This window comes from Kitasatospora sp. NPDC048722, assembly GCF_040650235.1.
Lineage (GTDB): Bacteria > Actinomycetota > Actinomycetes > Streptomycetales > Streptomycetaceae > Kitasatospora.
This window is the reverse complement of the sequence record NZ_JBEZGX010000035.1, coordinates 1-99,959: the sequence shown is the minus strand read 5'-3', so window position 1 is coordinate 99,959 and position 99,959 is coordinate 1. Positions and strand designations below refer to the sequence as shown.

Below are 99,959 nucleotides of genomic sequence, written 5' to 3'. Positions count from 1 at the left end.
CGACTCCGAGGGCGGCGCGGCCCTCATGGCGCTGAACCTCCGCGAACTGGTCGAGCTGCTGATCACCGTCCCCTGGTGGCAGGACTGCCGCGCGTCGCAGGCCGCGCAGGTGCTCGGCGACGGGCGCCAGGGCTTCGTACATCGCGTCCAGCTGCTCCGGGGTGAAACGGTCGATGAAGTGGCTGCGGACGCTGCGCACGTGGTCCGGGGCGACGCGCTGCATCGTCTCCCAGCCCTGTTCGGTGAGGTGCGCGAAGAGGCCGCGGCGGTCGCCCGGACACTCCTGGCGGAGCACCAGGCCGGCCGTCTCCATGCGGGTGATCTGGTGCGAGAGCCGACTCTTGGACTGCAGGGTGGCCGTCGCGAGGTCGGTCATCCGCATCCGGCGGTCGGGCGCCTCGGAGAGGACGACCAGGATCTCGTAGTCGTTGATCGCCAGGTTGTGCGGCTGGAGCTCGCGGCCGAGCTGGTAGTCCAGCAGCTTGGCGACCTCCAGATGGGCGCGCCACATCCGCTGCTCCCGGGCGGTCAGCCAGGGAGTCTCGTCCTCGGGCTGCGACGCGGGGGCGTCCGCGGTGTCGGTGGGGTGCGTGTCCATGGGGCTCAGCATACCCCGATTTAGTTAAATCTTGTACGAGTTTACGGGGCGAAACGTCGTCCGGCTCAGGGTACCGACCCCTCGGCGCCCACGAGACCGACCGGCCGTCCGGCCATCACGCGCTCGGTGGACTGCAGCAGCACCTGGCCGGCGCCGACGAACTCGAACTGGTGCTCCTCGCCGGACACCCCACCGATGCCGGTCAGCCGCCGCAGGCCGCCGACCACGCCGTGCAGGTAGTCGTGGTCGTAGTGGTGGCAGGGCGCTGGGCAGTCCGCCCAGCCGACCAGTGCCTGCGGGTCCACCCGGATCGGCGGGTCGACGAAGTGCACCGGGCCGTTGGACGCGGCGACGAACCGGCCGGTGCCGAGCAGGGTCAGGAAACCCGGGACGATCGACTGCTTGAGCCGCAGCGCGGGGTCGAAGGCGAGCAGGTTGCCCGAGCGGACGGTCAGGTTGCCGTCGTCCAGGTCGTAGGAGTTGAGGTCGTAGGCGCGGTCCGCCAGCAGGAGCTTGCCGCGGCCCCGGGCGACGACCCAGTCGGCCGCGTGCAGCGGGGAGTTGAAGTGCAGGCTGAGCATCCGGTCGAGCGCGCCGGCGCCGACGCCCTGGAAGGAGATGTCGCCGTAGTAGGCGATCATCTTGCCCTTCTGCAGGAAGTACGAGCCGTCGAGGTCGACCGAGAACGCGTACGGGTTGACGTTGTCGTCGACCGGCAGGGTGTACGCGTCGTGGACCACCGGGCCGGCGCCGTCCCGCGGCTCCGGGAGGGGGACCGGGAGGTCGTACTGGGTGGGCATCGGGATCGCGAGGCCCGGCTGCGTCGGCTGGTCGTAGGGCGACTGCCCGTACGCGGGCCGGCCGTACGCCGGCTGCCCGTACGGCGGCTGGGGCGGGTGGGTCATCAGAGCTTCTCCTCGCTCGCCTGGACGTACACCGCGCCGTGCCCGTCCAGCTCCAGCTGGAACGCCTCGCCGGAGCCGCGGCCGATGAACTCGCGCCAACCCAGCGCTGTGGACAGTCGGTTGCGCACCTCGCCGCGGTGGGCGACGTAGGCCTGCGGGTCGACGTGCACCGGCTGCCCGGGGACGATCGGCAGCTCGAAGACGCCGCCGTGCGCCATCACCGCGACCGCGCCGTGCCCGTCCAGCCGGGTGGTGAACAGCCCCTGGCCGGTGGCCTGGCCGCGGACGACGCCCATCACCCCGCCCTGGGCGCCGAGGAACGTGGTGGACTGGCGCAGCGAGCCCTCGAAGGCCAGCAACCGGTCCGCCTCGACGAACAGGGTGTCCCCGGTCAGGTCGATCACGTGCACGTGGTGGCCGCCGTGGCCGAACATGACGGTGCCCTGGCCCTCGACGGTCATCAGCGGGGTGTCCTCGTTCGCCACGCGGCGGCCGATCATCGACATCACGCCGCCCTGCCCGCCGGTGATGTTCGGCGTGAAGCGGACGTCCCCGGTGTACGCGATCATCGCGCCGCGCTGGCTGAACAGCCGCTGTCCGGGCAGCACCCGGGCCTCGACCAGCTTGCCGTTGAGCTGCCGGAAGGCCATCAGACGTCACCTCCGAGGGTGTGCTTCTCGGAGGGCTGGACGTACACCAGGCCCTCGCCGGTGAACTCCACCTGGACGGCCTCGCCGCCGCCCTCGCCGATCGCCGTCGTCCACCCCGCGCCGGACTTGAGGCTGCGGTGCAGGCTGCCGGTGTGCGCGACGTACGCGCCCGGGTCCACCCGCAGCGGCATGTCCTTGCCGACCCGCAGGACGACGGCGGGGCCGTTCGAGGTGACGGCGGCCCAGCCGTGGCCCTCCACCTTGGTGGTGAACAGGCCGTTGCCGGAGGAGACGCCGTTCAGCCCGGTGAAGGTGGTGCCGGTGCGCAGGGCGGCCTCGGTGCACAGCAGGTTGTCCGCCTCGACGTACAGCACCTCGCCGGTCAGCCGGACCAGGTTGATCTCGGTGGCCCGGTCGGCGAAGTAGCAGGTGCCCTGCCCCTTGACCTCCATCACTTCCATCTGTTCGCCGGTCAGCCGTCTGGCGACCATGCCGCGCAGGCCGTCACCGCCGCCGGTGAGCTTCTTGAAGGCCATCTGCCCGGTGTAGGCGACCATCGAACCGTTCCTGGCCTTCACGGCGTCGCCCGCCAGCTCGACGGCGAGCACCCGGGACCCCTGGAGTCTGAACTGTGCCACGGCCGCAATGTAACCGGAGCGGCCGTGGCCGTGGGAGGGGGCCCGGGCGTGTCCGGTCAGGTGCGGGCGTGCGCGCCCCGGGACGGCGGCACCGTGCCGGCCGACTCCTCGACCTCCAGCAGCGAGGCCGAGTGGCGCTCCGCCTCGAAGGCGACCACACCGCCGCGCAGGCCGAACAGTCGCTTGGAGAGCATGATCCAGATCACCGCGGCGATGTTGAGCAGCAGCGTGCAGATCTTCAGCACGCTCACCTTCTCGTGCAGCTCGTAGCCCTCCAGCGGGAGGAAGGCGGCGGTCGCGATGACGGTCAGGTACTCGGCCCAGCGCTTGCCCAGCCACAGGCCGAAGGCCTCGACGATCTCGATCAGCGCGTAGGCGACCAGCGCGCCCGCGACGATCACCAGGGTGCTCTTCTTGTAGTCGAAGGTCTTGCGGATCGTGTCGACGATCGGGGAGTGCTCGATGTCCCAGTTGAAGTGGTCGGTGACCGGCTTGAAGACCGTCAGGTCCTGGTCGAAGACCCGGTGCACGGCGTCCTGGCTGTTGGAGAACTTCCAGACGCCGAACGCGACGATCAGGATCAGCACGCCACGCAGGATCCGTTCGACGGCCAGGAACCGCAGGATGAAGATGTCGCGCAGGGCCTTGCCGCGCGGGACCAGCGGGGCGTCCTCGGCCGGGCCGGAGCCGTGCGGGGCGCCGAGGGCGAAGTCCCCGCAGCGCAGGCAGCGCCAGGCGTCGCCGAGCGCGGTCGCTGCGTGCAGCCGGGAGGCGAGCTCGGGCTCGGCCGGCGCGTAGGTCACGTGCCCGCGCTTGGCGCAGGTCCTTCGGTCCCAGTCCCGCTTGAACATCGGTGGCTACCCCCGTCGTGCGTTGCGTACGGCGCCCGGTTCGCCGGGCGCGGGCAGCAGGATAGGGGCACCGGGCGACACGGTGCCCGACGCGGCGCCGTTCTGGGGCCCGGTTGTGACATCGGGCACCCCGGGCGTGCTGCCGGGCACCCCGGCGGCCGGTTCGGACGTGTGCTCGGTGATAATGGCCGGGAGGCTTGTGAGCGGGTTCACAAGCAACCTCCGACCCCCGCATTGAGGTATCCATCGTGAACAGCAGCGCCGTCCACCGCCTGCGCCTGGTCTCCGGCCCCGAAGGGGTCTCGTTCATCCTGCTGCTGATCTGCTCGGTGCTGAAGCGGACCACCAGCTTCGACGCCGTCCCGGTGATGGGGATGGTCCACGGGATCCTGTTCATCCTGTACGTGGTCTTCTGGATCCAGGCGTGGCAGGCGCAGAAGTGGGACGCCAAGCGCGGCGTCCTGCTGTTCGTCCTCGCGGTGCTGCCGACCGGCGGCTTCTTCGCCGAGCGGATGCTCGGCAAGGAGGAGCGCGGGGAGCTGCAGCCGGCCGCCGCCTGACGCCCTCCGTCCCACGCGCAGCCGGTCGACAGGCTGTCGCGGCCTCCTCTCCCAAGGGCCGCGACAGCCTGTCGCCGTTTCCGGGGGTGGCTCCGACAGAAGCATGACAATTCGCGGCGGGGAAGAACAGGGCGCCTCGGGGGATTGGCCGGGAAAAGGCCCTGCGGACGTTCGGACGTCCGCAGGGCCCTGTGCCGTGCGTCGGAGTGCCGTGCGTCAGTTGACGTTGACGCCGCTCCAGGCGGCCGCGACCGCCTTGTACTCGGCGCTGGTGGCGCCGTACAGGTCCGCCGCCGCCTTGAGGGTGCCGGTGCGGGCGCCCGCGTAGTTGGTGGTGGACGTGAAGTAGACGGTCAGCGCGCGGTACCAGATCTTCGCGGCCTTGTCCCGGCCGATGCCGGTGAGCGTCGAACCGTTGGACGTCGGGCTGTTGTAGGAGAAGCCGTTGAGGCTCTTCGCGCCGCTGCCCTCGGACAGCAGGTAGAAGAAGTGGTTCGCGACGCCGGAGGAGTAGTGGACGTCCAGGTTGCCGACGCCCGAGTACCACGAGTCCGCCGAGGAGCCGTCCTTGCTCGGCTTGTCCATGTAGCGAAGCGGCGTGCCGTTGCCGTTGAGGTTGAGCTGGATGCCGATGAAGTAGTTCGGCGGGGTGGAGGGCAGGTTGGCGTAGAACTCGACCATCTTGCCGAAGATGTCGGAGGTGGCCTCGTTGAGGCCGCCGGACTCGCCGGAGTAGTTGAGGCCCGCGGTCGCGGAGGTGACGCCGTGGGTCATCTCGTGGCCGGCCACGTCGAGCGCGGTGAGCGGGTGGGTGTTGCCGGAGCCGTCGCCGTAGGTCATGCAGAAGCAGGTGTCGTTCCAGAACGCGTTGACGTAGTTCGAGCCGTAGTGGACCCGGCTGGTGGCGCCGACGCCGTTGTTCTTGATGCCGTTGCGGCCGAAGGTGTTCTTGTAGAAGTCCCACGTGGTCGCGGCGCCGAACTGGGCGTCCACGGCGGCGGATTCGGAGTTGGACGCGCTGCCGTTGCCGAAGACGTTCGTGGTGTTGGCGTAGAGCGTGCCGGAGCCGGAGGTCTTGCCCTTCAGGTTGCTGGTGGACTGGCCGCCGCGGGAGGCGTCCTTCAGCTGGTACGACGAGCCGCTCAGCGTCGTGGTGAGCGGGACCTTGCCGACGAAGACGCCGGTGCCGCTGCCGGCCGCGGTCTGCACCTGCTCGTGCGAGGACAGCACCTCGCCGCTCGCCGCGTCGGTGACGAGCAGCTGGCTGCTCGGGGTGCCGTCGGCGCGGACGCCCTCGACGGTGGTGCGGTACGCGAGTCGCGGGTTGCCGTCGGAGGCCCACACCACCAGCTCGGCCTTGCCGGTCTGGTGGACGGCCGTCAGCGGGGACTCGTCCTCGTCGGCGGCGATGCCGACGGTCGACTGGACGGCGCTGCCGGCCTGCGCGGCGGCCTGGTCGGCGGGGATCGCCGGGGTCAGGCTGGGCACCGCGATCGGGGCGGCTATCGCCTTGTCGACCGACTCGACGGCGCCGCCGGCGCTCTGGTGGACCACCAGGTCGCCGCCGAGCACCGGCAGTCCGGCGAAGGTGCGCTCGAAGCGCAGGTGGCGGGTGCCGTCGGCGTCCACCACCGCGTCCTTGGCGACGAGCTGCTCCTGACCGCCGAGGGCCAGGGCCTTGCCGAGCGGCCCGGCCTGACCGCCGGCCAGCGCGAGGGCGGCGGCGTACTGCTGCGCGGCCTGCGCCTGGAGCGCGGGCGCGGGGGTCGCCACGGCGGCGGTGCCCACCTGGACGACGCCGGTCAGGAGGGCGGTGGCGGAGAGTACGGCGACGGCTGCGAGCTTTCGCTTCACGTGCGAGTCCTTCCGGGAAACCGCGGGTGCGCGGTCGCGCCGCGTCCCGGGGGCCGGGGTCGGCACCTTGGGGGCGGAACGGGCGCTGACGTGCTGGGCAACCCCGTGCGGCAGGCGGCGGCGCACCGATGGGTGGGGGTGGTGGCCGCTGAACGGGGTTGGCCGAAAGCATGACAATCGAGCAAACGAAATGACAGGTCTAGTTCATGAATTGGCCAAGTCCCGCCAGGACGAAGCATTGTGAACGGGCCGACAAAACCGGCCGAATCACCCCGCCTTTCAGCGGGTTACCGCCCGAACCGAGGCCTGATAGCGGGGTGGACCGCCGATTCGGTGTCAACGGCCGTGCCGTGACCCTGCGTTGGCGGGCCGACACACCGCCGCAATGTCCAGGTATGGACCTGCCCGCCCGATTGGCGGGATCCCGCCACGCGCCGTCGCTTGTCCAGCATCAGGACGGCTGGTAGCACACGTCCGTTCCGCCGGTACGGTAAGGACGTGGCCAAGCCCCTCGCACTCGACTTCGACCCGATCGCCCGCGCCGACGAGCTCTGGACCCGCCGCTGGGGCGGCGCCCCCTCGATGGCGGCGATCACCTCGATCATGCGCGCCCACCAGATCCTGCTCTCCCGGGTCGACGCGGTGCTCAAGCCGTACGGGCTGACCTTCGCCCGCTACGAGGCGCTGGTGCTGCTCACCTTCAGCCGGACCGGCGAGCTGTCCCTCTCCAAGATCGGCGAGCGGCTCATGGTCCACCCGACCAGCGTCACCAACACCGTCGACCGGCTGGAGCGGGCCGGCCTGGTCGCCCGCCGCCCCAACCCGCTGGACGGCCGCGGGGTGCTCGCGTCGATCACCGCGCGCGGCCGCGAGGTGGTCGAGGAGGCCACCCGGGAGCTCATGGCGATGGAGTTCGGGCTGGAGGAGTACGACGCCGGCCAGTGCCGACAGGTGTTCGAGCTGCTCCGGCCGCTGCGGGTCGCCGCCGGGGACTTCACCGACGAGGGTGACGAAGCCGACCAGGGGCCTGCGCCGGCGCGGCCGTGAGGGCGGCTACCCTCGTTCGGAGCGGTGCGCAGATCCGGACGTACCGGCCGATCCAGCCGAACGAGGCGATGTAGAAGATGAAGGCGACCCCCCTGCTGGGCTGGTACCGGGCCCTGGCCGTCGCGACCGGTGTGGCACTGCTGGTGTTCTGCGGCTTCATGGTCGCGAAGTACGGGTTCCAGACCGGCGAGGACGTGACGACGTACGTCGCGATGCTGCACGGCTACCTGTACATCGGGTACTTCGTGGTGACCTTCCTGCTGGGCCAGAAGCTGAAGTGGCCGCTCGGCCGGCTGGTGCTGACCCTGGCGGCCGGCTGCATCCCGTTCCTCTCCTTCGTCTTCGAGCGCCGGGTGGCCCGCGAGGCCGCCGCGAGCCTCCCGGCCGGGTCGGACGCCCGCCAGCCGGCCGGCGTCTGAGCGCGGACGCGGCGCGCGGTCACGACGGAACCTTCGAGGGCCCTCCTCCCCGGCGCGGGGAGGAGGGCCCTCCGTCGTTCCCGGGGAGACTTCCGAGGTGTCCATCGGCGCGCCCCGGTTCGTCCATCGACAAGTAGTAGGACGTCCGAGTAAATTAGTAGGACGTCCTAATAGCTGTGCCGCCCCGATGTCGTGGCGGCCGTACGGAGCGGAGTTCGGCCCATGGACGCCGAGGAGATCGAGCGCGGACGGCAGCGCTGGCAGCAGCGGTACGACGCGGCCCGCAAGCGCGACGCCGACTTCACCACCCTCTCCGGCGACGAGGTCGCGCCGGCCTACGGTCCGCCGGCCGGGCAGCCGTACGAGGGCTTCGAGCGGATCGGCTGGCCGGGGGAGTACCCGTTCACCCGCGGGCTGCACGCCACCGGCTACCGCGGGCGCACCTGGACCATCCGCCAGTTCGCCGGGTTCGGCAACGCGCAGCAGACCAACGAGCGCTACCGGATGATCCTGGAGGCGGGCGGCGGCGGCCTCTCGGTCGCCTTCGACATGCCGACCCTCATGGGCTACGACTCCGACGACGCCAAGTCGCTCGGCGAGGTCGGCCACTGCGGCGTGGCCATCGACTCGGCCGCCGACATGGAGGTGCTGTTCGACGGCATCCCGCTCGGCGAGGTCACCACCTCGATGACGATCAGCGGCCCGGCCGTCCCGATCTTCTGCATGTACCTCGTCGCCGCCGAGCGCCAGGGCGTCGACCCGGCGGTGCTCAACGGCACCCTGCAGACGGACATCTTCAAGGAGTACATCGCCCAGAAGGAGTGGCTCTTCGCCCCCGAGCCACACCTGCGCCTGATCGGCGACCTGATGGCGTACTGCGCCGAGGGCATCCCCGCGTACAAGCCGCTGTCCGTCTCCGGCTACCACATCCGCGAGGCCGGGGCGACGGCCGCGCAGGAGCTGGCGTACACCCTCGCCGACGGCTTCGCGTACGTCGAACTGGGCCTGTCCCGGGGCCTGGACGTGGACGTGTTCGCGCCGGGCCTGTCGTTCTTCTTCGACGCGCACCTCGACTTCTTCGAGGAGATCGCCAAGTTCCGTGCCGCGCGCCGGATCTGGGCCCGCTGGATGCGCGACCGCTTCGGCGCGAAGACGGACAAGGCGCAGTGGCTGCGCTTCCACACCCAGACCGCCGGCGTCTCGCTCACCGCGCAGCAGCCGTACAACAACGTGGTCCGCACCGCCGTCGAGGCGCTGTCCGCGGTGCTCGGCGGTACCAACTCGCTGCACACCAACGCCCTGGACGAGACCCTGGCGCTGCCCTCCGAGCAGGCCGCCGAGATCGCCCTGCGCACGCAGCAGGTGCTGATGGAGGAGACCGGCGTCGCCAACGTGGCCGACCCGCTGGGCGGTTCGTGGTACGTCGAGGCGCTGACCGACCGGATCGAGCAGCAGGCCGAGGCGATCTTCCAGCGGATCCTCGACAAGGGCCGCGAGGACCACGAGATCGGCCCGATCACCGCCGGCATCCTGCGCGGGATCGAGGAGGGCTGGTTCACCGGGGAGATCGCCGAGGCCGCCTTCCAGTACCAGCAGGGCGTGGAGAAGGGCGAGAAGCGCGTGGTCGGCGTCAACTGCCACCCGCGCAGCGTCACCCCCGAGCTGGAGATCCTGCGGGTCAGCCACGAGGTCGAGCGCGAGCAGGTGCGCGTCCTCGCCGAGCGCAAGGCGGCCCGGGACGAGGCGGCGGTGCGGGCCGGGCTGGACGCCATGCTCGCGGCGGCGCGCTCGGGCGAGTCGATGATCCCGCCGATGCTGGACGCGGTCCGCGCCGAGGCGACGCTGGGCGAGATCTGTGACGCGCTGCGCCGGGAGTGGGGCACCTACCAGGAGACCGCGGCCTTCTAGCAGGACCTCCGGAGCCGTCCCACGCCATGGGCGCGGGACGGCTCCGGCATGCCCCGCGTCAGTCGGCGGCGAGACTCGGGAACGGGCCCAGCAGGAGGCTGGTGAAGCGGCGGGTCCACTCCGGGGTGATCGGCTCCCCGCTGACCAGGACACGGTGCTCGACCGTCCCCGCGATGGTGTCGAAGATGATGTCGATCTCCTCGCCGGCCGCCGACGGGTCGGTGTCCGGGGCGAGTTCGCCGCGCGCCTGGGCCGCCGCCCGGCCCTGGCGGACCAGTCGCTTCTGCGGGTCGACGATGGCCTCCCTGATCCGCCGGCGCAGCTGCCGGTCGCGGGTGCCCTCGGCGAACAGGGCGAGCAGCGCGGCCTGGGTCTCGGGCCGGGCCAGCAGGTCGGCGAACTGGGCCACCACGGCCTCGATGTCGGCCCGCAGGCTGCCGAGGTCGGGCATCACGAGCTCGTCGAAGAGACTGGCGACGGCGTCCACGACGAGCTCGTTCTTCGACGGCCAGCGGCGGTAGAGGGTGGTCTTGGCGACCTTCGCGCGGGTGGCGACGTGGCCCATGGTGAGTCCGCCCCAGCCGAGTTCGGCGAGCGTCTCGCGGGTGGCGTCGAGGATCGCGAGGTCGGCGGCGGCGCTGCGCGGGCGTCCCTTGGCCCGGACCGTGACGGCCTCCGCCGGGGCACCCGGGGCCGCCGGCAGCGCCGCGGCGGACGGGTTCGCGGCGGTCGGCTGGCTCACGGGGGGCTGGGCGGCCGGCACCGGGCCTCCTTGCACTTTACTGGTAAGTAACTTGAGTGGGGCTGGTAACGGTAGCGACTGTCCGGCACTTCGGACAGCCGGGCGGTCCGCGAAAGTGGGGCAGGTCACGTCGCGGAACGGCCGGTGGGGCTTGCGGGCGGGGCACTCGCTCCAGTTACGCTACGACTCGTAGCGAAAGCAGTGACAACCGGGCGCCGGATCCCGTGGGACGGGAACGGCGCGGGTGCGGGTGGGGATCCGCACCGGAGGCAGCAGGCTACTGGGGGGAGCGCACGGCGCTCCTGGGAGAGGCACCGCGCAGCACGCGCGGGACGACTTTCCCGAGGTTGGTGCTCGCGGGCGGCGCGGACGGGGGAGGATGGTGCCATGCAGCCACGGAATTCGCGTCAGAACAGCTCCGCCCTGCGTGGTGCGGTCGACCTCGCCGCCGTGAAGGCGGCCGGTGAGGCAGCCCAGAAGGCCGAGCAGGCGCGGGCCGAGCGGGCCCGCCAGGCCGCCGCCGCCGAGGCGGCCGGCATCGCCCCCGCCGAGCCCGCTTACCAGCTCGTCATCGACGTCACCGAGGACACCTTCGAGACCGAGGTCGTCCAGCGCTCCGCCGAGGTGCCGGTCGTCATCGACTTCTGGGCCGAGTGGTGCGGCCCCTGTAAGCAGCTCAGCCCGATCCTGGAGGGCCTGGCCGAGGAGTACGCCGGCCGGTTCGTCCTCGTCAAGATCGACGTCGACTCCAACCAGATGCTGGCCCAGCAGTTCGGCATCCAGGGCATCCCGGCCGTGATGGCCGTGGTGGCCGGTCAGCTGGTGCCGCTGTTCCAGGGTGCGGAGAGCGCGGCCAACGTCCGCAAGGTCCTCGACCAGCTGATCCTCGTCGCCGAGCAGCGCTTCGGCATCGTCGGCGGCCCGGCCGCCCCCGGCGCCGCGGACGGCGGGGCCGGTCCGGCCGGCGCCCCGCAGCGCTTCGAGGACCCGGCGCTCGCCGCCGCGCACGACGCACTCGACCGCGGCGACCTCGGCGGCGCGATCCAGGCCTACAAGAACGTGCTGGCCGACCAGCCCGGCAACACCGAGGCCAAGCTGGGCCTGGCCCAGGCCGAACTCCTGCACCGCGTCGAGGGCCTGGACCTCCAGGCCGTCCGGGCGGCCGCCGCGGCCGACCCGAAGAACGTCGAGGTGCAGCTCCAGGCCGCCGACCTGGACCTGGTCGGCGGCCACGTCGAGGACGCCTTCGGGCGCCTGATCGACACCGTCGGCAAGACCTTCGGTGCGGACCGGGACACCGTCCGGCTGCGCCTGCTGGAACTCTTCGAGGTCATCGGCGCGGAGGACCCGCGCGTCGTGGTGGCCCGGGCCGGGCTGGCGCGCGTGCTCTTCTGAGCGCCCCCGCCCTTCTGGGCGCGTGTGCCGGGCGGTGCGGCTGGCACGGTGGGTGACCTGCGGTGTCGCTGGTGATTTGGCGACAATCCGGGTAACCCGGCCGAGGTTTACCAAATCTTGATTTCACCCGTGGGTGGTCACCAAGTGTGACCACCCACGGGTGTTTCGGCGGTGTTTCCGGGGGATTTCGCCGTCACGATTCCTGCACGACGTCACGCACGGTGCGGATCCGGCCGAGTTCATGATCGACGCCACCGACTGTTGCATTACCCGTCAGTAAGGCACCTCTTGTGCTTCGCCCGGGATTCAAGCACGATCGGCCACGCCCGGTCCCAGACTCCTTCCCCCGACAGCCGGTCGGCCACGGGGAGCGCGGGATCCCCACCGGGTGATCCGCCGGCCACGGCCGGCGGTAGGGAGGGCAGGGGGGTATCCGCGGTCCCACGGCGGTTCCTGTCCTTCGACCGGCCGCGTGCCCTGCGCGGTCGCTGGTTGTCGCTCGGGGGTGATCGCCGATGTCGCCGGTCCTGCCCGCCGCCCCACAAGGACGGCCGGTCCAGGGACGGGAGTGCCGCTCCACGCAGGCCGCTCCCGCGTCCGACGACGCGCGCGCTCTCCGCTACCGAGGACGTAGCTCTCTCCCATCCCAGGCCCCCACCGGTGCTGGAGGCATCGCCGGGGAGCCGGAGATGTACGTCCCAGAAGGAGGACTCGCATGTCCAAGACCTACGGCAAGACCCGCTGGAAGCGCTTCGCCCTGGTGATGGTGCCGAGCATCGCGGCCACCGCCGCGGTGGGCACCGCAATGGCCAACAACGCCCTGGCCGCTTCGTTCAGCGTTTCGGGCCAGAGCTTCAAGGTCACCACGCAGGAGCTGCACGGCACCAACTTCGCCCAGTTCGGGTCGATCGACGCCGAGCAGAACGGCACTCCGCACCCGGTGGCCATCTCGGCCTTCGACTCGGCCACGATCAAGGGCCTGTGCCAGTCGGTGGTGACCGACCCCAACGTCATCCCCGGCCTGCCGTGGAAGCTGCCGAAGATCACCCTGCGCCTCGAGGCGGGCAACAGCGACGACGTGGCCAAGCAGGTCCAGGCCAAGAACCTGCTGATCGACCTCGACCAGCTGAACGCGGACGCGACCTTCACCAACATCAACATCGGCCAGGACGCGTCCACCCTCAAGGGCACGGCCACCCAGGGCTGGCACTCGAAGCTCGGCGGTCTGCCGACCGGCGCGGTCGGCTTCGCCCAGGCCGCCGACAAGGCGGACCTGACCAACGTGCAGCAGCAGGCCTGGGCCACCTCGGCCGGAACCTTCACGCTCAACGGCCTGAAGCTCCAGCTGCACACCGACGGCACCGGCGAGTGCTTCTAGGTTGCTGACGGGCGGCGGGCCGGAACCGGCCCGCCGCCTCGACCGCACCTGCCGGGGGGGCGGGGCGGCGATTTCGCCGACCCCGGATCCCCGACCTTGTCATCCCCTCGTACACACCATCGAGGAGCTCCATCGTGTCCAGCGCCCTTGCCGAGTACCGACCCGCCGAGCACGAGAACCCCGCCCAGTGGCTGCGCCGGGTGTTCCGTACCTTCCGCCGGACGAGGCCGTACTACGGCGGCCTGCTGGCCATGATCGCCGGCGTCCCGATCATGTACTTCCCGTACGCGAAGCTCTCGTTGGGCGGCATGACGGTCGCCATGGCCACCACGGCGGGCGCCGGTTCGCTGATCATCGGCGTGCTGCTGATCGTGCTCGGGCTGACCGCCTGGTTCCAGCCGGCCGTGCGCTTCTTCGCGGGCGTCGCGACCACGCTGCTGACGCTGGTCTCGATCCCGGTCTCCAACCTGGGCGGCTTCGGGCTGGCGATCCTGCCCGGCCTGATCGGCGGTGGCCTGATGATGGCCTGGGCGCCGCTGCCGGAGCCGGAGGCGGCCGAGGTGGCCGCGCCGGGCAAGGCCGAGAGCGCCGCGACGGAGGCCGCCGTGGCCGAGAGCGTCACCGCCGCGACGCCCGCCGAGCCCTCGGCCGAGGCGCCGACGGCGAAGCTGCCCGCCCAGGCCGAGCCGAAGGAGCAGCCCGCGGCTGTGGACCCGAAGGAGGCACGGTGAGTGCCACCGACGACCAAGCGAAGCGCTCCGGGCGCCACGCCGCGCCGCGGACGCCCGTCCGGGTGCGGCTGCGGGGCCGGGCGCTGGCGATGGCCGCGGTGCCGACGGCGCTGCTGATGGCCGCCGCCTACACGCCGAACCCGGCGTCGGCCGAGTCCACGGCGGGCAAGGCGTGCCCCACCGCACCCGTGGCGGTGCCGGACGTCTCGCCGATCGAGGAGACGCCGGTGCCCAAGAGCGAGCTGCCCGTGCCGCCGCCCGGTCCGTCCGCGACGCCCTCCACGGGTGCCGGTGCGACGAGCGTTCCGACACAGGCCCCGACGGCGGTGCCCACCCCGCAGCCGTCCACGCCGCAGCCGTCCGCGCCGGTGAAGACGCCGACCACCACCCCGACGGTCGCGGCGACCACCGCGCCGGCCGTCCGGTCCGCCGCCGACGGCAGCGCGGGCGCGGTGAGCGCGGTCTACCAGGGCGACGCGAGCGGGACGGCCAAGGCGTCCCAGGCCGGGCTGATCGGCGACATCCTCGGCGGCATCAACAACCTTCTGAACCCGGGTGGTTCGGCGTCCCCGTCGCCCTCCGCGTCGCCGACCGCCACCCCGACGGCCACGGCGACCACTCCGGCGCCCGCCGCCCCCGCCCCGCGGGTCGGAGCCCCGGTCCAGCCCGGTCAGCCGCAGCCCCAGACCCAGCCGTCCGCGCAGGTGCCCGGCGGCGGCACGGTGACCCAGGCCCCGAAGCCGCCCGTGGCCGGCAGGGCGCCCACCAAGCCGGCGCCGTCGTCCGGCGCTTCGTCCGGCGCCTCGGCCGCGCCGTCCGCTTCCGCCTCCGGCCCGGCGCCGTCGTCCTCGGCGTCCCCGTCGGCCTCCGGCTCCCCGACCGCGAACCCGAACTGCGCGGTGGACGCCCGCGGGCTGACCGCCGCCGCGGCACCCGGCGAGCAGGTCGTCCCGGAGCAGAACTGGACGCTGCAGACCAGCCGCCTCGGCCTGCACGGCGCGGCCTTCCACGGCGTCTACGACGTCAAGACCCCGACCGGCACCAAGCGGGTGCTGAAGTTCATGGTGTCGAGCGTCGACATCGAGAACCTCGACATGTCGACTCTTGAGGGCAACGGCGTGACGTTCCACGTCCAGGGCGCCCCCGGCTCGACCTCGACCATGCGCAACGGCCCGGTCACCATGTACGTGGAGCGGCTGTCCGGTCACCTGTCCAAGCTGCTGGGCCTGCCGATCCCGATCGACCTGGGCGAGATCACCCTCACCCCGGACACCCTGCCGCGCTGGCTGTACGACCTGATCGGCTCGGTCCCGATCCCGCTGGACATCGAGCTGACCGGGGTGACCGCCAAGCAGGCCGGCCAGTTCGGCGGCACGCTGCACATCCCCGGGATGCACATGTTCAACGACAACGCCCCCTACAGCGACAAGTAGCGCCACGCCGGAACGACCGGGGAAGCGCACGACGCCCGTGGGGCGGCCCTCCGTCGCGGAGGAGCCGCCCCACGGGCGTTCGGCGGTCCGGCGGGTACTACTCGCCGTGCGTGCCCAGGCGGTGCACCTGCACCATGTTGGTGGTGCCGGGGATGCCGACCGGGACGCCGGCGGTGACGATGACGGTGTCGCCCTCGGACAGCTCGCCCATCTTCAGCAGCTCGCGGTCGACCTGCGCGACCATCGCGTCGGTGGTGGCCACCTGCTCGGTGACGTACGACTCGACGCCCCAGCTCAGCGAGAGCTGGTTGCGGGTGGCCGCGTCCGGGGTGAACGCGATCACCGGGATCGGCGAGCGGTAGCGGGACAGCCGGCGCGCGGTGTCGCCGGACTTGGTGAACGCGATCAGCGCCTTGCCGTTCAGGAAGTCGCCCAGCTCGCACGCGGCGCGGGCGACGGAGCCGCCCTGGGTGCGCGGCTTGCGGCCCGGGTTGAGCGGCTGCAGGCCCTGGCCGACGAGCTCCTCCTCGGCCTTCTCGCAGATCCGGCTCATGGTGCGGACGGTCTCGACCGGGTACTTCCCGACGCTCGACTCGGCCGACAGCATGACCGCGTCGGTGCCGTCCAGGATGGCGTTGGCGACGTCGGAGACCTCGGCGCGGGTCGGGCGCGAGGCGTGGATCATCGACTCCATCATCTGGGTGGCGACGATGACCGGCTTGGCGTTGCGGCGCGCCAGCGTGATCAGGCGCTTCTGGACCAGCGGCACCCGCTCCAGCGGGTACTCCACGGCCAGGTCGCCGCGGGCGACCATGATGGCGTCGAAGGCGAGGACGATCTCCTCCATGGCCTCGACGGCCTGCGGCTTCTCGATCTTGGCGATGACCGGCACGCGGATGCCGACCTCGTCCATGACCTCGTGGACGTCCTTGATGTCGTCCGCGTTGCGGACGAAGGACAGGGCGATCATGTCGACGCCCAGGCGGAGCGCGAAGCGCAGGTCGTCCTTGTCCTTCTCGGACAGGGCGGGCACGTTCACGGCCGCGCCGGGCAGGTTGATGCCCTTGTTGTTCGAGAGCACGCCGCCCTCGACCACCACGGTCCTCACCCGCGGGCCGTCGACGCTGACGACCTCCAGGGCGATGACGCCGTCGTTGATCAGGATCGGGTCGCCGGGCTTCACGTCGCCGGGCAGGCCCTTGTAGGTGGTCCCGCAGATGTGCTGGTCACCGGGGACGTCCTCGGTGGTGATGGTGAACTCGTCGCCGTTGTCGACGGTCACCGGGCCGTTGGCGAAGGTCGCCAGACGGATCTTGGGACCCTGGAGGTCGGCAAGGACGCCGATGGCCTTGCCGGTGTCCTCCGAGACCTGGCGGACCTTTCGGTACCGCTCCTCGTGGTCCGCGTGGGTGCCGTGGCTCATGTTCAGTCGGGCGACGTTCATGCCCGCCTCGACGATGGCCTTCAGCTGTTCGTAGGAGTCCGTCGCCGGACCCAGGGTGCAGACAATTTTCGCTCGGCGCATATGGATCAGTCTATCCGTTCGTGTTATGGGTGCATTCGGCACGAATCGTGAGGAATCGCCGACGAAGGATTCCGCGGACCGAGACGACGGAGTGTCAGCCCGCGGACGCCTCCTGCTGTCGATGGACCAGGGCGAAGGCCTGCCGGGCGATCTCCAGCTCCTCGTCGGTCGGCACGACCGCGACCACCACCCGCGCGTACTCCGGCGAGATGATCCTGGGCTCGCCGGAGCGCACGGAGTTCAGCTCGGGGTCCACCGCGATGCCCAGCTCCTCCAGGCCGGCCGTGGCCGCCGCGCGCACCGGTGCGGCGTTCTCGCCGACGCCCGCGGTGAACGCGATCGCGTCCACCCGGCCGAGCACGGCGTAGTAGGCGCCGATGTACTTGCGGAGCCGGTGGACGTAGGAGTCGAACGCGAGCTTCGCGTCCGCGTCGCCCTCGTCCGCGCGGCGCATGATCTCGCGCATGTCGTTGTCCCCGCACAGGCCGCGCAGGCCGCTGCGGCGGTTGAGCAGGTCGTCGATCTCGTCGATCGACAGGCCGCCCACCCGGTGCAGGTGGAACACCACGCCCGCGTCGATGTCACCCGAACGGGTGCCCATGACCAGGCCCTCCAGCGGGGTCAGGCCCATCGAGGTGTCCACGCACCGGCCGCCGCTGACGGCCGAGGCGGAGGCGCCGTTGCCCAGGTGCAGCACGATGACGTTCACCTCGGCCGGGTCCTTGCCGAGCAGCCGGGCGGTGGCCCGCGAGACGTACTGGTGCGAGGTGCCGTGGAAGCCGTACCGGCGCACCCGGTGCTCGTCCGCGACGGCCTTGTCGATCGCGTACCGGGCGGCCGGCTCGGGCATCGAGGCGTGGAAGGCGGTGTCGAAGACGGCCACCTGCGGCAGGTCCGGGCGCAGCGCGCGGGCCACCTCGATGCCGGTGATGTTGGCCGGGTTGTGCAGCGGCGCGACCGGGATCAGGCGGCGGATCTCCCGGAGCACCTCGTCGGTGAGCACGGTCGGCTCGGTGAACCGCTTGCCGCCGTGCACCACGCGGTGGCCGATCGCGGCGAGCTCGGGGGAGTCCAGCCCGACGCCGTCGGCGGCGAGTTCCTCGGCGACGGCCTTGAGCGCGGCGGAGTGGTCCGGGAAGGTCTGCAGGCTCTCGCGCCGCTCGCCGGAGCGCGGGGTGTGCACCAGCCGGCCGCTCGGCTCGCCGATCCGCTCGACCAGCCCGGAGGCGAGCCGGGCGCCGTCGAGCATGTCGATCAGCTGGTACTTGACCGACGAGGAGCCGGCGTTCAGCACCAGGACGCGCGTGCCTTCACTCATGCGTCCACCTCGCCGCGCTCGGCGCTCGCTTCGCGAAACGCGCACCCGCTGACGATTCCCCCCGGCCTCCGGCCGGGGGGACCCCCGTGCTGCGCTCGCTCATGCGTTCGTCTCCTTGCGGTCCTGGGACTGGATGGCGGTGATCGCGACGGTGTTGACGATGTCCTGCACCAGCGCGCCGCGCGAGAGGTCGTTGACGGGCTTGCGCAGGCCCTGGAGGACCGGGCCGACGGCGACCGCGCCCGCCGAGCGCTGCACGGCCTTGTAGGTGTTGTTGCCGGTGTTGAGGTCCGGGAAGATCAGTACGGTCGCCCGGCCGGCCACTGCGGAGCCCGGCAGCTTGGTGGCAGCGACGTGCGCGTCCACCGCGGCGTCGTACTGGATCGGGCCCTCGACCAGGATGTCCGGGCGCAGCTCGCGGACGAGCTCGGTGGCCTTGCGGACCTTGTCGACGTCCGCGCCGGAGCCGGAGGTACCGGTCGAGTAGGAGAGCATCGCGACCCGCGGCTCGACGCCGAACTGGGCGGCGGTGGCGGCGGCCTGGATCGCGATGTCGGCCAGCTGCTGGGCGTCCGGGTCCGGGTTGACGGCGCAGTCGCCGTACACGAGGACCTTGTCGGCCAGGCACATGAAGAAGACGCTCGACACGATGGACGCGCCCGGCGAGGTCTTGATGACCTCGAAGGCGGGCCGGATGGTGGCGGCGGTGGAGTGCACCGCGCCGGAGACCATGCCGTCGGCGATGCCCTCCTGGACCATCAGGGTGCCGAAGTAGGAGACGTCGGTGACGACGTCCAGCGCGAGCTCGACGGTCATGCCCTTGTGGGCGCGCAGCCGCGCGTACAGTTCGGCGAACTGGCGGCGCAGCGGACTGGTGGTCGGGTCGACGATCCGGACCTGGGCGCGGTCGGCGCCGGAGTCCTCCTGCGGTATCGCGATGCCGAGGCCCGCGGCCTTGCGGCGCACCGCGTCGGCGTCGCCGAGGAGGGTGAGGTCGCAGATGTTGCGGCGCAGCAGGATCTCGGCCGCGCGCAGCACGCGCTCCTCGGTGCCCTCGGGCAGGACGACGTGCCGGCGATCGGCGCGGGCGCGCTCCAGGAGCTCGTGCTCGAACATCATCGGGGTGACCCGCTCGGACCGGCCGACCTCGATCCGGTTGGTCAACTCGACGGTGTCGACGTGTAGTTCGAACAGCCCGAGGGCGATCTCGGCTTTCCGGGGGCTGGCCGTGCTGAGCTTGCCCTCCAGGTGGGTCAGGGTGGCGGCGGTCGGCCAGCTGCCCCCGGGGACGACCGCGACCGGGGTGCCGGGGGCGAGCCGGGCGGCCAGCGCCATGACGTTCGGCCCCGGGTGCTGGCCGAGCGTCAGCAGCACGCCGGCGATCGGCGGGGCACCGGCGGCGTGCGCGGCGAGCGAGCCGATGACCAGGTCGGCGCGGTCCCCGGGGGTGACGACGAGGGCGCCGTCGGTCAGCGCGTCGAGGAAGGTCGGCAGCATGGCGCCGCCGAAGACGAAGCCGCGCACGTCCCGGGAGAGCCCGGCGGCGTCCCCGAGCAGCACCTCGGCGCCGGTGGCCTCGACCAGCTGGGCGACGGTGGGCGCGGCCAGCGCCGGCTCCTCCGGGATGACGTAGGCGGGGATCGGCAGCTTCTCGGTGAGCTTGCGCTGGATCCGCTGCTTGGCGGCGGGGGCGACCCGGTTGGCGATCATCGCGAGGGTCTCGCAGCCGAGGTCGGTGTACGCCCGGTGGGCGTTGCGGACCTCGGCGGTCACGGCCTCCGCCTCCTTGCCCTGCCCGCCGAGCACCGGCAGCACGGCGGCGCCGAACTCGTTGGCCAGGCGGGCGTTGAAGGCCAGCTCGTCCGGGATGTTGGTGTCCGCGAAGTCGGTGCCGAGCACCAGCACGGCCTCGCAGCGCCGTTCCACCGCCCGGAACCGGTCGACGAGGACCGACACCAGCTCGTCCTGCCCCTGCGCGGCCTGCAGGGCGGCGGCCTCCTCGTACGTCAGCCCGTACAGGTCGGTGGCGGGCAGGTCGATCCGGTACCGGCCGCGCAGCAGCTCGACCACGTGGTCCGACCCGGACTCCCCCGGCGCGTGCGCGTGCACCAGCGGCCGGAACACCCCGACCCGGTCCACCTGCCGGGTGAGCAGTTCCATGACCCCGAGCTCGACCGCCTGCCGTCCGTCCCCCCGGTCGATCCCGGTCACGTACACGCTGCGCGCCACGCGGTCTTCTCCGTCCCGTCGTCTCGGAAAGTGGTCATATCGACCATACCTTCGCACCCCGAACGGGCGTCCGCGAGCAGAGCATCCCGGCAGGAGCAAGGGACGAAGGTCCCGTCGGTCGCAGAAGGCCGCGAACGGTGGCACCGCGGACGTCCGACGTCCGCGGTGCCACCGTTGGCCGTGCCGCAGCGGGGTCAGGCCGGGCGGAGCCAGATGGTGGCCAGTGGGGGGAGGACCAGGTCGGCGGAGCGGGGCTGGCCGTTCCACTCGACGGGGTCGGCCTTGATCGGGGTCGAGTTGCCGGTGCCGGTGCCGCCGTAGGCTTCGGCGTCGGTGTTGAGGACTTCCTCCCACAGCTGGTCGCGGCCGTCGAGGGCGGGGAGGCCGACGCGGTGGCCGTGGCGGACGACGGGGGAGAAGTTGCAGACGGCGACGAGGGGCGAGCCGTCGGCGGCGTGGCGGACGTAGGAGAGCAGGTTGTCGTCGGCGGCGCCGCCGTCGAGCCATTGGAAGCCCTCGGGAGAGGTGTCGAGCTCCCAGAGGGCGGGGGTGTCGCGGTAGTGGCGGTTGAGGTCGCGCACGAGGCGGCGCACGCCCTGGTGGTCCCGGTGGGCCGGCCACTGCTCGTCGAGCACCCACCACTGCGGGCCGACCTCGTGGTCCCACTCCGCGCCCTGGGCGAACTCCTGTCCCATGAAGAGGAGTTGCTTGCCGGGGTGGGACCACATGAAGCCGAGGTAGGCGCGGTGGTTGGCACGCTGCTGCCACCAGTCGCCGGGCATCTTGGAGACGAGCGCCTGCTTGCCGTGCACGACCTCGTCGTGGGAGATCGGCAGGATGTAGTTCTCGGAGTAGGCGTACACCATCGAGAAGGTGATCTCGTTGTGGTGGTACCGGCGGTGCACCGGCTCCTTGGACATGTAGACCAGCGAGTCGTGCATCCAGCCCATGTTCCACTTGAGCCCGAAGCCGAGCCCGCCGCTGTCGGTCGGGCGGGTCACGCCGTCCCAGGCGGTCGACTCCTCGGCGATGGTCACGACGCCCGGGCAGCGCCGGTAGACGGTCGCGTTCATCTCCTGGAGGAAGGAGGCCGCGTCGAGGTTCTCCCGTCCGCCGAACTGGTTGGGCGTCCAGGCGCCGCCCTCGCGGGAGTAGTCGAGGTAGAGCATCGAGGCGACGGCGTCCACCCGCAGCCCGTCGATGTGGAACTCCTCGCACCAGTAGACCGCGTTGGCGACGAGGAAGTTGCGCACCTCCTTGCGCCCGTAGTCGAACTCCAGCGTGCCCCAGTCGGGGTGTTCGGCGCGCAGCGGGTCGGCGGGCTCGTAGAGCGGCTCACCGTCGAAGCGGGCGAGCGCGAAGGCGTCCTTGGGGAAGTGGGCGGGCACCCAGTCGACGATCACGCCGATCCCGTGCCGGTGCAGCGTGTCGACGAGGTGGCGGAAGTCGTCCGGGGTGCCGAGGCGGGCGGTGGGCGCGTAGTAGCCGGACACCTGGTAGCCCCAGGAGCCGCCGAAGGGGTGCTCCATGACCGGCATGAACTCCACGTGGGTGAAGTTCAACTCCTTGAGGTAGCCGGGGAGTTCCTCGGCGATCGCGCGGTAGTCGGTCAGATCGGGCCGCCAGGACGGCAGGTGCAGCTCGTACACCGACATCGGCGCCCGGTGGTGCGCGGCGCGTGCGCGGCGGGCCATCCACTCGCCGTCCTCCCACCGGTAGGCGGAGGAGGTGACGACGGACGCGGTGCCGGGCGGGCACTGGGCGGCGCGGGCCAGGGGGTCGGCCTTGTCGAGCACCCAGCCCTGCCGGGTGTGGATCTCGTACTTGTACGTGGCGCCCTCGGCCAGCCCGGGGACGAACAGCTCCCACACGCCGGAGGAGCCGAGCGAGCGCATCGGGTGCCCGGTGCCGTCCCAGTGGTTGAAGTCCCCGATCAGCCGCACCCCGGCGGCGTTCGGCGCCCACACGGCGAACGCGGTGCCGGCCACGCCGTCCACCGTGCGCACGTGCGAGCCGAGCACCTGCCACAGCTGCTCGTGCCGGCCCTCGGAGATGAGGTGCAGGTCGAGCTCGCCGAGGGTGGGCCGGGTGCGGTAGCCGTCCTGCTGGACGAGCGGTTCGCCGCCCGGGTAGGTCACCAGCAACCGGTAGTCGGGCGGTGCGTCGCCGGCGAGCAGGCCGGTGAACAACCCGCCCTGCTGGTGGGTGAGTTCGGCCGGGCCCTGGGCGGTCTCGACCACGACCCGTTCGGCGAACGGCCGCAGCACCCGGATGGCGGTGCCGCCGTGCACGGGGTGGGCGCCGAGCAGTGCGTGCGGGTCGTGGTGCTGGCCGCCGACCAGCCGGTCCACCTCGGAGGGCGGCAGCGGCGCCTCGGGCAGCCGGAGGGCCCCGGCCGGCAGCGGTTCGGGAGTCCGGGCGGGATCGGGATCGGGAGCCGGAGCGGGACCGGGAGCGGAGGTGGCGGCCGGGGCAGGAGCGGGTGTCCCCGTACCGGCCAGGAACGTGGCCGGTACGGGACGGGTGGTGCGGCCGGGCGGGTCGAGCGGCGTCACGGCGGGGTCCTCCTGCGGCGGGGGGTGTGGGCGAACTCCTGCGGGCGGTACGAGCGGGGGATCACACGGTCAGGGCGAGCCGGTTGATCGCGGCCAGCGGGATCGGCAGCCAGCTCGGCCGGTGCCGGGCCTCGTACACGACCTCGTAGACCGCCTTGTCGATCTCCAGCGCCCGCATCAGCTCCGGCGAGGCCGCCGGGTCGACGCCGCCCCCGGCGGTGTACCCGGCGCAGAAGGCGGTGCGGTTGCGCTGGGCCCAGGCGGCGGCGAGGTGGGCGAGCTCGGGGTCGACCGGACCGCCGGCGAGGAGGTGGGCCGCCGCGTAGTCGAAGGAGCGCAGCATCGCGGCGACGTCGCGCAGGGCGGGCTGCGGTTCGCGGCGCTCGTTGACGGACTTGGCGGGCTCGCCCTCGAAGTCGAGCAGGACCCAGCCGTGCGGGGTGCGCATGGCCTGTCCGAGGTGCAGGTCACCGTGGATGCGCTGGACCGGAAGGCCGTCCGGGTGGGCGTCGGCGAGCTGCTGGAAGGCGCTGCGCAGGGCGGCCCGGTAGCGCATCAGGCCGGGGACGGCGGCGACGGCGCTGTCGAGGCGGTCGGCCATGGCGGTGGCGAGCTGACGGGTCTGGGCGCGGTCGAGGCGGGCGACGGGCATCGAGCGGGCGAGCACCCGGTGCACCTCGGCGGTGGCCCGGCCGAGCCGGTGGGCCTCGATCGCGAAGTTGCCGGGGGACGGGTCGCCCTTGAGCCGGCCCACCTGGTCGAGGGCGAGCTCCCAGCCGTCCTCGGCGTCCGGCAGGTAGCGCTGGAGCAGACCGAGGGTGGCGGGTTCGGCGCGTTCCATCCGGCTCTCGAACCAGGCCGCGACGCGCGGGATGCGGGTGGAGCCGGCCCGGGAGAGGGCGAGGGAGAGTTCGAGGTCGGGGTTGGTGCCGGGGTGGACGCGGCGGAAGAGCTTGAGGATGTAGGAGGTGCCGTAGATGACCGAGCTGTTGGACTGCTCGGCGGTGGAGGCGCGTCCGGGGATCGTGGTGGGCAGGCCGGAGCCGGGGGTGCGGCGGAACGACAGCGAGCCGAAGCGGTCGCCGGTGGCCAGGTGTTCCAGCAGGCGCCCGGTGAGCTCCGGGTCGTGGACGGCGTCGTAGAGCGTCGCGCCGTCGTACGGGCCGTGGGTGAGCCGGCCGAGCACGGCGCCCGGCTCGATGTCGGCGGGGCGCTCGGAGCGGACGCCGAGGAGGAGCTGGTAGACGTCCCCGTGCGGGGCGCCGGCCGTCGTGGCGTGCTCGACCCGCAGCAGGAGGTGCAGCAGGGCCGGGTCGCCGACCTGCAGCGGGGTTCCGACCACCGGGGTGAGTCCGGTGATGGGCCGTCCCTTCCCGGCGTACCAGCGCTGGGTGGGGAGCCACTCGGCGATCAGCGGCAGGGCCGCCTGGACGAGTTCGCTGACCCCCAGGGCGGTTCTCCGGAGCCCGGTGCTCCGCGCGCCCGCCGGCGCGGCGGGGCCGGCCGGGGTGTCGTGCTGCACATGGGCTTGAGAACGGGAGGTTTCGGACATGACTCCCTTTCCCCGGAAGCGGGCCGACTGCCCGACGGGTCTGGCCGGGTCCGTCAGTCTTCCGGATTTCGGCGGCGCGGCGGTGGCGGCACGCGAGCGGGGCTCAGGTGTCACGCCTTCGTGTGGGTGGCCGTTGGGCTGTTCTCCGTACGCGGCGCCGGGGGCGCCGCGGGGCGGAGGACCCCGGGGCGCGCGGGTGCAACTCGCGCCCCCCGAGGGTCTGGTGGTGCGGTCGGGGCCGGTGCGGCGGATCGTTACTTCGACCGCCTGGTCCCGCTCAGTCGCGGGGGCTGCCGGAGCTGGAACCAGTAGAAGCCGTGGCCTGCCAGGGTGAGCAGGTACGGCCACTCGCCGATCGAGGGGAAGCGCACTCCGCCGATCAGCTCGACCGGGTAGCGTCCGCCGTACTGCCGCAGGTCCAGTTCGGTCGGTTGTGCGAACCGCGAGAAGTTGTTCACGCACATGACCAGGTCCCCCTCGTGCTCCCGCACGAAGGCCAGCACCGCGGGGTTGCTGGAGGGCAGTTCGGTGTACGTGCCCAGGCCGAACGCCGGGTTGAGCTTGCGGATCTCGATCATGCGACGCGTCCAGTGCAGCAGTGAACTCGAACTGCTCTGCTGCGCCTCGACGTTGGTCACCTGATAGCCGTACACCGGGTCCATGATGGGCGGCAGACTGAGCCTGCCCGGGTCGGCGGAGGAGAAACCCGCGTTGCGGTCCGGGGTCCACTGCATCGGGGTGCGGACGCCGTCCCGGTCGCCGAGCCAGATGTTGTCGCCCATGCCGATCTCGTCCCCGTAGTAGAGCACCGGCGAGCCGGGCAGCGAGAGGAGGAGGGCGGTGAACAGCTCGATCTGGTTGCGGTCGTTCTCCAGCAGCGGGGCGAGCCGACGCCGGATGCCCACGTTGGCGCGCATCCGGGGGTCCTTGGCGTACTCCGCGTACATGTAGTCGCGCTCCTCGTCGGTGACCATCTCCAGGGTCAGCTCGTCGTGGTTGCGCAGGAAGATGCCCCACTGGCACCCGTACGGGATGTGCGGGGTCTTGGCGAGGATCTCCGACACGGGGTAGCGGGACTCGCGCCGCACCGCCATGAAGATCCGCGGCATCACCGGGAAGTGGAACGCCATGTGGCACTCGTCGCCGCCCGCCGCGAAGTCGCCGAAGTAGTCGACGACGTCCTCGGGCCACTGGTTGGCCTCGGCGAGCAGCACGGTGTCGGGGTAGTCGGCGTCGATCTCCTTGCGGACCCGCCGGAGGAACTCGTGGGTCTCCGGCAGGTTCTCGCAGTTGGTGCCGTCGCGCGCGAACAGGTAGGGCACCGCGTCCAGCCGGAAGCCGTCGATGCCGAGGTCGAGCCAGAACCGCAGCCCGGCGATCATCTCGTCCTGGACGCGGGGGTTGTCGTAGTTGAGGTCCGGCTGGTGAGAGAAGAACCGGTGCCAGAAGTACTGCTTGCGGACCGGGTCGTACGTCCAGTTGGAGGTCTCGGTGTCGACGAAGATGATGCGGGCGTCCGGGTACCGCTTGTCGTCGTCGGCCCACATGTAGAAGTCGCCGTACGGCCCGTCGGGGTCCGCACGGGAGGCCTGGAACCACGGGTGCTGGTCGCTGGTGTGGTTCATGACGAAGTCGATGATCACGCGCATGCCGCGGGCGTGCGCGGCGTCCACGAACTCCATGAAGTCGCCGAGGTCGCCGAACTCGGGCAGCACCGACTTGTAGTCCGCCACGTCGTACCCGCCGTCGCGCAGCGGCGAGGCGAAGAACGGGGGGAGCCAGAGGCAGTCGATGCCGAGCCACTGGAGGTAGTCGAGCTTGGCCGTGAGCCCCTTCAGGTCCCCGACCCCGTCGCCGTTGCTGTCCTGGAAGGACCGCACCAGCACCTCGTAGAAGACCGCACGCTTGAACCACTCGGGGTCCAGGTTCTTCTTCGAGGTCTCGGGGAAGGTGTCGGGGACGGGCTCGTTCACTGTCACGCTGGGTTCCTCCGAACCGTGAGGAGGTGAGCCGGCTCGGCTGAGGGATCGAGCCGGACGTAGTTGTGCCGGCCCCAGGTGTAGACGGCGCCGGTGAGCTCGTCGTGCACCGCGAACGGGCCGTCGCCGTCGAGCGTGACGGTGGCCTCCTGGACGTGGTGCGGGTCGAGGTTGACCACGGTGATGACCTGGTCGGTCAGGCCCTCCGGCGTGGTCGCGGTCTTGGAGTAGGCGATCACCTGGTCGTTGTCGGTGGGGTGGAAGCGCAGGTCGCGCAGCTGGCGCAGGGCGGGGTGGCGCCGGCGCAGCCGGTTGAGCACGGTGAGCAGCGGGGCGAGGGTGTCGGTGCGGTTCCAGTCGCGCGGGCGCAGCTCGTACTTCTCCGAGTGCAGGTACTCCTCCGAGCCGGGGTGGGCCGGCTCGTTCTCGTACAGCTCGAACCCGGCGTAGATGCCGTAGGTGGGGGAGAGCGTGGCGGCGAGCACGGCGCGGACGGCGAACGCGGCCCGGCCGCCGTGCTGGAGGTAGGCGTGCAGGATGTCGGGGGTGTTGGCGAAGAAGTTGGGCCGCATGTAGGCGGCCGCGTCACCGGTGAGTTCGGTGAGGTAATCGGTGAGTTCCGGCTTGGTGGTGCGCCAGGTGAAGTACGTGTACGACTGGTGGAAGCCGATCTTCCCGAGGGTGTGCATCATCGCGGGACGGGTGAAGGCCTCCGCCAGGAACACGACGTCGGGGTCGGTGCGGGCGATGTCGGCGAGCACCTTCTCCCAGAACAGCACCGGCTTGGTGTGCGGGTTGTCGACCCGGAAGATCCGCACTCCGTGGGACATCCAGAAACGCAGGATTCGGACGGTTTCCTTGACGATTCCATCCATGTCCTGATCGAAGTTGATCGGATAGATGTCCTGGTACTTCTTCGGCGGGTTCTCGGCGTACGCGATGGTGCCGTCGGCGCGGTGGTTGAACCATTCCGGGTGCTTGTTCACCCACGGATGGTCGGGGGAGCACTGGAGGGCGAAGTCCAGCGCCACCTCCAGGTGCAGCGCCCGGGCCTCGGCGACGAAGTGGTCGAAGTCCTCGATGGTGCCGAGGTCCGGGTGGACGGCGTCGTGGCCGCCCTCGGGGGAGCCGATCGCCCAGGGCGAGCCGACGTCGTGCGGACCGGCCGTCAGGGTGTTGTCCGGGCCCTTGCGGTAGGCGCGGCCGATCGGGTGGACGGGCGGGAGGTAGACCACGTCGAAGTCCATCGCGGCGATCGCGGGCAGCCGCTCGGCGGCGGTGCGCAGGGTGCCCGAACGCGGCGGTTCGACGCCGTTCGGGTCCACCACGGCGCCCTCCGACCGCGGGAAGAACTCGTACCAGGAGCCGAACAGGGCGCGCTCGCGGTCCACCTGGAGCGGCAGCGGGCGGGAGGCGCTCAGGAACTCGCGCAGCGGGTACCGGGCGAGCAGCTCCAGCACCTCGGGGGCGAGCGCGGCCGCCAGCCGGGACAGCGGCGGCAGGCCGGGGTCGCGCAGCGCGTCGGCGGCGGCGAGCACGTGCGCGCGGCCCTCCTTCTTCGGCACGCCGGCCGCGGCCTGCTCCAGCAGGCGGGCGCCCTCCTCCAGGACGAGCGCGGTGTCCATCCCGGCGGGGAGCTTGACCGACGCCGTCCTGCGCCAGGTGGCGATCGGGTCGCTCCACGCCTCGACCAGGTACGACCAGCGGCCCGGCGCGGTCGGGGTGACGTGCGCGCCCCAGCGGTCGGTGCCCTCGGCGAGCTCGCGCATCGGGGTCCACGGGCCGCTGCGCCCGCGCGGGTCGCGCAGCACGACGTTGGCGTTGACGGCGTCGTGGCCCTCGCGGAACACGGTCGCGGTGACCGGGAAGGTCTCGCCGACGACGGCCTTGGCCGGGCGGCGGCCGGAGTCGACGAGCGGGCTGACGTCCAGGACGGGGATGCGGCCGATCACGGTGTCGCTCTCTGTCTTTCGGGCGGCGGTCTTGCCGGCGGCGGTCTTGCGGGCGGGCGCCTTGCGCGGCGGGGCGTCGGCCTTCGCGGCGCCCGCCTTCGCGGCACCGGACCTCGCACCGGCCTTCGCGGCGGCACCCGGCGCCGCGGCACCGGCCCCCGGGGTGGCGGACGGCGCGGTGGACCCGGCGGTGGCGGTGCGGCGCGTGGTGGTGCGCCTGCGCGGTGCCGTGGTCCGGCTCTCGGCGGCCCCTGGTTGTCGGGCCGCTGCGGAGGACTCGGGCTCGGAGTGTTCGAGCGGAGAGGGGTGTTCGGACGAGGGCTGCCCGGGTGAGGCGTGCTCGGGTCCGGAGTGCGGGGGACGGGCCGCTCCGGCCGCCCGGGGCGCCGGCATCGCCGTATCCGTCCGAGTGTCAGAATCCATCCGTCCGGCGGATTCCGCGACCGCTGCGTCGAAGGTGTCGGCCACCGGTGTGGACTGGTCCCGCGTGTCGCCGTGCATGCCAAGCTCCTGCCCGAGATCGGCGGCAGCTCCCGCTGGCGCCGGGGGCGGGCCGGGGGAGTACCGGGAGGACTGCTGGGTGGGGAGGACGTGCGACCGAGAGCCTGCCCGCGCCGCCGTCCCCGGCAACCTGCCCGGCGCCCGCCCGGCCCGTGGCGGGACGCCCCGGAGCCCGCGCGCGTCCCGGCGCACGCCTCCGGGGGCACGCCCCTGGGCGACCCGGTCGACCCGTGAACGAGCCGACCGAGTACGAGGACACGCGCCGGAGCGCCGTGGGCGCCGAATGGGCTAAGGACGACGAGGAACGATCAACGCGAAAAGGATTCGGACGTGCTGCTTCAAGGGGGGCGCCACCCGTCGCCGCACTCCCCACAGCATCAACGACCTCGGTTCATACTCGCACCGCGGACCGGACTTTCGCAGCGGTACGACAGTAGTTTCGGGCTTTGTCCGGGGCGGATGAGCGATCGGAAATGGGGCCGTTCCGCAGTGTTCACGCTTTGGTAGCGCGAGCCCCCGGAAAGTGCGCCTCGCGCGCCCCCCGTGCAGCCCAATGCGCCGAATGCGATCTCATCAATAGGCCGAACGGATGCCCAATAGCCCGCTTGACGCACTGTCATGACGGCCGTCGGGGCTACGCTTCACGCCGTGAAGGCAATCCGCAGATTCACCGTCCGCACCGTCCTGCCCGAACAACTCCAGCCGTTGCACGAGCTGGCCCTCAACCTGCGCTGGTCCTGGCACCCCGAGACCAGGGACCTCTTCCGGTCCGTGGACCCGGAGGTCTGGGCCGCGACCGGCGAGGACCCGGTGCGGCTGCTCGGGGAGGTCCCGGCCGCCCGGCTCGCCGCACTCGCTTCCGACCGGCGCTTCCTGCGCCGCCTCGGCGACCTCGCCGACGACCTGCGCGACTACCTCGCGGGCCCGCGCTGGTACCAGGCCCAGGAGGGCGGCGGCACCCCGCTGCCCGCCGCCGTCGCCTACTTCTCGCCCGAGTACGGCATCGCCGCCGCACTGCCCCAGTACTCGGGCGGGCTCGGGATCCTGGCCGGCGACCACCTCAAGGCCGCCAGCGACCTCGGCGTCCCGATCATCGGCGTGGGGCTGTTCTACCGGCACGGCTACTTCCGGCAGTCCCTCGACCGGGACGGCTGGCAGCAGGAGCGCTACCCGCTGCTCGACCCGGACGAACTCGCGGTCAGCCTGCTCCGGGAGGCCGACGGCACCCCCTGCCGGGTCGACCTCGCCCTGCCCGGCGGCCGGACCCTCGCCGCGCACATCTGGAAGGCCCAGGTCGGCCGCGTCCCGCTGCTCCTCCTCGACTCCGACACCGAGGAGAACTCGCCCGCCGAACGCGATGTCACCGACCGCCTCTACGGTGGCGGCAGCGAGCACCGGCTGCTCCAGGAGATGCTCCTCGGCATCGGCGGCGTCCGGGCCGTGCGCGTCTACTGCCGCCTCACCGGACACCCGGCCCCCGAGGTCTTCCACACCAACGAGGGCCACGCCGGCTTCCTCGGCGTCGAGCGGATCCGCGAACTCGTCGCCGCCGGCACGGCCGGCCCCGACACCGCCGGCCCCGACGGCGCCGGCCCCGACTTCGCCGCCGCCCTGGAGTCCGTCCGGGCCGGCACCCTCTTCACCACCCACACGCCCGTCCCGGCCGGCATCGACCGCTTCGACCGCGACCTCGTCGCCCGGCACTTCTCCGGCGACGCCGCCCTGCCCGGCGTCCCGGTCGAGCCGGTGCTCGCGCTCGGCGCCGAGACCTGGCCCGGCGGGGACCCGAAGCTCTTCAACATGGCCGCCATGGGCCTGCGGCTCGCCCAGCGCGCCAACGGCGTCTCCACACTGCACGGCGAGGTCAGCCGGGCGATGTTCAACGGCCTGTGGCCCGGCTTCGACCCGGCCGAGGTCCCGATCACCTCCGTCACCAACGGCGTCCACGCCGCCACCTGGATCGACCCGGCCGTCGTGCGCCTCGGCGCCGCCGAGATCGGCGCCGACCGCGCCGAGGACGCCATGACCAGCGGCGACGCCAAGCGCTGGACCGGCCTGGAGCGGATCGGCAACGCCGAGATCTGGGACCTGCGCCGGAGCCTGCGCGCCCAGCTGGTCGACGAGGCCCGCCGCAGGCTGCGCACCTCCTGGCGCCAGCGCGGCGCGGGCGAGGCCGAGCTCGGCTGGGTCTCCTCGGTGCTCGACCCGGACGTCCTGACCATCGGCTTCGCCCGCCGGGTGCCCTCCTACAAGCGGCTCACCCTGATGCTGCGCGACCAGAACCGGCTGCGCTCCCTGCTCCTGCACCCGACCCGCCCGGTGCAGATCGTCGTCGCCGGCAAGGCCCACCCGGCCGACGACGGCGGCAAGCGGCTGATCCAGCAGATGGTCGCCTTCGCCGACGACCCGGCCGTCCGCCACCGGATCGTCTTCCTGCCGGACTACGACATGGCCATGGCCCGGCACCTCTATCCGGGCTGCGACGTCTGGCTCAACAACCCGCTGCGCCCGCTGGAGGCCTGCGGCACCTCCGGAATGAAGGCCGCCCTCAACGGCTGCCTCAACCTGTCCGTCCTGGACGGCTGGTGGGACGAGTGGTACGACGGCCAGAACGGCTGGGCGATCCCCACGGCGGACGACGCCGGCGGCGTGCTCGACCCGGAGAGCGGCGAGGCCGAGCGGCGCGACGACATCGAGGCCGCGGCGCTCTACGACCTGATCGAGGAGCAGGTCGCCGCGCGCTTCTACGACCGCGGCGCGGACGGGCTGCCGCACCGCTGGATCGCGATGGTCCGGCACACCCTGGTCACCCTCGGCCCCAAGGTGCTGGCCGGCCGGATGGTCCGTGAGTACGTCGAGCGGCTGTACGCGCCGGCGGCTCTCGCCCAGCGCGAGCTGGCGGCCGGGTCGGGCGAGGGCGCCCGCGAGCTGGCGGCCTGGAAGGCGAAGGTCCGCGAGGCCTGGCCGGCCGTCCGGGTCGAGCACGTCGAGGCGGACTGCCCGGCCGAGGCGCAGGAGCTCGGCAGCTCGCTGGCGCTGCGGGTGCAGGTCGCGCTCGGCGCGCTGGAGCCGGGCGACGTCGAGGTACAGGTGGTGTCCGGCCGGGTGGACGAGACGGACGGCATCTCGGACGCCGGCCTGCTCGCGCTCAAGCCGGTCGGCGGCCCGGACCTGGACGGGCGGACGCGGTACGAGGGCTCGCTGGAGCTGTCCAGGACCGGCCCGTTCGGCTACACCGTCCGGGTGCTGCCGTCCCACCCGCGGCTGGCCTCCCCGGCGGAGCCGGGGCTGGTCGCCCTGCCCGCCGAGTCGGCCGGGATGGACGCGGGCCTGCTCAGATAGTCGCCCGCCCGCCTCCGGGCGCGCCCTTCCGCTCGGGGCGGGCCGGGCCGCGACGGGACGGCTCAGACCAGGCTGTCCCGCCAGGCCTTGTGCAGTTCGGCGAAGCGGCCGGCGCCGGCGATCAGCTCCTGCGGGCCGCCGTCCTCGACGATCCGGCCCTGGTCCATCACCAGGACGCGGTCGGCGATCTCCACGGTGGAGAGCCGGTGCGCGATGATCACGGCCGTCCGGCCCGCCAGCACCGTGCGCATGGCCCGCTGGACGGCCTGCTCGCCGGGGACGTCCAGCGAGCTGGTCGCCTCGTCCAGGATCAGCACCGCCGGGTCGGCCAGCAGGGCGCGGGCGAAGGCGACCAGCTGGCGCTGCCCGGCGGAGATCCGGCCGCCGCGCTTGCGCACGTCGGTGTCGAAGCCGTCCGGGAGCGCGGCGACGAACTCGTACGCGCCGATGTCCCGGGCGGCCTGCTCGATCTCCGCGCGGGTGGCGCCGGGGCGGCCGATCGCGATGTTCTCGGCGACGGTGCCGGAGAACAGGAAGGACTCCTGGGTCACCATGACCACCCCGCGCCGCAGTTCGGGGGTGGCGAGGTCGCGCAGGTCGACGCCGTCCAGCCGGATCCGGCCCTCGGTCGGGTCGTAGAAGCGGGCCAGCAGCTTGGCCACCGTCGACTTGCCCGCGCCGGTCGCGCCGACCACGGCCACCGTCTGTCCGGCGGGGATCACCAGGTCGAAGCGCGGCAGCACCTCCTTGCCGGTGCGGTAGGCGAAGCGCGTCCCCTCGAAGGCGACCTCGCGGCCCTTGCGGGCCGCCTGCGGCAGTTCGGCGGGCTCGGCCGGCTCGGCGACGGTGGGCTCGTGGGCGAGCAGGCCGGCGATCTTCTCCAGTGCGGCGGCGGCCGACTGGTAGCTGTTGAGGAACATCGCGAGCTGGTCGATCGGGTCGAACAGGCGGCGCAGGTAGAGCAGGAAGGCGGTGAGGACACCGAGTTCCAGCGTGCCGTCGACGACCAGCCGGCCGCCGAGCAGCACCACGCCGGCCGTCCAGACGTTGGCGGTGGTGCGGGAGAGGCCGACGTAGCGGGCGAGCTCCAGGAGGCCGTCGGCGGTCGCGGTGGCGGAGCGCTGGTTGACCACGGCGAAGGCCGCGTCGTTGGCCTTCTCGCGGCGGAAGGCCTGCACCGGGCGGATGCCGTTCATGGTCTCGGTGAAGCGGACGATCATCGAGGCGGCGGAGGTCCGCGAGCGGCGGTAGACCCGGCGCGAGCGGGTGCGGAAGGAGCGGGCGATCAGGCCGAGCGGCACCAGGGCGGCCAGCGAGGCCAGCCCGAGGCGCCAGTCGAGCACCATGAGCAGCACCGAGATGTAGCAGACCGACAGGAAGACGGTCAGCAGCTCCTGGAGGCCCTCGGAGAGCAGTTCGCGCAGGGCGTCGATGTCGCTGGTGGCGCGGGAGATGATCCGGCCCGAGGTGTAGCGCTCGTGGAAGTCCAGGCTGAGCCGCTGGGCGTGCCGGAAGATCCGGCCGCGCAGCTCCAGCAGGATGTCCTGGTTGACCCGGGCGCTGATCTTGATGAACACCCACTGCAGCAGCGGGCTGAGCAGGGCGAAGCACAGGTAGGCGGCGATCACCGCGATCAGCGGTCCGGCGTCGTTCTCGCGCAGTGCCGGGATGCCGCGGTCCATCGCCACCGCGACCAGCAGCGGGCCGGACTGCAGGGCGGCCTGCTGGACGAGGATCACCACCATCGCGATGGCGATCCTGGCCCGGTGCGGGCCGAGCAGCGAGCGCAGCAGCGCCCGGGGCGCACCGGGTGGGACGGGGATGTCCTCCTCGTCCCCCGGCGGAGGCGGCAGCTCCTCCTCGGCGGCGGGGCCTGAGGGGTCGGCCGGTTCGACGGAGGGTTCGGCTGTGGTGGTCACCGGGAGGTGCTCCCCTCGGGGATCAGGGCGGCTTCGCCCGTCATCAGTTCGCGGTAGCGCGTGGAGGTGCGCAGCAGTTCCTGGTGGGTGCCGACGGCCTCGATCCGGCCGTCCGCGAGCACCGCGACCCGGTCGGCGAGCAGCACGGTGCTGGGGCGGTGGGCGACCACCAGGGCCGTGGTGCCGGCGAGGACCTCGCGCAGGGCGCGTTCGACCAGGGCCTCGGTGTGCACGTCGAGGGCGGACAGCGGGTCGTCGAGGACGAGGAAGGCCGGGTCGCCGACGACCGCGCGGGCCAGGGCGAGACGCTGGCGCTGGCCGCCGGAGAGGCTGAGGCCCTGTTCGCCGACCTCGGTGTCCGCCCCGGCCGGGAGCTTGTCGACGAAGCCGGCCTGGGCGGTGGCGAGCGCGGAGCGCAGCCGGTCCTCGCCCGCGCCGGGGGCGCCCATCAGGACGTTCTCCCGGACGGTCGCCGAGAACAGGGTGGGCTCCTCGAAGGCCACCGCGACGAGCTCGCGCAGTCGTTCCCTGGGCAGGTCGCGGATGTCGCGGCCGTCCAGCGTGATGGTGCCGCCGGTGGCCTCGTACAGGCGGGGGAGCAGGGCGGTGAGGGTGGTCTTGCCGCTGCCGGTGGCGCCGACCAGGGCCATCGTCTCGCCGCTGCGCACGTGCAGGTCGATGCCCCGGAGCAGGTCGGGGGTGCCGTCGGGGGCGTCGGGGTAGCGGAAGCGGACGCCGGTGAGGCGGATGCCGTCCGGGGTGGCGCCGAGCCCGGTGGCGGTGCCCGGGTCGTCCTCCTCGGGTTCGTCGAGGACCTCGAAGAAGCGGTCGGTGGCGGTGGCGGCCTCGTTGGCGTAGGCGAGCAGCCAGCCGAGGGACTCGACCGGCCAGCGCAGCGCGAGCGCGGTGGAGAGGAAGGCGACCAGGGTGCCGGCGCTGAGCTGGTCGTGGGCGACCAGGTAGGCGCCGACGGCGAGGGCGCAGCCGAGGGCGATCTCCGGCAGGCCGACGATCACCGACCACAGGTTCGCCAGCAGGTGGGCCTTGCGCAGCTCGGTGCGGCGCAGCAGCCGGGACTGGGCGCGGAACCGCTCGTGCATCGAGCGGTGGCGGCCGAAGGCCTTGAGGATGCGGATGCCGAGGACGGACTCCTCGACCACGGTGGCGAGGTCGCCGTTCTGGTCCTGGGCGAGCCGGGCGGCGCCGGAGTAGCCGGACTCGAAGCGCCGGGTGAGCACGAACAGCGGTGCGGCGGGCAGCAGGACGATCAGGGCGAGCCGCCAGTCCTGGGTGAACATCACCACCGTGCCGGCCAGGAACATCACCGAGTTGACGATGAGGAAGACCAGCGGGAAGGCCAGGAACAGCCGCATGGTGTACATGTCGGCGGTGGCCCGGGAGAGCAACTGGCCGGATCCCCACCGTTCGTGGAAGGAGACCGGCAGCCGCTGGAGCTTGGCGAAGAGGTCGCCGCGCATGGCCGTCTCAAGCCCGGCCAGCGGGCGGGCCAGGACCACCCGGCGGGTGTAGAACAGGCCGGCCTCGACCAGGCCGAGGAGCAGCAGCAGGCCGACCAGCGGCCAGAGCCCGGCGAGGTCGTGCCGGGCCAGGGGTCCGTCCACGATCCGGCCGAGCACGATCGGCACGCCGAGGACGCTCATCATGGCGAGCACGGCGGCCGTCACGGAGGTGGCGAGCCGGCGGCGGACGGCCCGGGCGTAGGGCCACAGGCGCAGCAGGGAGCGGACCGTGGAGCGGTGGGCGGTCCCGGGGGCGTCGGGTTGTCGGTTCTCGGCCATCGCGGTGAGGGTAGGCAGAGCTCCCGTCATTTCTCATCAGGTTTTTCACCCCTGTCGGCGCGGTGCGGCGAGAACCGGCCAGCACGAGCCCGGGCTGAACGTCCGGTTCATGGGCATCGACGAGAAGGCGATCGCGTCCTACCCGGTCAGCGCCTCCTACTCGGCGGCGGTGCTGGTGCCGGACGCGATCGGCGTGCTGGAGAACGTCGAGGTGGGCCACGCGCGCGGCTGACGCGCGCCGGATCACTCCGGGGCGGGCGCGCGCAGCAGCTGGAGCGAGCGCCCGCCCAGTACGACGGCCCCCCGCGGGTGCGGTTCGCCGGTGCCCGGGGCGGCCGTGTCGACGACCGTTCCGTACGCGGCCTCCGGAGCGGCCCAGGGCTCGCCGGGGAGGGTGAAGACGACCGGTTCGTGGCCGGCGTTGAGGAGCAGCAGGAAGCTGTCGTCGCGCAACGGCCGCCCGGCGCCGTCCCGTTCGGACATCGCGGCACCGGACAGCAGCATGCCGAGGCAGGCCGTCGGGGCGAACCAGTCGGCCTCGGTCATCTCCTTGCCGAGCGGCGTGAACCAGGCGAGGTCCGGCAGGCCGCCCGGGGCGGCGGCCCGGCCGGAGAAGAACGCCCGCTGCCGCAGCACCGGATGGGCGCGGCGCAGCCGCACCAGGCGGGCGGTCAGGTCGCACAGGTCCCGCCAGCCCGGCTCGCGCAGCAGGGACCAGTCCAGCCAGCTGACCTCGTTGTCCTGGCAGTAGGCGTTGTTGTTGCCGCCCTGGGTGCGGCCGAACTCGTCGCCGGCGGTGAGCATCGGGACGCCGGTGGAGAGCAGCAGCGTGGCCAGCAGGTTGCGCAGCTGGCGCAGCCGCAGGGCGGTGACGTCCGGGTCGCCGGTCTCGCCCTCGACGCCGTGGTTCCAGGAGCGGTTGTCGTCGGTGCCGTCCCGGTTGGCCTCGCCGTTGGCCTCGTTGTGCTTGCGGTCGTAGCTGACCAGGTCGCGCAGGGTGAAGCCGTCGTGCGCGGTGACGAAGTTGACGGAGGCGTACGGGCGCCGGCCGCCGCGCTGGTAGAGGTCGGAGGAGCCGGAGAGCCGGTAGCCGAGCTCGCGGACGTCCGGGCGGGCACCGCGCCAGAAGTCCCGGACGGTGTCCCGGTACTTGTCGTTCCACTCGGCCCACAGCGGGGGGAAGCCGCCGACCTGGTAGCCGCCCGGGCCGACGTCCCACGGTTCGGCGATCAGCTTGACCCGGCTGAGGAGCGGGTCCTGGGAGACGGCGGCGAGGAACGGGTGTTCCATGTCGACGCCGTCGCCGGCCCGGGCGAGGGCGGCGGCGAGGTCGAAGCGGAAGCCGTCCACGCCCATCTCGGTGACCCAGTACCGCAGCGAGTCGGTGATCAGCCGGATCACCTGCGGGCGCCGGGTGTCCAGGGTGTTGCCGCAGCCGGTGTAGTCGGCGTAGCCGCGCGGGCGGTGCGGGGCGAGGCGGTAGTAGGCGGCGTTGTCGATGCCGCGCAGCGAGAGCGTGGGCCCGAGTTCGGCGCCCTCGGCGGTGTGGTTGAACACGACGTCGAGGATCACCTCGATCCCGGCGGCGTGCAGGGCGCGGACCATCCGCTTGAACTCGCCGACCTGGCCGCCGCGCGAGCCGGAGGCGGAGTAGCCGGCGTGCGGGGCGAAGTAGCCGACGGTGTTGTAGCCCCAGTAGTTGACGAGGCCGCGGGCCTGGAGGTGGTCCTCGCTGGCGTGCTGGTGGACCGGCAGCAGCTCGACGGCGGTGACGCCGAGGCGGGTCAGGTGGGCGACGGCGGCGGGGTGGGCCAGGCCCGCGTAGGTACCGCGCAGGTGGGGCGGGACGTCGGGGTGGCGCATGGTGAAGCCGCGGACGTGCAGTTCGTAGAGGACGGTCTCGGCCCACGGGGTCTTCGGGCGGTGGTCGTCGTACCAGTCGTCGTCGTCGTGGACGACGACGGATCTGGGCACGTAGCGGGCGGAGTCGCGGTTGTCCCGGACGGTGTCGGCGACGTCCGCCTCGGGCCAGTTGCGGACGGCGCCGCTGGCCGCGTCGTGGGAGGTGTAACAGCCGTCGACGGCGCGGGCGTACGGGTCGAGGAGCAGCTTGGCGGGGTTCCAGCGGGCGCCGGTCCACGGGTCCCAGCGGCCGTGGACGCGGAAGCCGTACCGCGTGCCGGGGAGCACACCGGGCAGGAAGCCGTGCCAGATCTGGAAGTCCTGTTCGGTCAGGCGGTGCCGGCTCTCCTTGCCGTCCTCGTCGAACAGGCACAGGTCGACGGCCTCGGCGCCGGCCGCCCAGAGCGCGAAGTTGGTGCCGGGGCCGCCGAGCCGGTCGGTGCGGAAGCGGGCGCCGAGCGGCTGCCAGTCGCCGGGCCACGGTGGCTCGGCGGTCCGTCCGCCGCGCGTCCGCACACCGGCTTCCAGCTCCTGCCCTGACGCCATGGCCGTGCCCTCCCTGGCCGGGGTGTCCCGGACCCCGTGCACTTCCTCATTCCCGGTTTGCACTGATCGGAAGCGGCTGAACGGGGGCTTACCGGCGGATGGCGGCCGAGGGTGCGGACCGCGGGGTGCCCGGGTCGGCGCGGGGCGCCCGCGCGGCGCGGGGGCGGGCGCCGGCCGGCCCGCGCCGCCGTGTCCGGCCCCGGGGCTCGTCGTTGTTCCGGATATCGGAACGACACGGCTGGAGGCCCCCGGAATGCGGCGCCGAGGACGGGTTTGGGCGCGGCGGGCGGTGGCGGCGGCCTGGTGCCTGGCCGCGCTCACGGGCTGCGGCAGCGGCGGCTCCCCGGCCGCGCCCGCCGACGACGGGGCCCCGCCGGGGGCGCACACCCCGCCCCCGCCGCCGTCCCGGGCGGTGCTCGCCGCCCTCCCCGCCGACGGCGCCCAGGACGTGCCGCCGGACGGGCCGGTGCGGGTGACGGTGGCGCAGGGCAGGCTGGTCTCCGTCCGGCTCGCCGACAGCAGGGGCACCGAGGTCCCCGGCACCGTCACCCCGGACGGCGCCGCGTGGACGCCGGACGGCCCGCTGCCGCTCGGCACCGCGTACGCCCTGGACGCCGTCGCCGAGGACGAGCAGGGCCGGCGGGCTGCCCAGCACTCGGCGTTCTCGACCGTCGCCCGCGCGCACACCTTCGTCGCCTTCCTCACCCCCGAGGACGGTTCCACGGTGGGCGTCGGGATGCCCGTCTCGCTGCGCTTCAGCCGTCCGGTCACCGACCGGGCGGCGGTGGAACGGGCCGTCCGGGTGAGCGCGGACCCGCCCGTCCCGGTGGCCGCGCACTGGTTCGGCGGCCAGCGGCTGGACTTCCGCCCGCAGCGGTACTGGGCGGCCGGGACGAAGGTCACGGTGGAGCTGCGGCTGAAGGACGTGCAGGGCGCGCCGGGGGAGTACGGCACCCAGGCCAAGGACCTGCGCTTCACGGTCGGCCGGGCCCAGGTGTCCACCGTGGACCTCGACGCGCACACCCTGACCGTCCGCTCCGGCCCGGGCGGCAAGGTGGTCCGGGTGCTGAAGGTGTCCGGCGGCAGCCCCGACCACTCGACCTACCGGGGGGTGCTGGTGGTGTCGGAGAAGTACCGGGAGACCCGGATGAACTCGCAGACCGTCGGCATGGGCGACGAGTACGACATCAAGGACGTCCCGCACGCGATGCGGCTGACCGCCTCCGGCACCTTCATCCACGGCAACTACTGGGCGGATCCCGGGGTGTTCGGCACCGCGAACACCAGCCACGGCTGCATCGGCCTCGCCGACACCAAGGGCGGGACGAGCAAGGACACCCCGGCGGGCTGGCTGTTCGAGCACACCATCCCCGGGGACGTGCTGGAGGTGAAGGCCTCCGCCGGCGACTTCGTGCCGCCGCAGAACGGGCTCAACGACTGGAACCTGCCGTGGGCCCAGTGGGTGGCCGGCAGTGCGCTGCCCCCGTCCCACTAGCCCGGGAGCCTTCACGACTGCTTCACCCCCCTCCCCCCGGAGTTCACCCGGACGGCCTGGTTATCCTGCTCCGGCGCGCCGCGACCCGGCGCGAAAGATCGGCGTCCGGTGCAACTTGCGGGGGCACTCGCCGCGTCAAGTGAGTGAATACCGGGAGGGGAGAAACCGTGAAGACGGGTACGACGGCCGGCGCCGCGATACGCAGGAGTGCGGTGGCACTGGCCATGGGCGGGGTGCTGCTGCTCACCGCGGCCTGCAACGACGACAACGGGGGCGGCGACAAGGCGTCGGGCGGCAGCACGGCGGCGGCCGACGGCGCCGCGGCCCCCGCGGCCTCGCAGGCCGCACCGAAGACCTCGGCCGCGGTGCTGGCCGTGGAGCCGAAGGACGGCGCCCAGGACGTCGCGCCGAGCAACGCGCTGCAGGTGGGCGTTTCCAACGGCAAGCTCACGTCGGTCGAGGTGACCGACAAGGACGGCAAGCCGGTCGAGGGCGCGATCACCCCGGACGGCACCGGCTGGAAGCCCGCGGCGGCGCTCGCCGTCGGCATGGCGTACAAGGTGAACGCGCAGGCCAAGGACGCCGAGGGCCTGGTGGCCGCGTCCACCACGACGTTCACGACGCTGACGCCGGAGAAGAAGGTCTCCACCAACGACAACATCAGCGACGGCGCCACCTACGGCGTCGGCATGATCGTCTCGGTGAACTTCACGAAGGACGTCAAGAACAAGGACGCCGTCGTCAAGGGCATCACCTTCGAGAGCAGCAACGGCACCGAGGTGAAGGGCCACTGGTTCGGGGACCGCCGGGTGGACTTCCGTCCGGCGGAGTACTGGAAGCCGGGCACCAAGGTCACCATCAAGTACCGGTTGAAGAACGTCGAGGTGTCGCCGGGCGTCTACGGCGACGTGGACAAGGACGAGCCCTTCACCGTCGGGCGCTCGATGATCTCCACCGCGGACGCCAAGACGCACCAGATGACCGTCGAGCGGGACGGCAAGAGCACCACCGTGCCGGTCACGCTGGGCGCGGACGCGACGCCGTCCTGGGGCGGCACCATGGTGATCATGTCCAAGGAGAAGGTCACCCGGATGAACTCGCAGACCGTCGGTCTCGGCGGCGAGTACGACATCCAGGACGTGCCGCACGCGATGCGGCTGACCACGTCCGGCACGTTCGTGCACGGGAACTACTGGGCCAGCCCGCCGCCGTTCGGCAAGTCCAACGCGAGCCACGGCTGCATCTCGATGGCCGACGAGAAGGGCGGCAGCGACTCCTCGAACGCCGGGAAGTTCTTCAACGACTCGATGGTCGGCGACGTCGTGAAGATCGTGAACACCAAGGAGAAGACCGTCTCGCCCTCCAACGGGCTGGGCGGTTGGAACGTCGCCTGGGCGAACTGGTAGGACTTACCCGGCAATAGGCCCGGGTAGTCCCGTATCGTCACTGCTTTTCCGTCGAGCGGCCCGATCCTCACCCGTTGGGGTCGGGCCGCCGGCATTTTCCGAGCGCGAAGCCCCTCGAATGGCGCAACCTTTCCGGTGGCCAGCGCGTGTATTGGTCGGGCCCGCTGGGTTCGAACGGGGTGTTTGAGGGAGGGATCGACGTGAAGTCGATACGCAGGGTGATGGCCGTCGGTCTGGTCGGCGGAATGATGGTCCTGACGGCGGCGTGCAACGACAACGGCGGCGGCGGGAGCGCGGCCAAGGCCGACCTCGGGGGCGGCGCGGCCTCCGCCGCTCCCTCGGCGGCGGCCGGCACGAGCGCGGCGCCGAAGACGTCGCAGGCCGTGGTGTCCATCGAGCCGAAGACCGGCTCGGTCGACGTCGCGCCGGACGCGCTGAAGGTCGGCGCGACGGGCGGCAAGCTCACCACCGTCAAGGTGAGCGACAAGAGCGGCAAGGAGATACCCGGCACGATCGCCGCCGACGGCTCCAGCTGGACCCCGTCCGCCGGGCTCGCGGTCGGCACCGCCTACCAGGTGAGCGCGATGGCCGCGGACGCCAACGGCGTCGTGGCGCAGGCCGACAGCAGCTTCACCACGCTGACCCCGACGGCGCTGGCCAAGGCCGCCGACAACGTCGACAACAACGCGACGTACGGCGTCGGCATGATCGTCTCGGTGAACTTCAGCAAGGACGTCAAGAACAAGGACGCGGTCCTCAAGGGCATCACCTTCGAGAGCAGCAACGGCACCGAGGTGAAGGGCCACTGGTTCGGCGACCGCCGGCTGGACTTCCGCCCCGCCGACTACTGGAAGCCCGGCACCAAGGTGACCGTGCACTACCGCCTGGGCAGCGTCGAGATCGCCCCCGGCGTCTACGGCAGCGACCGCGACGAGCCCTTCAGCATCGGGCGCTCGCAGGTGTCCACCGTCGACGCCAAGACCCACAAGATGACGGTCGTGCGGGACGGCCAGTCCTCCGACATCGACATCACCTCCGGCTCGGACGCGCACCCGACCTGGAACGGCACCATGGTCATCGAGTCCAAGGAGGGCGTGGTGCGGATGCAGTCCAGCACCCTGCCCGGCATGACCGGCGCGCCGTACGACCTCCAGGTGCCGCACTCCATGCGCCTCACCGACTCGGGCACCTACATCCACGGCAACTACTGGTCGGACGCCTTCGGCGAGGACAACGTCAGCCACGGCTGCGTCGGCCTCAAGGACGTCAAGGGCGGCGGCGACTCCACCTCGATGGGCAAGTTCTACGACGGCTCGATCGTCGGCGACGTCGTGATCGTGAAGAACTCCAGCAAGAGCGAGACGCTCGACCCGTCGAACGGCCTGAGCGGCTGGAGCCTGCCCTGGGCCTCCTGGTAGCCACCGGGCGCCACGCCTTTCCGGCGGCCCGGGACCGGTTCGCGCCGGTTCCGGGCCGCCGTCTTTGTGCCGTTTTGTCGCCCACCGCTTGCACCGGGCATATGCCGAATCGGACGTGATCGTTTGCTCATTGTCCGTACGCGGCTGCTTGCGTTCCGCAATGATGGGTCGCATGGCGGGTTGGGGCGAAACAGATCAGTCATCAGTTCCCGGAGCCGGATCGGTCGCGGAGGCGTCCTGGGTCGACGTCCCGGGCGCGCTGTCGGCGCTGGAGCGGCTCAGCTCCGAGGAGCTGGAGGAGATGTACTTCGGCAGGCTGTGCGACCAGTCCGAGCCGGGCGAGGTACGGCTGCCGTCCCGGGCGGAGTCCGCCTCGGTGGCCCGCCGGCTGGTGCTGTCCGTCCTGGAGTCCTGGGACCTCCACCAGTACCTGGAGGCAGGGGAGTTACTCACCAGCGAGCTCGTCTCCAACGCCGTGCGGCACGCCGCCGGCCGCACGATCGGGCTCCAGGTGATCCGCAAGCCGGGCTGGCTGCGGGTCGAAGTCCGGGACTCCTCAAGGGCGTTGCCCTGCGTGATCCTCGCCGAGCCGCTGCCCGTCACCGAGCGGGGGCGCGGCCTGAAGGTGGTCGACGACCTCGCCGACCGGTGGGGGGCGGACCTGCTCCCGCGGGGCAAGGGCGTCTGGTTCGAGCTGAAGATCCGCGAGCGCCACTGACTCCGCGCCTTCGGCGCCGAAAACACGCAGGGCCCCCGAGATCGCCGTGGTCCGGCGGGTGGGGGCCCGTGCAGGTCATCGCGCCGGCCAAGGGGGTGCGTGCCGCGCGATGGGCGTCGACTGCGCCAGGTCGGGCCAGTCGAAGTTCGATATGTCGACTATCGCACGGATCTCAGCATGTGGGCAAACCGGATGGCATGGATTGAAAGGTTTGTAACCCAGTTCACCTTGGGAATTTGCATAGGTTAACGCCATGGCCCGTGAATATTCATGATCGAGTGGCTTTTGTCAGGGCGCGGATACGGTCCGCATGTGCACGGACGGCCGCGGGGGAGAGCCGGTCCGGCGGCGGTGGGGCAGCGTGACGGGTGCCGCTCCGGCAGGCCCGGCACAGGCCGCCGAGGAGGACCTGGGGGCGACAGGGGGTGCGGCAGGCGGTGCACTCCAGGATGCGGGTGGCTGGTGCCACGGCTGGTGCCGTGCGTTCCGGGGGCATCTTGTGGAGCAGGCGGCGGCGGGTGAAGGCCGCTGGGGAGTGGACGCCGTCCGGCGGGAGGCCGGCGGTGAGCACCGCCGTGAAGAGGGCCGGCGGGGTGCCGCGCGCGAGCCACTCGGCGGCGAGCGGTTCGAGGGCTTCGCAGTCGGCGGCGGAGAGCGCGAGGCGGGGATCGGCCAGGCCGAGGTCAGCGAGGGCGACGTACGCGGGGGAGCGGGGTCGCTCCTTGGGGGGAACGGTTGCGGATTTCGTTGACGCCGCCGGAGGGTCGTCGGCGCTCTCGCCGGTGCCGCTCTCGCCGGTCGCGATGAACTCGGCCCACCAGGCGTCGCTCCGGGATGTGCGGGAGAAGTGGGTCCGGAGCACCCACCGGGTGCGGTCGTCGCCCACCCGCTCGCGGAAGCGGCGCAGGTGGCCGGCAGCGGAGAGGCTGTTGAGGGCGGTGCGCACGGCCATCTGCCCGTAGTGGGGCTGGTGCGCGGCGAGGGTTTTGACGTCCATCGAGGCCCCGTCGGGGAGGCGGTCGATGAGGCTGGCGAGGTAGGCCTCGCGGGGCGGGAGGTGGGCGAAGTCGGTGGGGGAGTGGGGAAGTTCGCCCGGAGCGGTCTTCTTGCCGTACCCGGGGGAGGCCATGGGAGTAAAGTCGTGGGCAGCCACAGGATCGACTCCGTTGCTTTCGATCGTGGTGGTCAGACCCCCGCTCGGTGTTGGCGCACCGGCCGGGGGTTGATTCGTTTCGGTAGTCCGCACGCTACACGGAGGAACGCCCAGTCGCGCAATGGTGACGATTAGTCATATCTGCTGCGTACAGGGGTGGTTGGAAGGTCGCTTCCCACCCGTTCCCTTAGGAGGTCACTCGACCCCGGGAACTTGAGCTTCGGCCGCGAAGTCGACGAACGCGGCCCATGCGGCGGGGGAGAAGGAGAGCGCCGGGCCGGTCTTGTCCTTGGAGTCCCGGACGAGGACGGCGGAGGGGGAAGCGGCCACCTCGACGCACTCGCCGCCGTCAGTGGTGCTGTAGCTGGATTTGAACCACTTCATAGCCTCTCCGCCACTCTTCTCAGAAAACCTTTCGACTCCTCAATACTGAGGGCCTGCATGCGGATCATGCCATGACGCTGCGCCAGGAGGTTCACCCGCTCAGGGTCGGAGTAGAGGAACCCGGTGTTCTGCCCTTCGACATAGGCGAGCTGTTCGTGGTCCGGGGTTTCGAGCAAGATCATGGGGCCGTTGAGAGCGGCATAGGCCACCCGGTCGAGGGGGAGCACCTGAATCGACACGTTGCGCAGCTCGCCGACTTCCAGCAGGTGGTCGAGCTGTCGCCTCATGAGTCCTTGACCTCCGATTGTCGCCGTGAGCGCGGCTTCGTGGATCACGAAGCCGTGGAGAACCGTTGGTGAGTTCCGCAGCCGCTCCTGCCGCTGCATCCGGCCCGCGACTCGCGCCAGGACCGTCTCGTCATCCAGTGGCGGATACGAGTTGCTGATCGTCTCGCGGGCGTATTCCTCGGTCTGCAGGAGGCCTGGGATGAGCAGGGTCGAGTAGGCGTGGAAGGCGATTGCCTCGCTCTCCGCCTGCGTGTAGCCCCGCGAGTACGAGGAGAACTTCTCCGGCTTGAGGTAGTCCACCGCACCGAGGAGCATCCCCTTGGCATCGCACAACTCATCCGCAACCGTGAGCAGTTTGACCGACGGCTTCCTCCTCCCTCCCTCCATCGACCGCACGCTCTCGATGTCGTAGTTCGACGCCGCGCTCAACTGCTCCCGGGTCACGCCCGCCTTTTCGCGCCACCGCCGGACCTGGTCGCCGCAGTACTTCCACGCCATCGGGTTCTGCTTCGGCGTGCTCATCGGCCGCGACCCCTTCCTGCCCTGGTCACTGGGCGGTTCAACTCCCCGCTGTACCAGCGGTGTAACTACCGAGGCTATGCCCGTCCGCCGAACCTTGAAGTGCGAAATGGCCGAACTCGACTCCTGCGAGTGACGCCTCCCCTGCCGCCACTCAAGGAAGTCCGATGACCACTCAGCCTGTCGCCACCATCGCGTGGATGTTTCCCCGCCACCCCCGGACCCCGGGCCGCGTCCGGGTCGAACTCCTCCGGCAGGCCTTCGACTGGCGGGTTCCCGACGACGCGACGGAGGTGGCGATGCTCATCCTCAACGAGCTCGTGACCAACGCCTGCCACCACGCCCGCGGGCCGCGCGACCGCCTGATCGGCGTCCGCCTGCTGCTCCCAGCTCTCACCCTGCTCCGGGTCGAGGTCTCCGATGCGAGCTCCGAGCTCCCCGTCCGCCGCCGCCCCGCTCCCGACGACGAATCGGGCCGCGGCCTCGAACTCGTCGCCGCGCTCGCCACCTCTTGGGGCGCCGACCCGAGCGGCGAGGGCTACATCGGCAAGACGGTGTGGTTCGAGCTGACCCTCCCCTCGCCGGCCAACCCGCCCGTTCTGGACAGCGCCTTCGCGATGGACACGGCCCCCGCGCGCGCCCTACCCGACGCCGAGACGCCCAACCGGCCGTCCGACTGAACGCGCCCTGGGGCCGCGCGCGTAGGAAGTCGGGCCCGCCGACTTCCCACGCCGAGCTCCCGACCGAGGGCGCTCCGGGCAATATCTAGATCGGTCTACTCACTAGACGCCGCAGGGGAGCCGCCGCGCAGGAAGTCGGCGGGCCCGGCTTCCCGCGCAGGGTCCCAGGTAGCATCGGCCTGTGAACTCCTACTGGCACCTGCGCGTCGCTCTGCCACCGCTCCGCGCCTGACCGGGCGCGCGTCGGTGGCTTGATCCCGCGCCCCTCGGCGGCCTTCCCCGCCGCGAGGGGTGCGTCACGTGCGCCCGTTTCGAAACCGCTCACCTTCACGGTTCTCGACGACGGAGTTCACCATCGTGCGTGCTCGCCCCGCCCTCACCGGGCCTCTCCCGATACTTGCCGCCGCCCTCCTCTGGGGCACCACCGGCACCGCCAGTTCCCTCGCCCCGGTCGGGGCGTCACCGACGAGCATCGGCGCCGCCGGTCTCGCCCTCGGCGGCCTGCTCCTCTTCCTCTCCTCCCGTGCCGCCCGCACCCTGCCCCGTGCGTGCACGCGCCGCGAACGCGGGCTCCTCGCCGCGGGCGCGATCGCCGTGGTCGGCTACCCGCTCACGTTCTACCCGGCCGTGACCCGCACCGGCGTGGCCGTGGCCACCGTGATCGCACTCGGCAGCGCCCCCGTCTTCACCGGCCTCCTCGGGCGGCTCGCCGGCCAGGCCCGGCCGGGCACGCGCTGGGCGATCGCGACCGCCACCGCCGTGCTCGGGTGCGCCGTGCTCGTCCTCGGACCCGAACTCGCGGGCAGCGGTGAGCCGGTGGACGTCCTCGGCGTGCTGCTGGCGGCGCTCTCCGGGCTCTCGTACGCGGCCTACTCCCTCGTCGGCGGCCGGCTGATCGCCCACGGGCACCCGTCCGGCGGGGTGATGGGCGCGATGTTCGGCGGGGCCGCGCTGCTCGTCCTGCCCGTGCTCCTGCTCGGTGACGGGCACTGGCTGCTGACCTTCCGGGGTTCGGCCGTCGCCCTCCACCTCGCGGTGATCACCACCTTCCTCGCCTACCGCCTCTTCGGCCACGGCCTGCGTCACGCCACCGCCCAGACCGCCACCACGCTGACCCTCGCGGAGCCGGCCGTCGCCGCCCTGCTGGGCGTCGCGGTGTTGGCCGAGCGGCTCCCCGCGGTCTCCTGGTCGGGCCTGGCCGTCCTGGCCGGCGGGCTGGCGGTGCTCGCCTTCGGGTGATCCCGGGTGGAAGCTGCGGCGCGCCCCTGCCCCGGCCGCTGCGTCCTGGCGCGGGCGCCGGGCGCCCGCGCACAGGGTGTGGCCCGCCTCCCCGGCGACGGGCGCCCGGTCCCTAGAGCCGGACGACAACTTCTTCTCGCTGGGCGGCCATTCCCTGCTCGCCACCCAGGTCGCGGCGCGCATCACGGACAGGACGGGCTTCGAGCTCGTCGGCGGCCTCCTGTTCGAGGCGCCCACACCCCGGGAGCTCATCGCGCTCGTAGAGCGGGGCCTCGGTACGCCGACCGCCCTGCCCGAGCCCGACCCGGCGCAGGCGTCCGAGCCTGCGCTCGGCACCGAAGCCGAGGACGCGTCGCTCGCGGTGCTGCTCGCCGAGGTCCAGGGGATGTCCGACGACCACCTGCGCGAGATGCTCACGTCGGAGGCGTAGGAGGCACCCCGGGCGAGGCCGCACCTCGCCCGGAACGCCTCCGCCGCCCGAGCAGAGCGTGAGCTGACGGGAAGGTGGTCCGATCAGCACTCGATGACGTTGACCGCGAGACCGCCGCGGGAGGTCTCCTTGTACTTGATCTTCATGTCGGCGCCGGTCTCCTTCATCGTCTTGATCGCCTTGTCGAGCGAGACGTGGTGCCGGCCGTCGCCGCGCAGGGCCATGCGGGCGGCGGTGACGGCCTTGACGGACGCCATGCCGTTGCGCTCGATGCACGGGATCTGGACCAGGCCGCCGACCGGGTCGCAGGTGAGGCCGAGGTTGTGCTCGATGCCGATCTCGGCGGCGTTCTCGACCTGCTCGGGGGTGCCGCCGAGGACCTCGGCGAGGCCGCCCGCGGCCATCGAGCAGGCGGAGCCGACCTCGCCCTGGCAGCCGACCTCGGCGCCGGAGATGGAGGCGTTCTCCTTGAACAGCATGCCGATCGCGCCGGCCGCGAGGAGGAAGCGGACGATGCCGTCGTCATCGGCGCCCGGGATGAAGTTCAGGTAGTAGTGCAGGGTGGCGGGGATGATCCCCGCCGCACCGTTGGTCGGCGCGGTGACCACGCGGCGGCCGGAGGCGTTCTCCTCGTTGACCGCCATCGCGTAGAGCGTCACCCACTCCATCGCGTTGGCCGGGCCGATGCCCTCGGCGCGCAGCGCGCGGGCCGCGGCCGCCGCCCGGCGGCGCACCTTGAGGCCGCCCGGCAGGATGCCCTCGCGGGACATGCCGGCGCGGACGCACTCCTGCATGACGCGCCAGTTCTCCAGCAGCCCGGTGCGGATCTCCTCCTCGCTGCGCCAGGCCTTCTCGTTCTCCAGCATCAGGCCGGAGATCGACAGCCCGGTCTCGCGGGTGAGGCGCAGCAGCTCCTCGCCGGTGCGGAAGGGGTACTTCAGCGCGGTGTCGTCCGGCTTGACCCGGTCGGCGCCGATCGCGTCCTCGTCGACGACGAAGCCGCCGCCGACGGAGTAGTAGGTCTTCTCCAGCAGCGTCGAGCCGTCGGCCGCGAACGCCCACAGGGTCATCCCGTTGGCGTGGTACGGCAGCGAGCGGCGCCGGTGCAGGATCAGCTGGGTGTCGGGGTCGAAGTCGATCGGGTGCTCGCCGAGCAGGCTGAGCCGCTTCTCGGCGGTGATCCGCTCGACGTCCCTGTCGGCCTGGTCGACGTCGACCGTGCGCGGGGAGTTGTTCTCCAGGCCGAGCAGGACGGCCTTCGGGGTGCCGTGGCCGTGGCCGGTGGCGCCGAGCGAGCCGTACAGCTCGGCGCGGACGCTCACCACCCCGGGCAGCAGGCCTTCGGACCGCAGCCGCCGGGCGAACATCCGGGCGGCGCGCATCGGGCCGACCGTGTGGGAGCTCGACGGGCCGATGCCGATGGAGAAAAGGTCGAAGACACTGAGGGCCACGGGGGACGTCCTTGTCTGGTCTCGTGGACGGACATTGCGTTGCTGTGCGGTGGGCGCAGCAAGAGGAGGGGCACCGCGCGTCTTTCCAGTGTGCGCGGTGCCCCGGAAACTCCCGTGGACGACCGGAGTGAGGCCGGTCACCCACCCCCGGCGATCAGAGGTTCGGGTAGAGCGGGTACTTCTCGGCCAGCGCGGTGACGCGGGCCTTCAGACCGGCGGCGACGGTCTCGTCGAAGCCCGGCTTGAGGGCCTCGGCGATGATGTCGGCGACCTCGCGGAAGTCCTCGGCGCCGAAGCCGCGGGTGGCGAGGGCCGGGGTGCCGATGCGCAGGCCGGAGGTGACCATCGGCGGGCGCGGGTCGTTCGGGATCGCGTTGCGGTTGACCGTGATGCCGACCTCGTGGAGGCGGTCCTCGGCCTGCTGGCCGTCGAGCTGGCTGTTGCGCAGGTCGACCAGCACCAGGTGCACGTCGGTGCCGCCGGACAGCACGGAGGCGCCGGCCTCGGCGACGTCGGCCTGCAGCAGGCGCTCGGCGAGGATCCGGGCGCCGTCCAGGGTGCGCTGCTGGCGCTCCTTGAACTCCTCGGACGCGGCGACCTTGAACGCGACGGCCTTGCCCGCGATCACGTGCTCCAGCGGACCGCCCTGCTGGCCGGGGAAGACCGCGGAGTTGATCTTCTTGGCCCACTCGGCCTTCGACAGGATGACGCCGCCGCGCGGGCCGCCCAGGGTCTTGTGGGTCGTGGTGGTGACCACGTCCGCGTACGGCACCGGGTTCGGGTGCAGGCCCGCGGCCACCAGGCCGGCGAAGTGCGCCATGTCCACCATGAGCAGGGCGCCGACCTCGTCGGCGATGCGGCGGAACTCGGCGAAGTCCAGCTGGCGCGGGTAGGCGGACCAGCCGGCGATGATCAGCTTCGGCTGGTGCTCCTTGGCGAGGCGCTCGACCTCGGCCATGTCGACCTGGCCGGTCTTCTCGTCGACGTGGTACGCGGCCACGTTGTAGAGCTTGCCGGAGAAGTTGATCTTCATGCCGTGGGTCAGGTGACCGCCGTGGGCCAGGCTCAGGCCCAGGATGGTGTCGCCCGGCTGGATCAGCGCGAACATCGCGGCGGCGTTGGCCTGCGCGCCCGAGTGCGGCTGGACGTTGGCGTGCTCGGCGCCGAACAGGGCCTTGATGCGGTCGATCGCGATCTGCTCGACGACGTCGACGTGCTCGCAGCCGCCGTAGTAACGGCGGCCGGGGTAGCCCTCGGCGTACTTGTTGGTGAGCACCGAGCCCTGGGCCTCCATGACCGCCACCGGGGCGAAGTTCTCGGAGGCGATCATTTCCAGGGTGGTCTGCTGGCGGTGCAGCTCGGCGTCGACCGCGGCGGCGATCTCCGGGTCGAGCGAGTGCAGGGATTCGTTGAGAACCGTCATGGTGTGGTCTTCCCGGGGCGAAGAGGAGGGACGGTGAGGGGGCGGGCCGCCGCGCTGCGGCCCGCCGCGCCAGGGGCTGGTCAGCCGCCGATGAAGGCGGTGTACTCGTCGGCGCTGAGCAGCTCGTCGGTGGACTCCACCTTGACCTTGAACAGCCAGCCGCCCTCGAACGGGGCGCTGTTGACCAGGGCGTTGTCGTCCAGGACGTCCTGGTTGACCTCGACGACCTCGCCGGTCACCGGGGAGTACAGGTCGCTGACCGACTTGGTGGACTCCAGCTCGCCGCAGGTCTCGCCGGCGGTCACCTCGTCGCCGACCTCGGGCAGCTGCACGTAGACGATGTCACCGAGCGCGTCCGCGGCGTGCTTGGTGATGCCGACCGTCGAGACACCGTCCTCGGCGGCCGTCAGCCACTCGTGCTCCTTGGTGTACTGCAGGTGCTGGGGGTTGCTCATGGCGTCATTCTCCAGGATGGGAAGCGGGTACGACGAAGCGGGCCGCCGCGCGGACGGCTTCGTCGCGGATCAGTGGTGACCGAGGGCCCGGGAAGATCCTCAGCGGGCGCGCTTGTAGAACGGCAGGGCGACGACCTCGACCGGCTCGTGCCTGCCGCGTACGTCCACCGCGACGGCGGTGCCGGGGGCGGCGTGGGCCGCGTCGACGTAGGCGATCGCGATCGGCTTGCCCAGCGTCGGGGACGGCGCGCCCGAGGTGATCCGGCCGATCGGGGCCCCGTCGGCGGAGACCACGGTGTACTCGGCGCGCGGCACGCGCTTGCCCTCGGAGACCAGGCCGACCAGGACGCGCGGCGGGTTCGCCTCCGCCTCGGCGGCGGCCTTCTCCAGCGCCTTGCGGCCGACGAAGGCGCCGTCGTTGGTGGTCTTGTCGAAGCGGACGACCCGGCCGAGGCCGGCGTCGAACGGGGTCAGGTCGGTGGAGAGCTCGTGCCCGTACAGCGGCATGCCCGCCTCCAGGCGCAGGGTGTCGCGGCAGGACAGGCCGCACGGCACCAGGCCGTGGCCCTCGCCGGCGGCGGTCAGCGCCTGCCAGACCGTCTCGGCGTCGGCCGGGGCGCAGAAGATCTCGAAGCCGTCCTCGCCGGTGTAGCCCGTGCGGGCGAGCAGCACGTCCCGGTCGGCCACCCGGGCCGGGAGGATCGCGTAGTACTTCAGGCCGGGGAGGTCGGCCTCGGTGGTCTTCGCGAGGATCGCGGTGGACTCCGGGCCCTGGACGGCGATCAGCGCGTAGGTGTCGCGGTCGTCGGTGACGACGGCGTCGAAGCCCTTGGCGCGGGCGATCAGCTCGTCCAGCACCAGCTGGGCGTTGGAGGCGTTGGCGACGACGAGGAAGGAGTCCTCGCGCAGGCGGTAGACGATCAGGTCGTCCAGGATGCCGCCGTCCTCGGCGCAGATCATGGTGTAGCGGGCGCGCAGCACGCCGAGGGCGGAGACGAAGCCGACCAGCGCGTGGTCCAGCATCTCGCCGGCCTGGGGGCCGGTCACGGTGATCTCGCCCATGTGGGACAGGTCGAACAGACCGGCCTTGGTGCGGACCGCGAGGTGCTCCTCGCGCTCGCTGCCGTAACGCAGCGGCATGTCCCAGCCGGCGAAGTCGGTCATGGTCGCGCCGAGGGCGCGGTGCAGCGCGTCGAGCGCGGTGAGGCGGAGGGACGACATGGCCTGGGAACTCCTCGGTCTGGGCACTCAGGGGTGCACGCGCCGGACCGGACCCGCTCGGGGACCGACTCCTGCGCGCGGGCATGCGGCGGCGTGGGTCTCCCCATCTGTCGTCGAACCTGAGAGCTTCACCGCGCAGCGGCCCGTTGCTGTTTCCAGCTTTCCGGACAGAATGGCGGCTTGCACCGTGGGTGGACGCACGACAGGCCGTGCGCCGCTTTCCAGATGTGCCTAACCCGTGCGGTAGGGGGGCCTGAGAGATTCCGGGGAGGACTTGCTCCTTCGGCGCCGGCCGTGCCGCCAGACGGGGCACTCCGGACTCTCCCGCGCGGGTTCGAGCGGCCGGTATGGAGTTGGTGGGGCCGACTGCGCACGACGCCGTCGGACGCGCACATCATGGCACGTCCGCGGCACCGATGGGAGGGGGGACCCGGTCACACGACACGCAGGGGAACGCGCGCCCCCGGGGTCTGCCGCCGATGTCCCGCCGGCCGTGCGGCGTTGACATCGACGGCAGACCCTAGACTGCTGCGCGTCGGCAGCAGTGGGCGGCCGACCGGCAGAGGGCGGTACAGGGGCGCATGGGGTACCCGGTGGAGCAGCAGCAGGGGTGGGGCGGCCCGGACACGCCGCCGCCGGGCGGGGCCTGGCCGGCCAACGAGCTGGAGCAGGTGCTCACCGCCGCGCTGGGCGATCCGGGCGCGACGCCGCGGGTGGTCGAGGTACTGGCCCGCAGCCAGGTGTGGATCCCGCTGCCCGCCGGGGGCGACCCGCAGGGGCAGTCGCTGGACCTGCCGACGATCGAGCTGGGCGGCGAGCCGTACGTCCCGGTCTTCTCCTCGCAGGAGGTGTTCCTCCAGCAGGCGCCGGGGATGGCGTTCGCGATCGCCCCGGCCTGGGAGTTCGCCCGCGGGCTGCCGCTGGGCGTCGGGATCGCCGTCAACCCCGAGGCGGCGGTGGGCATCCCGGTGCCGCCGCAGGGCGTCGCCGAGCTGCGCCGCGGTCCGCGCGAGGACCGCTGGGAGGACCCCGCGGCGCCGACCGGCGGCCGGGTCGCGCTGCGCGAGCCCGTGCCGGGGGAGGACCCGGAGCACTTCCTGGCCGTCTGCCGCGCCGAACTCGCGGCCCTGCCGGGAGTGTTGACCGCCCGCCGCGCGCTCGCGAGCATCGAGGGCGAGCCGACCGTGATGTTCATCGGCGTGCAGCTGGACCCGGCCGCCCCGGCCGACCCGGCGGCGGTGAACGAGGCGCTCGGCCGCGCGCTGGGAACCGCGCCGCTGCCCGGCGGCGTCCACCTCGTGCTGCTCGACCTCGCCGACGATCCGGTGGTCGAGTGGCTGCTCACCCGGGTGCTGCCGTTCTACGCGCGGGTGTGACGGGGTTCGTTCGTAGGCACGTCGCCGTGGCGTCGGCCGGTGCCGCGCCATAGGGTGCGTGCAGACGGCCGACGGGCCGGCGGCAGGTGAGGAAAGAGGCGCGGCGAGGTGGGCGCATGAGTGCGGGAGCGGTGTCCGGTGGTGCACCGGGGCCCTGGGGCCAGGCACCGGCCGGACGCCCCGGCGCGGATCCGGGCGCGCTGGAGCGCGCGCTGCGCGAGGTCGCGCCGGAGCGCTACGAGGCGTACGAGCAACTGCTCCGCGCCCTGGCCGAGGGCCAGGTCTGGATGCTGCTGTGGCACGGCACCCCGGGCAGCCCGGACGCCCAATACGGGAACATGGAGATCAGCGGCCACGGCTACGCGCCGGCCGTCACCTCCCCCGAGCAGCTGGCGGCCTCCGGCTGGGCGCGCGCCCACGAGGTCGTCTCCGGGCGCGAGATCGCCGCGTCGCTGTACCGCACCCGCTGGGGCCTGTGGCTGAACCCGCACGCCCCGGGCGGCGGGGTCGGCGTGCCGTGGGCGGACCTGCGGCGGATCGCGGCGGGCCTGGACCGGCTGCCGGCCGGGCCGCTGAGGCTCAGCGAGCCTCAGGTGAACGCCCAGCAGTTCTTCGCGCTGCTGGAGCACCAGGCGACCGAGGTGCGGGCCGTCCGGGCGCTGCGCCGGGCCTGGGTGCAGCCGGCCGTGGGCGAACCGTACCTGGCCATCGGGCTGGACCTGTACGACAGCTCCCCGCCGGCCGTGGAGGCGGTGCGCGCGCTGATGCAGCGGGCGATCGCGGTGGCCCCGGAGGGGCTGGCGGTGTCCACGGTGGCGATGGCGGACGAGTACGACCCGGTGGCGCTGTGGATGCGGGCCAGGGCGCGGCCGTTCTACGACCGCGAGGCGGCCGGGCTCGGCCGGCCGACCGGCGCCTACCCGCCGGTGCCGCCGCCGGGCCACCAGGCCCCGCCGTACTACCCGCAGCAGACCGGGCCGGGCTGGCACGGGCAGCCGCAGCCGCCCCAGCGGCCGTGGCCCGGCTACCCGGGGCGCTGAACCGCTAAACCCGCCAAAATCCAATTCCAGAAGCCGACTTGACTTTGCGTCAGGTCGGCTTCGGCGTTTTCCGGACGACTTCGCGGCTGCTGGTGTCAGGCATCTTGACATGGTTATCACGCCCATGTGAAGAGGGATATGCCGATGATCGTGGAGGTGCATGCACGCAGATCACAGTTGGGCATCTGTCGCTTGGCAGGGCTGGCGCAAGCCAGTTCGGATGGCAGAGAGTTCTGCGCAACGCACCGCGCGAAATCGGAACCCCACAAAGGTGAACGCGCACGCCGACCGCTCCAGCCACGCGACGCCCATCCCGCGTGGTGGCAGTGCCCCGTGCACGACGCACTGCCGCGAAACCCCGCTCCTTAGCACCTCCGCACGTCCGCATAGCCGCACCGCCGAAGCCGGCGACCGGCACCCGTGGGCCGGCCACCGTCGGCGAGGGGACCTACTGACATGACCGCATCCGTCACCACCGCCGGGAACGATCCGGAGGCAGCCGCCCCCGAGAGCCCGGCCAAGAAGATCGAGGGCCGCTCCCTCGGCCAGATCGCCTGGACCCGTTTCAAACGGGACAAACTGGCCGTCGTCGGCGGCGTCGTCGTGATCCTGCTGATCGTGCTCGCCGTGCTGGCCAAGCCGATAGAAGGGTTGTTCGGCCTCGATCCGGACGCCTTCAACCAGGACCTGCTGGACGCCAACCTCGGCGGCCTGCCGCTCGGGGACTGGGGCGGCATGAGCTGGGACCACCCGCTCGGCGTCGACCCCCTCACCGGCCGCGACCTGCTCTCCCGCGTCATCGAGGGCTCCTGGGTCTCGCTGCTGGTCGCCTTCGGCGCGACGCTGCTGTCCAACACCATCGGCACCGTGCTCGGCGTCATGGCCGGCTACTACGGCGGCTGGGTGGACACGTTGATCAGCCGCATCATGGACGTATTCCTCGCGTTCCCGCTGCTGCTCTTCGCGATCGCGATCTCGACCTCGCTGCAGGGCGGCGCGTTCGGTCTGCACGGCCTGCCGCTGCACCTCCTGGTGCTGATCTTCGTGATCGGCTTCTTCAACTGGCCCTACATGGGCCGGATCGTGCGCGGACAGACGCTGTCGCTGCGCGAGCGGGAGTTCGTGCACGCCGCGCGCAGCCTCGGCGCCCGCGGCCCGTTCATCCTCTTCAAGGAACTGCTGCCGAACCTGGTCGGTCCGATCCTGGTCTACTCGACCCTGCTGATCCCGACCAACATCCTCTTCGAGGCCGGTCTCAGCTTCCTCGGCGTCGGCATCCAGCCCCCCCAGTCCTCGTGGGGCGGCATGCTCAACGACGCGATCAAGTACTACCAGGTGGACCCCCAGTACATGGTGGTTCCCGGTCTGGCGATCTTCCTCACCGTGCTCGCCTTCAACCTGCTCGGCGACGGGCTGCGTGACGCCCTCGATCCCAAGAGCAACTGACCGAGCGTCAGACACCTCCACTCTCCACATCCTCAAGGGGTTGATCTCACCCATGCGTAGGTCCCGTACCGTCGCGCTGACCGCGGTGGCAGCTGCCGCAGTCCTCGTCGTGACCGGATGCACGTCCAGCAAGAGTTCGGGTGGCTCGTCCACCGGCGCGGCCGGCGGTGGCGCCGACGCCGCCACCAAGGGGGTCGTCAACGCCTCGGACAAGAAGGGCGGGACGGTCACCTACGAGATGAAGGGCACCCCGGACTCCTTCGACCCGGGCAACACGTACTACGCCTACATCTACAACTTCTCGCGCCTGTACGGGCGTCCGCTGACCACCTTCGCCCCGGGCCCCGGCGCGCAGGGCAACAAGCTGGTCCCGGACCTCGCGGCCGGCCTCGGCCAGCCCAGCGCCGACGGCCTGACCTGGACGTACAAGCTGCGCCCCGGCCTGAAGTACGACGACGGCTCCGCGATCACCTCGAAGGACGTCAAGTACGCCGTCGAGCGCTCCAACTTCGCGCCGGACGTGAACTCCAACGGCCCGACCTACTTCCACGACCTGCTGGTCGACAACGCCACGCCTTACCAGGGTCCGTACAAGGACAAGGAAGGCGGCCTGAACTCGATCGAGACCCCGGACGACCTGACCATCGTCTTCCACCTGAAGCAGCCGTTCGCGGACTTCGACTACCTGGTCAGTGCCCCGCAGACGGTCCCGGTCCCGCAGGCCAAGGACGACGGCGCCGGCTACGTGAAGCACGTGGTCTCCTCGGGCACCTACAAGTTCGAGTCCTACGACGACGGCAAGCAGCTCACCCTGGTGCCGAACACCAACTGGGACGCGAGCACCGACCCGATCCGCAAGCAGCTCGCGGACAAGATCGTGGTCAAGATGGGCATGGAGCAGTCCACCATCGACAAGGACCTGATCGCGGGCAACGCCCAGGTCGACCTGGTCGGCGGCGGCGTCGACCCGCAGACCCAGGCGCAGATCCTGCAGAACTCCAAGCTCAAGGCCAGCAGCGACAACGCCTACGGCGGCCGTCTGGTCTACACCGCGATCAACACCCAGGTCGCGCCGTTCGACAACATCGAGTGCCGCAAGGCCGTCCAGTACGCGATCGACAAGGCCTCGGTGCAGACCGTGCTCGGCGGCCCGATCCGCGGCCAGATCGCCAGCACCGTGCTCCCGCCGGACATCCCGGGCCACCAGGACTTCGACACCTGGGCGACCAAGGACAACAAGGGCGACCTGGACAAGGCCAAGGAGGCCCTCAAGGCCTGCGGCAAGCCGGACGGCTTCAGCACCGTGATCTCCGCCCGCACCGAGCGTGACCCGGAGGTCCAGGCCGCGACCGCCATCCAGGCCGCGCTGAAGAAGATCAACATCAACGTCGAGATCCAGAAGTACCCGCAGGGCAAGTACTTCTCGGACAACGCCGGTGCGCCGCAGTTCACCAAGGACCACAACATCGGCCTGATGATGATGCAGTGGGGCGCCGACTGGCCGACCGGCTACGGCTTCCTCCAGCAGATCGCCGACGGCCGCGCCATCAAGGCCTCCGGCAACAGCAACCTGGCCCAGCTGAACGACCCCGACATCAACAAGCTGCTGGACCAGGCCATCGCGAACACCGACCAGTCGGCCCGCGAGAAGATCTACGGCGAGATCGACAAGAAGATCATGGACCAGGCCGTCTACGTCCCGCTGACCGACTTCAAGGTCTTCCTGTACCGCCCGGACAACGCCACCAACCTGGTCTCCACGTCGGCCTTCTCCGGCGAGTACGACTACCTGAACATCGGCACCACCAAGTAAAGAGCCTGGCTCCGCATCCCTGAAGGCAGGTGAAGGCAGCGGCGCCCGCCACCGTCCGGAAGACCCCGGACGGTGGCGGGCCGCCGGAGCCGCCCAACTGTGTTTGCCTACATCATCCGCAGGATCTTCGCGGCCGTCGTACTGCTGCTGGTGGTCAGCGCGGTCACCTTCGCGATCTTCTTCCTGCTCCCGCGCATCGCCGGCGAGACCGCCGACCAGCTGGCCGCCCAGTACGTCGGGAAGAACCCGTCGCCCGAGGCGATCGCGGCCGTCAAGAAGAACCTCGGGTTCGACCAGCCGCTGTACACCCAGTACTGGAACTTCCTGAAGGGCCTGGTCGGCGGCGCCGAGTACAAGTTCGGCCCGGACCCGGTCACCTGCCACGTCCCGTGCTTCGGCTACTCCTTCAAGAACCACCTGGAGGTCTGGCCCGAGCTCACCAAGCGCATCCCCATCACGCTCTCCCTGGCGATCGGCGCGGCCGTGCTCTGGCTGGTCTCCGGCGTCACCACCGGCGTCATCTCCGCCCTCAAGCCGCGCTCGGTCTTCGACCGCATCGCGATGGGCATCTCGCTCGCCGGCGTCTCGCTGCCGGTCTTCTTCACCGGTGCGCTGCTGCTCACGGTCTTCAGCTACGAGTGGCCGATCCTGGACAACCTCCAGTACGTCGGCTTCGGCGACGACCCGATCATGTGGGCCCGCAACCTGATCCTCCCGTGGATCTCGCTGGCCTTCCTCTACTCCGCGCTCTACGCCCGGCTCACCCGCGCCGGGATGCTGGAGACGATGAGCGAGGACTACATCCGCACCGCCCGGGCCAAGGGCCTGGTCGAGCGCAAGGTCGTCACCCGGCACGGGCTGCGCGCCGCGCTCACCCCCGTCGTCACCATCTTCGGCATGGACCTCGGCCTGCTCCTCGGCGGTGCGCTCATCACCGAACAGGTCTTCTCGCTGCAGGGCGTCGGCGCCTTCGCCGTCCAGGCGATCGCCGACAACGACCTGCCGAAGATCCTCGGCGTCACCCTGCTCGCCGCCTTCTTCATCGTCGCCTGCAACCTCGTGGTCGACCTCCTGTACGCCCTCGTCGACCCCCGGGTGAGGCTCTCGTGACCGAGCTCCAGCAGACCACGGCGCCCGCCGCGCAGACCCCGGCCGGCGACCCGTTCCTCTCCGTCCGCGACCTGCGGATCCACTTCGACACCGACGACGGCCTGGTCCGCTCGGTGGACGGCGTCAGCTTCGACCTGCAGAAGGGCCGAACCCTCGGCATCGTCGGCGAGTCCGGCTCCGGCAAGTCCGTCACCTCGCTCGGCATCATGGGCCTGCACCGCTCCACGCGGGCCCGGATCAGCGGCGAGATCCGGCTGAACGGCGAGGACCTGGTCGCCGCCGGCCCGGACCGGGTGCGCCAGCTGCGCGGCCGCGAGATGGCGATGATCTTCCAGGACCCGCTGACCGCGATGCACCCCTACTACTCGGTCGGGGCGCAGATCATCGAGGCCTACCGGGTGCACCACCCGAACGCCTCCAAGCGCGCGGCCCGCGCCCGCGCGATCGAGATGCTCGACCGGGTCGGCATCCCGCAGCCCGACCGCCGCGTGGACGACTACCCGCACCAGTTCTCCGGCGGCATGCGCCAGCGCGCGATGATCGCCATGGCCCTGGTCAACGACCCCTCCCTGCTGATCGCCGACGAGCCCACCACCGCCCTGGACGTCACCGTCCAGGCGCAGATCCTGGACCTCATCCGCGACCTCCAGGAGGAGTTCGGCTCCGCCGTCATCATCATCACGCACGACCTCGGGGTGGTCGCCGAGCTCGCCGACGACATCCTCGTCATGTACGGCGGCAAGTGCATCGAGCGCGGCCCCGCCGAGACCCTCTTCGACGCGCCCGAACACCCCTACACCTGGGGCCTGCTGGGCTCCATGCCGCGCCTCGACCGGGAGCTCCAGGACCGGCTCGTCCCGGTCAAGGGCACGCCGCCCAGCCTGATCAACGTGCCCAGCGGCTGCGCCTTCCACCCGCGCTGCCCGTACGCCGGGCAGACCGGCGGGCGCTCCACGAGCGAGGTCCCGGTGCTGGCCGAGGCCGCGCCCGGGCACCACGCGGCCTGCCACCTCGCGGCCGCCGAGCGGCACCGCATCTTCACCGAAGAGATCGCGCCCCGGCTGTGAGCCCGGCCTCGTACCACCTTTCTGGAGAGAACCGATGACGGACACTCAGGCGACTCAGACGGCGATCCCGTCGCCGGCGCCCGCCTCCGACCGCGAGCCGCTGCTGAAGGTGACCGGCCTGACCCGGCACTTCCCGATCCGCAGCGGGCTGCTGCGGCGCCAGACCGGCGCGGTGCGGGCCGTCGACGGCATCGACTTCACCGTCAACGCCGGCGAGACGCTGGGCGTCGTCGGCGAGTCCGGTTGCGGCAAGTCGACGATGGGCCGGCTGGTCACCCGGCTCGACGAGCCGACCGGCGGCACGATCGAGTTCGAGGGCACCGACATCACCCACCTGGGCGCCGGCGCCATGCGGCCGCTGCGCCGCGACATCCAGATGATCTTCCAGGACCCGTACTCCTCGCTCAACCCGCGGCACACCGTCGGCACCATCGTCGGCGCACCGTTCCGGCTCCAGGACGCGGTGCCGGAGGGCGGGCTCAAGAAGGCCGTCCAGGAACTGCTGGAGCTGTGCGGGCTCAGCCCCGAGCACTACAACCGCTACCCGCACGAGTTCTCCGGCGGCCAGCGCCAGCGCATCGGCATCGCCCGGGCGCTCGCCCTGCGGCCCAAGATGATCGTCGCCGACGAGCCGGTCTCCGCGCTCGACGTCTCGATCCAGGCCCAGGTGGTCAACCTGCTGGACGACCTCCAGCGCGAGCTCGGGCTGACCTACCTGATCATCGCGCACGACCTCTCGGTGGTCCGGCACGTCTCGGACCGGGTCGCCGTGATGTACCTCGGCAAGGTCGTCGAGATCGCCGACCGGGACTCGCTCTACAGCAACCCGATGCACCCCTACACCACCGCGCTGATGTCCGCGGTGCCGGTGCCCGACCCGCGCCGCCGCCAGCGCGCCGGCCGCGAGCGCATCCTGTTGAAGGGCGACGTCCCCTCGCCGATCAACCCGCCCAGCGGTTGCCGGTTCCGCACCCGCTGCTGGAAGGCGCAGGAGATCTGCGCCACGCAGGAGCCCCCGCTGGCCGCCATGCGCACCGGGCACCAAGTGGCTTGCCACTTCCCGGAGAACGCGGCCACGGACACCCTCGTGGACGCGAAGGCCTGACGTACCGGCCGTCGGAGGGGGAGGTCCGCGCAGGTCATAGTTGTTCCCGTGACCTCGCAGATCTTCCCCTCCGACGTGCAGCAGTCGCTGGACCTCGTCGGCATCTTCGTCTTCGCCCTCTCCGGAGGGCTGCTCGCCGTCCGCAAGAACATGGACATCTTCGGGATCTGCGTGCTCGCCGAGGTCACCGCGCTCGGCGGCGGTGTCATGCGCGACCTCGTCATCGGGGCCACCCCGGTCGCCGCGTTCAGCAACCTCGGCTACTTCCTGACGCCGCTCGTGGCCGGTTTCGTCGTCTTCTTCCTGCACCCCGAGGTCGAGCGGATCAACCGGGCCGTCCAGACGCTCGACGCGCTCGGTCTCGGGCTGTTCTGCGTCACCGGCACCGCCAAGGCCCACGACTACGGGCTCGGCGCCGTCGCGTCCGTGGCGCTCGGCATGGTCACCGCGGCCGGCGGCGGCGTCATCCGGGACGTCCTCGCCGGGGAGATCCCCTCACTGCTGCGCTGGGACCGCGAGATCTACGCCGTGCCCGCCCTGGTCGGCGCCGCCCTGGTCGCCGTGCTGATCGGCCTCGACCGGCTCACCGGCGCCACCGGCACCGCCGCCGCGCTCACCGCCTTCGTGCTGCGGATGCTCGCCCTCAAGTACGGCTGGCGCGCCCCGCGGGCCTGGCACCGCAACGGTTCTCGCACCAGCGAGGAGTAGGCGAGCCGCCGTACGCCAGCGAGATCGCCTCCGCCGTGCACAGCAGCTCCGGCACCATCCGGGCCAGCTCGCCCGGCGGCACCTCGCTCACCGGCGCGCTCACCGCGCACGCCGCGACCGTGCGCCCACCGCTGCCCGACACCGGTGCGGCCACGCACGTCACCGGCTCGCGGTGCTCGGCGGCCTCCGCCGCCCAGCCCCGGCGGCGCACCGCCGCCAGCTCCGGCGGCAGCTCCTCCTCGCGGGCGCCGTCCTCCGGCCGCCCGGCCAGCAGCACACGCCCGATCGCCGTCCCCGCGGCCGGCGCGCGCCGCCCGATCCGGGACGGCCGCCGGGCGCCGAGCCCGGCGACCTCGTCGACGTACAGCACCTCGCCGTCCTCCAGCACGGCCAGCTGGACGGTGAGACCGCTGCGCGCGTTCAGCGCGGCCAGGTACGGCGCGGCCACCTGGCGGACGTCGATCTCCTCCAGCGCCCGGTGCGCCAGGGACAGCAGTCGGCCGCCCAGGCGGTAGCGCCGGTCCGGCTGGCGCTGCGCGAAGCCGTGCTCCTCCAGCGTGCGCAGCAGGCGCAGCGCGGTGGACTTGTGGACGCCGATGCTGGTCGCCGCCTGCTCCAGGGTCACCGGACCGTCGCCGAGCGAGCCGAGTAGCGTGAGGGCGCGGTCGACCGACTGCGACATGGCATCCCCCGGGTTCCGACGAGAAGTGTCCGTCAGGCTAACCACCGGACGGCGCGGCGGGTCAAACCGGCGCCGGACGCGGCCGTCCGGGCTCCGGCCGCGCCGTGACGCGGCCCCGGCCGGATTCGGGTGCGCAGGCCGGGAACGGTGCCGGGTACGGCCCTCTACAATCGGATGGTTATGCCATACCTGGACCATGCGGCGACCACGCCGATGCTGCCCGAGGCGATCGAGGCGATGACGGCGCACCTCGGTGTCGTCGGCAACGCCTCCTCCCTGCACGCGGCCGGCCGCCGGGCCCGCCGCGTCGTCGAGGAGGCCCGCGAGTCGCTCGCCGACTCGCTGGGCGCCCGGCCGAGCGAGATCGTCCTCACCGGCGGCGGCACCGAGTCCGACAACCTCGCCGTCAAGGGCCTCTACTGGGCCCGGCGGGACGCCGACCCGGCCCGCACGCGGGTGCTGTGCAGCCCGGTCGAGCACCACGCGGTGCTCGACGCGGTGCACTGGCTCTCCGAACACGAGGGCGCCACCGTCGAGTACCTGCCGGTCGACGGCCTCGGGCGGGTCCATCCGCAGGCGCTGCGCGAGGCGATCGAACGGGACCCGGACTCGGTCGCCCTGGTCACCGTGATGTGGGCGAACAACGAGGTCGGCACCGTCCAGCCGGTGCGGGAACTCGCCGCCGTGGCGGCCGAGTTCGGCATTCCGATGCACGCCGACGCGGTGCAGGCGCTCGGTCAGGTCGAGGTGTCCTTCGCCGACTCCGGGCTCACCGCGGTCACCGTCACCGGGCACAAGATCGGCGGCCCGTTCGGCATCGGCGCGCTGCTGCTCTCGCGCGGCGCCGCGCCCGTCCCGCTGCTGCACGGCGGCGGCCAGGAACGCGACGTCCGCTCCGGCACCCTCGACGCCCCCGCCGCAGCCGGCTTCGCGGCGGCCGCGGCCATCGCCGTCGAACGGCGGGCCGAGCACGCGGCGGCGCTCGGCGCGCTTCGGGACGACCTGATCGCCTCGGTGCTGGCCGCGGTGCCCGACGCGGTGCTCAACGGCGATCCGGCCCCCGGGGGCCGGCTGCCCGCCAACGCGCACTTCTCCTTCCCCGGCTGCGAGGGCGACGCCCTGCTCATGCTCCTCGACGCCCAGGGCATCGAGTGCTCGACCGGCTCAGCGTGCTCGGCGGGCGTCCCGCAGCCCAGCCACGTGCTGCTGGCGATGGGCGCCGACCCGCTCCTGGCCCGCGCGTCCCTGCGCTTCTCCCTCGGCCACACCTCCACCCAGGACGACGTGAAGGCCCTGGCCCAGGCCATCGCCCCCGCCGTCCAACGCGCCCGCAACGCGGGCCCGATGGCGGTCCGCCGCTAGCCGCGCCGCGGGATCGACGCACGGGGTCGACGCACTCGGGCACTTCTCCTGAGCGGCCGCCCGTCATCGGCCCGTGGCGCTCGTCGTCATCGGCTCGGGGAACACCGGGGGCAGCACGTACGCTTGGGGGCATCATGACTGACTTCCCGGGTGCCCCGACCGCTCCGTCCACTGGCCGTCTGCGCGTGCTCGCGGCGATGTCCGGCGGGGTGGACTCCGCCGTCGCCGCCGCCCGTGCCGCCGAAGCGGGGCACGAGGTGACCGGCGTCCACCTGGCGCTGTCGTCGAACCCGCAGTCCTTCCGGACCGGCGCCCGCGGCTGCTGCACCATCGAGGACTCCCGGGACGCCCGCCGCGCCGCCGACGTCATCGGCATCCCCTTCTACGTGTGGGACCTCGCCGAGCGCTTCCGCGAGGACGTGATCGACGACTTCGTCGCCGAGTACGCGGCCGGCCGCACCCCCAACCCCTGCCTGCGCTGCAACGAGAAGATCAAGTTCGCCGCACTGCTGGACAAGGCGGTCGCGCTCGGCTTCGACGCCGTCTGCACCGGCCACTACGCCCGGATCGTCGACCTGCCGGACGGCCGCCGCGAGCTCCACCGCGCCGTGGACGCCGCCAAGGACCAGTCGTACGTGCTCGGCGTGCTGGACGCCGAGCAGCTGGCCCACTCGCTGTTCCCGCTCGGCGACACCACCAAGGACGTCATCCGCGAGGAGGCCGAGCGCCGGGGCCTGGCCGTCGCCAAGAAGCCGGACAGCCACGACATCTGCTTCATCGCGGACGGCGACACCCAGGGCTTCCTCGCCCGGCACCTCGGCACCGCGACCGGCGACATCCTCGACGTGGACGGCACCAAGCTCGGCGAGCACGACGGCGCGTACGGCTTCACCATCGGCCAGCGCAAGGGCCTGCGGATCGGCCGCCCGGCGCCGGACGGCAAGCCGCGCTACGTGCTCGACATCTCGCCGGTGAACAACACCGTCACGGTCGGCCCGGCCGAGGGCCTGGACGTGGTCGGGCTGACCGCGATCCGCCCGCGCTGGTGCGGCGGCGAGCCGGCCGCCGACGGGCGTTACACCGCCCAACTGCGCGCACACGGCGAGGAGGTGCCGGTCTCGGCCTCCGTCGTGGACGGTGAGCTCCGCGTCGACCTGGACTCGCCGGCCCGCGGCATCGCCCCCGGCCAGGCCGTGGTGCTGTACGACGGCACCCGGGTGGTCGGCTCCGCGACCATCGCGACGACCGAGCGCCCGGCCGTCCGGGCCTGAAACCCCGGTGAGCGGTCCCCGGTCCGCGTGATAGACCAAACAGCACTATGAACATCACTGTCTTCTGCTCCGCGTACTCGCTCGACGACCGTTACTCCGCTCCCGCCGCCGAGTTCGCCCGGCTCCTCGGCGAGGGCGGGCACACCCTGGTCTGGGGCGGCTCGAACGCCGGCCTGATGGGCCTGCTGGCCGACGGGGTGAAGGCGGCCGGCGGGAAGCTGGTCGGCGTCATGGTCGAGATGCTGAAGCACAAGGGGTACGACGGCGCCGACGAGCTCGTCATGACCCGTGACCTGGCCGAGCGGAAGGCGGAGCTCGCGGCCCGCGCGGACGCCATCGTCGTGCTGGTCGGCGGGCTGGGCACGCTCGACGAGGTCACCGAGGTGCTGGAGCTCAAGAAGCACGGGATGTTCGAGAAGCCCGTCGTCGTCCTCGACAGCGAGGGGTTCTACTCCGGCCTGCGCACCCAGCTGGAGCGGATGGACGACGAGGGTTTCCTGCCGCGCGCGCTCGGCGACCTGATCTCCTTCGCCGACACGCCCGCCGAGGTGTTTGCGCAGCTCAAGGCCTGAGAGGATCGGCCCCATGGCTGCACATCTGATCACCGGCGCCGGCTCCGGCATCGGCGCCGTCCTGGCCGGACGCCTCGCCGAGCGCGGGGACGACCTCTGGCTCCTGGCCCGCGACGCCCGCCGCGCCGCCGAACTGCGCGAGCGCTTCCCCGGCGCCCGCACCCTGGTCGGCGACCTGGGCGACCCGGCCAAGCTCGCCTGGGCCTTCGGCCACCAGGAGCTGCCGGTCGAGCTGGACTCGCTGCTGCACGTCGCGGGCGTGGTCGAGCTCGGCCCGGTCGGCGACCTGCCGGTCAAGGCGTGGAACGAGACGCTCGGCGTCAACCTCGTCGCCCCGGCCGAGCTGACCCGCCTCCTGCTGCCCTCGCTGCGCCTCGCCAAGGGCCACGTCGTGTTCGTCAACTCCGGTGCGGGCCTGCGGGCCGGCGCCGAGTGGGCGGCGTACGCGGCGAGCAAGCACGGCCTCAAGGCGCTCGCCGACGCGCTGCGCGAGGAGGAGCACGCCGGCGGGGTGCGCGTCACCTCGGTGTACCCGGGCCGCACCGCCACAGCGATGCAGGTCAAGGTGCACCAGCAGGAGGGCAGGTCCTACGACGCCGGCCGCTGGATCGAGCCGGAGTCCGTCGCGAAGGCGGTCCTCGCGGCCCTGGACGCCAGCCGCGACGCGGAGATCACGGACATCAGCGTCCGCCCGGGCCACTGATCCGGGGCCGGTCGGCGGCGCACTAGGCTCGGACGGGTGAGCACCCCACACCCCTTCCCCGACCTGCACGGCGCCGCCACCGGCGTCGGCTCGCTGCCCGGCACCGACGCGCGGGAGGCCGCCAGGACCTCCACGGGGGCGCTGGAGCACCTGCCGTTCCTCCCCGAGCTGCCCGCGCGCGGGCCGGGCGCCGACATGATCGGCCGCAGCGCCGGCCTGCTGGCCGAGCTGTTCGCGCAGACCGAGCCGAGCGGCTGGCGCTTCGCCGACCGCCCCGGCCGGGACACCCGGCGGGCCCGCTCGTGGCTCGGCGAGGACCTCGACGCGCTGGAGGAGCACACCCAGGGCCACCGGGGCCCGCTCAAGGTCCAGGCCGTCGGGCCGTGGACGCTGGCCGCCTCGATCGAGCTCAAGCACGGCGAGAAGGCGCTCGCCGACCGCGGCGCCTGCCGGGACATCGCCGAGTCGCTCGCCGAGGGCCTGCGCCGCCACCTCGCCGAGGTCCGCAAGCGGGTGCCGGGCGCGGAGGTGGTGCTCCAGCTCGACGAGCCCTCGCTGCCCGCCGTGCTGGCCGGCTCGGTGAAGACCGCGAGCGGCTTCCAGCGGTTGCGCGCGGTGGACCGCCAGGTCGCCGAGGAGGCGCTGCGCGAGCTGATCCGCGCCCTGGACGCACCGGTCGTCGTGCACTGCTGCGCGCCCGAGGTGCCGATCCCGCTGCTGCGCCGGGCGGGCGTCGCCGGCGTCTCGCTGGACTTCTCGCTGCTGACCGAGCGCGCCGACGACGACCTCGGCGAGGCGGTCGAGGCGGGCACGGCGATCCTCGCGGGTGTCGTCCCCTCCACTGACCAGGAGGTGTCCGACCCGGCCGGTAGTGTCCAGGGTGTCAGGACCTTGTGGCGCAGGCTCGGGTTCGCCCCGGAGCTGCTGGGCCGTCGTGTCCTCGTGACACCGACCTGCGGGCTGGCCGGGGCCTCCCCGGCGTACGCGCGCAAGGCGCTGCTGCTCGCGGCGCGGGCGGCGCAGAGCCTGGTGGACAACCCGGAATGAGAACGTAGGAGGCTTGCGGTGGTGGCTGTCGAGGGCTGGGAGGACGTCCCGGCGGAGGTGCGCAGGCGGCACGCCGAGCTGGCGGCGGAGATCACCGACCACCGCGCCCGCTACTACGAGCAGGACGCCCCGGTCGTCTCCGACGCCGAGTTCGACGGCCTGATGCGCGCGTTGGAGGCGCTGGAGGCCGAGCACCCGGCCCTCGTCACCCCGGACTCGCCGACCCAGAAGGTCGGTGGCGCCCCGACCGAGCTGTTCGCCTCGGTCGAGCACCGCGAGCGCCTGCTCAGCCTCGACAACGCCATGGACGACGACGAGCTCGCCGCCTGGGCGGAGCGCGTCGCGGGCGAGCTGGCCGGCATCGACTACCACTACCTGTGCGAGCTCAAGGTGGACGGCCTGGCCGTCAACCTCACCTACGAGAACGGCCAGTTGGTGCAGGCCGCGACGCGCGGCGACGGCCGGGTGGGCGAGGACATCACCCCCAACGTCCGCACCATCAAGGAGATCCCGCAGCAGCTCAAGGGCGACAACGTCCCCGAGCTGGTGGAGATCCGCGGCGAGGTCTACTTCCCGACCGAGGCCTTCGACGCGCTCAACGCCTCGTTCGCGGAGGAGAACGAGCGCCGCCGCCAGGAGAACGAGGAGCGCGCCAAGGAGGGCAAGCGGCCCCGGGCGTTGATCCGGCTGTTCATGAACCCCCGCAACGCCGCCGCCGGTTCGCTGCGCCAGAAGGACCCGCTGGTCACCGCCTCGCGTCCGCTGCACATGGTGGTGCACGGCATCGGCGCCCGGGTCGGCTTCGACATCGACAACCAGTCGCACGCCTACGACCTGCTGCACGAGTGGGGCCTGCCCACCGCCCGGCACAACGAGGTGGTCGGGACGCTCGACGAGGTGCGGGCGTTCATCAAGCGCTTCGGCGAGCAGCGGCACTCGGTCGAGCACGAGATCGACGGCGTCGTGGTCAAGGTGGACGAGATCGCCCTCCAGGGGCGCCTCGGCGCCACCTCCAAGTCCCCGCGCTGGGCGATCGCGTGGAAGTACCCGCCGGAGGAGGTCACCGGCAGGCTGGCGGAGATCAAGGTCGGGATCGGGCGTACGGGACGGGCCACCCCGTACGCCGTGCTGGCCGAGCCGGTCCGGGTGGCCGGTTCGATGGTGCAGTACGCGACGCTGCACAACCGGGAGATCGTCAAGGCCAAGGACGTCCTGCTCGGCGACACCATCGTGCTGCGCAAGGCCGGAGACGTCATCCCGGAGATCCTCGGCCCGGTCTACGACCGGAGGGACGGCACCGAGCGGGAGTTCGTGATGCCCACGCACTGCCCGGAGTGCGGCAGCGAGCTGCGTCCGATGGCGGAGGGCGACATCGACCTGCGCTGCCCGAACGCGCAGCACTGCCCGGCCCAGATCCGGGAGCGGATCGCCTTCCTGGGCGGGCGGTCGTGCCTGGACGTCGAGGGCCTCGGGTACGTCGCGGCCACCGCGCTGACCCAGCCGCTGGCGCCGGCCGAGGCGCCGGTGCGCAACGAGGGCGACGTCTTCGGCCTGACGGTGGAGCAGTTGCTGCCGATCAAGGTGCTGGTCCGCGACCAGAAGACCGGCATGCCCAAGCTGGACGACGTCACCGGCGAGGAGAAGGAGGTCTTCTTCTTCGCGAACCTCAAGGGGCAGCCGAAGAAGAACACCGAACTGCTGCTGGAGAACCTGGAGAAGGTGAAGGACCGGCCGCTCTGGCGGTTCCTCAACGGCCTGTCGATCCGGCACGTCGGTCCGGTCGCGGCCCAGGAGCTGGCGCGGGAGTTCCGCGACCTCGACCGGATCTTCTCGGCCACCGAGGAGGAGCTGGCGGCCGTCGAGGGGGTCGGACCGACGATCGCCCGGTCCGTCATCGAGTGGTACCAGGAGGAGTGGCACCGCGAGATCCTGGAGAAGTGGCGCGCGGCCGGCGTCCGCTTCGTCGAGGAGCCCGCGGACGAGGAGGAGGCGGAGCGCCCGCTGGAGGGGCTGACCGTGGTGGTGACGGGCACCCTGTCCGGGCACACCCGGGACGGCGCCAAGGAGGCGCTGACCTCGCGCGGAGCGAAGGTGACTGGTTCGGTTTCGAAGAAGACCGACTTCGTGGTCGCCGGTGACAACCCCGGGTCCAAGTACGACAAGGCCGTTCAGCTCGGCCTGCCCGTCCTGGACGACGCCGGCTTCGCCGTCCTGCTCGCCGACGGGCCCGCCGCCGCCCGCGCCCACCTGGGGCTCGACGCCTCCGAGGACGCCCCCGGGGGCGCCCCCGAGGAGGTCCCCGCCGAGGGCTGACCCGAGCCGCGAGTGGCCGAATCCGTCTTGTTATCGTCCTGATGCAACGTCACCGGGTGCCGTTCGGCGAAAGCGGGCACAGTGTCCCTGAGCGACACCCGGGCGCGGTGGCGCGTTTCCGGTTGTCCGAAAGTCTGCCCACCGGGTGGGCCCCGGCATACCCTGGAGCGCAACAGAGTGTCAGCAGGGGTGGGGGCACCGGCTGAGCCGGTACTCCGCGGGGTCGCTCCATGCCCGCCAGCAGTCGGTACCGGCACGGTGCCTCACCGTAAGGCGGCCTGACGGGGCGGGCCCGACGGAGGACAGGGCTTATGGATCGTACGACCGGCGGCGCGCCCACACGCCCGCCGCAGGGGGTGGCGGGTGCGGTCCTGCTGCTCGGCGTGCTGCTGGCCGGAGCCGCGCCGCTCATCCCGCTGGCCGTCCTGGTCTACCGGTACGAACCCGAGCTGTTGCCGCTGTTCGCGGTGCCGCTGGCCGTCCTGGTCGCGGCGTGGCGGATCGCCCGGGACCGCGCCCGCGACCAGCTGACCGACCCGCTGACGGACCTGCCCAACCGTCAGGCCCTGCTGCTGGCCGCCCAGGAGGCGATCGCCGAGCACGAACAGGGCTACAGCGTCGGTCTCATACTGCTCGACCTCGATCGCTTCCGATCACTCAACGACACCCTCGGCCACACTGCCGGTGACCGGCTCCTCGTGCACATCGCCCGCCGGCTGCACCGCGCCCTGCGCTCCGGCGGCGCGGCCGGCACGCCCACCCGCGAGTCCATCGACGACGTGTTCGCCGGCCTGCCCCGGCACTACCGCCGCGGCCGCCCGATGGTGGCCCGGATGGGCGGCGACGAGTTCGCCGTCCTGCTGCCCGGCATCAACTACCCGGACTGTCTGGAGCGTGTCGCCAAGGCCCTGATCGCCGAACTCGCCGCCCCGATCCGGCTGGACGGGCTGCTGCTCGTCCTGGAGGCCAGCGCGGGCGTCTGCGTCTTCCCGCAGCACGCCCAGGACGCCGAGTCGCTGCTGCGCCGCGCCGACGTCGCGATGGGCCACGCCCAGCGCGGGCGCAGCGGCGTCGAGCAGTACGACGAGACGCAGGACGCCGACACCCCGTACCGGATCGGGCTCCTCGGGGACCTGCGCCGCGCGCTGGAGACCGGCGAGGTGCAGCTGCACTACCAGCCGAAGGTGGCCTTCGACGGCCGGGTGGTGGGCCTGGAGGCGCTGCTGCGCTGGGAGCGTCCGGGCCAGGGCAAGGTGTCGCCGGACGAGTTCGTCGGGCTCGCCGAGTCCAGCGGGCTGATGCCGCGGCTGACCGACTACGTGCTGGAGGCGGCGGTCGGCCAGCTCGCGTACTGGCGTGACCAGGGCCTGCAGGTGCAGGTCGCGGTGAACGTCTCGCCGCGCGACGTGCTCAACCCGGGCTTCGCGCAGCGCGTCGCCGGGCACCTGGTGCGCCATCAGGTGCCGGCCCACGCGCTCCAGCTGGAGATCACCGAGCGGCTCCTGCTGGACGACTCCCGGCGGGCCGCCGACACCCTGGCCGAGCTGCGCGGCTACGGCGTCGGGATGTCCCTGGACGACTTCGGCACCGGGCACTCCTCGCTGGTGCGGCTGCGCAGCCTGCCGGTCGGCGAGCTGAAGATCGACCGCTCCTTCGTCTCCCGGATGGTCGCCGACGACCACGACGCGGCGGTGGTCCGCTGCTCGGTGGAGCTCGCGCACTCGCTGGGGCTGACCGTGGTCGCCGAGGGAGTCGAGGACGACGAGACCTGGGAGCGGCTGCACTGCATGGGGGTGGACGCGGTGCAGGGCTGGCTGGTGTCGGCCGCGCTGCCGCCCGAGCAGGCCACCGCCTGGCTGCGGGTGCACCGCACCGGCAGCCCGACCGTGGAGCGGCTGGCCGCCACGCTGCCGCCCGGCATCAAGCCGGCCGTGCAGAAGGTCCCGGGCGGCAAGCCGGCGATGCCGCCGGTCCTGCCGCCGACGCTCCCGCCGGTCCTGCCGCCCGTCCTGCCCCCCGTGGTGCAGGCCGTGCAGGCCGCGCAGATGGAGATCAACGCGCCGGGGACGCAGAGTTGGGCCCGGACCAGGCCGCAGTAACCGCCGCCGCCGGTTACTCGTTGGCCGGTGGCCGGGCCGGGCCCCATAGGATGGGGTCCAAAGACCACGAGGACGGGAGCGCCGAGCCGGCTGCTCCTGCCCGGGCCCGGCACCGCTGAAGCAGCGCCGGGTCTCACCAGAACTCACCCTGAGGATCGCTGCATGCCTGGCATCACGCGCGAGGAGGTCGCCCACCTCGCCCGGCTGTCGCGTCTTGAGCTGAAGCCCGAAGAGCTGGACCACTTCGCCGAGCAGCTCGACGTGATCATCGGCGCGGTCGCCCGCGTTTCCGAGGTCGCCGGACAGGACGTCCCGCCGACCTCCCACCCGCTCCCGCTCACCAACGTCATGCGGGCGGACGAGGTGCGGCCGTCGCTCACCCCGGAGCAGGCGCTCGCGAGCGCGCCCGCCGCCGAGGAGCAGCGTTTCCGTGTGCCGCAGATCCTCGGGGAGGACTGACCGAGATGACCGACCTGATCCGCTACACCGCCGCCGAGACCGCGAGCGCCATCGCCAAGGGCGAGGTCTCCGCCGTCGAGGTCGCGCAGGCGCACCTGGACCGCATCGACGCCGTCGACAAGAAGGTCAACGCCTTCCTGCACGTCGACACCGAGGGCGCGCTGAACGCCGCCAAGGCGGTCGACGAGAAGCGCGCCAAGGGCGAGGAGCTGGGCCCGCTGGCCGGCGTCCCGCTCGCGCTGAAGGACGTCTTCACCACCAAGGGCATCCCGACCACCTGTGGGTCGAAGATGCTCGAAGGCTGGATCCCGCCGTACGACGCCACGCTGACCTCGCGCCTCAAGGACGCCGGTGTCGTCATCCTCGGCAAGACCAACATGGACGAGTTCGCGATGGGCTCCTCCACCGAGAACTCGGCGTACGGCCCGACCGGGAACCCGTGGGACCTCTCCCGCATCCCCGGCGGCTCCGGCGGCGGTTCGGCCGCGGCGCTGGCCGCCTTCGAGGCCCCGCTGGCGATCGGCACCGACACCGGCGGCTCGATCCGCCAGCCCGGTGCCGTCACCGGCACCGTCGGCGTGAAGCCGACCTACGGCGCGGTCTCCCGCTACGGCCTGGTCGCGTTCTCGTCCTCGCTGGACCAGGGCGGCCCGTGCGCCCGCACCGTGCTGGACGCGGCGCTGCTGCACGAGGCCATCGCCGGGCACGACCCGCTGGACTCCACCTCGATCGACGCGCCCGTCCCGGCCGTCGTCGCGGCCGCGAAGATGCGCGACGTGCGCGGCATGCGGGTCGGCGTCGTCAAGGAGTTCGCCGGCGAGGGCTACCAGGCCGGCGTCATGCAGCGCTTCAACGAGTCGGTGGAGCTCCTGCGCGAGCTGGGTGCCGAGGTCGTCGAGGTGTCCTGCCCGTCCTTCACGCTCGCGCTGCCCGCGTACTACCTGATCGCGCCGTCGGAGTGCTCCTCCAACCTGGCCCGCTTCGACGCGATGCGCTACGGCCTGCGGGTCGGCGACGACGGCAGCCGCTCGGCCGAGGAGGTCACCGCGCTGACCCGCGAGGCCGGCTTCGGCGACGAGGTCAAGCGCCGCATCATCCTGGGCACCTACGCCCTCTCCTCGGGCTACTACGACGCCTACTACGGCTCGGCCCAGAAGGTGCGCACGCTCATCTCGCGCGACTTCGACGCCGCGTTCGCCGGGGTGGACGTGCTGGTCTCGCCGACCACGCCGACCACCGCCTTCCCGATCGGCGAGCGCGCCGACGACCCGATGGCGATGTACCTGGCCGACCTGTGCACGATTCCGTCCAACCTGGCGGGCAACGCGGCCATGTCGCTGCCGGTCGGCCTGGCTCCGGAGGACAATCTCCCGGTCGGCCTGCAGATCATCGCGCCCGCGATGGCGGACGACCGCCTGTACCGCGTGGGCGGCGCCGTCGAGGCCGCACTCAACGACAAGTGGGGGCACACCCTGCTGGAGGAGGCACCGGCACTGTGAGCAAGATCGAAAAGGCGAAGGGCTTCAAGCACACCAAGCCCGGCCTGTGGCTGTCCATCGGCACCAGCGCCTTCGGCGCGATCTCCGTGGTCAAGGACGTCCGCAAGGCCCGCGAGGAGAGCGACACCCTGAAGCTGGTCAACGCCCTCGTCGGCGCCGCCGCGCTGATCACCGGCACCGCCCTGCTGGTGCGCGAGCTGCGGCAGCTCGCCTCCGACGACGTGCTGCTGGGCTAGCCGAGCGCCCAGGCCCGGCCCCGCGCGAGCGGCGGCCGGGCCCGTACCTCCCAAGTCTTTACGTGAGAAGGGACGCTGTGAGCGTCATGAACCTGGTCTCCTACGAGGACGCTCTCGCGTCGTACGACCCGGTGATGGGCCTTGAGGTCCACGTCGAGCTCGGTACCAAGACCAAGATGTTCTGCGGTTGCTCGACCGAGCTGGGCGCCGAGCCGAACAGCCAGACCTGCCCGACCTGCCTGGGCCTGCCGGGCTCGCTGCCGGTGGTCAACGCGACCGGCGTGGAGTCGGCGGTCAAGATCGGCCTGGCGCTCAACTGCGAGATCGCCGAGTGGTGCCGGTTCGCCCGGAAGAACTACTTCTACCCGGACATGCCCAAGAACTTCCAGACCTCGCAGTACGACGAGCCGATCGCCTTCAACGGCTACCTCGACGTGCAGCTGGAGGACGGTTCGACCTTCCGCGTGGAGATCGAGCGCGCCCACATGGAGGAGGACACCGGCAAGTCCAGCCACGTCGGCGGCGCGACGGGCCGCATCCACGGGGCCACCCACTCGCTGCTCGACTACAACCGGGCCGGCATCCCGCTGATCGAGATCGTCACCAAGCCGATCACCGGCGCCGGCGAGCGGGCCCCCGAGGTCGCCAAGGCGTACGTCGCCGAGCTGCGCGAGGTCATCCGCTCGCTGGGCGTCTCCGAGGCCCGGATGGACAAGGGCCAGATGCGCTGCGACGTGAACCTGTCGCTGCGCCCGAACGGCACCGAGACCTTCGGCACCCGTTCCGAGACCAAGAACGTCAACTCGCTGCGCAGCGTGGAGCGGGCCGCCCGGTTCGAGATCCAGCGCCACGCCACCGTGCTGACCGACGGCGGCACCATCGTCCAGGAGACCCGCCACTTCCACGAGGACAACGGCACCACGACCTCGGGCCGGATCAAGGACAACGCCGAGGACTACCGCTACTTCCCCGAGCCGGACCTGGTCCCGATCGCCCCCCCGCGCGAGTGGGTCGAGGAGCTGCGCGCCGCCCTGCCCGAGCTGCCGCGCGTGCGACGGGCCCGCCTGCAGGCCGAGTGGGGCCTGTCCGACAAGGACATGCAGTCCGTCCTCAACGCCGGTGCGGTCGGGCCGATCCAGGAGACCATCGCGGCCGGTGCCCCGGCCGACCAGGCCCGCAAGTGGTGGATGGGCGAGCTGGCCCGCCGCGCCAACGAGACCGGCACCGAGCTCAGCGAGCAGCCGATCACCCCGGCGCAGGTCGCCCGGGTCGCCGCGCTGGTCGCCGAGGGCAAGCTGAACGACAAGCTGGCCCGCCAGGTCATCGAGGCCGTGCTGGCCGGCGAGGGCGAGCCCGACGAGGTCGTCGAGAAGCGCGGCCTGGCCGTCGTCTCGGACGACTCCGCGCTCGGCGCCGCGGTCGACCAGGCCATCGCCGAGAACGAGGCCGTCGCCGCCAAGATCCGCGACGGCAAGGTCGCGGCTGTGGGCGCGCTCGTGGGCGCGGTCATGAAGGCCACCCGCGGCCAGGCGGACGCCGCCCGCGTGAAGGACCTGATCCTTGAGAAGCTGGGCGTCTCTGCCTGAGTTCCTAAGGTGTCTTAGGCGTCTAAGGCCACCTAAGTAAGGCCTAAGGCCCGGTTCCACCCCCGGATTGGGAGGGAACCGGGCCTTTGTCGTGCCCGACGGGCCTCATCTAAGGCATCCGGGCCCCCGAAGATCGGGAAGCCTGCCGATGTGGGGCACCCCCCTGGGGGAGGAAGCTCTTGGTCAACAGGGAAGAACGAAACCCACGAGGGGAAACACCGTGATCGAGTACGAGCTCATCCAGCAGCAGGTCCACGAGCTCCAGGCCCACGCCGAACACCAGCGCCTGGTCCGCGAGGCCAAGGAGGCCCGCCGCGGCCTGCGCCGCCCGGTCGCCGCGCGCTTCCAGCGCCGCGCCGCGCGGAAGACGGAGTGCTGACGGACCGGCACCCGGCGGGTGCCGAGGAGAAGTCGGAGGGGGAGGCGCGAGTGAGCGCCTCCCCCTCCGGGCGTTCGCCGGGCGAGATATCCTCTCGGCCGGCTGCCACGGCCTATGGCATGCTCGCCTCCATGCAGCAGATGTCGGTCAGTCCCGTCTTCGTCGGCCGCGGCACCGAGATCACCGCGCTCGCGGACGCGCTGCGCCGGGCCGGCACCGGCAGTCCGCAGACCGTCCTGATCGGCGGCGAGGCCGGCGTCGGCAAGACGCGCCTGCTGGAGGAGTTCCTGGACCGCGCAGGCCACGGCGGGGGAGTGGTCACCACTCTGGGCGGCTGTCTGGAGATCGGGGCCGAGGGACTCCCGTACGCACCGCTCGCGGGCGCCCTGCGCCGGCTGCACCGCACGCTCGGCCCCGAACTGGAGGCCGCGGCCGCCGGCAGCGAGGGCCATCTCGCCCGCCTGCTGCCCGAGTTCGGCGACGCCGACGGCGAACCCAACGACGAGTACGGCCGGGCCCGGCTGTTCGAGCACACCGCGAGGCTGATCGAACGGCTCGGCGCGGACCGTACGCTCGTCATCGCCGTCGAGGACCTGCACTGGTCCGACCGCTCCACCCGCGAACTCCTCGCCTACCTGGTCCGCACCCTGCACCGCGCCCGCGTGCTGCTGGTCGCCACCTACCGCACCGACGACCTGCACCGCCGCCACCCGCTGCGCCCGTTCCTCGCCGAGCTCGACCGGCTGCGCACCGTCCAGCGGCTGGAGCTGGCGCGGTTCCGCCGCGGCGAGGTAGCCGCCCAGCTGGCCGGCATCCTCGGCACCGCCGCGCCCGACCGGCAGCTGGTGGACCGGATCCACCGCCGTTCCGAGGGCAACCCCTTCTTCGTCGAGGAGCTCGCCACCGCCTTCGAGGACGGCTGCGGGGCCGGCCTCACCGACTCGCTGCGCGACATCCTGCTGGTCCGGGTGGAGAGCCTGGACGAGGAGGCCCAGAAGGTGGTGCGGATCGCCGCCGAGGGCGGCTCACACGTCGAGCACGCCCTGCTCGCCGCCGTCCTGGCCGACCTGATGGCCGACGAGGAGGAGCTGATCGGCGCCCTGCGCACGGCCGTCGGCGCCAACATCCTGCGCCCGGACGGCGACGGCGAGGGCTACCGCTTCCGGCACGCACTGGTCCGCGAGGCCGTCTCGGACGACCTCCTGCCCGGCGAACGGCACCGGATCAACCGCAAGTTCGCGCTCGCCGTCGAGGCCGAGCCGCACCTCGTGCCCGGCGACGCCCTGCCCGCCCGGCTCGCCAACTACTGGTACCACGCGCACGATCCGGCCCGTGCCCTGCCGACCGCCCTGGACGCGGCCCGGGCCGCCCGGCGCCGCAACGCCTTCGCCGAGCAGCTGCGCATGCTCGAACGCGCCCTCGAACTGTGGGACATGGTCTCCGAGGACGTCCTCGCGCACACCCTGCGCCCGTACGACTGGGCCGAGACCTACCCGCCCGGCTCCTGCGACGTCCGTCCCCAGGACGAGGACTGCGACCGGATCCAGCTGATCGACGTGCTCGCCGAGGCCGTCGTCGCCGCCCGGCGCAGCGGCGACCGCGAGCGCGGGCTCAGCCTGGCCAAGCGGGCGCTCAAGCTGGTCGACGAGACGGTGGACCCGCTGCGCGCGGCCTGGTTCCGGATCAACCGGGCCCGCATGCTCGGCCACCTGCGGCGCTCGGGCGACGACGAGGAGATCGCGCACGCGCACCGGCTGGTCGACCACCTGCCGCCCTCCGCGGTGCAGGCCGAGGTGTTCGCGCTCGGCGCCGGCGTCGCGATGCTCAAGCACCCGGGGCCCGAGCACATCGAGCTCGCCGAGCGGGCGATCCGGATCGCCCGCGAGGTGGGCGCCCACGCCGTCGAGCAGCACGCGCGGATGACGCTCGCCGGCCTGCGGTACGACCTGGATGGCGACGCCGAGTCCGGGCTGGCGGGGCTGCGGGCCGCCGTCGAGGCCTCCCGGCGGGTCGGCACGCCGGACGTGCTGCTGCGCGGCATCAACAACCTCGCGAGCGTGCTGCGCGGGCTCGGCCGGTCCGAGGAGGCGGTGGCGATGGCCCGCGAGGGCCTGGAGAACGCCGCCGGCTACGGCCTGGTGCGCAACAGCGGCAGCATCCTGACCGGCAACCTGGCCGAGGCGCTGATCGACCTCGGGCGCCTCGCGGAGGCCGTCGAGGTGCTGGGCGACTGCGACCCGGACGAGGCGACCCTCGCCCATGCCGAGTTCCTGGAGCGGATGCGCGGCGAGATCGCCCTGCTGAAGGGTGACCTGCCCAAGGCGGCGGTCCTCATGGGCCGGGCCCGGGAGGCCAACCGGGTCGGCCAGATCCAGCACTCGGCGCCGATCAGCCGGCTCGCGGTGCGGATCGCCTGGCTGAACGGCCGGCCGATGGAGGCCCGAGCCGAACTGCTCGCCGCGCTCGCCGCGCTCGCGGACGTCCGGCGGCTCGGCGACGAGGCCGACGTGTACCCGCTGCTGTTCGAGGGGGCCGCGGTGGAGGCGGACTCCCGGGGCCTGCCGGAGGCCGAGGCCGGGCGGGCCGAGGTGCTGGCCGGGATCGCCGCGGCGGCGGCCGGGCTCATCCCCAAGGCGCCGTTGCACCACGGCTGGGCGCGGCTGCTGGAGTGCGAGCTGGCCCGCGCCGGGGGCACCGACACCCCGGAGCAGTGGGCCGCCGCGGTCGCCCTGCTGCGGCCGGTGGCCCTGCCGCACCCGCTGGCGCTCGGCCTGCTGAGGGCGGGCGAGGCCGAGGTGCGGGCCGGGCGGCGCGAGGCGGCCGCCGAACTCCTGCGCGAGGCGCGGGAACTGGCCGAGGCACGCGGTGACCGCCCGCTGGTCGCCGAGATCACCGGCCTGGCCGACCGCGCCGGGCTGGCGCCGGCGCCGTCCGCTCCCGCGGCGGCCCCCGCGGGGCAGGCCGCACCGGCGGGGGAGTCGTTCGGGCTCACCCCCCGTGAGCGGGACGTGCTCCGGCTGCTCGCGCGCGGCTGGACGAACCGGCAGATAGCCGAGGAGCTGTACATCTCCCCGAAGACCGCGAGCGTGCACGTGTCCAACATCCTCGGCAAGCTCGCGGTCGGCGGCCGTGGCGAGGCGGCCGCGCTGGCCCACCGGCTGCGGCTCTTCCCGGACGACCTGGCCACCGCCACCGGGTGACCCGCGCCCCCGGTCCGGGACCGGCCGGCGGACCCCGCCCACCGGCCCCGGGCCGGTGGGCGCCGTCGCATGCTCCCGTGCGCGCCGCGTGAGCCCCCGCCCGCGCGCCGCCGCCAACCGGGCCGATCCGCCGGAACCGGGTGCATTTCCCCACCTCCGCGCCATTACTCTAAGTTCAGTGTGCGTGTCATTGAGTGACGGAATTGGTGTAGGGTCCCGATCGGGAGCATCGGTGCGGTGCGGCGACCGGAAGGTCGCCCGCCCCCTGGGCCGCCGTCCTGACGGGGCGCCAGGTCACCGCGTACGGCGAAGCGGCGCGCGGCCGGTGGCCCGTGGCCGGGGCGCCGGGTCCCGGGCCGGAGGGGGAGAGGTCAAGTGAGCTCCACCGATACGGTGCTGCCCGCGGCCGAGCGGCCGGGCGTGCCGGCCACCGACGCGCCCATCACGAGACGTGGCCCGCTGCGCCGCCTGCGGGAGGGCCGCGCCCTGCCCGGCCTCGCGCTCGGCGCCCTGTGCCTCAGCTACGCGTGCGGCGCCGCGACCGGCTGGGGCTCCCATCAACTCGCGGTCTTCATGGGTGATTTCGGGCTCGCCGCGGCGGCCCTCGCGGCCGCGCTGTCCTGCCTGGTCTACGGCTGCACGGTCGGCGGCCACGCCCGTCCGGCCTGGCTGCTGTTCGGCCTCTCCTCGCTCACGGTGGCCTTCGGCAACGGCACCTGGGGCTGGTACGAGCTCGTCGAGCGCACCGCCCTGCCCCAGGACTCGCTCGCCGCCTACGCCTTCCTGCTGTTCGCCCCGCTCTCCATCACCGGCATCCTGGTGCTCGCCCAGCGCCCGCGCTCCGCGGCCGGCTGGCTGTGCCTCCTGCTGGACGGCTGGCTGATCGCCGGCTCGCTGTTCACCCTCAGCTGGAGCCTGGCGCTCGGCCGGATCGCCGCCGGCGAGGGCGGCTCGGTGCTGACCCTGGCCCTCAAGCTGGCCTACCCGGTGCTGGACATCCTGCTGGTCAGCCTGGTGGTCGGGCTGCGCTTCGGCGGCCGGGACGGCAACCGGGCCGCCGTGCACACCGCGATGATGGCACTCGCCGTCACCGTCATCTGCGACGCCCTGTTCACCTCCCCGGCGCTGCACAGCAGTTACCACTCCGGCGAGCTCCTCGACGCCGGCTGGTTCTCCGGCAGCCTGCTGCTGGCCTGGGCGCCGTGGTCGCCGCGCTGGCGCCGCCCGCTGCGCGAGCACCCGTCGGCCGGCGGCCTGCCGCGCCGCCGGGTGGCCACCACGTTCAGCGCGCTCACGCCGTACGCCGCCGCCGCGGTGTGCACCGCCGGGATCCTGTACAACGCGCTCGGCGGGCGCCAGCTCGACCGGGTGGTGGCCGCGGCCGCCTGCACCGTCGGCCTCGCGCTCATCCTGCGCCAGGGCGTGATGCTGCTCGACAACCTCTCGCTCGCCCAGGAACTCGCCCACAAGGAGGCGCACTTCCGCTCCCTGGTGCAGGGCTCCAGTGACGTCATCATGATCGCCGGCGCCAACGGCGTGCTCTCGTACGTCTCCCCGGCCGCGCTCGGCGTCTACGGGCGCGACCCGGAGCAACTGGTCGGCGGCAACCTGCTGGACCTCGTCCACCCCGAGGACGTCGACCGGGTGCTCGGTGAGGTGCGCCGCTACCTCGCCCGGGTCCGCCTCACCGCGCACCGCTCGCCGGGCACCGCCGAACCGTCCGCCCGGGTCGAGTGCCGGATCCGCTCCGGTGCCGGCGAGTGGCTGCACGTCGAGTCCACCGTCAGCCGGCACCGCGACGGGCTGATCCTCAACAGCCGGGACGTCACCGAACGCGTCATGCTCCAGGCCCAGTTGCAGCACAACGCCTTCCACGACCCGCTCACCGACCTGCCCAACCGGGCGCTGTTCACCCAGCGGCTGCGGGCCGCCCTCGGCACCCGCGACCGGCAGGGCGGCCGGGGCGAGTCGGGCGCCGGGATCGCCGTGCTCTTCCTCGACCTGGACGGCTTCAAGGCGGTCAACGACAGTGCCGGCCACCAGGTCGGCGACGAGCTCCTGGTGCAGGCCGCCCGCCGCCTGCAGGGCGCCGTCCGCTGCGGGGACACCGTCGCCCGCTTCGGCGGCGACGAGTTCGCCGCGCTGGTGTGCGGCCCGCTCGGCCGCCTCCAGGTCCAGGAGCTCGCCGAGCGGCTGCGGGTCGCGCTGTCCGAGCCGTACTGGATCGGCGGCGCCGAACTCGCCGTCGCCGCCAGCATCGGCATCGCCTTCGGCACCCCCGAGCGCGGCCCGGCCGCCGACCCGCGCACCGGCGCCGACGAGCTGATGCGCAACGCCGACCTCGCGATGTACCGGGCCAAGTCCGAGGGCAAGGGCCGGGTGGTGCTCTACAGCCCCGCCATGCGGGCCGACCTGGAGCGCCGCACCGAACTCGACGAGCGGCTGCGGGTCGCCGTCCGCGAGGGCGGCTTCACGCTGCTCCACCAGCCCGTGGTGGACCTCGCCAGCGGGGCCGTGGCCGGCGTCGAGGCGCAGGCCCGCTGGCGCTCGGCGAAGGGCCTGCTGCTCACCCCCGCCGAGTTCCTGCGCTCGGCCGAACACGGCGACGCGGCCACCCGCTTCGCCCGCTGGCTGATCCACGAGGCGGTGGCGGCCGCCGCAGCCCGGCGCGGCCTGCCCTCCCGCAACCGCACCGGCCCCGCGCCGGTGCCCGTCGCGGTCCGCCTCTCCGTCGAGCGACTGTGCTCGCCCGGACTGTACGAGACCGTCGCGGCCGCGCTGCGCGACCACCGGCTGCCGGCCGGCGAGCTGGTGATCGAGGTGGCCCGGATGGGCCCGGACGCCCTCGCCGACGAACTGGGCCGCCGCCTGGCCGCATTGCGCCGGCTCGGGGTCGCCACCGTCCTGGCCGGCTACGGCGCCGGCAGCGGCTCGCTGGGCGCCCTCGCCCGGCTGCCGCTGGACGGTCTCAAGCTGGACCGCAGCCTCGTGCAGGACCTCGGCGAGTCCGCGATCAGCCGCACCCTGGCCGGGCACTCGCTGCGCCTCGGTCGCGACCTCGGGCTGCTCACCGGCGCCGAGGGGGTGGACCTGCCCCGGCAGATCGCCGTCCTGCAGGAGCTCGGCTGCCGCCAGGGCCAGGGCTCGGCGTTCGCCCCGCCGCTGGACGAGCCCCGGCTGCGCCGCGCGCTGGTGCGCCGCGGCTACCCCCTGCCGAGGCCGCTCGGCTCGCTGTCGGCCCGCCGGGCGTACCTGGCCGCGGACACCCGGACGAGTGGCCGCGAGGAGTCCCAGGGAGGGCGTGTCGTACATCACCACGGGGCCTGCGACCTGCCCGAACACCGGGCCGTGGCAGGTCCGGGAGGGAGTCCGCATGGCGAGACGGCTGTCCCACCTGCTTGACACGCGCCCCCGGACGGGAGGAAGGTCGTTGCCATGCGCACCCGAATTCTCGTACTTGGCGGGCGCGTCGGCTGAGCGGGCACGCACGCCCCGCTTGTGACAGACCGACGCGCCACCCCTCGCATGCCCTTGGCACGAGGGGTTTTTTGTTGCACTGACGCTGTTCCACCCACGCAAGACCCCTGGCCCCAACCGCTCCGCGAACCCCACGGAAACGGGGAAAAGCGGGACGATTGAGGCAGAGCCGGCGATCGGCCCGAACCGGGACCCCACCCTCGAAGCACCTGGGGCCCGCACCACCGGGCCGGCAAAACCCGAGAAGAGACAGGCAGATGACCGAGCACGCCGCATCCCCCCGCCGCGGGGACAACCCGGCCGCCCACGCTCCCGCTCCCCAGCACGTCGTCGAGACCATGACCGGCGCCCAGTCGCTCATCCGCTCGCTCGAAGCCGTGGGCGCGGACACCGTGTTCGGCATCCCGGGCGGGGCCATCCTGCCCGCCTACGACCCGCTGATGGACTCGGTCAAGGTGCGCCACATCCTGGTCCGCCACGAGCAGGGCGCCGGGCACGCCGCCACCGGCTACGCCCAGGCCACCGGCAAGGTCGGGGTCTGCATGGCCACCTCGGGCCCGGGTGCCACCAACCTGGTCACCCCGATCGCCGACGCCTACATGGACTCCGTCCCGGTCGTCGCGATCACCGGCCAGGTCGCCTCCAAGGCGATCGGCACCGACGCCTTCCAGGAGGCGGACATCTGCGGCATCACGATGCCGATCACCAAGCACAACTACCTGGTCACCGACCCCGCCGAGATCCCCCGGGTGATCGCCGAGGCGTTCCACATCGCCGCCACCGGCCGCCCCGGCCCGGTCCTGGTCGACATCGCCAAGGACGCCCTCCAGGCCACCACGACCTTCCGCTGGCCGGTCGAGACCTCGCTGCCCGGCTACCGCCCGGTCACCAAGCCGCACGCCAAGCAGATCCGCGAGGCCGCGAAGATGCTGGTGGGCGCCAAGCGCCCGGTGCTCTACGTCGGCGGCGGCGTGATCAAGGCGCAGGCCACCGCCGAGCTGCGGATCCTGGCCGAGCTGACCGGCGCCCCGGTCGTCACCACCCTGATGGCGCTCGGCGCCTTCCCCGACAGCCACCCGCAGCACCTGGGCATGCCCGGCATGCACGGCACCGTCCCGGCCGTCACCGCGCTGCAGAAGGCCGACCTGCTGTTCACCCTCGGTGCACGCTTCGACGACCGCGTCACCGGCAAGCTGGACGGCTTCGCCCCGTACGCCAAGGTCGTCCACGCGGACATCGACCCGGCCGAGATCGGCAAGAACCGCCCGGCCGACGTGCCGATCGTCGGTGACGCCCGCGAGGTGCTGGCCGACCTGATCGTCGCCGTCCAGGCCGAGTTCGACGCCGGCCACAAGGGCGACTACACCGAGTGGTGGCAGAAGCTCGACGAGTGGAAGAAGACCTACCCGCTGGGCTACGAGCCCGCCCCGGCCGGGGAACTCTCGCCGCAGCAGGTCATCGAGCGGATCGGCCAGATCGTCGGCCCGGACGCCATCTACGCCGCGGGCGTCGGGCAGCACCAGATGTGGAGCTCGCAGTTCATCCGCTTCGAGAAGCCGGCCACCTGGCTGAACTCGGGCGGCGCGGGCACCATGGGCTACGCGGTCCCGGCCGCGATGGGCGCCAAGGCGGGCCGTCCGGAGGCCGTGGTCTGGGCGATCGACGGCGACGGCTGCTTCCAGATGACCAACCAGGAGCTGGTCACCTGCGCCCTGAACGGCATCCCGATCAAGGTCGCGGTCATCAACAACGGTTCGCTGGGCATGGTCCGCCAGTGGCAGACGCTGTTCTACAACCAGCGCTACTCCAACACCGTGCTGCACGCCGGCCCCGGCCACGACGGCGTCGAGCCGCCGGAGCAGGGCGGCACCCGGATCCCCGACTTCGTCAAGCTGTCCGAGGCGATGGGCTGCGTCGGCCTGCGCTGCGAGCGCCCCGAGGACCTGGACTCGGTCATCGAGCAGGCGATGGCGATCGACGACCGCCCGGTCGTCATCGACTTCATCGTCCACCAGGACGCCATGGTCTGGCCGATGGTCGCGGCCGGCACCAGCAACGACGAGATCCAGTTCGCCAAGGGCGTCCGCCCCGACTTCGGCGACGACCTCGACTGAAGTCCCCATCCAGAACGACTGAGGAACGACATGTCCAAGCACACCCTCTCCGTCCTGGTCGAGAACAAGCCCGGCGTGCTCGCCCGCATCGCCTCGCTGTTCTCCCGTCGGGGCTTCAACATCGACTCCCTCGCCGTCGGCCCGACCGAGCACCCGGACGTGTCCCGGATGACGATCGTGGTCAACGTCGAGGACCTCCCGCTGGAACAGGTCACCAAGCAGCTCAACAAGCTCGTGAACGTGATAAAGATCGTCGAACTCGACCAGGCCGCTGCGATCCAGCGGGAACTGGTCCTGGTGAAGGTCCGCGCCGACAACGAGACCCGGTCGCAGATCGTCGAGATCGTCCAGCTGTTCCGTGCCAAGACCGTCGACGTGTCGCCCGATGCGGTGACCATCGAGGCCACCGGCAGTTCGGACAAGCTGGAGGCCATGCTCCGGATGCTGGAGCCGTACGGCATCAAGGAACTGGTCCAGTCCGGCCTGGTCGCCATCGGGCGCGGTGCCCGTTCGATCACCGATCGTTCGCTCCGCGCCCTGGACCGCAGCGCGTAACCGGCGTTTCTCACACGCTGAACAAAGACCCCACACCCCGCCGGGTGCGAATACGGTAGGCACCGCGTACCCGGCACCCATGACGCAAGGAGATGTGCCCCCGTGGCCGAGCTGTTCTACGAAGACGACGCCGACCTGTCCATCATCCAGGGCCGCAAGGTCGCGGTCATCGGCTACGGGAGCCAGGGCCACGCCCACGCGCTGTCCCTGCGCGACTCCGGCGCCGACGTCCGCGTCGGCCTCAAGCCCGAGTCCAAGTCCCGTGCCAAGGCCGAGGAGGCCGGCCTGCGCGTGGTCACCCCCGCCGAGGCCGCGGCCGAGGCCGACGTCATCATGATCCTGGTGCCGGACCCGATCCAGGCCGACGTCTACGAGGCGGACATCGCCCCGCACCTGAAGTCCGGCGACGCCCTGTTCTTCGGCCACGGCCTGAACATCCGCTTCGGCTTCATCAAGCCCCCGGCGGACGTCGACGTCTGCATGGTCGCCCCGAAGGGCCCGGGCCACCTGGTCCGCCGCCAGTACGAGGAGGGCCGCGGCGTCCCCGCGATCGTCGCGGTCGAGCAGGACGCGACCGGCAACGCCTTCGCCCTGGCGCTGTCCTACGCCAAGGGCCTGGGCGCCACCAAGGCCGGCGTCATCAAGACCACCTTCACCGAGGAGACCGAGACCGACCTGTTCGGTGAGCAGGCCGTCCTCTGCGGTGGCACCGCCGCCCTGGTGAAGGCCGGGTTCGAGACCCTGGTCGAGGCCGGCTACCAGCCGGAGATCGCCTACTTCGAGTGCCTGCACGAGCTGAAGCTCATCGTCGACCTGATGTACGAGGGCGGCCTGGAGAAGATGCGCTGGTCGGTCTCCGAGACCGCCGAGTGGGGCGACTACGTCACCGGCCCGCGCATCATCACCGACGCCACCAAGGCCGAGATGAAGAAGGTCCTCGCCGAGATCCAGGACGGCACCTTCGCCAACACCTGGATCGCCGAGTACAAGGCCGGTCTGCCCAAGTACAACGAGTACAAGAAGGCCGACGAGGACCACCTGCTGGAGACCACCGGCAAGAAGCTGCGCTCGCTGATGAGCTGGGTCGACGAGAAGGCCTGACCCGTCCCGTCCGCTCGTGCCCCCTACCCTGATCCCGCGGGGGGCTTGTACAAGTAGGCTGCTCCCGTCCGGGTGATTTCGCCGGACGGGAGCAGCCCCGTACTCCGCCCGTCGATACACTTCCGAGTGCGCGTCAGGCCCACAGCGTCGTGCGTCTACCTACGCGGCATGCCACCTTCCCCAGCCCTCACACGCCACCTTCGTGCGCCGGGGAACCGGACAGTTAAGGACACACTGTCGTGAGCAAATCCGTCGTTCTGATCGCCGAAGAGCTGTCGCCCGCCACCGTCGACGCCCTCGGTCCCGACTTCGAGATCCGCCACTGCAACGGTGCCGACCGCACCGAACTGCTCACCGCGATCGCCGACGTCGACGCGATCCTGATCCGCTCGGCGACGAAGGTCGACGCCGAGGCGCTGGCCGCCGCCCGCAAGCTGAAGGTCGTCGCCCGGGCCGGCGTCGGCCTCGACAACGTGGACGTCTCCGCCGCCACCAAGGCCGGCGTGATGGTCGTCAACGCGCCGACCTCCAACATCGTCACCGCCGCCGAGCTCGCCTGCGGCCTGCTGATCTCCGTCGCCCGCAACATCGCGCCGGCCAACGCCGCGCTCAAGCAGGGCGAGTGGAAGCGCAACAAGTACACCGGCGTCGAGCTGAGCGAGAAGGTCCTCGGCGTCGTCGGCCTCGGTCGGATCGGCGTCCTGGTCGCGCAGCGGATGTCCGCGTTCGGCATGAAGATCGTCGCGTACGACCCCTACATCCAGGCCGCCCGCGCCGCGCAGATGGGCGTCAAGCTGGTCTCGCTCGAAGAGCTGCTGGAGGTCTCGGACTTCATCACCGTCCACCTCCCGAAGACCCCCGAGACGATCGGCCTGATCGGCGACGAGGCGCTGCACAAGGTCAAGCCGACCGTGCGCATCGTCAACGCCGCCCGCGGCGGCATCGTCGACGAGGAGGCGCTCGCGAGCGCCCTGCGCGACGGCCGGGTCGCCGGCGCCGGCCTCGACGTGTACGCCAAGGAGCCGTGCACCGACTCCCCGCTGTTCGCCTTCGACAACGTGGTCGCAACCCCGCACCTCGGCGCCTCCACCGACGAGGCGCAGGAGAAGGCCGGCATCGCCGTCGCCAGGTCGGTGCGCCTCGCGCTGGCCGGCGAGCTGGTACCGGACGCCGTCAACGTCCAGGGCGGCGTGATCGCCGAGGACGTGCGCCCGGGCCTTCCGCTCGCGGAGAAGCTCGGCCGGATCTTCACCGCGCTGGCCGGCGAGGTCGCCGTCCGGCTCGACGTCGAGGTCCGCGGCGAGATCACCCAGCACGACGTCAAGGTGCTCGAACTGTCCGCGCTGAAGGGCGTGTTCGAGGACGTCGTGGCGGAGACGGTGTCCTACGTCAACGCCCCGCTGTTCGCTCAGGAGCGCGGTGTCGAGGTGCGCCTGACCACCTCCAGCGAGAGCCCCGAGCACCGCAACGTCATCACGGTCCGCGGCACGCTCGCCGACGGCGAGGAGATCGCCATCTCCGGCACGCTGGCCGGCCCGAAGCAGACCCAGAAGATCGTCGGCGTGGACGCCTTCGACGTGGACGTCGCGCTCACCGACCACATGGCCTTCTTCAAGTACGAGGACCGTCCGGGCGTCGTCGGCGTCCTCGGCAAGCACCTCGGCGACGCCGGCATCAACATCGCCGGCATGCAGGTCGCGCGGGACGGCGGCGGCGCGCTCGCGTCCCTCACCGTCGACAGCGAGATCCCGCAGGACGTGCTGTCGGCGATCGCCGCCGAGATCGGCGCCCGCTTCGCGCGGTCGGTCGACCTGGGCTGACCCTCCCGAGGCTCCGCACCGGGCCCGGACCTCCGTTTCGACGGCGGTCCGGGCCCGTTCGCGTGCGTCCGGGTGACTCCCGTCTCATATACTAGGAAATCCAAGTATTCGTGCAGACACGGCCGGGCCGGGGTCGTACGGTGGAAGCGCCATACGGTGTGCCGCCCCTGTAGCCAGGGCGCGCGGCCCGTGTGTGCGTGCGCCTTCACGGGCAGGCGATCCCTGCCTCTGCGCGTACCCCTCCCCTCACCAAGTCGTGCTTCTGCGCGCCGCTTCCAAGGAGTCCGGTATGCCTTCCACCGCCGACCGCCACGTCTCTGCCGCCCCCGCCGCCACCCCCGTCCGCGCCCCGCGCCGCCGCCGGGCCGCCGAGCGGAACTCCTTCGCCGCCGCCGCGCTGCAGCGCTCGCTGGACCGTCGTGACAACGGCGGCGTGACCGGCCACCGCTGACCGGCGGGGCCGTCCGGGCGTTCATCCGCCAAATGGGCCGGACGGCCTGACGGACGGTCACCCCGGAGAGTGCACCTTGCCTCCGTCCGGGGGACGGTGCTCGCACCGGCCGGCGCGATCATCCTAATTTGGGGCCCCCGGAAGGGTGATCGACGCCCGCGCGGGCGGGCGTCAGCGACCTCCTCGGTGTGCGGATCCGTCCCCCTTGCCGGGGGAGAGGGCCCACGTGCGTCTGCCAACCGTCCGCCGTTCGCTCGCCCGGATCGGCGTCACCCTGACCCTGCTGGTCGGCCCGGCCGCGCTCGCCGCCGCGCCGGCCGGCGGCAGTCCGCCGACGGACCCGCCCGGGTCCGACCGCGCGGCGTCCGTCCTGCTCGAACTCGGCACCGAGGCGGCCGGCCCCGCCTGGCGGCGCGCCGCCGACGATTCCCGGCGGGCCCGGCGCTCCCCCGAGGAGGTCCGCCGGGCGGCCGCCCGGGCCGGCGCCGACCAGCGGGCCAGGGCCGGCGACGCGCTGGACCGGGCCGCCGCGGCCGTCCACCGGGCCGTTCCCGCCGCCCGCGAGCTGTACCGCACCCGCACCCTGCTCACCGGCCTCGCCGTCACCGCGCCCGCCGACCGGCTGGCCGCGCTGCGGGCCCTGCCCGGCGTCCGGGCCGTCCACCCGATCGTCCGCAAGCAGCGCGACAACGCGTACTCCGTCCCGCTGACCGGCGCCCCGCAGGTGTGGGAGGGCGCCGCGGGCGACGGCAACACCGGCAAGGGCGTGCGGATCGGCGTCATCGACAGCGGCATCGACTACACCCACGCGGACTTCGGCGGCCCCGGCACCGAGGCCGCCTACCGGTCGGTCGAGCGGGGCAAGCCCGCCCCGGCCGCGCTGTTCCCCACCGCCAAGGTGATCGGCGGCAAGGACCTGGTCGGCGACGACTACGACCCGGACCCGTCCTCCCCGCACCACCAGCCGGTGCCGCACCCCAGCGACAACCCCATCGACTGCGACCGCAACGGCCACGGCACCCACGTGGCCGGCACCGCGGCCGGCCTCGGCGTGACCGCCGACGGCCGCACCTACACCGGGCCCTACCGGGCCGGCCTCGACCCGGCCGGCTTCAAGATCGGCCCGGGGGCGGCCCCCGGCGCGCAGCTGTACGCGATCCGGGTGTTCGGCTGCGAGGGCTCCACCGACCGCCTCGCCCAGGCCCTGGACCTCGCCGCCGACCCCAACGGCGACGGCGACCTCGGCGACCGGCTGGACGTCGTCAACCTCTCCCTCGGCAGCCGCTTCGGCAGCCCCGACGACGCCGACGCGGTGGCCGTCGACCACCTGGCCGCGCTCGGCACCGTCGTGGTCGCCGCCGCCGGCAACGAGGGGGACGTCTACGGCATCAGCGGCAGCCCCGGCACCGCCGCCCGGGCCATCGCCGTGGCCGCCTCCGTGCACGGGCACGCCGACACCGACGGCATCACCGTGCTCGCCCCCGCCGACCTCGCCGGCGCCGTCCCCGCCCACTGGAGCGAGCGTTACCAGGGCTGGTCCACCGCCGACGTGCACGGCCGACTCGCCCTGCCCGTCGACCAGTCCGACGGCTGCGCCGCGTTCAGCGCGACCGACCGGCAGCGGCTCGCGGGCAAGGTCGCGCTGCTGGCCTGGGCCAGCCGCGAGTCCGAACGGGCCTGCAACTCCGGCCCGCGCGCCGACCACGCCGCCGACGCGGGCGCGATCGGCGCCCTCTACGCCGCCGACACCGACCACCTGCCCGAGATCGCCGGCAACGACCGCATCCCCGTCGCCCTGCTGGCCCGCGCCGACGGCGAGCGCCTCCGGCAGGCCGCCGCGGCCGGCGGGGCCGAGGTCCGGCTGGCCGCCCCCGGCAACCCGCTGCACGGCTCGGTCTCCCAGCTCCAGCCCGAACGGGCCGACACCCTCACCGACTTCACCTCGCGCGGCATCGGCCTGCCCGGTGTCGTCAAGCCCGACCTCGCCGCCCCCGGCGAGAGCATCTGGTCCGCCCTCGCCGGCAGCGGCAGCGGCGGCCAGCGCGAGGACGGCACCTCGATGGCCACGCCGCACGTGGCCGGGCTCGCCGCCCTCGTCCGCGCCGCCCACCCGGACTGGCCGGTCGAGGAGGTCAAGGCGGCGCTGATGAACACCTCCGTCGACACCCGTCTCGACGCGGACCGCGGCAGCCCGGTCTACGGCCCCGAGCGCACCGGCGCCGGCCGGGCCGCGGTCGACCGGGCCGTGCGCACCCCGGCCGTCGCCTACGCCTCCGGGGAGGGCGCGGTCGAGGGCTCCGTCGGCGTCTCCTTCGGTCCGGTCGAGGTCGGCGGCCCGACGGCGCTGCGGCGCGAGATCGAGGTGCGCAACCACTCGGCGGCGCCGCTGAGCTACCGCACCGGGTACGCGGCGGCCACCGAACTGCCCGGCGCGCACTACGAGGTGGCGCCGGAGCGGGTCGACGTCCCGGCGGGCGGCACCGCGCACGTCCGGGTGACGCTCAGCGTCCCCGGGGAGCTGGGACGCGCACCGGACCCGACCCTCGACGCCGTGCAGGGCGGCAAGGCGCGCTCCTACCGGGGCGAGCTGTCCGGACGCGTCCTGCTCAGCCCCGTCACCGACCCGGCCCTGCCCGAGCTGAGGGTCCCGGTGTTCGCGGCCCCGCGGCCCGCCACCGGACTCACCGCCTCCGCCCCGGTACGCACCGCCCGGGACGGCACCCTGCTGGTGCTCGGCGGCAGCAGCGCCCCCGGGGACCGGCCGGGACTCGTCAGCGCCTTCGCCCTCGGCGGAGAGGGCGCCCGCTGGGCCGACTGCCCGCCCGGCGGCGGCGCCGAGCTGCGGCCCGGCTCGGGCATCGTGCCCGAGAAGCCGGGCGGGGACGCCCCGGCGCCGGAGGACGTGTGCGTCGAACACCCCGGCGACCGGGCGGCGAACCTGCGGGCCGTCGGCGCCGCCGCGGACTCCGGGACGCTCTACTTCGGCGCCCGGCTCTGGGCTCCCGCCACGACACCCGTCGGCCTCTACGGGGTCCGGGTCTCGCTGGACACCGACGGGGACGGCGTCGCCGACGTGATCGTGAAGGCCGACCGGCAGCGCGGCAGCGACGTGCTGGTCGCCCGCGCGCTCGACGCCCGCACCGGCGCCGAACTGGACGTCCAGCCGCTCAACGCCCGCTGGGGCGACGTCGACACCGCCCTGCTGGACAGCGAGGTGCTGGTCCTGCCGGTGCGGATCGCCGCCCTCCCCGGGGTGGGGGAGGGCCACGGCGTCGTGCGGTACGGCGTGTGGACCGGCCCGGCCGTCCAGGGCAAGCCGGACCCGGCCGACGCCTTCGGGTCGATCGGCCTGCGGGGCGTGCGGCCGACCGTCGCGGTCGACGTGCTCCACCCGGCCGTCACGGTCCGGGCCGGGCTCGCCGGACCGGCCGCCATCGCGGCCCCGGCGCAGCCCGGCACCGTCCTCGACGTCCACCGGGCGGCGGGCGACACGTCCTCGGTCCTGCTGCTCCACCACTTCAACCCGGGTGCCCGGCGGGCGGAGGTGGTCGCGCTTCCCTGACCCCCGGGCGCAGCGAGGGGCGGCCCGCACGACGCGCGCGGGCCGCCCCTCCGCGTGTCGTCAGCCCGCCTGCGCCGCACGGGCCTCCCGGCGGCGGACGCGGCGCGGGGTGTGCGGCGGGCGGCGGCGGGAGAGGCGGGTGAAGACGGCGACCAGGGCGAGGGCCGCCGTGGTCGCGGACGTGACGACCAGGCCCTCGGTGAGGCCGGGCGGCCGGAACGCGCAGGTGACGCGGTCCGCCCCGGCGTCCAGCGGGACGCCGATCATGCCCAGGACCGGCGTGGGCACCGTGGACCGGCCGCCGCCGGCCGCGCAGGTCCAGCCCTCGGTGGCCGGGACGGACAGCAGTGCCGTGCCCGTCGAGCCGGCCGGGAGGACGGCGGTGAGCGTGTGGCCGGCGGCCGTCACCCGGGTCGCTCCGGTCGCCGTCAGCCGGGCCACGGCCGCCTCCAGGGCGCCCGGCCGCAGGCAGCCGATCGGGCGGGCCGGGACCTGGCTCACCCCGTCGGACCGCAGCGCCACCCGGACCAGCCCGTCGGCCGGGACCGGCCCCAGCCGGTGGACCGGGACGGCGGTGGTCGGCTGGTCGCCGTCGCTGCGGTAGGTGGTGCCGAGGCCGCTGACCGTGCCCCGGTACCAGACGCCGTGGAAGAACGCCGTCCCGCCGGGCGTGCACGCCGCCGTGAACTCCGTCGCCGCGCCGCCGCCCGGCAGCGACCAGCCGCTGCTGCCGTGCAGCGTCGGCGCGGGGCCGCCCGCCGGGACGGGCACCGGCGCGTCGTACACCGGGCCGCCGAGCAGCGACTCCTGCCGCGACCACACCGAGGTGGTGTCCACCCGGTGGCCCGCCGGCAGCACGGTGACCAGCGGCGGCGCGGCGGCCCGGCCGGGGGCGAAGCCGTCCGGCGGGGGGCCGTCGTCCAGGTGGGCGCGGACCGCGAACAGCGCCTGCCCGACCGGGTCGGTGACGCTGGCGGTGCTCCGCCCGCCCGCCGTCCAGCCCGCGCCGAGGTCGTGCAGGAGCAGGGCGGCGGCGGTCGGCAGGTAGCCACTGAAGTACCCGCCGCCCTGGCCGTCGAGGAGCAGCGGGTCGTTGGGGGTGAAGGCGTGCGGGCCCGGGTCGCTGCGCCCGCCGGGCCAGTCCTCGGCCCGGCGGACCGCCGCGTGGGCGGCCCGCACCGCCGCGCCGGAGGCCGTCCCCTCCGGTCCGGGGGCCAGTGCCGCGTAGCCGGACCAGACGGCGTTGCCGAGCACGGCGCCGCCCAGCACCCAGGTGAGGGCGGCGCCGGCCCGCCGGTCCGCGTGCCACCGCTCCAACGCCCACAGCGCGGCGAGCAGCACTGCCCCGCCGACCGCCAGCAGCACCCAGGTGGACGGCCGCACGGAGTGCCGGCCCGCCGCCAGCCCGGCGATCACCGCGACCACGGCGGCCCCGGCGAGCAGCGTGGGGAGATCCGGCCGGTGCGCCAGCGACACCCAGGCGGCCAGCACCAGCAGCCCGCTCAGAGCGAACGCCGCCCGGTACGGCCCGCCGGCCGGGATCGCCAGGCCGTGCCAGACCAACACCGTCGGCGTCCAGACGAAGCTCAGCACCACCAGCGCCAGCGCGCCGCACCACACCGCCCGCTCGCGCACCCGCACCCGCCGGTTGAACGGCAGCCCGCACACCAGCAGCAGTCCGAACAGGCCGATGGCGACGTCCGGCAGCGGGGCGCTGCCGTGCGTGCCGGGCAGCAGCCGGGCGAGGTGCCCGCCGAAGCCGTCCGGACCGAGCGGCTCCACCGGCGACTCCGGCTGGGCGGCGCGGGCGGCCCGGACGGCGACGAACAGGACGGGGGAGGCGAGCAGGACCCCGGCGACGGCCATCGTGACGGCCCGGCCGGTGGTGCGGACGCGGTGGCGGAACGTCCGGGGGGTCGCCAGCAGCCGTACGGCGAGGACGAGTCCGGCGGTGATGGTGGCCATCGCGGCGGTGTACAGGTTGCCGGCCCAGGCGAACGCGACGCACAGTGAGCCGAGCACCCAGCGGCGTTCGTGCAGGCACCAGTCGCCGGCCAGGCACAGCAGCGGGAGCGAGACCAGGCCCCACAGCCAGTGCGGCGCCGATCCGCCGACGGCCAGCACCCAGGCGCAGAGCCCGTACCCGACGGCGGTGAGCGCGCGCAGCCGGCGCGGGCCCGGGTGCAGGCGGCCGAGGACGTGCGTCATCAGGGCGGTGCCGAGGCCGATGCTCGCGAGGGTGACGAGGAAGACCGCGAGGTGGCCCCAGGCGCGGGGGAGGAGTGCCGCGGGCCAGGAGAACGGGTTCATCAGGTAGGCGAAGAAGTCGGCGAGGAACGGCACCCCGTACCCGCTGTTCCAGTTGAACAGGAGGTCCCCGGCGGCCCGCCCGTGCACGAGGTCCCACAGGTGGGTGTGGAACGGCACCGCGAGGTCGTCCGCCCCGGGCGGCCAGCCCCCGCGCATCCCCGCCGCCAGCGCGTACCCACCCACGGCCAGCCCGGCCGCCCCCGCACAGACCCCGCCCTCCCGCCGCCACTCGCCCATCTGCGCCGTACCCCGTTCCGCGAGGACTCCCGATCCTCGCCACACTAAGCGCGCCCCCGGCGCGTCCTGGGGCACCCGCGCCCCCTCGAACGGGTGGCGTGGCGCCGCGGCAGGCCCGCCGTCACCCGTACGCGTCCGAATCGTGGACACGAGGTGTCAGTCCCTGGGACACCGGAGTAGGGTCCGAGCATGTCTCGCACGATTCGTCTCGCAGTTGTTCCCGGTGACGGCATCGGCCAGGAAGTCGTGGCCGAAGGGCTCAAGGTCCTCAAGGCCGTGCTTCCCGCCGAGGTGAAGCTGGAGACCACCGAGTACGACCTCGGGGCCCGGCGCTACCACCGGACCGGGGAGACGCTGCCGGACGGCGTGCTGGCCGAACTGAAGGGCCACGACGCGATCCTGCTCGGTGCCATCGGAGACCCGAGCGTGCCGTCGGGCGTGCTGGAGCGGGGGCTGCTGCTGAAGCTGCGGTTCGCCTTCGACCACCACATCAACCTGCGGCCGGGCCGGCTGTTCCCGGGCGTCGCGTCGCCGCTGGCCGGGCAGCCCGAGATCGACTTCGTGGTCGTCCGCGAGGGCACCGAGGGCCCGTACGTCGGCAACGGCGGCTCGCTGCGCACCGGCACCGAGCACGAGGTGGCCACCGAGGTCAGCCTGAACACCGCCTTCGGCATCGAGCGCGTGGTGCGCGACGCCTACCGGCGGGCGCAGGCGCGGCCGCGCAAGAAGCTCACCCTGGTCCACAAGAACAACGTGCTGGTGCACGCCGGCCACCTGTGGACGCGGATCTTCGCCGAGGTCGGCGAGGAGTTCCCCGAGGTCACCACCGACTACCTGCACGTCGACGCGGCGACCATCTTCTTCGTCACCCAGCCGGAGCGCTTCGACGTCATCGTCACCGACAACCTGTTCGGCGACATCCTGACCGACCTGGCCGCCGCCGTGACCGGCGGGATCGGCCTGGCGGCGAGCGGCAACATCAACCCGGGCGGGGAGTTCCCGTCGATGTTCGAGCCGGTGCACGGCTCCGCGCCGGACATCGCGGGCCAGGGCAAGGCCGACCCGACGGCCACCGTGCTGTCGGTCGCCATGCTGCTGGACCACCTGGGCCTGGCCGCCGAGGCCGCCCGGGTCGAGGCCGCGGTCGCCGCGGACCTGGCCGAGCGCTCGGGCACCCGCAGCACCTCCCAGGTCGGCGACGCGCTCGCCGCCCGAGTATCCGGCTGAGGGGGCCGGATCCGACCAGCGGAGTTCCGGCCGAGAACGGGCCGCAACCCCCACAAGGGACTCCGGCCGCGGGGCCGGAGCACATAACCGCAGCTTGCAGCTTCCCAAGCGACAGGCGACTGTTCGGCACGGCCCTCTGGATGCGAGTATCGACAGTGGGCCGTGCCGTTGTGCGTACGTTCGGGCGTTCATCCGCCCGCAGCGACGCTCAGCCGGCGGTGGCGGCCCGAACCAACCCCACGGTGAAGGACACACAGCCATGAGCACGCCCACCCAGGCGCCCATCACGTTCGACCTCAAGCCCTCCGCCAACCCGCTGTCCGACGCGGAGCGCGAGGCACGGCTGACCAACCCCGGGTTCGGTCGCGTCTTCACCGACCACATGGTCACCGTCCGCTGGACCGAGGGCCGGGGCTGGCACGACGCCCAGCTGGCGCCGTACGCGCCGCTGGAGATCGACCCGGCGAACATGACCCTGCACTACGGCCAGGCGATCTTCGAGGGCCTGAAGGCCTACCGCCAGGCCGACGGTTCGATCTCCACCTTCCGTCCGGAGGCCAACGCCGCCCGCTTCCAGGCCTCGGCCCGCCGCCTGGCCATGCCGGAGCTGCCGGTCGAGACCTTCGTCGAGGCCGTCGAGCTGCTGGTCCAGCAGGAGCAGGCCTGGGTGCCGAACGAGCCCGAGCAGAGCCTGTACCTGCGGCCGTTCATGTTCGCCACCGAGGTCGGCCTGGGCGTCCGCCCGGCGAACTCCTACCTGTTCATGATCATCGCCTCGCCGGCCGGCGCGTACTTCCCGGGCGGCGTCAAGCCGGTCTCGGTCTGGCTGTCCAAGGAGTACGTCCGGGCCGCGCCCGGCGGCACCGGCGCCGCCAAGTGCGCCGGCAACTACGCCGCGTCGCTGGTCGCCCAGGCCCAGGCCGCCGAGAAGGGCTGCGACCAGGTGGTCTGGCTCGACGCCGCCGAGCACCGGTGGGTCGAGGAGATGGGCGGCATGAACCTCTACTTCGTCTTCGGCGAGGGCGAGGACGCGAAGATCGTGACGCCGGAGCTGTCCGGCGCCCTGCTGCCCGGCATCACCCGCGACTCGCTGCTGACCCTGGCCGGCGACCTCGGCTACGCCGTCGAGGAGCGGAAGATCTCCACCGACGAGTGGCAGCAGGCCAACGCCGACGGCACCCTGACCGAGGTCTTCGCGTGCGGCACCGCCGCCGTCATCACCCCGGTCGGCTCGGTCAAGTCCGCCGCCGCCGACTGGACCGTCGGCACCGGCGAGCCCGGCCCGGTCACCATGGAGCTGCGCAAGGCCCTGCTCGCCATCCAGGGCGGCCAGAGCCCCGACACCCACGGCTGGCTGCACAAGATCGTCTGATTTCCGCGGCCGTCCCGCCGCCTCCGGCCTGCACCGTTTCGCATCGCGAGACGTGCGGGCCGGACCGCGGAGGGTGTGCCAGACTGCCAGCGTGTCCTCGCTGTCGCTGATTATTAGCAGCAGGCGCGCCGGTCCGCAGTGACCGCTCCCGCAGGACCCGATGCGGAGCGACCACCAGCGTCCAGACCCGCGCGCAGACCTCTCGCACCCGCGAGGGGTCTTTTCGCTTTTCGGGCAACGCCCCTTGAGCACAGCCCCGGACCGGCCGAGAGCCCCCACGAAGGGCTCGGGGACACCGGGGCCGCGCGCGGGATGCTGGACAGTGGAGCCGGGACGACAAACCGGCAGAGCAGTACGAAACCTCCCCGAACGGAGAACCAGGGGTCATGACCGAGGTCAGCCGTACCGACGACAGCTTCCACGTGTTCGACACCACCCTGCGCGACGGCGCGCAGCGGGAGGGCATCAACCTCACGGTGGCCGACAAGCTGGCCATTGCCCGGCACCTGGACGACTTCGGGGTGGGGTTCATCGAGGGCGGCTGGCCCGGGGCCAACCCGCGCGACACGGAGTTCTTCGCCCGCGCCGCCGCCGAGCTCACGCTCGAACACGCCCAGCTGGTCGCCTTCGGCGCCACCCGCCGGGCGGGCGGCCGGGCCGCCGACGACCCGCAGCTGGCCGCGCTCGTCACCTCCGGCGCCCCCGTCGTCACCCTGGTCGCGAAGGCGCACGACCGGCACGTCGAACTGGCCCTGCGCACCACCCTGGACGAGAACCTGGAGATGATCCGGGACAGCGTCGAGTACCTGCGGGCCGCGGACCGCCGGGTGTTCATCGACTGCGAGCACTTCTTCGACGGCTACCGGGCCAACCGCGACTACGCGCTCGACGTCGTCCGCACCGCGCACCGCGCGGGGGCCGACGTCGTCGTGCTGTGCGACACCAACGGCGGCATGCTGCCGGCCGGCGTGCGCGACATCGTCGCCGACGTGATCGCCTCGACCGGCGCCCGGGTCGGCATCCACGCCCAGGACGACACCGGGTGCGCCGTCGCCAACACCCTGGCCGCGGTGGACGCCGGCGCCACCCACGTGCAGTGCACCGCGAACGGCTACGGCGAGCGGGTCGGCAACGCCAACCTGTTCCCGGTGGTGGGCGCGCTGGAGATCAAGTACGACCGCAGGGTGCTGCCCGCGGGCCGGCTCGCCGAGATGACCCGGATCTCGCACGCCATCGCCGAGCTGGTGAACCTGACCCCCTCCACCCACCAGCCGTACGTCGGCTACTCCGCCTTCGCGCACAAGGCCGGGCTGCACGCCTCCGCGATCAAGGTGGACCCGGACCTGTACCAGCACATCGACCCCGAGCTGGTCGGCAACACCATGCGGATGCTGGTCTCCGACATGGCCGGCCGGGCCTCGGTCGAGCTCAAGGGCAAGGAGCTCGGCTACGACCTCTCCACCGACCGCGACCTGGCCGGCCGGGTGGTCGCCAGGGTCAAGGAGCAGGAGAACCTCGGCTACACGTACGAGTCCGCGGACGCCTCCTTCGAGCTGCTGCTGCGCGACGAGGTGCGCGGCAGCCGGGAGCGCTTCTACACGCTGGAGTCCTGGCGCACCATCAGCGAGCAGGGCCCGAACGGCTTCACGGGCAACGAGGCGACGGTCAAGCTGTGGGCCAAGGGCGTGCGCCGGATCGCCACCGGTGAGGGCAACGGCCCGGTCGACGCGCTGGACAAGGCCCTGCGCACGGCGCTCGAAGGCATCCACCCGCAGCTGGCCAAGCTGGAACTGGTCGACTACAAGGTCCGCATCCTGGAGGGCCAGCACGGCACCGGCTCCAAGACCCGGGTGCTGATCGAGTCCACCGACGGCACGTCGACGTGGTCCACCGTCGGCGTGGCCGACAACGTCGTCGCCGCCTCCTGGCTGGCGCTGGAGGACGCGTACACCTACGGCCTGATCCGGGCGGGCGTGGAGCCCACCGAGTGACCATCCGTCAACCCGCCCGTGGCCCGTGGAGGTTCGATCCGCGGGCCACGGGCGCGTCCGCTACCGCAGCCGGGCGAGGAGGGCGTGTTCGACGAGGGTGATGAGGGCGCTCTTGGCGCTGTCGCGGCGGCGGGCGTCGAGGGTGATGACGGGGGTGTCGGC

At 72.6% G+C, this 99,959-nt stretch carries 72 protein-coding genes, 3 pseudogenes and 1 riboswitch; of the genes and pseudogenes, 48 read left to right on the top strand and 27 right to left on the bottom strand.

Annotated elements, in window-relative coordinates; translation table 11 throughout:
* Positions 1–103 precede the first annotated feature (103 nt).
* The 5 genes and pseudogenes from AB0C76_RS24795 to AB0C76_RS24775 all read right to left on the bottom strand — a co-directional run.
* Positions 104–511: pseudogene (locus AB0C76_RS24795) on the bottom strand (MarR family transcriptional regulator); the annotation flags it as partial.
* 152 nt (positions 512–663) lie between these two features.
* A complete protein-coding gene (locus AB0C76_RS24790; protein WP_359969430.1) occupies positions 664–1,398 on the bottom strand; it encodes an AIM24 family protein in 735 nt (244 codons plus the stop codon).
* Positions 1,399–1,502: 104 nt separating this feature from the next.
* Entirely contained in the window at positions 1,503–2,153 is a 651-nt protein-coding gene (locus tag AB0C76_RS24785) for an AIM24 family protein (RefSeq protein ID WP_359969410.1), read from the bottom strand.
* A complete protein-coding gene (locus AB0C76_RS24780) occupies positions 2,153–2,791 on the bottom strand; it encodes an AIM24 family protein (RefSeq protein WP_359969407.1) in 639 nt (212 codons plus the stop codon). Before AB0C76_RS24780 ends, AB0C76_RS24785 begins: the two co-directional genes overlap by 1 nt.
* A 56-nt stretch (positions 2,792–2,847) precedes the next feature.
* The gene (locus AB0C76_RS24775) at positions 2,848–3,642 is read right to left on the bottom strand and encodes a DUF2127 domain-containing protein (RefSeq protein ID WP_359969404.1); all 795 of its coding nucleotides are present in this window, start codon (positions 3,640–3,642) and stop codon (positions 2,848–2,850) included.
* Positions 3,643–3,887: 245 nt separating this feature from the next.
* On the opposite strand from AB0C76_RS24775, the gene AB0C76_RS24770 reads away from it, so the two are divergent.
* A complete protein-coding gene (locus AB0C76_RS24770) occupies positions 3,888–4,202 on the top strand; it encodes a DUF3817 domain-containing protein (RefSeq protein WP_359969427.1) in 315 nt (104 codons plus the stop codon).
* A gap of 216 nt (positions 4,203–4,418) precedes the next feature.
* Here AB0C76_RS24770 and AB0C76_RS24765 read toward each other — a convergent pair whose 3' ends face one another.
* Positions 4,419–6,056: a M4 family metallopeptidase gene (locus tag AB0C76_RS24765; RefSeq protein ID WP_359969401.1), complete on the bottom strand. Its 1,638-nt coding sequence runs from the start codon at positions 6,054–6,056 to the stop codon at positions 4,419–4,421.
* Between the two features lie 498 nt (positions 6,057–6,554).
* On the opposite strand from AB0C76_RS24765, the gene AB0C76_RS24760 reads away from it, so the two are divergent.
* The 3 genes from AB0C76_RS24760 (at position 6,555) to AB0C76_RS24750 (ending at position 9,430) form a co-directional block, all read left to right on the top strand.
* The gene (locus tag AB0C76_RS24760; protein ID WP_359969398.1) at positions 6,555–7,103 is read left to right on the top strand and encodes a MarR family transcriptional regulator; all 549 of its coding nucleotides are present in this window, start codon (positions 6,555–6,557) and stop codon (positions 7,101–7,103) included.
* A gap of 77 nt (positions 7,104–7,180) precedes the next feature.
* Entirely contained in the window at positions 7,181–7,522 is a 342-nt protein-coding gene (locus AB0C76_RS24755; RefSeq protein ID WP_329927945.1) for a DUF3817 domain-containing protein, read from the top strand.
* 222 nt (positions 7,523–7,744) lie between these two features.
* Complete coding sequence (locus tag AB0C76_RS24750) at positions 7,745–9,430, top strand: methylmalonyl-CoA mutase family protein (protein ID WP_359969395.1); 1,686 nt, start codon at positions 7,745–7,747, stop codon at positions 9,428–9,430.
* A gap of 58 nt (positions 9,431–9,488) precedes the next feature.
* On the opposite strand, the gene AB0C76_RS24745 is transcribed toward AB0C76_RS24750, so the two are convergent.
* Positions 9,489–10,133 carry a TetR/AcrR family transcriptional regulator gene (locus AB0C76_RS24745; RefSeq protein ID WP_359969424.1) on the bottom strand — a complete coding sequence of 215 codons (645 nt, stop codon included), beginning with the start codon at positions 10,131–10,133 and terminating at the stop codon, positions 9,489–9,491.
* Between the two features lie 426 nt (positions 10,134–10,559).
* Between AB0C76_RS24745 and AB0C76_RS24740 the strand changes: the two genes are divergently transcribed.
* The 4 genes from AB0C76_RS24740 (at position 10,560) to AB0C76_RS24725 (ending at position 15,109) form a co-directional block, all read left to right on the top strand.
* Positions 10,560–11,567, top strand: coding sequence for a tetratricopeptide repeat protein (locus AB0C76_RS24740; RefSeq protein ID WP_359969393.1), 1,008 nt, complete (start codon positions 10,560–10,562; stop codon positions 11,565–11,567).
* A 715-nt stretch (positions 11,568–12,282) separates the two neighbouring features.
* Positions 12,283–12,945: a DUF6230 family protein gene (locus tag AB0C76_RS24735; protein ID WP_359969390.1), complete on the top strand. Its 663-nt coding sequence runs from the start codon at positions 12,283–12,285 to the stop codon at positions 12,943–12,945.
* 134 nt (positions 12,946–13,079) lie between these two features.
* A complete protein-coding gene (locus AB0C76_RS24730) occupies positions 13,080–13,676 on the top strand; it encodes a DUF6114 domain-containing protein (protein WP_359969387.1) in 597 nt (198 codons plus the stop codon).
* Complete coding sequence (locus AB0C76_RS24725; protein ID WP_359969384.1) at positions 13,673–15,109, top strand: hypothetical protein; 1,437 nt, start codon at positions 13,673–13,675, stop codon at positions 15,107–15,109. The genes AB0C76_RS24730 and AB0C76_RS24725 overlap by 4 nt, the downstream gene beginning before the upstream one ends.
* 97 nt (positions 15,110–15,206) lie before the next feature.
* Here the strand turns inward: AB0C76_RS24725 and pyk are convergent, their stop codons facing one another.
* The 7 genes from pyk to AB0C76_RS24690 form a co-directional block, all read right to left on the bottom strand.
* Complete coding sequence (gene pyk, locus AB0C76_RS24720) at positions 15,207–16,634, bottom strand: pyruvate kinase (protein ID WP_359969381.1); 1,428 nt, start codon at positions 16,632–16,634, stop codon at positions 15,207–15,209.
* Positions 16,635–16,728: 94 nt separating this feature from the next.
* Positions 16,729–17,952, bottom strand: a complete 1,224-nt coding sequence (locus AB0C76_RS24715; protein ID WP_359969379.1) for an acetate kinase — start codon at positions 17,950–17,952, stop codon at positions 16,729–16,731.
* A 99-nt stretch (positions 17,953–18,051) separates the two neighbouring features.
* Complete coding sequence (gene pta, locus AB0C76_RS24710; RefSeq protein ID WP_359969376.1) at positions 18,052–20,181, bottom strand: phosphate acetyltransferase; 2,130 nt, start codon at positions 20,179–20,181, stop codon at positions 18,052–18,054.
* A gap of 194 nt (positions 20,182–20,375) precedes the next feature.
* The gene (glgB, locus tag AB0C76_RS24705; protein WP_359969373.1) at positions 20,376–22,736 is read right to left on the bottom strand and encodes a 1,4-alpha-glucan branching protein GlgB; all 2,361 of its coding nucleotides are present in this window, start codon (positions 22,734–22,736) and stop codon (positions 20,376–20,378) included.
* A gap of 61 nt (positions 22,737–22,797) precedes the next feature.
* The gene (locus tag AB0C76_RS24700; protein ID WP_359969371.1) at positions 22,798–24,288 is read right to left on the bottom strand and encodes a phosphotransferase; all 1,491 of its coding nucleotides are present in this window, start codon (positions 24,286–24,288) and stop codon (positions 22,798–22,800) included.
* 254 nt (positions 24,289–24,542) lie between these two features.
* A complete protein-coding gene (gene treS / locus AB0C76_RS24695; RefSeq protein ID WP_359969368.1) occupies positions 24,543–26,267 on the bottom strand; it encodes a maltose alpha-D-glucosyltransferase in 1,725 nt (574 codons plus the stop codon).
* Positions 26,264–28,219, bottom strand: a complete 1,956-nt coding sequence (locus AB0C76_RS24690) for an alpha-1,4-glucan--maltose-1-phosphate maltosyltransferase (RefSeq protein ID WP_359969421.1) — start codon at positions 28,217–28,219, stop codon at positions 26,264–26,266. Before AB0C76_RS24690 ends, treS begins: the two co-directional genes overlap by 4 nt.
* Before the next feature lie 1,149 nt (positions 28,220–29,368).
* Between AB0C76_RS24690 and glgP the strand changes: the two genes are divergently transcribed.
* Positions 29,369–32,062 carry an alpha-glucan family phosphorylase gene (gene glgP / locus AB0C76_RS24685; RefSeq protein WP_359969365.1) on the top strand — a complete coding sequence of 898 codons (2,694 nt, stop codon included), beginning with the start codon at positions 29,369–29,371 and terminating at the stop codon, positions 32,060–32,062.
* 62 nt (positions 32,063–32,124) lie between these two features.
* On the opposite strand, the gene AB0C76_RS24680 is transcribed toward glgP, so the two are convergent.
* Positions 32,125–33,915 carry an ABC transporter ATP-binding protein gene (locus AB0C76_RS24680; protein ID WP_359969418.1) on the bottom strand — a complete coding sequence of 597 codons (1,791 nt, stop codon included), beginning with the start codon at positions 33,913–33,915 and terminating at the stop codon, positions 32,125–32,127.
* A 62-nt stretch (positions 33,916–33,977) separates the two neighbouring features.
* Positions 33,978–35,780, bottom strand: coding sequence for an ABC transporter ATP-binding protein (locus AB0C76_RS24675; RefSeq protein ID WP_359969363.1), 1,803 nt, complete (start codon positions 35,778–35,780; stop codon positions 33,978–33,980).
* 70 nt (positions 35,781–35,850) lie between these two features.
* On the opposite strand from AB0C76_RS24675, the pseudogene AB0C76_RS24670 reads away from it, so the two are divergent.
* Positions 35,851–36,012: pseudogene (locus AB0C76_RS24670) on the top strand (Crp/Fnr family transcriptional regulator); the annotation flags it as partial.
* 11 nt (positions 36,013–36,023) lie between these two features.
* Here AB0C76_RS24670 and glgX read toward each other — a convergent pair.
* Positions 36,024–38,228: a glycogen debranching protein GlgX gene (gene glgX, locus AB0C76_RS24665; RefSeq protein ID WP_359969360.1), complete on the bottom strand. Its 2,205-nt coding sequence runs from the start codon at positions 38,226–38,228 to the stop codon at positions 36,024–36,026.
* A 253-nt stretch (positions 38,229–38,481) separates the two neighbouring features.
* Between glgX and AB0C76_RS24660 the strand changes: the two genes are divergently transcribed.
* From AB0C76_RS24660 to AB0C76_RS24645, 4 genes are all read left to right on the top strand, one after another.
* Positions 38,482–39,723 carry an Ig-like domain-containing protein gene (locus AB0C76_RS24660; protein ID WP_359969357.1) on the top strand — a complete coding sequence of 414 codons (1,242 nt, stop codon included), beginning with the start codon at positions 38,482–38,484 and terminating at the stop codon, positions 39,721–39,723.
* Positions 39,724–39,890: 167 nt separating this feature from the next.
* Entirely contained in the window at positions 39,891–41,129 is a 1,239-nt protein-coding gene (locus tag AB0C76_RS24655; protein ID WP_359969354.1) for an Ig-like domain-containing protein, read from the top strand.
* Between the two features lie 200 nt (positions 41,130–41,329).
* Complete coding sequence (locus tag AB0C76_RS24650) at positions 41,330–42,547, top strand: Ig-like domain-containing protein (RefSeq protein WP_359969352.1); 1,218 nt, start codon at positions 41,330–41,332, stop codon at positions 42,545–42,547.
* A gap of 172 nt (positions 42,548–42,719) precedes the next feature.
* Positions 42,720–43,265, top strand: a complete 546-nt coding sequence (locus AB0C76_RS24645) for an ATP-binding protein (RefSeq protein WP_359969349.1) — start codon at positions 42,720–42,722, stop codon at positions 43,263–43,265.
* Between the two features lie 268 nt (positions 43,266–43,533).
* Here the strand turns inward: AB0C76_RS24645 and AB0C76_RS24640 are convergent, their stop codons facing one another.
* The 3 genes from AB0C76_RS24640 to AB0C76_RS24630 form a co-directional block, all read right to left on the bottom strand.
* Positions 43,534–44,394: a hypothetical protein gene (locus tag AB0C76_RS24640; protein WP_359969346.1), complete on the bottom strand. Its 861-nt coding sequence runs from the start codon at positions 44,392–44,394 to the stop codon at positions 43,534–43,536.
* A 219-nt stretch (positions 44,395–44,613) separates the two neighbouring features.
* On the bottom strand, positions 44,614–44,802 hold the full coding sequence (locus AB0C76_RS24635; protein ID WP_359969343.1) for a DUF397 domain-containing protein: 189 nt from the start codon (positions 44,800–44,802) through the stop codon (positions 44,614–44,616).
* Entirely contained in the window at positions 44,799–45,611 is an 813-nt protein-coding gene (locus tag AB0C76_RS24630) for a helix-turn-helix transcriptional regulator (RefSeq protein ID WP_359969340.1), read from the bottom strand. The genes AB0C76_RS24635 and AB0C76_RS24630 overlap by 4 nt, the downstream gene beginning before the upstream one ends.
* Positions 45,612–45,775: 164 nt before the next feature.
* Here AB0C76_RS24630 and AB0C76_RS24625 point away from each other — a divergent pair, with 164 nt between their 5' ends.
* The 3 genes from AB0C76_RS24625 (at position 45,776) to AB0C76_RS24615 (ending at position 47,957) form a co-directional block, all read left to right on the top strand.
* Positions 45,776–46,288 (top strand): ATP-binding protein, encoded by a 513-nt coding sequence (locus AB0C76_RS24625; protein ID WP_359969337.1) that lies wholly within the window; start codon positions 45,776–45,778, stop codon positions 46,286–46,288.
* Between the two features lie 357 nt (positions 46,289–46,645).
* Positions 46,646–47,527, top strand: a complete 882-nt coding sequence (locus tag AB0C76_RS24620; protein ID WP_359969334.1) for an EamA family transporter — start codon at positions 46,646–46,648, stop codon at positions 47,525–47,527.
* A 76-nt stretch (positions 47,528–47,603) separates the two neighbouring features.
* Positions 47,604–47,957, top strand: a complete 354-nt coding sequence (locus AB0C76_RS24615) for a phosphopantetheine-binding protein (protein WP_359969331.1) — start codon at positions 47,604–47,606, stop codon at positions 47,955–47,957.
* Positions 47,958–48,040: 83 nt separating this feature from the next.
* On the opposite strand, the gene AB0C76_RS24610 is transcribed toward AB0C76_RS24615, so the two are convergent.
* The 4 genes from AB0C76_RS24610 to gcvT form a co-directional block, all read right to left on the bottom strand.
* Positions 48,041–49,408 carry an L-serine ammonia-lyase gene (locus tag AB0C76_RS24610; protein WP_359969329.1) on the bottom strand — a complete coding sequence of 456 codons (1,368 nt, stop codon included), beginning with the start codon at positions 49,406–49,408 and terminating at the stop codon, positions 48,041–48,043.
* A gap of 154 nt (positions 49,409–49,562) precedes the next feature.
* A complete protein-coding gene (gene glyA / locus AB0C76_RS24605) occupies positions 49,563–50,831 on the bottom strand; it encodes a serine hydroxymethyltransferase (RefSeq protein ID WP_359969327.1) in 1,269 nt (422 codons plus the stop codon).
* Positions 50,832–50,911: 80 nt separating this feature from the next.
* Positions 50,912–51,286, bottom strand: a complete 375-nt coding sequence (gcvH, locus tag AB0C76_RS24600) for a glycine cleavage system protein GcvH (RefSeq protein WP_359969324.1) — start codon at positions 51,284–51,286, stop codon at positions 50,912–50,914.
* A gap of 99 nt (positions 51,287–51,385) precedes the next feature.
* Positions 51,386–52,507: a glycine cleavage system aminomethyltransferase GcvT gene (gcvT, locus tag AB0C76_RS24595; protein WP_359969322.1), complete on the bottom strand. Its 1,122-nt coding sequence runs from the start codon at positions 52,505–52,507 to the stop codon at positions 51,386–51,388.
* Between the two features lie 231 nt (positions 52,508–52,738).
* Positions 52,739–52,844: riboswitch (glycine riboswitch) on the bottom strand.
* 244 nt (positions 52,845–53,088) lie between these two features.
* Between gcvT and AB0C76_RS24590 the strand changes: the two genes are divergently transcribed.
* The 8 genes from AB0C76_RS24590 (at position 53,089) to AB0C76_RS24555 (ending at position 62,172) form a co-directional block, all read left to right on the top strand.
* Positions 53,089–53,883, top strand: a complete 795-nt coding sequence (locus tag AB0C76_RS24590; protein WP_359969319.1) for an enhanced serine sensitivity protein SseB C-terminal domain-containing protein — start codon at positions 53,089–53,091, stop codon at positions 53,881–53,883.
* Between the two features lie 116 nt (positions 53,884–53,999).
* Positions 54,000–54,923: an enhanced serine sensitivity protein SseB C-terminal domain-containing protein gene (locus tag AB0C76_RS24585; RefSeq protein WP_359969317.1), complete on the top strand. Its 924-nt coding sequence runs from the start codon at positions 54,000–54,002 to the stop codon at positions 54,921–54,923.
* A 456-nt stretch (positions 54,924–55,379) separates the two neighbouring features.
* Positions 55,380–56,369 carry an ABC transporter permease gene (locus tag AB0C76_RS24580; protein WP_359969314.1) on the top strand — a complete coding sequence of 330 codons (990 nt, stop codon included), beginning with the start codon at positions 55,380–55,382 and terminating at the stop codon, positions 56,367–56,369.
* 52 nt (positions 56,370–56,421) lie between these two features.
* A complete protein-coding gene (locus AB0C76_RS24575; protein ID WP_359969311.1) occupies positions 56,422–58,182 on the top strand; it encodes an ABC transporter substrate-binding protein in 1,761 nt (586 codons plus the stop codon).
* A 99-nt stretch (positions 58,183–58,281) separates the two neighbouring features.
* Entirely contained in the window at positions 58,282–59,292 is a 1,011-nt protein-coding gene (locus AB0C76_RS24570; protein WP_359969308.1) for an ABC transporter permease, read from the top strand.
* Complete coding sequence (locus tag AB0C76_RS24565) at positions 59,289–60,359, top strand: ABC transporter ATP-binding protein (protein ID WP_359969305.1); 1,071 nt, start codon at positions 59,289–59,291, stop codon at positions 60,357–60,359. The genes AB0C76_RS24570 and AB0C76_RS24565 overlap by 4 nt, the downstream gene beginning before the upstream one ends.
* 34 nt (positions 60,360–60,393) lie before the next feature.
* The gene (locus AB0C76_RS24560; RefSeq protein ID WP_359969302.1) at positions 60,394–61,464 is read left to right on the top strand and encodes a dipeptide ABC transporter ATP-binding protein; all 1,071 of its coding nucleotides are present in this window, start codon (positions 60,394–60,396) and stop codon (positions 61,462–61,464) included.
* Between the two features lie 48 nt (positions 61,465–61,512).
* Positions 61,513–62,172: a trimeric intracellular cation channel family protein gene (locus tag AB0C76_RS24555; protein ID WP_359969299.1), complete on the top strand. Its 660-nt coding sequence runs from the start codon at positions 61,513–61,515 to the stop codon at positions 62,170–62,172.
* Here AB0C76_RS24555 and AB0C76_RS24550 read toward each other — a convergent pair.
* Positions 62,108–62,854 (bottom strand): IclR family transcriptional regulator, encoded by a 747-nt coding sequence (locus AB0C76_RS24550; RefSeq protein WP_359969296.1) that lies wholly within the window; start codon positions 62,852–62,854, stop codon positions 62,108–62,110. The genes AB0C76_RS24555 and AB0C76_RS24550 overlap by 65 nt on opposite strands.
* A gap of 180 nt (positions 62,855–63,034) precedes the next feature.
* Here AB0C76_RS24550 and AB0C76_RS24545 point away from each other — a divergent pair, with 180 nt between their 5' ends.
* The 20 genes from AB0C76_RS24545 to AB0C76_RS24450 all read left to right on the top strand — a co-directional run bounded on the left by AB0C76_RS24545 (position 63,035) and on the right by AB0C76_RS24450 (position 92,660).
* On the top strand, positions 63,035–64,216 hold the full coding sequence (locus AB0C76_RS24545) for a cysteine desulfurase family protein (protein ID WP_359969293.1): 1,182 nt from the start codon (positions 63,035–63,037) through the stop codon (positions 64,214–64,216).
* Between the two features lie 134 nt (positions 64,217–64,350).
* Positions 64,351–65,487 (top strand): tRNA 2-thiouridine(34) synthase MnmA, encoded by a 1,137-nt coding sequence (mnmA, locus tag AB0C76_RS24540; RefSeq protein WP_359969290.1) that lies wholly within the window; start codon positions 64,351–64,353, stop codon positions 65,485–65,487.
* Between the two features lie 47 nt (positions 65,488–65,534).
* Complete coding sequence (locus AB0C76_RS24535; RefSeq protein ID WP_359969287.1) at positions 65,535–66,059, top strand: TIGR00730 family Rossman fold protein; 525 nt, start codon at positions 65,535–65,537, stop codon at positions 66,057–66,059.
* Between the two features lie 13 nt (positions 66,060–66,072).
* The gene (locus tag AB0C76_RS24530; protein WP_359969284.1) at positions 66,073–66,762 is read left to right on the top strand and encodes an SDR family oxidoreductase; all 690 of its coding nucleotides are present in this window, start codon (positions 66,073–66,075) and stop codon (positions 66,760–66,762) included.
* A gap of 36 nt (positions 66,763–66,798) precedes the next feature.
* Complete coding sequence (locus tag AB0C76_RS24525) at positions 66,799–67,809, top strand: methionine synthase (RefSeq protein ID WP_359969281.1); 1,011 nt, start codon at positions 66,799–66,801, stop codon at positions 67,807–67,809.
* Between the two features lie 21 nt (positions 67,810–67,830).
* Complete coding sequence (ligA, locus tag AB0C76_RS24520) at positions 67,831–70,122, top strand: NAD-dependent DNA ligase LigA (protein ID WP_359969415.1); 2,292 nt, start codon at positions 67,831–67,833, stop codon at positions 70,120–70,122.
* Between the two features lie 311 nt (positions 70,123–70,433).
* Positions 70,434–72,221: a bifunctional diguanylate cyclase/phosphodiesterase gene (locus tag AB0C76_RS24515; RefSeq protein WP_359969278.1), complete on the top strand. Its 1,788-nt coding sequence runs from the start codon at positions 70,434–70,436 to the stop codon at positions 72,219–72,221.
* A 162-nt stretch (positions 72,222–72,383) separates the two neighbouring features.
* Positions 72,384–72,680: an Asp-tRNA(Asn)/Glu-tRNA(Gln) amidotransferase subunit GatC gene (gene gatC, locus AB0C76_RS24510; RefSeq protein ID WP_329927886.1), complete on the top strand. Its 297-nt coding sequence runs from the start codon at positions 72,384–72,386 to the stop codon at positions 72,678–72,680.
* A gap of 5 nt (positions 72,681–72,685) precedes the next feature.
* Positions 72,686–74,179 carry an Asp-tRNA(Asn)/Glu-tRNA(Gln) amidotransferase subunit GatA gene (gene gatA / locus AB0C76_RS24505; RefSeq protein WP_359969275.1) on the top strand — a complete coding sequence of 498 codons (1,494 nt, stop codon included), beginning with the start codon at positions 72,686–72,688 and terminating at the stop codon, positions 74,177–74,179.
* A complete protein-coding gene (locus AB0C76_RS24500) occupies positions 74,176–74,415 on the top strand; it encodes a hypothetical protein (RefSeq protein WP_359969272.1) in 240 nt (79 codons plus the stop codon). The genes gatA and AB0C76_RS24500 overlap by 4 nt, the downstream gene beginning before the upstream one ends.
* A 77-nt stretch (positions 74,416–74,492) precedes the next feature.
* Positions 74,493–76,001: an Asp-tRNA(Asn)/Glu-tRNA(Gln) amidotransferase subunit GatB gene (gene gatB, locus AB0C76_RS24495; protein WP_359969269.1), complete on the top strand. Its 1,509-nt coding sequence runs from the start codon at positions 74,493–74,495 to the stop codon at positions 75,999–76,001.
* 220 nt (positions 76,002–76,221) lie between these two features.
* Entirely contained in the window at positions 76,222–76,380 is a 159-nt protein-coding gene (locus AB0C76_RS24490) for a hypothetical protein (protein WP_359969267.1), read from the top strand.
* Between the two features lie 131 nt (positions 76,381–76,511).
* Entirely contained in the window at positions 76,512–79,580 is a 3,069-nt protein-coding gene (locus AB0C76_RS24485) for an AAA family ATPase (RefSeq protein ID WP_359969264.1), read from the top strand.
* 459 nt (positions 79,581–80,039) lie between these two features.
* On the top strand, positions 80,040–82,982 hold the full coding sequence (locus AB0C76_RS24480; RefSeq protein ID WP_359969413.1) for an EAL domain-containing protein: 2,943 nt from the start codon (positions 80,040–80,042) through the stop codon (positions 82,980–82,982).
* A gap of 332 nt (positions 82,983–83,314) precedes the next feature.
* On the top strand, positions 83,315–85,171 hold the full coding sequence (locus AB0C76_RS24475) for an acetolactate synthase large subunit (RefSeq protein WP_359969261.1): 1,857 nt from the start codon (positions 83,315–83,317) through the stop codon (positions 85,169–85,171).
* Positions 85,172–85,201: 30 nt separating this feature from the next.
* A complete protein-coding gene (gene ilvN, locus AB0C76_RS24470; RefSeq protein WP_238951331.1) occupies positions 85,202–85,726 on the top strand; it encodes an acetolactate synthase small subunit in 525 nt (174 codons plus the stop codon).
* Between the two features lie 102 nt (positions 85,727–85,828).
* On the top strand, positions 85,829–86,827 hold the full coding sequence (gene ilvC / locus AB0C76_RS24465) for a ketol-acid reductoisomerase (RefSeq protein ID WP_359969258.1): 999 nt from the start codon (positions 85,829–85,831) through the stop codon (positions 86,825–86,827).
* Between the two features lie 239 nt (positions 86,828–87,066).
* The gene (serA, locus tag AB0C76_RS24460; RefSeq protein ID WP_359969255.1) at positions 87,067–88,647 is read left to right on the top strand and encodes a phosphoglycerate dehydrogenase; all 1,581 of its coding nucleotides are present in this window, start codon (positions 87,067–87,069) and stop codon (positions 88,645–88,647) included.
* A gap of 289 nt (positions 88,648–88,936) precedes the next feature.
* Positions 88,937–89,098, top strand: a complete 162-nt coding sequence (locus AB0C76_RS24455) for a hypothetical protein (RefSeq protein WP_359969252.1) — start codon at positions 88,937–88,939, stop codon at positions 89,096–89,098.
* Positions 89,099–89,324: 226 nt separating this feature from the next.
* Positions 89,325–92,660: a S8 family serine peptidase gene (locus tag AB0C76_RS24450; protein WP_359969250.1), complete on the top strand. Its 3,336-nt coding sequence runs from the start codon at positions 89,325–89,327 to the stop codon at positions 92,658–92,660.
* Between the two features lie 60 nt (positions 92,661–92,720).
* On the opposite strand, the gene AB0C76_RS24445 is transcribed toward AB0C76_RS24450, so the two are convergent.
* On the bottom strand, positions 92,721–95,207 hold the full coding sequence (locus tag AB0C76_RS24445) for a YfhO family protein (RefSeq protein WP_359969247.1): 2,487 nt from the start codon (positions 95,205–95,207) through the stop codon (positions 92,721–92,723).
* Between the two features lie 189 nt (positions 95,208–95,396).
* On the opposite strand from AB0C76_RS24445, the gene AB0C76_RS24440 reads away from it, so the two are divergent.
* The 3 genes from AB0C76_RS24440 (at position 95,397) to cimA (ending at position 99,797) form a co-directional block, all read left to right on the top strand.
* Positions 95,397–96,434, top strand: a complete 1,038-nt coding sequence (locus AB0C76_RS24440) for a 3-isopropylmalate dehydrogenase (RefSeq protein ID WP_359969245.1) — start codon at positions 95,397–95,399, stop codon at positions 96,432–96,434.
* A gap of 259 nt (positions 96,435–96,693) precedes the next feature.
* Positions 96,694–97,806: a branched-chain amino acid aminotransferase gene (locus AB0C76_RS24435; RefSeq protein ID WP_359969242.1), complete on the top strand. Its 1,113-nt coding sequence runs from the start codon at positions 96,694–96,696 to the stop codon at positions 97,804–97,806.
* 386 nt (positions 97,807–98,192) lie between these two features.
* Positions 98,193–99,797, top strand: coding sequence for a citramalate synthase (cimA, locus tag AB0C76_RS24430; RefSeq protein WP_359969239.1), 1,605 nt, complete (start codon positions 98,193–98,195; stop codon positions 99,795–99,797).
* Between the two features lie 60 nt (positions 99,798–99,857).
* On the opposite strand, the pseudogene AB0C76_RS24425 reads toward cimA, so the two are convergent.
* Positions 99,858–99,959 (bottom strand): annotated as a pseudogene (locus tag AB0C76_RS24425) (ATP-binding protein); the annotation flags it as partial.

What these genes read in the sequence shown, in the direction of transcription:
- AB0C76_RS24660 (WP_359969357.1), top strand. Translation starts at nt 38,482, where the DNA reads ATGCGGCGCCGAGGACGGGTTTGGGCGCGGCGGGCGGTGGCGGCGGCC.
- AB0C76_RS24700 (WP_359969371.1), bottom strand. Translation starts at nt 24,288, where the DNA reads ATGTCCGAAACCTCCCGTTCTCAAGCCCATGTGCAGCACGACACCCCG.
- AB0C76_RS24530 (WP_359969284.1), top strand. Translation starts at nt 66,073, where the DNA reads ATGGCTGCACATCTGATCACCGGCGCCGGCTCCGGCATCGGCGCCGTC.
- AB0C76_RS24640 (WP_359969346.1), bottom strand. Translation starts at nt 44,394, where the DNA reads ATGGCCTCCCCCGGGTACGGCAAGAAGACCGCTCCGGGCGAACTTCCC.
- AB0C76_RS24445 (WP_359969247.1), bottom strand. Translation starts at nt 95,207, where the DNA reads ATGGGCGAGTGGCGGCGGGAGGGCGGGGTCTGTGCGGGGGCGGCCGGG.
- AB0C76_RS24435 (WP_359969242.1), top strand. Translation starts at nt 96,694, where the DNA reads ATGAGCACGCCCACCCAGGCGCCCATCACGTTCGACCTCAAGCCCTCC.
- AB0C76_RS24535 (WP_359969287.1), top strand. Translation starts at nt 65,535, where the DNA reads ATGAACATCACTGTCTTCTGCTCCGCGTACTCGCTCGACGACCGTTAC.
- mnmA (WP_359969290.1), top strand. Translation starts at nt 64,351, where the DNA reads ATGACTGACTTCCCGGGTGCCCCGACCGCTCCGTCCACTGGCCGTCTG.
- AB0C76_RS24675 (WP_359969363.1), bottom strand. Translation starts at nt 35,780, where the DNA reads ATGGCCGAGAACCGACAACCCGACGCCCCCGGGACCGCCCACCGCTCC.
- AB0C76_RS24635 (WP_359969343.1), bottom strand. Translation starts at nt 44,802, where the DNA reads ATGAAGTGGTTCAAATCCAGCTACAGCACCACTGACGGCGGCGAGTGC.
- AB0C76_RS24735 (WP_359969390.1), top strand. Translation starts at nt 12,283, where the DNA reads ATGTCCAAGACCTACGGCAAGACCCGCTGGAAGCGCTTCGCCCTGGTG.
- AB0C76_RS24455 (WP_359969252.1), top strand. Translation starts at nt 88,937, where the DNA reads ATGCCTTCCACCGCCGACCGCCACGTCTCTGCCGCCCCCGCCGCCACC.
- AB0C76_RS24515 (WP_359969278.1), top strand. Translation starts at nt 70,434, where the DNA reads ATGGATCGTACGACCGGCGGCGCGCCCACACGCCCGCCGCAGGGGGTG.
- AB0C76_RS24630 (WP_359969340.1), bottom strand. Translation starts at nt 45,611, where the DNA reads ATGAGCACGCCGAAGCAGAACCCGATGGCGTGGAAGTACTGCGGCGAC.
- AB0C76_RS24755 (WP_329927945.1), top strand. Translation starts at nt 7,181, where the DNA reads ATGAAGGCGACCCCCCTGCTGGGCTGGTACCGGGCCCTGGCCGTCGCG.
- AB0C76_RS24550 (WP_359969296.1), bottom strand. Translation starts at nt 62,854, where the DNA reads ATGTCGCAGTCGGTCGACCGCGCCCTCACGCTACTCGGCTCGCTCGGC.
- AB0C76_RS24785 (WP_359969410.1), bottom strand. Translation starts at nt 2,153, where the DNA reads ATGGCCTTCCGGCAGCTCAACGGCAAGCTGGTCGAGGCCCGGGTGCTG.
- AB0C76_RS24580 (WP_359969314.1), top strand. Translation starts at nt 55,380, where the DNA reads ATGACCGCATCCGTCACCACCGCCGGGAACGATCCGGAGGCAGCCGCC.
- AB0C76_RS24750 (WP_359969395.1), top strand. Translation starts at nt 7,745, where the DNA reads ATGGACGCCGAGGAGATCGAGCGCGGACGGCAGCGCTGGCAGCAGCGG.
- gcvH (WP_359969324.1), bottom strand. Translation starts at nt 51,286, where the DNA reads ATGAGCAACCCCCAGCACCTGCAGTACACCAAGGAGCACGAGTGGCTG.
- ilvN (WP_238951331.1), top strand. Translation starts at nt 85,202, where the DNA reads ATGTCCAAGCACACCCTCTCCGTCCTGGTCGAGAACAAGCCCGGCGTG.
- gatA (WP_359969275.1), top strand. Translation starts at nt 72,686, where the DNA reads ATGACCGACCTGATCCGCTACACCGCCGCCGAGACCGCGAGCGCCATC.
- AB0C76_RS24775 (WP_359969404.1), bottom strand. Translation starts at nt 3,642, where the DNA reads ATGTTCAAGCGGGACTGGGACCGAAGGACCTGCGCCAAGCGCGGGCAC.
- AB0C76_RS24625 (WP_359969337.1), top strand. Translation starts at nt 45,776, where the DNA reads ATGACCACTCAGCCTGTCGCCACCATCGCGTGGATGTTTCCCCGCCAC.
- AB0C76_RS24645 (WP_359969349.1), top strand. Translation starts at nt 42,720, where the DNA reads ATGGCGGGTTGGGGCGAAACAGATCAGTCATCAGTTCCCGGAGCCGGA.
- AB0C76_RS24440 (WP_359969245.1), top strand. Translation starts at nt 95,397, where the DNA reads ATGTCTCGCACGATTCGTCTCGCAGTTGTTCCCGGTGACGGCATCGGC.
- AB0C76_RS24475 (WP_359969261.1), top strand. Translation starts at nt 83,315, where the DNA reads ATGACCGAGCACGCCGCATCCCCCCGCCGCGGGGACAACCCGGCCGCC.
- pyk (WP_359969381.1), bottom strand. Translation starts at nt 16,634, where the DNA reads ATGCGCCGAGCGAAAATTGTCTGCACCCTGGGTCCGGCGACGGACTCC.
- AB0C76_RS24715 (WP_359969379.1), bottom strand. Translation starts at nt 17,952, where the DNA reads ATGAGTGAAGGCACGCGCGTCCTGGTGCTGAACGCCGGCTCCTCGTCG.
- glyA (WP_359969327.1), bottom strand. Translation starts at nt 50,831, where the DNA reads ATGACGGTTCTCAACGAATCCCTGCACTCGCTCGACCCGGAGATCGCC.
- AB0C76_RS24485 (WP_359969264.1), top strand. Translation starts at nt 76,512, where the DNA reads ATGCAGCAGATGTCGGTCAGTCCCGTCTTCGTCGGCCGCGGCACCGAG.
- AB0C76_RS24560 (WP_359969302.1), top strand. Translation starts at nt 60,394, where the DNA reads ATGACGGACACTCAGGCGACTCAGACGGCGATCCCGTCGCCGGCGCCC.
- AB0C76_RS24590 (WP_359969319.1), top strand. Translation starts at nt 53,089, where the DNA reads ATGGGGTACCCGGTGGAGCAGCAGCAGGGGTGGGGCGGCCCGGACACG.
- gatC (WP_329927886.1), top strand. Translation starts at nt 72,384, where the DNA reads ATGCCTGGCATCACGCGCGAGGAGGTCGCCCACCTCGCCCGGCTGTCG.
- AB0C76_RS24575 (WP_359969311.1), top strand. Translation starts at nt 56,422, where the DNA reads ATGCGTAGGTCCCGTACCGTCGCGCTGACCGCGGTGGCAGCTGCCGCA.
- gcvT (WP_359969322.1), bottom strand. Translation starts at nt 52,507, where the DNA reads ATGTCGTCCCTCCGCCTCACCGCGCTCGACGCGCTGCACCGCGCCCTC.
- AB0C76_RS24790 (WP_359969430.1), bottom strand. Translation starts at nt 1,398, where the DNA reads ATGCCCACCCAGTACGACCTCCCGGTCCCCCTCCCGGAGCCGCGGGAC.
- AB0C76_RS24740 (WP_359969393.1), top strand. Translation starts at nt 10,560, where the DNA reads ATGCAGCCACGGAATTCGCGTCAGAACAGCTCCGCCCTGCGTGGTGCG.
- cimA (WP_359969239.1), top strand. Translation starts at nt 98,193, where the DNA reads ATGACCGAGGTCAGCCGTACCGACGACAGCTTCCACGTGTTCGACACC.
- AB0C76_RS24585 (WP_359969317.1), top strand. Translation starts at nt 54,000, where the DNA reads ATGAGTGCGGGAGCGGTGTCCGGTGGTGCACCGGGGCCCTGGGGCCAG.
- AB0C76_RS24545 (WP_359969293.1), top strand. Translation starts at nt 63,035, where the DNA reads ATGCCATACCTGGACCATGCGGCGACCACGCCGATGCTGCCCGAGGCG.
- glgX (WP_359969360.1), bottom strand. Translation starts at nt 38,228, where the DNA reads ATGGCGTCAGGGCAGGAGCTGGAAGCCGGTGTGCGGACGCGCGGCGGA.